The sequence below is a fragment of the Nitrosopumilus sp. genome, assembly GCF_025698945.1.
Taxonomy (GTDB): Archaea; Thermoproteota; Nitrososphaeria; order Nitrososphaerales; family Nitrosopumilaceae; genus Nitrosopumilus.
Genome location: NZ_JAILWM010000001.1, coordinates 54856 through 167366 on the forward strand (window position 1 = coordinate 54856; position 112511 = coordinate 167366).

Below are 112511 nucleotides of genomic sequence, written 5' to 3' on the forward strand. Positions count from 1 at the left end.
ACCAGATGGGAGCGGTGATGGTGCTCCTGCTGATTCAGCAACTTCATTTCTAGTCATTACCATGTCGCCATCCATCATCATGGTAGGTCTGAAACTTATTTGATCAAAGTATTGACCTCCAAATAATGCAGCAGCATCAAGAACACTCTTTAGTTCTTTCTCAGAAGATATTTTTTTAATTTCATTATTTCCATCAAAAAATTCCGATATTGTTTTATCGACATAGATGATTTCTGGTTTTGGAGTTTCTGTAACTTGCACTTGTTGATCAAAACCGATTGCAAACATTACTCCGGCAGTAACTATTACCGAAACGACTACTGCAATTGGAATCATTATTTTTGAATTCATTTTTTTCTCCTCACTTTTCTAGACTCTTTTTGCTGATCTGGAATTTAGCGATTACTACTGTTTGCTAGTTGTAGATAAAAGGTTTAGTGAAACTCAAATTTTACCAATCATTTACATATACCTCCACTTACTAGACAACTCAAATGTCTAGTGAAAATCCTGATGATGAACTAACTGAAAAAATCAAAATTCTTGCTACTGATGATGAAAAAATAAAGTCTTTTGGCGAACTTCTAACAAACGATTCTAGCCGTGAAATCCTTCAATTACTCTTCAATGAAGAATTATCGGCAAATCAAATTTCTCAAAAGACTGACATCTCATTACAGTTGGTAAAGTACCATTTGCAAAAACTTCAGGACTTGGGAATTGTAAAAATTGTAAAGGTAGAAAAAAATTCAAAATCTCAAGATATGAAAATTTATTCTGCAACAAAATTCAGTATTGTTATTGTTCCTCCTAAATTCTCAGAGAAGACAAAGGAGAGTAAATTACTTGTAAGATCATTTAGACATATTTACAGAGTTGCAGGCCTTGGTATTGCCACCGGACTCTCAGGATTATTCTCCCTATCACTTGTAAATCAAGACAAGCAAATTGTTGTAGATGATCTACCTAGAGGAATCCCCAGCGCTGATGAATCTGCAGATTCTACAATGTCTAAATCCCTTGATGCAGGAACAACAGAATCCATTGCAGCTTCTCCTAAGATGTCAACTGAATCCGAATCTCAGATGGAATTGAGAACTGCAATTGAGTCTCAAGACGGAAATCAGAATTTAGAAATTGTTCATGGCCTTGCAGAATCTGATGGTGGTGCAATGTTTGGCTCTGATTTGTTATTGCCATTTGTAGTGATTACTATCATTTTGGCTGGAATCACTATTTTTTATGCAGTAAAACTATTCAAAAAATCTAAATTAAAAAACTAGTCTTCATTCAAAGTCACTTCAATTGTAACTCTTTTTTCTTTTGCTCTTTCTTCTCCAGGATATTTTAAATATGAAATTTTTTTACCTAGTTCCTCATCTGTAATTTCTTTTGCAGTTCCTGAAAAAACTTTATCATTGTATGTTATTTTGACTTGGGGATTTACAATTGCGTTTTTGAACCAATCCCCATCTGGCTTATGTCTTGAAAAATATATTTTTCCATTATGGTTTACTGCCCGTAACATCACAGAATGCTCCTTTCCCGTCTTTCTTCCCCTGGTAGTAAGGATTGGTCTGAAAAGTTCCTCTTTGATTTCCATGCGTAATTTTTTCCTGTCAAGTAATTTAACCCCATTGATAGAAATTTCTGATATTTGGTATGATAAGCAAATCTGATCAATTGAGTATATGTCAGTAAAACTAGAAGGAATGCCTGAAAACATATCTACAGCAGACTCTTTTACTGGAAAAACAGTAATTGATAGAGAGGGAATCGAGTATGGTAAAGTCAAACATATTCACATAAACTCTGAAACCCTGACCGTGTCTGGCGTGACAATTCATCAGGGATTCAACAAGGACTACTTTCTATCAGAAGACTATATTGACAAATTCTCTGATGAAACATTACTTCTAAGTAGACCTCCTGTAAGAACTGGAATTCCAGTTACCGATATTGACCGTCATAAAGTTGGTAAAGTAAAACGATTACACAGAAATCCTGATACCAATGAATTGGAATCGATTGAAATCAGTGATGGTTTGATGCATTCAAAAATATTGTCCAAATCAGAAATTTGGGGAATAGGCGAAAAGGTCATTTTAAGAATGACAAAAGAAGAATTCAAGAAACTTGAATGAACTCTCTTAACTTTCTTTTTTAATTACTCACTTTAGAGCATGCTGTGCAAACTGGAATACCATTTTGAACAGTAATCTCCACATTTGATGAGTGACATTTTTGACATAATCCTCTCATGCAATAAATTCACAAATTCTACTTTAAATTTTTTATGAGGATCTAATTGAATACTTAGCAATTTATAATTGGCAAGTGCGATCTATGTATTGCACTCAATAGAAACTAGATCACTTACAAAATCCTTTGGTGATGTTACCGCTGTAAATGATATTTCCTTCACTGTTGAAAATGGAGAAATTTTTGGGTTTTTAGGCCCTAACGGAGCTGGTAAAAGCACCACGATGATGATTCTAACTACTCTACTAAAACCCACATCTGGCAATGCGGTGATCTGTGGTTTTGATGTAATGACAAATCCAAAAAAAGTTAGAGAAAATATTGGTTATGTTCAACAAGAATCAACTGTTGATGAATATCTAACAGGAAGAGAAAATCTCTTACTCCAAGCAAAACTAAATCACATTCCAAAACAAGAGATTAACAAAAGAATTGATGAAGTTTTGAAATTAATTGAGTTATCTGATAAACAAGACATGGCAGTAGTAACGTATTCTGGTGGGATGAGAAAGAGGTTAGATATTGCAGGGGGACTTTTGCATAGACCTAAAGTTTTGTTTTTAGATGAGCCTACAGTTGGATTGGATATTCAAACTCGAAGAAAAATTTGGGAATATATCAAAAAAATTCATACCGAATTTGAGATGACTATCTTTTTGTCTACTCATTATATGGAAGAAGCTGACCAACTCTGCGATAGAATTGGAATCATTGATGGTGGTAAAATTCAGATAATTGATTCCCCTGAAAATATGAAAAATGCTATGGGCAATGAGGTAATTACCATAATTTTAGACAAGGATGAAAATATTGATTCTTTTATTGCAGAACTAGAAAAAATTGAATTTGTTAAAAAAATAAACAAAGATGACTTCAAGCTTACATTGTTTGCATCAAATGGAACAGAAGTGATTCCTAATGTTTTTCAAATTTCATCTGATCAAAATATTAAGATAACATCTATCTCTCTTACACAACCAACACTAGATGATGTGTTTGTATCCTATACTGGACATGAAATCCGAGATGATGATTCTGGATTTAATAGAAAACGTGAGCATGCAAAGATGAAGAGGTTACGTGCATGAATACACTGATGTATGATACCTATACGATTTTTTGGCGAGAACTAAAAAGATACAAGAAATCTAGAAGTGGAGTTTTAATTAGATTAATTCAGCCCGCAATTTGGATAATAGTTATTGGAAATACTTTTTCTGGAACACAACCACTCATTCAGTCGGTTGGATTTGATGGTGAATACATCGAGTTTATGGCACCCGGCGTCATTATTCTTACTGCAATCTTTACTAGTATTTTTGGTGGGGTGAATACTCTCTGGGATAGAAGATATGGATTTATGAATAAGGCATTGACCTCTCCTATCTCTCGCTCTTCAATTGCATTAGGAAAGATGTCTGCTATTTCATTAATTGCAGCTTTGCAAGCTAGCTTGATTTTGGGAATTGCATTGGCAATAGGTGTTAATTTTCCAAACCCAATAATGATTGCACCAATTATGGCAATTGTGATTTTATTCTCACTTGGATTCTCTGGAATCTCTGTTATGGTTGCCGCAACTGCAAAATCTCAAGAAACTTTTTGGGGTGTGATTAATTTTCTTGGAATGCCATTGTTCATGCTTAGTCCTGCACTGTTCCCATTGGAGCTATTGCCTGACTGGCTTGCAGTAATTGCAAAACTCAACCCTGTAACATATACTGTTTTACTAGTTCGAGAGATGATGACTGGTGTCTCTGAAGGAGGCATATCTGTTTTTCTTAGTCTTGGGATCATCTCTGTGTTTGTGCTTGTAATGGTTGGACTTGCTAGCTATGTCTTTACCCGTGAAGTAAACAAGCCCTTTTGAGATAAAATTGACAAAAATTGCAAAAATTGCTAACTCTGGCAATGTTTCTCAAATTTTGTAATGACTAAATGTTGAAACTCTCTCTAGGTGTGATGATTTTATCTGTAACCTTGTTTGCAGGTACTTTCACTCAGGCATCTTTTGCATTAGGTGACTATGATCTTTTATCCGAATTTGGTTCTTTTGGAATTTCAAAACCTGGACATTTCTCTCATCCCCAATTTATTGCAGTAGGTGATGATGGAAGTGTGTTTGTCAGTGATCTTGGAAATAAGCGAATTCAAAAATTATCTAGTAATGGAGAATTCCTTGCTGAATGGGGACAAGGTGGAAAATTGCCTGGTGAATTTTTCTATCCAACAGGCATAGCAGTGTCAAATGATTCAGTATTTGTCGTAGATCGTGATCTTAATAGAATTCAAAAATTTACACATGATGGTGAGTTTGTGTCTGAATGGGGAAAGAAAGGAGTGTATGGTGGACAATTCATGTATCCAAATGGAATTGCAATTTTTAATGATATAGTATATGTTGTCGATACTGGTAATCAAAGAATTCAATCATTTACTACTGATGGTGAATTTCTATCATCATTTGGTTCTAGTGGATTAGGTGCTGGACAATTTCTAAATATTGTTGGAATTGATCTTGATGGTGAGGGAAATATCTACATTACAGATAAAGGAAACAGTAAGATAGAAAAATTCTCTTCATCTGGGGAATACTTGAAATCATTTTCATTTTATGCAAATAACTATGTCTTTTCCCCTGAAGCAATTGCAGTCGATCCTAGTGGTGAGATGTTCATTGTAAACTCTGCAACAAATAGAATTTTACATTTACCTCAGAACTCTAGTTTGTATCTTGATGTCTTTGATCAAAAGGGACCATATCCAGATTCATTTGATGTTATTACTGATTTGACTATTGGAATTAATGGAGAATTGTTTGTTGTTGATTCTGCTAACCATAAAATAAAATCTTTTGAAACAGAATTTTACAAAAAACCTCTCTTTGAATATGTTCCGACACCTCAAATAATTGAAGACTATTCTTATGACAAAACTAAACCTGAAATCACTGCTCCAGTATCATTAACAGTTGAGGCAGAAGATTATCTGACTACTGTAAATTTGGGTGAGGCAACTGCAACTGATGATAGTGGAATAAAGGCAATTATCAACAATGCCCCTGATGGCTTCTCTCCCGGGGTTAGTAATGTAATCTGGGTAGCATTTGATTATGTTGGCTATTCTGCTACCGCTGTGCAAACCGTAACTGTCAATGCATGTGGAAATGATCGTTCTCACTACAACATCATAATGGGAACAGATGGTGATGATATAATCATGGGAACAGATGGTGATGATTTGATCTTTGGCTTGAAAGGAAATGATCTAATCTCAGGTGGCTATGGAAATGATTGTATTTTTGGTGGTTATGGTGATGATGTAATTTCTGGAGATGAAGGGGATGACACAATTCGAGGGAATTATGGCAGTGATGTGCTCAAAGGACAATCCGGAAATGATATTATTTTTGCAAACTCTGGAATCGATATAATTGATGGGGGAGCAAACAGCGATCGATGTTATTCAGATGACACTGCAGATGATCTTGTATTGAACTGTGAAGAGTAATTTATCTATATAGTCAATAGAGTGAACTTGTTTTTCCGTAATCTATGATTGTTATTTGTAAATAAATTCTAAAACAGGTTATTGCAATGAGAGCAAAGATAACATCAATACTGATGATCGCAACATTGGTTGCAATCATGTCACCATTGAGTGCAAATGCTGATTCAATGCCTGATGCACCTGATCCAAATTTAGAATTTAATCTAACAGGAGCTGGTGCAACATTTCCATTTCCTCTAATTGATTTGTGGAGAGTTGAATACAAGAATGTGTACAACAACGTAAATCTAAACTACCAATCTATTGGAAGTGGTGGTGGAATAAAACAACACATTGAAAAAACTGTAAATTTTGCAGCATCAGATGCCCCTATGAAGGAGTCTGAAAGAGAATTGGCTCCTGGAACTCTGCATATTCCAGAAGCAATTGGAGGTGTAGTGTTAGTATATAATATCCCTGAAGTTCCAAATAAAGGTCTCAAACTAACTGCTGAAGTTGTTTCAAAAATATTCTTGGGAGAAATTACAAGATGGAATGATCTTGCAATCACTGCAGCAAATCCTGGACTAAATCTACCTGATAAAGAAATTGTTTCTGCACATAGATCAGACGGATCTGGAACCACCTTCATATTCACTGAATACCTAACAACTGTTAGTCCGACTTGGGATGAGAAAATAGGTAAAGGAAAATCTGTACCGTGGCCAAGTGGTCTTGCAGCTGCTGGAAATGAAGGCGTTGCAGGAATTGTAAAATCAACACCATACTCAATTGGTTACGTTGAGCTTGCATATGCATTTCAAACTGGAATGAGTTATGCTAGTATTCAAAATGCTGACAAAACTGCATTTATCGAGCCCACATTAGACAGCATTTCAGCTGCATCTAGTGGAGTGGCAGATAGTTTACCTGCATCTGAGAAGAGCTGGGTAAATGTATCCCTAGTTAATGCACCAGGTAAGGATTCATACCCAATTGCAAGTTTCACATATTTGCTTGTGTATGATGATCTAAAACAAGTCACTAAAAACAAGGCGCAAGCAAAGGCAATTATTCATTTAATTCACTGGATGATAACTGATGGTCAGAAATACTCCTCAAGTTTGCTTTATGTTCCATTGGCTGATAAAGTAGTAGAAGTAGGTAAGCAAGGATTGTCCAAAGTGACTTATGGTGGCGAAAAACTTTGGGATTACAAAACATCTGCAATGCCTGCAGGTGATTTGGGAATTCCAAAATGGATTAGAGACAATGCAAAATGGTGGTCAGAAGGATTGATTACAGATGAAGACTACATCAATGGACTACAATATCTAATTAAAGAAGGTATTCTCAAAGTCTAATTTTTTTCTTTTTATTTTTTATTTTTTCTAAAAGTTTATTCTATGATTTTATTTTTGTTTTTGAAATTCATTTTTTAATTGAAATTTTTCTATATAGTATTACGATGATATCCTATGCCTATATTCTACTTGGATAGAATATGGATACAGCTTATAATGAAACAAAATAATTTAATTTACAATGACTTGTAAAAACACAACAAACATTGCACTTTTAAGTATTGTTGCAGTTTTGGCAATTAGTCCATTTGTTTTCTCAAATGTATTAGCTGAAGAAAGTGAAGGTTACAAAATGATAGGTGATATTTCTCCTGTTCTAACTTTTACTTTTAGAGAGGGAGTTGAAATTTATGAATTCCCCGTATTTGAAATGGGAGAAAATTTTGCACAAAATTCAGGAACCTCTTTTTCAGTTGAAGGAACAGTTACCAAATCACCTCTTTTGCATAAAGCCATGGATGAAGCATACAAATACAGATTATCAAATGCAGCCTATGATCATCAATTCAAATACTTTGATGTAGACGCAAATTTTGTACAAGGAGATAAATCAATACTTACACTTGATTACAATAATTGCAGAGTTGAAAATTATCAAATAGAAACCCTTGATTCTAATGATTATGAAAGTTATTTCAAGGAAGTTGGATTTGCTATTGTTGATAAGATAGATTTTGTATGTAGTGGAGTAAATATCGCTAATGTGGAAAAATCCTCTCTTGCAGAAACTATGGTAGATTATGGTAGTTCTGGATTCAATTTTGCTAATGATGTTAAACCTTTGGCTACATTCAAATTTGATTCTGGAATTGAAAAAATTGAATTTCCTGTTTTTAATTTAATTTCAGGTTATCAAGAATCATCTGATAATGTAGTTACCCAGTTTCAACTTGAGGGTATTTTAGATTATTACCCATTATTGTACAATGCAATTGACAAATCAAGACAGGTATCGGGAATTTCTTCTGCATCACATATTGACTTTGATGTGTTGGTAGAATTTGCAAATTCTAATTCTACTCTCAGAGGTTTTAATTTTAAAGATTGTAGAATTTCTGATGCTAAAATAACTACTCAAAGTGACAAAGAAGAAGGATTTACTGGAAAAAGTGGATTTGCTCTAGTTCATCAATTAACTTTTACCTGCTCTGGACTTGCTCCAATAAACATGAATTATTCTAAACTTGGAGGAAATGGTCCAAGTTGGAAAGTTTCACAAATATACAATGCGTATACAGAACCAATTCAAAACACTGACAAAGGTCTAAAGACAGTTAGTACTTTTACTTTTGCAGATGGAATTGAAGAAATAGAATTCTCTATGTTTACTCAGAGTGATGTTTTAACTTCTACAGTTGATACAGGTTCTCCAGATATTACTGATAAACCTGCAGCTCCCACATTGGAATTGCGTGGAATTGTTGGAGACTACCCAATGCTTTACAATTATGTAGATAAAATTCGTAAAGTGCAAGGTGTGGCTGGAACTCAGTTTAAAGACTTGGCAGATATTGATGTGAAAATAATTTCTAATGAAGAAATAATTCGCAGCTTTAACTATCAAAACTGCAGACCTACAGACTACAGCATATCTACTAACACTAACAGTGAAGAAAGTTATATGAAAAACTCTTTTGCAATAGAGAGTATATTTGACTTTGAATGTCAGGGGTATCATCCAAACAATCCTGTATATGATGCAATGTTTGATGTAAAAAAAGCAAATACTGAAAGCTCAAAAGATCTTAGAAATACAGATCAATGGCGCGACGGTTTCACAGTTAGAAAATAACTTTTTTTTCTTTTTATTTTTTATTTATTCTTCTAAAATTATATTTTGAATGTTATCATCAATTGCAACTTCTGCAATATCACTGGAATACTCTGCTATTCTTCGTAAATCTTCTAATGCAAACCTAATGACGCTAGAATTTTTCTCATTTTCATTAATTTTATTCATTATCTGTTTTTCATCATTAATTATCTGCGTAACTTTTTGAGCTACATTTTCTGCTTTTTCAAAATCATGTTCTTGAACTGAAGTAATTGATTTCTCAAAAACATCCAAAGCATTTTCTGATAATTTTTTTATTTTGCTGATAATTTTTGGATCAATTTTGCCTTCCATGAATTTTACTCTCTTTGCAATGAGACTTGCATGATCTGCAATCCTCTCAATTCTGCTAACTATGGTTCTATATCCTAAGCAGTCGGAGGGCTTTTTCAATCCCATATCTTGAAGAATACTTTCATTACCCACTGCTAGAACAAGATTTCTTCTCATATAGAGGCTAAATCTATCCACCTCATCATCCATGTTTGCTACTTCATCTGCATGTTCTTTTTCTGCTTCTTCTAAGGCTTCAATTGATTCTCTTACCATGTTGTTTGCCATTAGGTACATTCTCTTTAGTGCGGTCTCAAACGATAATTCAGGAAGTCTTGTAAGAATTTGAATGCTCATTGTTTCTGAACTTGATTCTACAATCTCTGTTCCAATCATTTTTGATCGAACTAATTGTCGTATACTGCTTGAATGCTCAGAAAATATCCTCATGCCTTTTGTTGTAATTTTAATTGTCTTGTAACCTGCAAGGTATGTTGCTATAATTTTTCGTTTAATTGATTCACCTGAATCTTTTTGAGTTGTATAGATAATTGCAGTACTTTTTTTATCTTGCTCGTTTCTGTTTATTGGAAATAATGTCAATGATTGATTGGAATTTTTAACGATAGTGACATTTTCACCAGCTTTGATTTTTAATTCATCGATCCAATTCTTTGGAAGTGAAATAATAAATGTGGCGCCTCCACTAAGCTGCATCTTTCTTGTTTGAGATTTATTTTCAACTATTTCCAATTGATCTTAAATTATCAAAATTCCTATTTACAATATAGTTGAGGATCTATATAGTACTATGAGTGTCCTATAAAATATGATCAAATCTTAGATATCTCATTTTTCATCAAAAAATCTGTGAGTAAACCTAAACTTTACACTCCGAAAACTGGTAAACGACAGATCTCTGATAAAATTTTTAAAATTGCTGCAACTGTTGCAGGAGTTTATGTTTTAGCAATTATTGTTTTATTGGTCTTTCAATTATTTACGGAATCTTATCCAATTTGGGAAGAGGATGGATTTTCATTTATCACAGGTACTGATTGGAATGCTGTAGAGGGTAGAGAGTCATTTGGCGCTTTACCATATATTTTTGGAACTTTGGTTACTTCTGCACTTGCTATGGCAATTGGTGTCCCTCTAAGTATTGCTATTGCAATGTTTATCTCTGACGCTCCGGCAAAAATTGGTGGTCCTCTAGGTTTTCTGGTTGAACTTTTAGCTGCTGTTCCAAGTGTAATTTATGGACTATGGGGTCTTTTTGTGTTTAGAATTTATTTTAAAGATTGGATTGAGACCCCTATTCATAACGCATTTGGAGATTCAATATGGTTATTTTCAGGAACTCCTTTTGGACTTGATATAATCACGGCTAGTGTAATTTTATCTATCATGATTATTCCTACTGTGTCTGCTGTGTCTCGTGAAGTTATGAAAGCTGTTCCACAACAGCAAAGAGAAGCAGCATACATGTTAGGTGCAACAAAATGGGAGATGTTCAAGCTTGCAGTTTTTCCATATTCGAAAACTGGATTAATTGGTGCTTCTATTCTGGGCCTTGGAAGAGCTGTTGGTGAAACTATGGCAGTAACTATGTTAATTGGCAATGCTACGGGCATTGCTGCAATTCCCTCATCATTATTCAAACCCAGTCAAACAATGTCTAGTATTATTGCAAATGAATTTGTTGAAGCTTCTCCTGCATCCTTACATCTTCCAGCTATCATTGGCATTGCCTTGATTCTCTTACTCATTGCAATTATCATTAATGTTGTAGCCCATATTTTAGTAACAAGAATGATGAAAGTCAAAGAGGGAGCAATTAACAATTGAGTACCACAATTGAAAAAAGACAAGAGTATAGAGCTTTATTCAAAAACAATGTTAGTAAGAGGCTAGTTGTAGATAAAGTAGTTAGAATCATAGTATTTTCATGTGTTATAATTGCAATTATTCCACTTGGAAGTATTCTTTTGGAAGTTTTCAAAAATGGAATTTCTGCTATAAGTTATGAATTTCTAACTGCAACTCCGGGATCTATTGGTTCTGGAGAAGGTGGAATAGGTCCTGCCATTCAAGGAACTTTGATAATCATTGGGCTTTCCAGTTTGGTTGGAGTTCCAATCGGTGTAATGTCTGGGATATATTTGTCAGAATATGGTGATAACAAACTAGCAAGATCCATTCGATTTTTTACTGATGTGTTTATGGAATTTCCATCTATTGTTTTAGGTATTTTTGCATTTTTAGTAATTGTTTTAATTCTTGGTCATTTTTCAGTGTGGGCAGGAGCTTTTGCATTGTCATTAATCATGTTTCCAATTGTAGCAAGAACTACTGAGGAATCTTTGAAGATGGTGCCTATTACTTATCGTGAAGCAGGAACTGCTTTGGGTTTAAAAAAATGGGTGATTACATTTAGAATTGTAATTTCTGCAGCAAAAAGTGGAATGGTTACTGGAATTTTACTTTCTGTTTCAAGGATTGGTGGTGAAACTGCACCATTAATTATGACTATACTTGGCAGTAGTCAGTTCTTTAGCAGTATGGATGTGCCTATGGATGCTCTCCCATTAAGAATTTGGAGATTGTCTCTATTGCCATATGATAGCGCACAACTACAAGGTTGGGGGTCTGCATTGGTATTGATAATGATCATTCTTGGAATAAATCTTGGTGTACGATATTATTTTGCTAGTAAGCAAAGAAATAAGATCTTTGGTAGACTACTTAAACTGGGGGCTCGCGTGAAATAATGACGGCATTGACAATAAATCCAACATCGCTTAACAGTTCACCTGAATCTGAATCTCATTCATTACCATCAAACACTGAAACAAAATACAAGATGATTGCAGAAAATGTAACTATAAAGTACGGTGATTTCGAAGCTGTAAAAAACATCACAATGAAATTTCCTGAAAAATCGGTGACAGCATTGATTGGGCCTTCAGGATGTGGGAAAACTACTTTTCTTAGATGTTTAAACAGAATGCATGATATGACAAAAAATGCTAAAGTGATTGGTAAAGTAATGCTTGACAATATTGATCTTTATGATAAGTCAATTGATCCTATCTATCACAGACGAAAGGTTGGGATGGTATTCCAGAAACCTAACCCTTTTCCAACCATGTCTATATATGATAATGTGACAGCAGGACTAAAACTCAATGGAGTTAGAGATAAAAAAATTCTTGATGAAATTGTTGAAGACTCTTTGAAGATGGCATATCTATGGGATGAAGTTAAAAATGACTTAAAAAAATCTGCAATTGAATTATCTGGTGGACAACAACAGCGTCTTTGTATTGCACGTGCATTAGCAATACAACCCGAAGTGTTGTTAATGGATGAGCCTGCTTCTGCACTTGATCCTATTGCAACACAAAAAATTGAAGAAACCATTACAGAATTAAAAAAAGAGTATACAATTATTATTGTAACCCATAATATGCAACAAGCTGTTAGGGTTTCTGATTATACTGGATTCATGTATCTTGGTGATCTAGTTGAATTTAGAGAAACAAAAAAGCTCTTTACAGATCCAAAAAATGATTTGACTGCAAAATATGTACAAGGACAGTTTGGTTAAATGGCTAGGCTAATAGATCCTTCTTTGCAAAAACTCTCCTTTATCATGGGCGAAATGGGTGATATGGTTACCGAATCTATTTCCCTTGCTATTGACTCCTACCTTGATGGTACAAACACTATGGATAAAGTACTTGCTTTATCTGATTCTATTCGTTCAAAGTATTTTGAAGTTGAAGACTTGACATTTGACATGCTTTTAAAATATCAACCAGTTGCAGATGATTTCAGATTAATTCGATCATCTACAGAAATTTCTTATGCATTTTCAAGATTTGGAAGATATGCATATGATATCACTCAAGTTCGAGATTTATTCGGTGATGTGTCTGAATGCAAAAATGCCTCTTTGGTTGAATCATCAAAAAAAGTCAAACATATGATCAAAGAAGCAGTTTTGTCATTTGCAGAGCTTGATGTAAGAAAAGCAATCAAAATTCGTGAAGATGAAAAGGTAATTGATCAAATTTACAAAGAGCGACTTCCCAAACTCATTGAATCAAAAAATACCAAATGTGCTTTAGCAGAAGCCCTACTATTGAGATATCTTGAAAGAATTGGAGATCATGCAGTGTTCATGAGTGATGCCATTAATTACATTGTTACTGGAAAACATAGACCTAGTGAGGAAAGGATAGCTTCTCATACTAAAAATTAATCCTAATTTTAAATCATTAACTAATCGTAATTTTTACATTTTTTAGAATAAGATCTATAGTTGCTATATGATGGTTTATTACTTACGTAATTTTCGTAAACAATATGGGACAATGGCTATCTTGGATTAAATCCAACGAAAAAGAACTTTTAACAATTCTTGATAACTTAGCAAAAAAAGCTGTGGAGACATCTGAAGCCGTAGTTGTCTTACTATCTGATCTAAACAATGTTGAACAGCATCAAAAAATTCATCGACTTGAAACAGAGGCTGATCAATTAACTCGTGATATTTTCTCCGAACTAAACAAGACCTTCATCACTCCGCTTGATCGTGAAGATATGCAGAGAATAGCCTCAAAAATCGATGATGTCATTGATTTCATGGATGGAATTGCTGCAAGACTATACAGTTATCAAATTACTGAAACTCCACCGTATTGTCTAAAAATGGCTGATGAGCTTGTTAAAGCCACTCAAGAAGTTCAATACATGATATCAAAATTACAGAAAATAAAAAATCCAAAAGACATGATTGAGCACTGCAGAAACACAAGTGATATTGAGCATGCAGTTGATGATTTGTATAGAGATGCAATCAAAGAACTGTTTGAATCAAATGATGCAATCAAAATCATTAAACTAAAAGATATCTATGAAACAATGGAGACAGCATCTGATAGATGTGTAGATGTTGCAGATGTCATTGAGGATATCGTTTTAAAATATACCTGAGATGATTACATGTTAGAGCTAGCAATAGGCGCAATAATTGTAGCACTAATCTTTGATTTTGTAAATGGATTCAATGATTCGGCAAATTCTGTTGCAACTGTGATTGGTACTCGTGTTTTAAAACCAATTCAAGCAGTAGGATTGTCTGCTGCAATGAATTTCATTGGGCCATTTGTTTTTGGTGTTGCAGTAGCCACTACCATTGCAAAAGGAATAGTCAGTCCTGATGATATTACTGTCTATATGATAGTGGGTGGCTTGTCTGGCGCAATTGCATGGAGTACTCTATGTACATATTTTGGATTGCCTATCTCAAACAGCCATTCTCTAATTGGAGGCATAATGGGTGCCGGCATTGCAGGATTAGGATTTGAAAAATTAGTTCTAGGTGGACTAACAAAAGTATTTGCAGGAATTGTTATTGCTCCAATAGGTGGAATAATCTTTGGACTTTTACTAACAACTGCAATCATTACTATATTTGCAAGTAAAAGACCCGGACCTGTTAACAAAACTTTTGGAAGGCTACAAATCATTTCATCAGCTTGGTTTGCTTTAACTCACGGAGCAAATGATGGACAAAAAACTATGGGAATTATTGTATTGATATTATTCTCTGCTGGAATGATTCCAGATCTTGAAATGCCGCTATGGGTTATTTTTGCAGCTGCTACAGCTATGGGACTAGGAACTTTCTTTGGTGGATACAAAGTAATCAAAACATTAGGCGTAAAAATTACAAAACTCAAACCATATCAGGGATTTGCTGCAGAAACTGGTGGGGGTCTAATGTTGGCAATCTTTGCTGTATTTGGAATCCCTGCTAGTACCACCCATGCAATTACCGGAACTATAATGGGTTCAGGTGCTGCCCGTAGAAAACGCGCTGTAAGATGGAAGGTGAGTCGACAAATTGTGTTTTCATGGGTGATCACTATTCCTGGTGCTGCCTTATTTGGAATTGCCTTTACTTATGTTATTGATCTATTTGTGTGACTTTATCATACCTTGATTTTTATTTCAGCCAAATTTTTTTGATATATTATAATGGATGTTTTAGAACTAATTCAAGCTAATCTTCTTACGCCAATAATTCTATTCTTCCTGTTTGGAATTATTGCAGCAAGAATAAAGTCTGATTTGAAAATTCCTGAAGCAATTTCTGAATTTTTGCCAATCTATCTTCTTGCCGCAATCGGCCTTCATGGAGGAATAGAGATGAGAAACACTGGTTTTGAAAACATGTTACTTCCAATGTCAGTGGCAATTGGATTATCTCTGTTGTTTACTCTGAATCATTACCAGATACTTCGAAGATTAGGAAAATTCAATATCTTTGATTCGTATGCTCTAGCATCAACTTATGGTGCAGTAGGTGCAGTGCATTTCTCAGTTGGTTTATCATTTTTGAAAAATCAAGGAGTGACTTCTGAGGGTTACATTGCAGCAATTCTTGCAGTGTTAGAACCACTTGCATTTATTTTGGCAATATTTATGACAAACATGGCAGTTTCAAAACAGATCAAAGCCAAGAAACAATCTTTTGGAGATAATGACTCTGCTAAAATAGATGTTGGATCAAGTCAAACAAAAACAAAACTTTCTCAAGTACTACGTGAATCTATTACCGGAAAAGCTATTGTCATTCTTCTAGGTAGTATTGTAATTGGTTACATTATCGGTGAGGACGGTTTTGAATCCATCAAGATTGTTTTTGATGAAATGTTTACTGGAGCATTAGTGATTTTCATGATTGAAATGGGAATTATAGCCGGTCAAAGACTAGATGATATTAAAAAAGTAGGTATTTTTCTTACTGCATTTGCCATAATTGTGCCTGTGTTCAATGGAATAATTGGGGTTCTAGTTGCAACTATGCTGGGATTAAGCATTGGAGGAGCAGTTATGTTTGGATTGCTGATGGCAAGTGCATCATTTATTGCAGCACCTGCAGTTTTACGACATGCAATACCTCAAGCAAAACCCAGTCTATACATAACATCTGCTTTGGGAATTACATTTCCATTTAATATCATTGTTACATTACCAATCCTATTTTCAATATCTACACTTGTTCACACTGGAGAGGGAACGATAGACTTATTCCAACAAATTGCGGAGGTATTTCGATGAAACTCTACACTGTAAAGTTACTAACAATTACCTGTGAAATTTTAGCACAAAAAAACATTATTGATATTTTAAAAAAACACAACATAACTGGATATACAACATATGAGGTTGATGGAAATGGTTCACGTGGATTAAGAGGTCAGGGTTTAAAAAATGAAAAAAATGTCAAAGTAGAAGTTATCATGAGAGAAGAAAAACTATCTGATGTGGTTGAGGAGATTTCTAGAACATTATTTGCAAATTTTGCAATAGTGCTTTATGTTAGTGATGTAGGTGTAGTAAGAATTGAAAAGTTCTAACAACAAGTGTCTTCTGAGCATAAAACAGGAATTTTTTTACTTGCCTTTGTAACATTTGAGATTAAATCTGATAACTGATTACTTGATATTGCATACATTGCTTTTTTACCTTCATCTCTTGATTTGACAATACCGCATTTTTTCAATGTCTTTAGATGGTGTGACACTAGGGGTTGATCTTTTTTTAATTTTTCAACAAAATCATTTACGCAAAGCTCCTTGTCTTTTTGTAATAATTCTAAAATCTCAAATCTTGTTTCGTCACATATGCATTTTAGAAGACTGATTCCATTCATATCAATTTAAATTTATATAAACTGATATTTATGTGATAGTATGGTTGAGCCTAAAAAATTACTTTTTGTATGCGTAGAGAATGCAGGCCGAAGTCAGATGGCCGAAGCATTCCTTAGAAAATATGCTCCTGATCTTCAGGTAGTTAGTGCAGGAACTAAACCCAATGTTGAGCTTAACCCAATTGTTGTAGATGTAATGAGTGAAATTGGAATTGATATGACAAATCAAAAACCAAAAGAATTAACCTCTCAAATGATAGAAGAATCAATTACCGTTAACATGGGGTGTATGGATAAGGAATCATGTCCTGCATTATTTGTAAAGGATGTGATTGATTGGAACATTCCAGATCCTAAAGGCAAAGACATTGCACAAGTTAGAGAAATTCGAGATAAAATAAAATCTCAAGTCATTGAACTCTTAGATTCTATTCAGGACAAATAGTAATGACATATTCAAATTTACAAATTTTTACTGTAGAGTTGATTGGAACATTTATTCTTGTAATATTTGCAACTGGCTCAATTGTATATGATGCAGAAGTCTTTGATGGTAAATTGGGAATCCCTTTTGCTGCTCTTGCACCATTTATTGCATTATTAATCGGAGTGTATTCTTTTGGAAAAATTTCTATGGCTCATTTTAATCCTGCAGTTACTATTGGTTATTACATTACAGGACATATCTCAAAAATTCAGATAGTATATTATTTTGCAGCTGAAATTATTGGAGCGATATTGGGTTCTTTGTTTGTTTTATTGTTTATTGGTGATAAAGCAAATCTTGGAGCAAATGCTCCTAACTATGATCATTCTATATTTTTAATATTTCCTGTTGAAGTATTGGCATCTGCCATGCTAATGGGTGTGATTTTTTATGTAGTTTATACAAAAGGATTGAAAGGATTTAGCGGTGTAGCGATTGGTGGAATTGTTGGATTGGATATTTTATTTTTAGCTTTTATTTCTGGAGCATCAATGAATCCTGCAAGAGCATTAGCTCCTGCGTTATTGTCTGGCTCTTTAGGTGATTTGTGGCTATATTGGAGTGCTCCATTTGTTGGAACTATAATTGTGGCATTTCTCTTTCGAAACAAATTCCAAGCCCAGCGAGCCTCAAATTACGAATAATAATGACTAATATTCAGAGTTGATGTTGTCTAATTCCAAAAAATTATTCAATATTGCCAAAAAAGTAATTCCTTCAGGAGTTAATAGTCCTGTTAGATATTTTGAGCCATATCCATTTTTTACGAAAAAAGCAAATGGTGCATACATTTGGGATGAGGACAATAATAGATACATTGATTTTTGCAATGGTTATGGTGCCTTACTGTTAGGACATAGACGAAAAGAGATTCTTGCTTCTGTAAAAAATCAACTCAATAAAGGAACTCTTTACTGTACTCCAACTGAAGCTGAAATTGAATTATCAAAACTAATCATTGGAAATTTTCCATCAATTGACAAAGTCCGACTAGTAAACACTGGTGGAGAAGCTACAATGACTGCAATTAGATTAGCGCGTGGTTTTACAAAAAAGAAAAAGATCATAAAGTTTGAAGGATGCTATCATGGCGCACATGATTCTGTATTAGTTAAAGCAGGATCTGGCTCAGCTCATAATGGAATTTCAGTATCTGATGGTGGATTAGATGAAGTATCAAAAAATACCCTTGTTGCACAGTATAACAATATAGAAGATTTTCAAAAAATAATTCGTAAAAATAAAGATATTGCTGGAGTTATTGTAGAGCCAATCTTAGCTAACATGGGATTGATTTTACCAGAAAAGAATTTTCTCTCTGATTTGAGAAAAATTACAAAAGAAAACGATATTCCATTAATTTTTGATGAGGTAGTTACAGGATTTCGTGTGGCCCCTGGTGGCGCCCAAGAACATTTTGGAATCAAACCTGATATTACTACAATGGCAAAAGCACTAAGCAATGGTTTTACAATATCTGCCGTTGGAGGGAGGAAAGAAATAATGGATTTGCTATCTCCTGCAGGTAAAGTCTATCAGGCCAGTACCTTTGCAGGAAATCCTATATCTGTTAGTGCTGCAATTAGTTCGATTAAGACAATTAACAAAATCAAAAATAAACTATATTCAAAACTAGAGCGATTCAATTTGTTACTTAGCACATCCATTGATGATATGGCAACAGACATGGGAATTGCTCACCAAATCAATTTTACTGCATCTATGTTTCAGATCTTCTTTACTAGCAAACCTGTAGTTGATTTTAAAACCTCAAAAAATGCAGATGCAAAAAAGTTTCAAAAAATGTTCAAGACATTACTAAAACATGGTATATTCATTGCACCATCACAATTTGAAGTGGTTTTTCTCTCTGATGCTCACACTGAAAATGATTTAAACAAAACACTTGATGCATATCATACTGCATTCAAATCGGTGAAAAATTGAAGTATGTAGTAGGTGCACGTGGTAGCCAATTATCAGTTGCACAAACAAACTGGGTAATTTCGGAATTAAAAAAAGCAAATCCTGATTCTGAATTTGAAATTAAAACCATCACAACAAAGGGTGATACTGATGCACGACCACTCTTTACAATTGATCAAAAAGGAATCTTTGAAAAAGAGGTTGATAAAGCCGTATCTCAAAATGAAATTGATTTTGCAGTTCATAGTCTCAAAGATGTTCCATCACAAATAGATGAAAGATTAACTTTGGCATGCATTCCAAAACGAGAAGTAGTCAATGATGTTTTTATCTCAACAGATAATTCAACTCTTGATACTATCAAATCTGGATCTGTTATAGGAACTAGTTCACTTAGACGTGCTGTACAAATTTCTAGAATTAGATCTGATGTTAAAGTAAAACCAATTCGTGGAAATATTGAGACCCGGATTAGAAAAGTTAATGGTGAAAATTATGATGCAGTTGTTCTTGCACAGGCTGGAATATCTAGATTGGGACTGGATGTAAAATACTCTCAACTGCCCATTGATGATTTTTCTCCCTCTCCAGGACAAGGGGCAATAGCTATTGTTGCACGTATTGATGATTCTCAAACCATTTCCATGCTAAAATTAATTGAAGATTCTAATTCAAGATTTGAGATAGAGGCAGAACGTGCTTTATCTGACTTTGTTGATTCTGGTTGTAGGTTTCCTGTAGGTGCATATGCAAAATCAAATGGATCCGAGATTACACTTGATGTGAAAGCATTCTCAGTTGATGGGAAAAAATCATTGCATGTGAAAAAATCTGGTGATAAAACAAATCCTGAATTTATTGGAAAGAGTGCAGGAGAAGAACTTCGTGAACAGGGAATAAATGATCTTGCATTAAATTGGAGAGAAAAAGTAGAGGAGTGGAATAATTTATGACTGGAAAAGTGTATCTTGTTGGAGCAGGACCTGGAGACAGTAAACTAATTACTTTGCGAGCAGTAGAATTACTCCAAAAGGCAGATGTTGTCTTGTATGACAGATTGGTAAGCAAAAAAATTATTTCAATGATTCCAAAGTCTGCAGAAAAAATCTATGTGGGAAGAGCAGTAGGTGATGATACTACTCATCAAAACTCTACAAATGATTTGATGGTAAAATATGCAAAATCTAGAAAAAATATTGTTAGACTAAAGGGTGGTGACCCAATTATCTTTGGACGTGGTGGTGAAGAGGCAGAATTTCTTAAAGAAAACAAAGTAAAGTATGAAATTGTTCCTGGAATTACTTCTGGAATTGGTTCTGCAACTTATGCAGGAATTCCTCTTACTCATAGAAAATTTGCATCTTCGGTAGTATTTGTAACTGGACATGAGGATCCTGAAAAGAAAACCGAAGTTGTAAAATGGAAAAGACTAGCAAAATCAGTTGATACCATAGTAATCATGATGGGGCTATCTCGAATTGATATTATTTGCAAGCAACTTATTGCTGGGGGTATGGATAAAAATACGCCTGTGGCTGTGATTCAGAATGGTACTACCCCTAAACAAAAAATGATCAAAGGAACTGTTTCTAATATTGCAAAAAAGATCAAAGAAAATAAAATCACCCCTCCTACAAACATCATAATTGGTAAAGTAGTTGATTTATCTGATATAATAGGATGGAAATAGAAATGCTGGATGGAAAGATAATCGCAATTACTCGCTCAGAAGATGATGCCTCAGAGTTCATAGAACTTGCAAACCAAAACAATGCAACCCCAATTGCATTGCCAACAATTGAGCTAGTTAGTAAGGGTGAAAAAATTGTCGATGAATTTTTAGAAGCAATTCAAAACTATGATCCTGACTATTCTGTTTTTATGAGCTCAAAGGCAGTCAAACTATTATTTGATACTGCACGAAAAGTCGGAAAACTGGAGAAACTACAATTGGCAGTTGCAAACACAAATGTGATGTCAGTTGGTCCAAAGACTACAGTTGCCTTAGAGCAAGAGGGTATCAAAGTAAATCATCAACCAACGACTTTTTCATCAGTAGGAGTTGGTGAGGAATTCACACAGCTCAATGTAGTTGGAAAAAAAGTAATTGTTCCACGTAGTGGTGCATCAACTCCATTTCTTAAGGAATTACTTGACAAGATTGGAATTGATGTTATGGAAATTCATCTTTATGATGTTTGCTCCTTTAGAGACACAACTCAATGGAATGGATTCAGAGAATTATTCTCACAAAACAAAATAGATGGTGTGATATTTACTAGTGCATCATCAGTTAGAGGCTTTTTTGATATAATGTCAAAAGACTATGATGAGAATTCCTTACTTGAGCATCTAGCAAAATTATCTGTAGTGTCTATTGGACCATTTACCTCAGATGAGCTAAAAAAATTCAAAGTCAAAAATACTGTTGCAGAGGTCCATACTGTTGCAGGGGCATTTGATGCGATAAAAAATACATTGACTGCTTGATCTATTCTAAACGCATAGAATTTAGCTCAACCTATTTAGCTGTGCCTATTTTTCCTCATGTATTTATAATATAACGGGGTTATGACGAGCATGGCCACAGAAAATCTTGACATGGATTATTCAAAATATGATTTTAAAGACTCTACAGAGTTGTATGTCCACCTTAGTAAGAAAGGACTCTCAAAAGAGACAGTAATTAGCATCAGTAAAATGAAAGATGAGCCACAATGGATGCTTGATTTTAGGTTAAGATCATTTGAGATCTTTATGAAAAAACCAATGCCAACTTGGGGTGGAGATCTTAGTACTATTGATTTTCAAAATATTTACTATTATGCAAAAGCATCTGATAAAGTAGAGAAGAGCTGGGATGATGTTCCAGATAACGTCAAAAAAACATTTGACAAACTTGGAATCCCAGAAGCAGAAAAGAAATTCTTAGCAGGTGTTGGTGCACAATACGAATCTGAAGTTGTATATCACAGTCTACGAGAAGACTTGGCAAAACAAGGAGTTCTCTTTTTAGATACTGATGCAGCTCTCAAAGAACATCCTGAAATTTTCAAAAAATATTTCGGTAAAATTATTCCTCCCGAGGATAACAAATTTGCAGCACTAAACAGCGCAGTTTGGAGTGGTGGCTCATTTATCTACATCCCACCAGGTGTCAAAGTCGACATGCCTCTACAAGCATACTTTAGAATTAACGCTGAAAACATTGGACAATTTGAAAGAACTCTAATCATTGCAGATGAAGGTTCTGAAGTTCATTACATTGAAGGATGCACAGCTCCTGTTTATTCTTCTGAATCATTGCATTCAGCAGTTGTTGAGCTTGTTGCACACAAAGATGCAAAATTACGTTACACCACAATTCAGAATTGGAGTAGCGATGTCTATAATCTAGTTACAAAACGTGCTTATGCATATGAAGGTGCAACCGTTGAATGGATTGATGGAAACATTGGAAGTAAACTTACAATGAAATATCCTGGAATCTATTTGATGGGCGAGAGAGCATATGGTGAAACACTATCTATTGCCTTTGCAGGCAAAGGTCAACATCAAGATACAGGCGCAAAAATGGTTCATCTTGCACCAAATACAACATCCAAGATTACATCAAAATCTGTCAGCAGATTAGATGGACGTTCAACTTACAGAGGATTACTCAATGTTGCAAAAGGTGCTACAAATGTCAAAGCCACTGTAAGATGTGATGCATTGCTATTAGATGATACATCAAAAACTGATACTTATCCATACATGGAAATCAACCAAGAGGATGCAACTATTACTCACGAAGCAACAGTTGGAAAAATTGGAGATGAACAAATCTTCTATTTGATGACAAGAGGCTTTACTGAAGAAGAAGCATTATCGTTAATCGTTAATGGCTTTATGGAACCTTTCACCAAAGAACTACCAATGGAATATGCAGTTGAACTAAACAGACTCATCAAACTAGAAATGGATGACTCTGTGGGATAGTTCCCTCACTTCCTTTTGAATTATCATGTCTCAAGAAACTTTATCAAAACTTAACTCAAGCCACATTGATGAGATTTCTTCATCCCGCAATGAACCTGACTGGCTAAAAGATTATAGAAAAAATTCTCTCTCTATCTATTCTAGCCTCCCAATAGAAATGTCTCCTTTATACAACAAATACACTGATGCAAAAAAAATGGATCCTGAAAAAGTATCTCTGTCAAACTCTACAACTGAAACAATACCAAGCTTTCTTGAAAAAAGATTGTCAGAATTACAAAATGAAATATGTGTTATTCAAATTGGAACTAACATTCACCGAATCAATCTTCCTGAAGATCTAAAATCAAAAGGACTTGTAATATCTTCAATATCTGATGCAATCAAAAACAATTCAGAACTTGTTAAAAAAGCATTAGAAGCATCAAACTCTAAAGATGATAAATTTACAGCACTAAACAATGCAGCCTTTAATTCAGGCGTATTTATTCACATTCCACGTAACCTGATGTTGGATAAAGCAATTCATTTTTTGACTTGCCTCTCTGAGGATGGTCACTCTACAATATCTAGAAATGTAATTTTTGCCGATGAGGGTAGCAAAGCAATAATTGTACAAGAGATGTATTCCCCAAAGATTGAAACACAACAAGCATATCTTGAATTACTAAACACAACTCTTGGAGCAAATGCCCAACTAGATGTTACAACTTTACAGATGATGGATCAAAACGCTGTAAACTTTTCAACTCGTAGAACCGATTTGGGACAAGATGCCAAAGTTAATTGGTACTCTGGTTTGTTTGGTTCAATGTTGTCTAGATACAGGATAGACTATTTCCTTAATGGTTCTGGCGCATCAACTAATGATTCAGAAGTAATATTTGGAAATAATGAACAATCATTTGATATTCAAACCAATGTTAATCATGAAAGCCCATCTACTGAAGCTAGAGTAGTTGAGAAATCAATTTTGCGAAACAAATCAAAATCTCTTTTCAAGGGAATGATTAGGATTAAAGAACATGCTGCAAAATCTAACTCATTCTTGTCTGGTCGCTCTATTTTACTAGATAAAGATGCAAAATCTGACGCAATTCCAGGACTGGAAATCTTTACAAATGATGTAAAGGCAACTCACTCTGCATCAGTTGCCCAAATTGATGAAGAGCAAATATTCTATCTTAAAACTAGATGTCTAAGCCATGAGGAAGCAGAGAGAACCATTGTTGAAGGATTCTTAGAGCCACTGTCAAGAAAGATGTCATTTCAAGTTAGAGCATGGATTGCATATCTTATTGAATCTAAATGGGATAACAAAGAACTTACAATAAACACCGATGAAGAATTAGCAAAGTTTGTCGAAATTGAAGAGACAAGATATAACGAAGACTCTGAAATTGAGCAGCACTACAAGTATAGGTGATTTTTTTGTCTGAATGGATAAAGGCTTGCAAATTAGACCAGGTAAAGGAAGGTCAGCTTTTTGGATTTACACATGATGATAAGAAAATACTTTTGGCAAATCAAAAGGGAAAAATTCATGCAACTGATTTGATTTGCACACATGCTGATGCTGATTTATCTACTGGAATTCTTAGTGAAGAAGGTGTAAGATGTCCATTACATCTCTCTGTTTTCAACTTGGAGAATGGAGAGCCACAAAATCTTCCAGCTGAAGTTGCACTCAAAGTATACAATGTTAAAATAGACGACAACGAAATTTATGTGGAGGTTTAAAGATATGCAAAGTCAACAATCAATTTTTGAAAATTTAAGAAAAGATTTTCCTATATTGTTAAGAACTGTTAGAGATAACAAACCACTAGTATATCTTGATAATGCATCAACTACACAAAAACCAAATCAAGTTATTGATTCTATTACTGATTACTATCAAAATCATAATGCTAACATCCACAGAGCAGTATATGCTTTAGCTGAAGAAGCTACAGAAGCTTATGAGCAAACCCGTGACAAGATTGCAAAATTCATTAACATAAAAGATCGTCAAGAAATTATCTTTGTAAGAGGTACAACTGAAGCAATTAATCTTGTTGCATATGCATGGGGAAGAGCCCATGTCAAAGAAGGTGACATTATTGTTACTACTGAATATGAACACCATAGCAATATTGTTCCATGGCAACTTCTTACTCAAGAAAAACATGCAAAACTAGAATACATTGGAATGAATGATGATGGAGAATTAATTCTAGATGATCTTGATAAAATACTCGCAACCGGAAAAGTAAAACTTGTAACTTTTAGTTTAATGTCCAATGTTTTGGGAACAATTACTGATGCCCAAAAAATCATTGAGAAATGTAAGGCAGCAGGAGTTTTGGCACTAATTGATGGCGCACAAGCAGTTCCTCACATGAAAGTTGATATTGAAAAACTAGGATGTGACTTTTTTGCATTTTCAGGTCATAAGATGCTAGGTCCTACAGGAATTGGTGTTTTGTGGGTAAAAAAATCTGTTTTAGAAACCATGAATCCATTCCATGGCGGTGGTGATATGATAAGAGAGGTTCACAAATACGAGACAACATGGAATGATTTGCCATACAAATTTGAAGCAGGAACCCCTAACATTGCTGACGTTGTAGGATTGGGGGCTGCAATTGACTATCTAACAAAGATTGGAATGGATAACATAAGAGAACATGAGATTGAATTGACTAAATATGCAATTGAAAAACTTTCACAAGTAAAAGGACTTCATATCTATGGAACCAAAGACATTTCAAAACGCGGAGGTGTGATTTCATTTAATTTTGCAGATGTTCATCCACACGATGTTGCACAAATCATTGATGAAGAAGGAATTGCAGTTAGATCTGGTCATCATTGTGCACAAGTACTAATGGAGAGATTAAATGTTGCAGCCACATCTAGGGCAAGCTTTTACATTTACAATAATCATGCCGATGTAGATGCACTGGTTAATTCATTAAATACTGTTGCGAGGCTGTTTAAACTATGAGTAGTAATGCCGATATTTATCATGAAATGATTGTTGATTATTCAAGAAATCCAATCAACTATGGAAAAATTGAAGATCATGATGTGACATTTCATGATTCAAATCCATTATGCGGTGATAGCATTGACATTGATATGAAAATTGATGATAACAAAGTAAGTGATATAAAATTTCATGGAAAAGGCTGTGCTATTTGCATTGCATGTTCCTCTGTTTTAACTGAAATTACAAAAGGCAAAAGTCTTGATGAAGTCAGAAAAATTGAGAAAAATGATGTTCTTAGTGAATTAGGTCTTGAACATCTCCAAGCGGTTAGAATAAAATGTGCTTTGTTATCATTGAAAGTTCTAAAATCTGCACTTTACACCTATCTTGGAAAGCATCTAAAAGATTCTCCTGATATGGATAAACTAAAAGAAGAGGCAGCCAATCTGTATTAGCATGAGTGATTTTACTCCTGCAACTCCTATTGAACTTCAAATAAGAAAAATAATCTTTGAGAAATTCAATAATGTAGATGATAAATTCACCAATGATGAAATCTTTGAAATAATCAAAAAAAATGGTGACATTGATCCTTCTTGGATTATTGATGATGCTGAATCCTTCTTTACAAAAATCTGTGATTCTGGTTTGGTAAGAAATATTGCACAAAATTTCACTACTATCTGGATGAAACTATTTGATCCTGTGGAAAAACTACATTGTAATTCTTGTAACAATGATATCTATCTTGGAACATCCGAGGACAGAATATGTCCCAATACTTCTTGTAATTCTTCTATTTAGAACGATATTTTATTGCAGCCTCTTCAAGAGCTTTAATCATTGGTAATTTTTCTCCTGTAAGATACAAGACCAAAGCTCCGCCTGCAGTGCTTACATGATCAATCTTGTCAGCTAATCCTTGTTGTTTTAATGCTGTAGTTAAATGGCCTCCGCTGACAATTGTAGTGGCCATTGAATTTGCAACTGCATTTAGTAGTTCTTTTGTTCCATACCTGAATCTTTCTTTTTCAAAAAATCCTGCTGGACCACTAAAAAATACAGTTCCTGCACCTGAAATTAATTTTGAATAATACTCTACAGTTTTTGGACCCAAATCATAAATTTTATCACCTTTTCCCATCTCTCTTACGTCCATCTCGATTCTCTCACCATCTTTGTCAATTGCAATATCTACAGGAGTAGCAAAAACATCTGGATATTCACCAATTAATGCATGTGCTTTTGCTACTACTTCATCTTCTCGTTTAATTCCTAACGGTGATTTTATTCTGGCCTGTGCTCTCATGAACACATTTCCAATTAGTCCAGTTAGCAAAACATGGTCTGCCCTGCCATTTTGAATTAGTTGCTTGATTGCCTCCAGTCTGTCTATTACTTTGGAGCCTCCAAGTACAATCACGTGTGGTGCCTTGGCTACAGTCATTATTTCATCTAGATTTCTAACTTCTCGCTCTACAATTCTTCCTGCACATGCAGGAAGTACTTGTGCAAATCCAACAATTGATGGATGTGATCTGTGGGCACTAGGAAAGGAATCCAATACTACAAGATCAAATAATTTGGCTAACCGCGTTACCATGATTGTTTTAGCTGCATTTTCTGGTTTGAATTCATAATTTTCTTCAGCACACAGTCTTAGGTTGTCTAATAGTAGGATGTCTCCATCTTGTAAATTCTTAATTGCATTTTGTGCAGCTTCTCCAATTGTATCTTCAACATATTTTATTTTTTTATTCATAAATTTTTCAAGAACTTTTGCATGTTTGTCCATTCCTGTATAATCATTGTTTCCAACTCTTCCTTGGTGAGACGCTACTACAACTTTGGCATCTTTAAGAGATTGCAATGTCTCAATTGCCTCTTCGATTCTTTTAGTACCTGAAATTTCTAGTGTATCTGGATCAATTGGACAATTCATATCGACTCTCAAAAAAACAGTCTTGCCTTTTAGATCAAAATCATCTAGTGTGAGTACTTTCACGACTTTTCTATTATGCACTTGGTTAAATTCTTTGAGCCGATCAGAATTATTTTCCCCAATCGTGTTTCTAAATAATGTTCTGCAATTCCAAAACTTATGTATTGTTAAAAATTAAAAATCACTTGAGGTTTAATTAATTGCAAAATTGGATTTTTGATATTAGGTCACGTTCATTTGTATTACTGACAATATTATTTCTGATTTTAACTACGCTTGTTTACTATGGGATAACTGAGAGTTTTGATCAAAGTGTAATAGAATATTTTTCTCAAAATGTAGGTAATACTTCACTAGACCTCTTTATGCAGTATGTTACTGAAAGTGGTGAAGCTCTTTGGATGTTAGGATTTGGAATACTGATGTTGGTTATTCCAAAAACAAGAAGAATCGGAATAACCCTGATGATTTTGATTGTACTCTCTACACTTCTAACTGGATATATCAAATGTGGGGTAGATAGAGAAAGACCTGATTTTGAATACGAGGGTGCTCCATTCCCAGTTCCAATTAGCAAGGATACATTTGCTTTATTTTGTGAGGGTGGCTATGACGCATCTTTTCCATCTGGGCACGCTGCAAGATCTGTGATATTTGCGATAATCTTAGGTTATGCCTTATCTGAACGATTTCCACGTGGTGCTTATTTGATGTTCTTGTATCCTGTCATGATATCTATTAGCAGAATCTATGTTTTACAACACTATCCAATGGATGTGATTGGTGGGGCAGTAATTGGTGTGATGCTTGCAGGTGTATTGGCAAAGAGAACAAAATTATACAAATTTTTTGAAAAATCAAAAACCTAAATCTGAAACTACATTACTACTAATCAAAACTATTGCATAATGATCATCATCATGGTGATACGTCCAATATCTAATATCTCTGGTTTCATTTTTTTGTTTTAACCCATACGTCACACCTGTGGTAACTGTATATCCTATTCTTTTTGCAATTTTTGATTCCTTTGGCATCAAAACCCTGAATCCTTCTTTCTTATCTTTGAATCCTAATCTTACCATATCTTCAACTGCATCTGCAGCGTCTTTTTCATCTTTTAGATCATATGTTTTTGATATTGGCAAATCTTTTGGATGAAAATCCATGATTTTAATAAAATCTCTGTACTAATATTTTTTAAAAAATGTTTTTTGCGATCAAAGTTAGTTAATTTTCTTAACTGGTAAGTCAAATCATGATTATATTAACAACTTAACCGAGTCATTTGCTTTGATTTGATTATTGGCATCATTAGAAAAATTAGTAGTAAAACTACGCCAAAAGAAACAAGAGGCAACAAAGCTTAGAAAAAAGGCTGAACAGCAACTCAAAGAGTTCCGTTCTGCAGAAAGACGATCTTTATCATCATTAAATACAATTGATAAAAAAATTGAATCCGCCAAAGAAGACACATCTGATCTTTCAGATGTTCTTACTCAAAAAACTGCTCAGATAGAGAGTATTGAGAGATTGGTTAATGCTGCCCAAGAACGACTAGTCAGAGAAAAAGAAGTACTTGAGCAAGTTCAACAAGAAATAGAATTTTCAGATAATCCCGAGGAAAAACAGAATGCTGAGGCTAGATTACGCTCAATTAATGATCGAATTGAAGAGCTTAATTCTGAGATTAAAAATAGGCAAAAAACTGCTAAAAAAATATCTGATGAAGTTGCAAAATATTCTGCAATTAAATCCAAGATTGCAACAAAAATTCAAAAACAATCACAATCAAAACCCTCCTTACGAGAAACTATGGCTTCTAGTAGAAAAGAAGCAGCAAAACTTGTAAAAGAATTAGAACGACGTATCAAAGCAGAAGAATCTGCAAAAAATGCATTAGATAAGGTCTCTACAAAACTTCAGGAATTATTAGATAAACGAAAAACAGCTAAAAAGAGACCAGCAAAAAAGAAAACTGCAGCTAAAAAGAGACCAGCAAAAAAGAAAACTGCATCTAAAAAGAGACCAGCAAAAAAGAAAACTGCAGCTAAAAAGAGACCAGCAAAAAAGAAAACTGCATCTAAAAAGAGACCAGCAAAAAAGAAAACTGCAGCTAAAAAGAGACCAGCAAAAAAGAAAACTGCAGCTAAAAAGAGACCAGCAAAAAAGAAAACTGCAGCTAAAAAGAGACCAGCAAAAAAGAAAACTGCAGCTAAAAAGAGACCAGCAAAAAAGAAAAGAAGATAGCTAATACCTCTTATATGATATTGAAGTAATGATTTAATTAAATTATAATGAAAAAACGTGGACCGATAATTGCTATTGTTGGAGTGATTATGGTGATGGCCTCTCTTTCTATAGCAATGTCTATTGTTCCATCAACCATGATTGATTCTAATTCTTTACAGGCCTCTTCTCTTTTTGAAGGAATGTTTGATGAAGTTTCAAATGAGATTCAAATTATGCCTGGAAAATCTGAATATGTCTCCTATAGTACACTTTCAAATGTTCCATTACTTTGGGGAATTCAAATTAATGATTACCAGCCTGATGATTTACTTTCAATAAAAATATCCAATATTTTTGGAGATGAATATGGAACATTTACACAAGATTCACCGATTCTTTTTGATATGTTGGAAATCAAACAATCTGATACTTTGAATTTAGAAATTCAAAATCTTGGTCCGAGAAATGTTCACATTGTAACAATGTTTTCTGAAGATCCTGAAAACTCTGATGCCTTTTCTAATCCTAATTCTCCAATTGCAACTATGATATTGCCTCTTGCCATTTCTGGATTTTTTCTAATTTTGGGAGCAATTGTTACGATAGTTGGAATAATTGTAATTTTAGTTGATTGGAAAAATAATCAAAACAATAAAAGAAATTATTGAGGATTGATCTCCATCTGACCAAATTTGCCTTTGGTTAGAGATACTTCTCCTTTAAACTCATTTGTATATCCATTAGTAATGACAACTCTATCTCCAACATTTACTGCTTTGATATCGTCACCCCACAATGTGAGTTTCATTTGGTCATCTTCAGTCTCACCGTTAGAAATTATTGCATCACAGACATCCACTGTTCCTCCGCTTTTGAGATTCACAGTTCTTGGGTCTCCTTTGCTCTTTACTTCGGCGTCTACGTTAACCCCACTTCGCATTTTTTTTGCTTGTGAAATTGGTATGAATTCTGCCATCTATTTTTGAAACAAATTTGCACGATTATAAGCTTTGTTAAAAAATCTTCAAAATCATGGATCAATTATTTTCTATACTCTAATAGCAATTGAAAAATATCGGTCTATTGCATTTCTTTTTGCAGAGGTATCGAAGCCCGGTCAACCGAGAGGGACTCAAGATCTTCTAAATAGGAAATCCCTTCTCTCAGGAGTTCGTGGGTTCAAATCCCACCCTCTGCATTATTTAATATTCAAAATTGATTTGTTTAAAATTGCACAAATTATGCAACTAGAACTTTAACTTTGGTTATAGAATGATTTGATATTTTTTTATGAACTTCGGCTAATTCTTTTTCTTTAAAAGTTAGATTGCATCTAAAACACTTCCAAATGGCCTCAGTCATGAATAAATATAAGTACAAATTGCTTATAAAGATATTGCATGATTGATCCAATTTGTTACAAATCATGATCAATGTTTTGAAAATTATGTAATTTTTATAATTTTTTAGATCATTTTGAAATTATTTCCTGACTAGTTAATGATCCAAGGGTTTAGAAGCAAAAAAAGTGGTATGATTTTAGAAATATGATTGATATTTTTGAATTATTTGCAGAATATTCGTATTTTGGAATTTTTCTAGTTCTAATTGGTATTAATGCATCCCCAATTCTGATGCCACCAAGCTGGATTGTTCTAACATCTTTTTACCTTCTAGATCCAACACTGAATGTAGTACTTCTTGCAATTGTTGGTGCAACTGGCGCAACAATTGGAAGGTATTTTCTCAAAAGAATTAGTGGATTGTTTAGAAAATTCGTCGGAGAAGAACAGAAATCTAATCTTGATATTATTGGCGATTATCTAAATCATAAAAAATATGGCTATGTAATCGCGTCTTTTCTCTTTGGCGCCACACCCCTTCCAAGTAACATGCTCTTTATTGCATATGGTTTGATGCGTGCAAAAAGCATCGGGATTTATGTTGGATTCTGGTTTGGACGTGTATTATCATATATTGTTATGATTTACTTTGGAAATGCTGTTTTACGTCCATTCTTTGAAATATTTGAAGATAGGTTAACTGGAATTTTATTGATCGATGGTGTTGGGATTGGTGTACTTGTAATATTTGCATCAATTAACTGGACTGTATTAATTACTGAGAAAAAAATTAAATTTGTAAAACCAAAAATTTGGAGATTCTAATGAAAGTTCTTGATTCCTTGAGAGAAGAAGTAAAGAAAAGAATGCAAAATGACTCTGCACATGATTTTGACCATATAATGAGAGTGTATAAAAATGCTCAAAAAATTTGCAAAAAAGAAAAGGCAAATGAAAAACTAGTTCTTAGTGCCGTATTACTACACGACATTATATCATACCCAAAATCCCATAAGCGCTCAAAAAATTCTTCTATTGAGAGCGCAAAAGAGTCTCAAAAAATTCTTAAAAAATATGATTTTACCCAAAATGAAATTAGCATTATTTCAGATGCTATTCGTGATCATAGTTTTTCGCAAAACAAAACTCCTAAAACTCTAGAAGGAAAAATTCTTCAAGATGCTGACCGACTAGATGCACTAGGTGCAATTGGCATTGCAAGAGTATTTGCTACTGGTGGCTCTTTAGGGAGGCCTTTTTACAATCCACGTGATCCTTTTTGCAATAAAAGAAATCCCGATGATAAAGTGTGGACTGTTGATCATTTTTTCCAGAAATTACTCAAACTAGAATTATTGATGAATACAAAATTTGGAAAAATTGAAGCAAAAAAGAGAACTAGGATTTTAAAAGAATATCTTAAACAACTAAAACAGGAACTCTAACCATAATCTACATATCTGTCGTATCTTTTTTCAACTTCTTTGTTGTTCCCAGATTGTATTTTTTTATATTCCTCGTTTTTTCTAAAATCAATGTATTTATGAATATCCTCAAATTCTTTCTCTTTTGGATATGAAATAAAGACAGGTTCAACCAGTTTGAAATATTCAAGGGTTTTCTCTCTATATTCTTCTCTAGTTGGTTTCTTGATTCCTTTCATTCTAAACCAAATTACTGCCCAACTAGAGCCTATCACATGTGGCAGTAGATCAAATGCTCTTTCTATCTCAAATCTTTCGTCGTTTCTCATGATTCCTGAAGAAATCTAGAAGCTGATTTTGCAAAATATGTGACAATCATGTCTGCACCTGCTCTCTTAATAGAGTAAAGAATCTCTTCAGTAATGTCTTTCTCATTGACATATCCTAACTGTGAAGCTGCCTTTACTAATGCATATTCTCCTGAAACGCTATAAGCAGAAACTGGAATGTTATACTTTCTTCTAGTCTCTGCAATCAAATCCAAATAAGACAATGCAGGCTTTATCATTACAATGTCTACTCCTTCGTTTATGTCTGCTTCTACTTCCATCATGGCTTCTCGTGCATTCGTATATGGGACCTGGTAAGTTTTTCTATCTCCAAATTTTGGTGCACATTCTGCTGCATCTCTAAATGGAGAATAAAAGTTTGAGCGATGCTTGGCTGAATGAGACATTATTGAAACATCTGTAAATCCTTCATCATCAAGTGCTTTCCTAATTGCTGCAACTTGACCATCCATCATTGCAGATGGTGATACAGTATCTACTCCTGCTTTAGCTTGACTAACTGCTATTTTTGATAATGTTTCAAGACTAGTGTCATTATCAATTTTATCTCCTTGAATTATTCCACAATGTCCAGTTGATGTAAATTGACAGAGACAAACATCTGCCATGATCACAATCTTATCGCCAAAATTTTTTCTAATCTGAGATATTGCTTTTTGAACAATTCCATTATCATCAAATGCCGATGAACCTGCTTCATCTTTTTGTGATGGAATACCAAAAAGCATTATTGCTGGAATTCCTAAATCACTAATTGTTCCCACTTCATCATTTATGTCATCTAAAGGTAATCTCTCAATTTCTGACATTGATTCGACTTTGACTCTTGTTTTTAGATCTTCTTGAACAAACACAGGACAAATGAAGTCTTTTGGTGAGAGTGTGGTCTGTTGAACTAACTCTCTCATTTTATTTGAAATTCTTAATCTTCGCAGTCTCTTAGTAGGAAATGACATGTTTGAATTTTCCTTTTGCTAAAATATAATCCTAGTCTGCCTTTTTCTGTTTTTTATAGTCAAATAATTTACCTGCAAGCTCCACAATATCTGGATTTCCTTGCTCCGAAGCTTTTCTAATGTTATTCATTGGGGTTGAAACAATGCTTTCAACAACTGCCTTTGTTAACTCTTCAATTATTTTGATTTTCTTTTCATCTTTTTCATCAAGCATTTGAAGTGCTTTTTGTAGTTCTTTTTCTCTAAGACTTTCTATGTTTTTGAATACGTCTTTTACAAGTGGTTCTGCTTCTAATCTTTTCATTGAGGCTTCTAATACAGATACTTCCTCGTTAATTATATTTTCAATGGATTTTACCTTGTTTAATCGAGCATTCATATTCTTTTCAACCATTTCAGCAATTTGATCCAGATTCATCAGTTTCACTCCTCCTATGGTTGCAACTTTTTCATCTACTGTTCTAGGATTTGATAGATCTAAAATCATCATTCCTTTCTTGTTATTGCTCATGGCTTTGGTTAATCTTTCATGTGTTACAAGAAAATATGGAGCTGTGGTTGCAACAAATAGTACATCATAGTTGTTAAACCCTGTTAGAACTTCTTCAAATTTAACTGGTCTTCCGCCCATTGTTTCACAAAACGTAATTGATCTTCCTATTGTCCTACTTGTTACATCAAAAGCATATCCTCGTCTTTGTAATGATTTTGCAACAAGAGTTGAAACTTCTCCTGTTCCAATCAGCAAAACTTTCTTTGTTTTTAATTCATCAATGTTTTCCTCTGCAAGCTTTACCGCCATAGAGCCAACTGAAATTCCGCCTTTTCCAATTCCGCTAGAATTTCTAATTCTTGTACCAATTCGAATTGCTTTATCAAATAATGTGTTGAGATGTTGGCCTGATGCCTTTGTCTTTCTAGCTGATGTAATTGAGTTTTTTATCTGTCCTAGTATTTGTTCTTCTCCAATAACCATTGAATCTAATCCCGATGTTAGTTTTAATAGATGATGAATTGCTTCTTGGTTTTCTTCAAACTCTACATTTTCATTAAATACTTCAACTTCTAATCCTGTAATTGAAGCCCAAGTTTTTTTGATTTTTTCAAGATCATATTGATGAGATTTTCCAAATAATTCTATTCTATTACATGTCTGAATAATTACACATTCATCAAGATCTGAATGATTGATGAATTGCTCATATGCATTTTCAATATCTTTGATTGTAAATTGTTCAAGAACATGGATTGGAGAGTTACGAAAAGTTACACGTGCATTAATGATATTTTGACTCATTTCCAGTTCCTCAATATTGTAATTGCTCGCTTTTCAGCTTTTTTCAGATTTCCGTCTTTTATTAATTGATCAATATCTTTGTCTGCTAAAACAGCATGTAGGTATTCTTTTCTTTCTAATTGAGTAGGAATTTGCTCTTTTGCTAGTTTTCTTGCGATCTTTTGAATCTTGATTTGAGAAAGATCTTCCTTTGTAATTATTTTTTTAAATATCTGCTCTGATTTTGTTTTTAGTTTTTTTGCCATTGCAGGACTTCGACCTCCAGTAAATATTGCAATTTGAATGATTTTCTCAAAATCTATTATAGCTGGATTTGAAAAATCACTCTCTTCAGGATTATCTGAACTGTAAACAATTATCTTTCTTTTTTTAGCAAAATTGATAATTTTAGAATTAAGTTTACTGTCATTTGTTGTAGTAATTATGATATCTGGATTTAATTTTGAAATAAGTGTAGTATCATTCATTTTCTTTTTTTCTAACTTTATCTTTTTTTTACTTCCAAGATTTTTGATTGTTGAGTTTACAGAATCACTAATTACTGTAATATTGCAATTTTGGTTTAACAATGAGTTGATTCTTTTTTGAGCCTCGTTTCCACCTCCGATTATTAGGATTTCTTTTCCATGGAGATTAAGATCAACTATCATCTATTCAATGCACTGGAGTTTCTATTTATGTATTAGATTGATGCGTAAATTCCTAGCTACATTTTTAATTGAATGGACAACTTTATGACATAATGACTAGTATGAATGAATTTGATAAAGAACTCTTAAATGAAATTCAATGGACTTTTCCACTAGTTACAAGACCCTTTGATGCCATTGCTAAAAAATTTGATACTACTCCAGAAATTGTAAAGCAGCACATGAAAAATCTAAAAGAGATGGGAGTTTTAAGACAACTAAGTGCAATTTTTGATACAAGGAAACTTGGATACACAAGTTCTCTTGTGGCAATGGAGATTGAACCTGATAAACTAGAGTATGTTGCTAATCAAATTAATCGTCATCCTGGTGTCAGTCATAATTATGAGCGTGATCATGAGTTTAATCTCTGGTTTACTTTAGCTGTTCCACCCGGCTCTGATTTGAAAGTAGAATTGGAAAAATTCAATGTTCTTAAAGGAATTAAAAAAGTAAGAATGCTTCCTACATTACAACTATTCAAGATTGGTGTCAAGCTAGACATGGTTGATGAAAAGAAACATGAAGTAGCGCCATCAGAGGCAAAAAAAGAAATTAAACATATTGAATTTGTTCCAACGGAACAAGACAAAGAGTTTATACGAGAATTACAAAAAGACATGGAAATAATTGATGAGCCTTTTGTAAAGGCTGCAAAAAATCTTGGAATTACTGAAGATAAGCTGTTTGAAAAAATGAAATATTATGAAGAGATTGGTGTGATGAGAAGATTTGCTGCAATTTTACGACACAGACAAGTTGGTTTTACTGCTAATGGTATGATCGTATGGAAAGTTCCTGAAGATAGAATTTCTCAAGTAGGAGAAACCTTGGGCTCTTTTCCACAAGTTAGTCACTGCTATGAAAGACCGACATATCCGGATTGGCCATACAATGTATTTTCCATGATCCACTGCAAAACACATGAAGAAGCAAATGAGATGGCAAAAACTATTCAGAATCAAATCCATGTTGATGATTATAGAATCTTGTTTAGTTCTCGCGAATTTAAAAAAACACGTGTTGAATATTTTGTAGAGAATTCATTTACTTTAGAAGAAACAGTTCAAGTATCTTAGATTTCATTCTCATCATGTCCAACGACATGTATTGTACAAAAATACTGATCGTTCATGTTACAATAGTATTGTGAAATATCTCCACATGTCTTACATGGTGGCTTTTCATCATGTTCGGATAGTTTTGAGTGAAAAATTTTACTCCTGTGTGTAATCTTTGAATCTTTGTAAATTCTAGTTAAATTCGAATAATATTCTAACTCTTCAGCATTTAATTCCTGCTCTTTTTTTAATTTCTTGATAATTTTTTCCCATTTGTTGTATTGGCCGATTTTGGCCAGTTTCATTCTCTCTATGATTTCTAGAGTTTTTTTTGCATCAAATGGATGTTTCATTTAGAATTAATTTGCTTGCGGAGTTGCCTTTAATTCATAGGATGGCCATGTGTCGTATAGCTCTTGAATCTCTTTCATATCTGATGCTGAAATATATTCTCCTTTTGTCATCTCTGCATAGTCCACAATCTCTTCTTCACTAACAACTGTTGGGAACACTGATGCAAAGCCTTTCTTTGACATAATAAATTTCATAGATAATTCTGCAATGTTTAATCCATTTCTCTGTGCAATTGGTTTTAGTTGCTCAACTTTTTGTAGTGACGCTTTAATCCATTCTCCTTTTCTAACTGATCTATGATCTTTTTCATCAATTTTTGTTTCTGCATTAACTTTACCTGTTAGGATGCCTGATGCTTCTGGAACTCTAACTAAGATCCCGACATTTTTCTCTTCTGCTTTTTTCATCAATTCATTTCCAGGAGTTTGCTCTAAAATATTATACACTGTTTGAACTGCACTAAGATTAGGCCTGTCCATTGCTTCAAGTCCCTCTTGTGTCCATCCAATTGCTGGACCTAATGCAACTTGATATGTTCTAATGGTTTCATCTTTGATAAAATCATCAAGAACATTGAAGATAGAATCATCACGAATATGTGATAGTTTTGGATTGTGTAGTCCATACATGTCAAGATGATCTGTTTGTAATCGCTCTAGACTGTTTTTTAATGCATTTCTAGTAAATGTCTCATCAAATTTTTGTGGGAGTTCGCTATGACCGATTTGTTCTACACTTTCAAAATCATAACCATATTTTGTTGAAATGACTATTTCATCTCTCATATCTTTGAAAACTTCACCGATTAATCTCTCGCTTTTTCCTTTACCGTACATGTCTCCTGTTTCAAAAAAGTTAATCCCTACATCGTATGCTTTTTTTAGCATTCGTTTTGCTTCGTCTTCTTCAATTTTCTTCCCCCACCAATCTAGTGCAATAGACCATGCACCAAATCCTATCTCTGATACCTTGATGTCTGATTTTCCTAGTTTATTGTAATGCATTTCGTTTCCTTTATTTTTTAAAATTCATCATTTATGTTTATCCAAGATTTGCAGATTTGAATCTAAATTATGTGAATAAACCTTGTAGTTTTTTTGAATTTCTAGCCTAGACTGGATATTAATGGAACAAGATCTTTTTTCACACACACAATCATTGGAACGTCATTTTTTACATATGTGGAAACTTGTGTTTCCCTCAAATCCATGATGAGATCCTGAAAATCTCTAATATTGTCCACCTCAAATGCAAGCATGAAATCTTCATCATGTATCCCAAAAGAGTATGTTGTGTTGAGAATGACTTGGGGGTATCTTTTGCTTACCTCAATATGCTCATCCATTATTTCTTGACGTTTCTCTTTTGGCAATAGGTACCATTCTCTAGTTTTAGTAAATGGATATACTATGACATGTTTTTTGGGTTCTATCCCCGTGACAAAACCATGGGATTTTTGTTCTTGAACATAAATTGATGGTCGTGTGCATGACAAATATGTCATTGAAGGATTGATATATTTTCCAAAAACTGTTTTGTATAATTTTTCTATCGCCACTTGAATCTCTTCAACTGATTTTGCAGCAAACCAAAACAAAAAATCAGTATCGTCTCTTAATCCTAAATTTGAATAAGATCTAAACATTATTCCTGAATTTTTTATTACGTTTTCAACTTCTTTTGCAGATTCTTCTTTTGCCAAATCTGCCATCCATCTCCATTTAGGATCCACTTTGAAAAATGAGAAATTAAAATAGTATTGTTCATATGATTCTGACATAATTTCCACAGACTTGAAACCCTATTTAAACAAAAAACTAAATTCTCTATTGTAGAATCTCGATAATCTTCTCAGTAGATTTATGGCCTTTTTTTATCTTAACCTGTGATGATGAAATTTGGAAATGTTTTGCAATTTTTTTAATTAATTCTTTATTTGCTTCCCCTTTGATTGGTTTTGAGCTTATTCCTATGTTGATATGATTATCCTTTATATCTAAAAATTCTTTGGTAAAATCAACACTAAGTGTGTAAATCAATAATTTTTAGGAAATTTTTCTGTTTAAATTTATGCTGTTTGCTCTAATACCCAGTCATATCCCTCTGCTTCTAATTTATCTGCAAGGGATGCATCTCCTGTTTTCAATACCTGTCCTCTGGCAAATACATGAACAAAGTCTAACTTGTCTAAGAATTTTAGAATTCTGGCATAGTGAGTAATTACAATAACTGTTGCATCTTTTCCAGATACTTTACTGATTGCTTGTGCTACTGCTTGGACTGCATCAATATCTAATCCTGAATCTGGTTCATCTAAAATTGAAATCTTTGGTTTTAGTACAGCCATTTGTAAAACTTCTGCTCGTTTCTTTTCTCCTCCTGAGAACCCTTCGTTAAGATATCTTGAAAGAAACTCTTCTTTTAATCCGACTTTTTCTAAATTCTCTTTTAGATATTTTTGAAATTCTCTTACTGTGATGAATACTTCTCTATTGTCTCCTCCTATTGCTTTACTCAATGAATTATATGCTGTTCTTAGAAAATGGGAAAATCCTACCCCTGAAACTTCTGTTGGATATTGAAAACCTAAGAACAGTCCTTTCTTTGCTCTCTCATCAGCTGATAATTCTAAAATACTCTCTCCATCTAATAAAATATCTCCCTTTGTAACTTCGTATTTTGGATGTGCAAGTAATGTATATGCTAATGTACTCTTTCCTGAACCATTTGGTCCCATGATGGCATGTACTTCTCCAGGTCCTGTCTTTAGATTGACTCCTTTGAGAATCTCTTTGCCTTCCCTAGAAACATGAAGATCTTTGATTTCTAAAACTGCCATGATAAAATTATTCTTCTTCTATATATAATGCCGACGAAATTTAGCTGATCCTAACGGAAATTTTTGATAATAAAATGAAAAGAGGGGGGGGGTTAAAATTTGGCCAGAGATGGTCTCAAAGTAATTTTGAGTTTGTAGCTTGTAAGAATCTCTTTACATCTATTTCTGATAGTGACTTCTGTAACTCCTGCGATGCTTGAAACGTCTCTTTGAAGGACGTTTTGTCCAAGTAGAACTGAGGCTACATACAGATATGCTGCTGCAATTCCATTTGGTGCTTTTCCATCTGCAATGTTACTTTCTTTAGTTTTTTCTGCAATTTCTAAGGCTAGTCTTTCAACTCTGACCTCAGTTTGTGTCATGTTTGCTATCTTTGAGATGTATTTGTCCATGGTTACAACTGGGGCAGTTAATTGTCCCATTTCCATTACCATGGTTCTATAATATCTAGCTGCAAGTTTTGTTTTTGATTTTACGTCTTTTGGTGGACAAATTCCTCTACAAATTTCTTCAAGGGATCTTACAACTGAACATTGTTTGCATGCCATGTAAATTGTAGCTGCCGTAATACTGACAACTGATTTTCCTTTTACATCTACATATCCATCCAAGTTTCTGTAAATCATTGAAGCTGTTTCTAAGACGTTCTTTGAAAGGCTAAGATCATTGCATGTTTCACCCATCTTTGATAAAACATTTGCAAGTCGTCTCTCTCTTGGAGAGGCAACTCTGACTCTTTGTTGCCATTTTCTTAGATTGTGCATTTGATTTGCAACTTCATGATTGATTGTTTTTCCGCTAAAGTCTTTTGTACTGATTGAAATCTCTGTTGTTATTCCCAAATCATGTTGAGAATAAGTTGTTTGTCCTGTTGCTCTTGCTAACTTCATCTTGTCTTCGAGATTTGAGCTAATTGTTTCTGGACCACTGTCTGCAATCTGGTCAGCAACTACTACACCGCAACCAGAGCAGATTATTTCACCATTCTGCATGTCATCAACTAATGATGATTGACATTCAGGACAGCTTTGGGGTTCAAGTATGTTCATTTTTTTCGTCTCCTAAATTTTTTCTTTGAATTGTCAGGGGAATATTCAGCGGCAAATACACTTTTGCCAATGTATTTTTTGATGCTATTTGTTAACGGCGTTGCTGATGCAAATGGTCTTTTTACTGGACCTATCAATTCCATTACTTTTGCAACTCTAGTACCTTTTTCGTCACAGAGTATTTGTCCTTCAACTAGTTCTTTAGATAGTTGAATGATTACCCTGCCGCTACCGGCTAGGTGCATTATTTCGCCTACCTCCTGCAATTAAAAATTATAATTATCATATTCTTATCATAGACTTCTGTCAACTTTACTTTAGCTAAGAGCTAGAATTGATTTTATTTTGATTGTTTGGTTCTTCTTGCTACCAGTTTTTCTGAAATTTTGTTAAGAATAGTTGTCTTAGAGGATCCTTTTGGTAAAATCACATACCCTGATCTTACAAATGGTCTTCTTGGAAATCTAACTTTATCATCTGATTCTTTAATTTCAAATCCTGCATCTTTTGTGGCATCCATTAATTCTTTTAATGAGGGATCAAACACACATTTGTTTAACCCAACTCTTCTGCCTTTTGATTTTTTTAAATTCTTATTAAAATAATCCAACCAGACTACGACATGCTCGTAATCTTTCATTTTATTCCTTTAGTAAAATTGCGTTTGCTATTCCGTTTTGTCCTGGTCTAGAAACTACTTTGCATTTTCCTTCTTGTGTTTCTAGTATTGCACCTTTTGTAATGATGCCTCTTCTTTGATAATCATTATTTGTAGCATTTTCTAAAACTTTGATTATTTTTGTTTTCTTTACTTTAGCATTACCTGTTGCAAGATTAACAAAATCAATTGACTTTAATGCCGTTTTACTATTTTTTCCACGAACTCTTCTTGTTACAGTTACTTGAGCTGCATTTACAGCTTCATTTGGATACCTATCAGTTTCATATTTTCTTCTAATTCTTAATGGATGTCTTCTTCCTCCAGTTATTTTACTGGTTGCTAAATTCTCTACTGATTTTCTCACGAAATTATCACTAAATTACTCTAATTTATACAAAACGCAAAAAATTAGCCTTAAACCAATAACTTAGTTTAGTTCTGAAACCATTTGTGGGGTAGGAGTTTGTCTCATACTGGCCGTTTTTCTAACTTTGGAAAATAGTCTTTGTTTTAGATCTTCTACATCTCCTTGAATTCCAAAATATTTTTGGAACTTTTCAGTTGTTGTGTAAATTTTCATTCTTCCGACATTTTGGTGATTGATAAAATCTAACTGTCTTAATTCTTTAAGATGTGCATAAACTCCAGATCCTCTTGTTTCTACAAGTTGTTTTGATGAAATTGGTTGCATGTATGCAATGTATGATAATGTCTTTAGTGTGGCATTTGGTAAAATTGGCTTTGATGCATATCTTTTCACAGTTGCGCTATATTCTGGTTTTAACTGCATAACATAGGAGCCATCTGGAAGAATTACTACTTCAAGTGCTTTGAATACTGACTTTGTTTTTTTCATTATACTGTTGAGTAAATCAAGAGTTTTTGTTCTTGATTCTGTGCCTGAGGCTCGAATAATATCTTCTATTTTTAATGGCCTACCTGCTGAATACAGTGCAGCCTCTATCCTTGCTGTTGCCTCATCAAGATTTTCTATTTTTGCCAATTACTATCTCTTTTTCTGAAATATAGTTAAAGAAACCCTTTGTTCATTTTTGATCAATTTGTTAACTCTTCTTTTATTGCAATAATTTTGATGTCGTCTCCTGCTTGTTCTAAATCTACTTTTTGATCCCTTGCCAAAAATAGTACCGCAAAAAAGCATCTAATAGAATCAATCTCATCAAGATCTACGATGATGTCCTGTAGTAGTCCAAATCCTGCATCTTTAATTTTTTTCATTATCAAATCCTCATATTTTCCAATAATGCTCTCAAGTGAGATAAAATAATCTTTGAAATCTGGAGCTTCTATTGGTTCGATATCTAACTGTCTGTTTCTTCTTAACTGAGGATTTGCAATTGTTCCAATTAGATTTTGTAACAATCCCAATAAATCATCTAATGATACAGGGTATGTTGATTCATGTCTGTATGGAAAATCAATTAATTCAATATCTACATCTGTTCTTTGGTGCATTGGTTTTTTCTCCATTGCAGCTCTTTGTAATGCAAAAATACTCTCAACTTTCATTCTATAAATTAAAGATGATGAGAGAGCTGCCATTCCGGCAACTTTGAGATCTTTTTTGCCTGATTTTTCGAGAATTTTTATTAATAAATTCAAAATTTGAATAAGATCAATTTCCCAAACATCTTTTTTTGCAACAGATGTAGGACTAAATAGAATATTTACTGGTTCTTGAGAAATACTATTTGGTGTTTCTGCTTCACTCACATAACAATTTCATTCCTATTCAATAATATCTTAGGGCTCTACTTTTTTCTCACATCCAGTCAACTCTTATATTGTTCAGGCAAAAAATTACCTTGATGAAATCTGCTAGAATTACTGGTCCAAATGAGCCTCTAGCAGTATCTGAATCTGAGACCCCTAAACCACAAGGAAACCAAGTTTTAGTCAAAGTAAAATCTGTAGGTGTCTGTCATAGTGATTTGCATTTGTGGGAAGGTGGATATGATTTGGGTGATGGTCAATTCATGAAAGTAACTGATAGAGGAGTAAAGTATCCTGTAACCCCTGGTCATGAAATTGTTGGCACTGTTGAGGAAATAGGAGATACAGTATCTGGAATACAAACCGGGGATGAAGTTCTAGTTTTTCCATGGATTGGTTGTGGTGAATGTCCTGCATGCAAAGTAGGTAATGAAAATCTATGTGATACTCCAAAATCAATGGGTGTTTTTCAAGATGGTGGTTATTCTGATTATGCTTTAATTCCAAATTTTAAGTACTTAGCAAAACTTGATGGTGTAAATCCTGATGCTGCTACATCATTAGCTTGTTCAGGACTTACTGCATATAATGCTGTTAAAAAAGCAAATTCCAATTCTCCTGAATTTTTACTAATTATTGGTGCTGGTGGTTTGGGGTTGATGGCAATTCAAATTGCCAAAGCAATCACTAAAGCCAAAATTATTTGCATTGATAATGACGATAAAAAATTTGATACTGCCAAAAAGATGGGCGCAGATTTTGTAGTAAACACCAACGTGGTTGGCTCTTTATCTTCTGGTGGAGGTAGTCCAATACAAAAAATAATTTCAATTTGTAATGGCAAAGGTCCTGACAGTGTAATTGATTTTGTAAATGCCCCTCAAACTGTTAAAGTGGCACTTGGTGTTTTACGTAAACGAGGAAATCTTATTCTTGTAGGATTATTTGGTGGATCATTGGAAATTTCTCTAGTATCGATTCCACTCAAATCTATTGTGATTCAAGGTGCATATACTGGAAATTACACTGATATGGTTGAACTACTTGATTTAGCAAGAAAGGGAGTTATCAATCCCGTAATATCCAAGCGATATTCTCTTGAGCAAGCAAACAATGCTTTAGAGGATCTTAAAGCACGAAAAATTATTGGCCGTGCAGTAATTAATCCATAACTTTGCTACTACAAAATGTTATAAAATCAAAACAATTGTAATCACTCATGGATGCAAAAACTACTTGTGAAATTGCACTTACTCATCTAAAGAATAAACAATTCATTACTGCTCATAATTTACTAATCAATCAAGCAGAATCTATGAAAAAAACTGAATTACTAAAATCTGCCCTACTTTACATGCTAGCATCTGAATGCAAATCACGACAAGGCAAAGTATCCCAAAATGAAATTAAAGAAGCAAGTGAGTTGTTTTTGAAATATTCAAATTCAAAGAATGCATCCAATGTAAAAGGTGCATTGCTTTGTGCATCAAAATGTTTGTTGACTCTAGGTGAATTTGATAAGGCAAAAGATGCTTACCAAAAAGCCAAATCTATTATCTCAGAAAATATTCAGATTGCAAGACCTATTGTGATTATTGATGATAGTGCTGCAATTGCAATGAAGCTCAAAAATTATGCTGAAAAATTAGGGTACTCTGAAATTCTAGTCTTTGAAAATGGAAAAGATGGGTTAAAGGGATGTAAAAAATTATTTTCTGAAAATAAAGAACCTGTTGTTTTACTAGATATGGGATTGCCTGACCTTGATGGTGATGTTGTTGCTACAAAATTACTAAAGGATAAAGTAAACCTGCAAATCATAGTAATTACTGCTGATGAGAAATCAACATCACGTGTAAATAAAACTATCAGTACTGGTGTTTCTGCATTTATACAAAAACCATTTACACTAGATGAGGTTAAAAAAGCAATTGATATTGCTGAATCAGAATATTCTCTCTTACAATAATAATAATGACATGTTGAGAATATTTACATCTCTTATGTCGATTTCATTAATTCTATAATCGATTAGTTCTTCAGAAAATTTCTCAACAATTTTTTGTGCTGTGTTTGCTTTTTCTGAATTTATCTGAATGATTGATAACATATTCCATTCGCCTTCCATACTTGCAATTAGTACATAATTATCTAGTTTTTTTATAAATTCTTTAATTGAGTCTTTTACAGCCTCTATTGATTTTGATGGCTTTATCTTCATCAAAACAATTTGATATGTGTTAATCCCTGAGACATCAGTTAAGACTGCCTTGTATCCTTTGATAATTCCGCTTTTTTCTAAACGTTCAATTCTTTTTCTAATGGTTCTATCTGAAACATCGTGACCTGATTTTTTTAATTCTAATGCAATTTCTTTTGATGGGGTCCTGGCATTGTTGTTTAGAATTTCTATGATTTTTTGATCAACCTTATCTAAATTCGACCAGGCATCCTCACTCATACTCTGTCAATATTGTAATGCCTTTTGAATTTTTGGATGGTATTATGCTGACAATCAATATTTGTAAATTACCTATTCTAAGAACCAACCTGATTCAATTTCAGATTGATCCTCTTTTTCTCCAATACCCGTTGCATATCTCCAAATAACTTTTGCATCTGTATTCATAGTCTCTTTTATTTTTAACAATGATTCTGTTTCTGATGTTAAATTCTGATCTGCATTCCCACAATCTTGGCAAAACTTGCATTTTTTATCTAGAGTGATAGGTTGTGACTCAATTAATGGATAAGCACCACATGCAAGTGGTCTTTGATTGTAAATCTTACAAGGAAATCCTCCATGTGGTGATTTTTCTTCACTCTCTTTATCTAAAAATGGGCAAGTATTCCCATTATCTTCTATCCCCATTAACTGATACGCCAAAATTTTTGTAGGCAACTCATTTGGATCGTTAGAAATTCCAATTCTTGGCAAAATTTGAATTTTCAAATTTTTAGATAGTGCTAATTTTTCAATTATTTCTTTTTCTTTAGGTAATATGAGTACTCCTATTTTTCCAAACTTTTTACTGGGATAGTACTCTCTTTCAATGCAGCACTGTGAGCAATCCTCCACACAATGAAATTCCATTGTTATAATTTTGATCTAATAGATAAAATCCCTTGCGGATTTTGATAAATTCTTGATCTAAATCTACCAAAAACCCTACCAGTTATATGCTCATTATGATAAATTACATCATGGGAAAGCGCCAAGTAAAAAATGAAAGTGCTCTAAAAGAGATTAGACTACCTGAAGAAGGAGAGCTCTTTGGTAGAGTTTTGAAAATGCTTGGAGGAGAAAATGTTATGATAAAATGCACTGATGGAATTACTAGACGTGGAAGAATAAGAGGAAAACTGAAGAGACGCGTTTGGATTAGAGATAATGATATTGTAATTATTGCGCCTTGGGATTTCAAAGAAGATGAAAGAGGCGATATAGTTTGGAGATTTACTCTTCCTCAAGTTGAGTGGCTAAAGGAAAATAATCACATTCCAAAAGATTTCTAATCTTTTTTTGCTTTTTACTTTATTACTATTTGATGACTTAGTTAATATAGCGAATCCGTTTTGCAAAAGTAAATGGAACAAGGTACCGTAAAATGGTTTAACCGTACTAAGGGCTTTGGTTTTATCGAAAGAGAATCTGGTGAAGATCTATTTGTTCACAAATCAGATGTTGACGGATTCATCAATGAAGGCGATAAAGTCGAGTTCGAAGTGGGCGAAGGTAAAAAAGGACCTGCAGCTCAAAAAGTCAAGAAATCAGCATAGGCATAGTTTTTTAATTTAAGACTTCATCTTTGTTTTCTTAAATCAGTCTATCTTTTTATTATTTTTACAAATTATTAGAAAGGATTGTGGTCCCAAGCGAAGGAATTGAACCTTCGACAACCCGGTTTCTGTATGCCTGATATGCTGTTTTTCGGTCAGCCATCTAAAGCCAACAACTACAGCCGGAAGCTCTACCAGGCTGAGCTAGCTTGGGACAAGAAAACCGAAGTTATCTGCTATTAAAAAACTATCGTAGGTAATTTTTTCCTGATGATCGTCCGATCTCTATATGCATAAATACCCTGTTTCGTTTTTTATGATCTGTGTCTAAACTAGAATTATCCTACTTTGGTTATGTGTGTGCACCATACTTGCATACCCATGAATCTGTTGAACTAAAAGAATCTTGGATGAATTCTAAAAACATTGAAAAATTATATTTTGTAACCGGAACATTTTCTTCTGAAAGCAAACCCTACTTTTCTGATTCTACTAATCATTATCTATTAGCTAAATTCAAAGACAGTGAAATTATCTCCAAAGATCTAACTGAACATAATCAAGACAAGACCTCATTTGTTTTCAATATCAAAGATGATTTATTCCAAAGAGAGGTTCAAGGAGAGACCAACTTTGTATCTGTGTATTATTTAGAATATGGAGAAGATGCTGAAGACTTGGAAGAAGTAGCAAATCTATTACTTAAACGAGACAAAATTGAGAAAGCAGGACTAGGAAATATGAAAACATATTGTACAACTCCTTCAAAATTTACATTCCCTTATTCTGAAAATGTGGTGGTAATTGAGGTGGCCAGTGAGAAAAGCCATCAAAGTGTCAAAAAATACTGTGAGCAGACAAGACGTGATGTGAATAGAAAGGGGCTAACAATGACTAATTTAATGAGTCTTTCACTTCTTGATCAATTAAAATAGAAAAATTTGACTTGTTTTCTTGATGAAATCATATCTTATTGAATCATCATTATTTCAAAAATATTTAGAGTTTCAATGATTTTTGAGTAAAGTTAAATATTCGTGCAAAAACTGTTTTTTCATGAGCAAACCATCAGATCTTGGATCATTAAAGATAGGATCATACATTCTATTGCCACACTCTGATCAACCAAGTGGCGAACCATGCAGAATCGTTGAATATGATACATCAAAACCTGGAAAACACGGCGCTGCAAAAGCAAGAATTGTTGGTGAAGGTGTTTTTGATGGACAAAAAAGACCTCTTGTAGGTCCTGTCAGTATGCAAGTTCACATTCCGTTAATTAACAAAAAAGTAGGTCAAATCATATCAATTAATGGTGACACTGTTCAAGTAATGGACTCTGAAACCTTTGAAACAATAGATGTAGTTCTAATTGATGATGAGGTAAAAGGAAAATTAGAAAATGGCCAAAATGTAGAATATTGGGTTGTTATGGATAAAACTAAAATCATGCGCATTAAGAACTAGTGCGGATGCTGATGATGAGCGGAAAAGCCGTCTGAATGTTGATGAGGATTATGAGTAATGAAGCATCCTTTTTCAACAAATCTTACAAGTTTGTTGAATTGAATATTTTTTAGATTATGAAATTAGCATCTCTGTTTTCCGGTGGAAAGGATAGTACTTTTGCAATATATTTAGCAGAAAAACAAGGACATGAGATTTCTTGTCTTCTTAGTGTATTTCCAAAGTCTGATGAAAGTCATCTATTACATTATCCGAATTTGAAATGGACTAAACTACAATCAGAATCCATGAAAATTCCACAATTAATTGCAGAATCTAATTCTGATGAGACTGATAATGAATTATTTCAATTAGAGAAATTGCTGCAAAATGCAAAAGAGCAATTTGGCATTGAAGGATTAGTTCATGGGGGTATCAAAAGTAAATTTCAATACGAGAAATTTGAATCCCTATGTTCAAAGTTACATTTGACTGCAATAACTCCATTGTGGAATTTAGAACCAATTCAATACATGAATGATTTAGTTGATTCAAACTTTGAATTTATACTGACAACTGTAACTTCAGATGGTCTTGATGATTCATGGCTTGGTAAAGTAATTACAAAAAATGATATAGAAATTTTACAAAAACATTCTGAAAAATATGGATTTAATTTAAATTTTGAAGGTGGAGAAGCTGAGACATTTGTAATTAACTGTCCTATGTTTTTACATTCAATCAAAATTAAAGAATTTAAAAAAACATGGGATGGATATAGAGGAAGGTTTGAAATAGTGGATGCGGGGTTAGATTTCCATGCTTGATGGACTCAAAAATAGCCTCAGTGATGCAATCAAAAAAATTGTAAAATCCTCGGGGATTGATGAGGAACTAATCAAAGAACTGTCTAAAGATGTTCAGAGAGCACTACTTCAATCCGACGTTAATGTACGCCTAGTTTTAGAAATTACAAAGCATCTTGAGGAGCGAGCAATTAATGAAACTCCTCCACCAGGGTTATCGCGAAAAGATCATATCGTGAAAATTCTTTACGATGAACTCTCAAAATTACTTGGAAATGAGTCTGATTTTGATTTCAAACCTGGAAAACAAAATAAAATAATCTTGCTTGGTATTCAGGGAAGTGGTAAAACAACTGTTGCATCCAAACTTGCAAAGTTTCTAACACGACAAGGATACAAAGTTGGAGTTATAGGTGCTGATACCTACCGACCAGGGGCCTTGGTTCAGCTAAAGACTATGTGTGAAAAATCAGGTGTTGAAGTTTTTGGTGAGGAAAACAACAAAGATTCTCCAAGTATTGTAAAAAATGGTTTAAAATATTTTGCAGAACAACCTCTTGATGTAATTCTAATTGACACCGCAGGTCGTCATAAAGAGGAAAAAGATCTTCTTGAAGAAATGGATAGAATCAACAAAGTTGCAGATCCTGATTTGGCATTACTTGTAATTGATGGAACAATTGGACAACAATGCTTCAATCAAGCAGAGGCATTTCATAAAACTATTCCAGTCGGTGGAGTAATTATTACAAAACTAGATAGTTCTGCAAAAGGAGGTGGAGCACTTGCTGCATCAGCTGCTACTGGTGCACAAATAATGTACATTGGTACTGGTGAAAGAATTGATGATTTAGAAAAATTCTCCCCAACAAGATTTGTTGGACGTTTACTTGGAATGGGTGATATTCAGGCTGTCTTGGATTTGGCAAAACGTCTTGAAGAAGAAGGAGACGATGTCCGAATGAAAAGAATCTCTAGTGGGAAAATGAATATGGATGATTTCTTTTACCAATTAGAAGAAGTCACAAAAGTAGGTTCACTTCAAGGAATTCTAGAGAGTATGCCGGGCTTGTCTGGTATGGTAAAAGATGATCAGCTAAATCAAATGGAAGGTAGAGTTTCCAAATGGAGGTACATTATTCAAAGTATGACAAAAGCTGAAAAAGCAGATCCTGATTTACTAAATTCCTCTAGAATCAAAAGAATATCACGAGGCTCTGGATGGCCAGAAGGTGAAGTCAAAGAACTGATCAAAAATTACAAAAACTCTAAGAACATGATGAAGGCATCCAAAGGCCGCCAAATGCAAGGTACCCTTAGAAGAATGGGATTAGGTTAGTTATCTCAATTTTTCTACCATGTCTACACATCAAAAAATACTTCCTATTGCAAATCAAATCTTAAAAAAACATGAACTCTGTGATAATTGCCTTGGAAGATTATTTTCTAAAAAACTACATCTGTCTTCAAATAAACTACTAGGAAAAAAATTACAAAAAAATTCAAATTCAAAACATTCATGCTATATTTGTAAAAATATCTTCAATGACCTTGAATATTTTTTGAAATTAATGATTGATACATCTTCATCATATTCATTTAAGACGTTTAGTGTTGGAGCAATGATAAAACCTTCAATTATTGATAGGGATGATTATATTCGATCTAAATTCAAACTAAGAGGAATTGATGGAATAAAAACTGACATTACAAAAGAATTAGCAAAATTATACACTAGAAAAACGAAAAAAACTCTTGATACCGTGGATTCAGATGTAACATTTACTGTAAATATCAAAGATGGCACTTGTGATCTTAGAGCAAAATCTATCGTATTTTATGGAAGATATGTAAAATTAACTAGAGATCTTCCTCAAAAGCAAAAGCCATGTGAAAATTGTCAAGGAAAAGGATGTCGACTATGTAATTTTCATGGTATTTCAGAATTTCAAAGCATTGAAGGAATTATTTCAAAATTTCTTTTTGAGAAAATTGGAGGAAGTACTGCAAAATTTACTTGGATTGGAGGTGAAGATAAAACTAGCCTAGTTTTAGGCAAGGGAAGGCCATTTTTTGTAAAAATTCAAAATCCAAATAAACGTAAAATGAGATCTACATCTTTTAAATCTGAATCAGTAAAAATCACTAATCTCAAAATTGTTAATAATTCCCCCAAACATCCTCTTAAATTCAAATCAACAATAGAAATAAAGATCTTAGCAAATTCTGAAATTAACTCTAATGAAATCCTAAAATTAAAGCATCTAACAAAACAACCAATAGTTGTTTATGAAAAATCTGGAAAGCGCTCAGAGAAAAATATCTTTTCCATAAAATACAAAAAAAACTCAACAATTAGTTTTACTCTAATTATCAAAACTGATGGTGGTCTTCCTGTTAAGCGATTTGTCACAGGTGATGATGTGACTCCTAGTATTTCTAAAATACTCAATAACACCTGTAACTGCCAAAAATTTGATTTTCTTGACATTGATGTATAATGATAACAATTAACTAGCGCAAATTCTCGTAAAAAAGCATGCCAGTAAGAAAAAAAGGTAAACATCAAAGACATGCTGATCAAAGAGCAAATACACGCAAAAGAAAGAAGGCAAAGTCTGGAAAACCAAGATCCTGATTAAATCAACCTTTTTACATTCAAAATTATCGAGGGGATACAATGGATCCGTTAGTTCGCTTAAGAGATGCACATTCCAAGGGAATAATTCCTGATGATGTCTATGATCTTACTATAAAGCGATTCCCCATTACTGTTGAGGGGATTAATAGAATCGAAAAAGCTTCAGGAATTCGTTATCCTGTAGCATATGTTGAACCATCGCTTATTCTAACTGCTCCAAGCTCAAACTCTTATCAATTTGGAATTTTATTTGCAAGAACAATTCCTGTTATGTTTGAAGAAAAATTTCAAGTTGTTATTCAGATTTCAGCCCCCCTTGTTGCCTATGGGTTAAAGGGTACAATTCATGCTATTTTGGCTCATGAATTTCTTCATTTTCTAGAATTGATGAGAAAAATCTCAAAGATGGAATTACTTTCTGATGAAATTTCTGGGAATTTATTTGAGAATGTTTATAGTGATGAGACAAGATTGTTTGAACCAAGAGTTGTCTTTAAAGATAGAACATTACTAAATCATATTACAAAAAAATTTCCTTCAGGATTTCGTGATTACAAACTAGAAGATAAGGTTATGAAATTTTGGGCAGATAGAAATCTTCCAAAAGCAAACATTTCTTTAGATGAAAATACTGTAAAATTATCTGCAGAATCCTTATCTAAAATTAAACTTGATCCTGCATTTATCTCAAAAATAAATTCACTAGAAGAAAAAAGTTCTAAAATTCGCAAAAAACGATTATATTGAATTTGTAATTTTTATTGAATGAATTCTGTTAGACCGCATTTTCCACATGTGTGTCTGTCTTTATGCTCTGACATGAAAACTCCTTTGCCGCATCTTGAGCAAATTTTTCTAATACGTGATACTTTATCTCCATCCACTTTGAAATATTTGTAAACATTGGGACTGGAGCCTTTTTTTCCTGCCATTATTCTGATTTCTCCTCTTTTACTTCTTCATCTTTTGCTTCTGTAGGTGTTTCTTCCGCTGGGGCTTCTACTGCTTCGGCTTTAGCCGCCTCTTCAGCTTCTTTTGCAGCAGCATCAGCTTCTGCAATTTTTGCTTTTGTCTTCTCTAATCTTGAAAATATTGTTGGATTGACATGTTTTTTTGCCAAGCCTTCATCTTCATAAACATAGAAAGTTCCCGTCACCATTGGTTTTCCAACATGTGTCTTTAGTCTCATTGGGATTACGACTTTACCGTCAAGTTTGAATTCTTTTGTAATCATATCTACTGCTTCAAGTTTTTTGAGTTTGCCTCCTAGTCCTGCAAAGTTGCAGGTAAGCTCTCTTCGTGAGAGAAATGCATTTTCCACATCTGTGACTGTCTCAATGATGGACATGTACCCAAAATCTCTGGATATTTCATATAAACCTTGATTGTAATAGAGAAGAAATTTATGAAATTCCTGTAAAATTATACTATGGAACGCTATATGCTTCATCTAGAAAACACTCGCTATAGACCGGAGCATTCTCGTGAAGTAGTTTACAAGGCAAGGGATCTGGCATCTGATATGAATGTCTCAGTTCGTGTTGCACGAATTGCACAAAAATTTGTCGAGTTGGATGTCTCAGTTGAAAAAGATGATCTTGATCATCTATTGAAAAAATTAGAACCTATTGGTTCTGTTGTTGATATCAGACATGTCTTTGAAGAGGAGATCGAAAAAGAGAAGGGAATTACTGATGGAATATTTTATTTTAACAATGAAAGATTTTGGGAAAGCCATGAAGCATTTGAAGGTGTTTGGAAGAAATGCTATGGCAGGGAAAAAGAATTGGTTCAAGGAATTATTCTAATCGCAGTTGCTTTTGCACATGCACAAAAAGATGAACAAAGTATTGGAATTGGAATGCTTAGCAGAGCATTAGAAAAATTAGGAACCTCTCCATCAATGTATCATTCCATTGATGTTGATAGAATTAGAAAAAAAGCAGTAGAAATGCAACAATCCAATCAATTAACTACTTTTGAGATTTAATTAATTCAAGAGCTTTTGATACTACTTCTGCACCTTGCAGTAAGCCAATACTTCCTTTCTTTGCTTGTTGTTCTGTCATTCTAGTAGTACCATCATTTTTTATGAAATTAGCTGAAACCAGTACTGGTACAGGATCATCACTATGTCCTTTATTGATGCAAGGAGTAGAATGATCAGCTGAAATTACTATTGCAACCTTGTCTGAATCAATATTTTCAACAAGTGTCTTGAAGAATCTTTGGTCAATCTCCTCTATGTTCTTCATCTTGCCTATGGCATCTCCATCATGTCCAAATTCATCAGGTCCCTTCAGATGCACATAGATTGAATTTTGTGTTTCCATTGCTTTAGCTGCAACCTTGGCCTTTTCTTCATAGTCAGTTAACCCTCCCGCTTCAAATGCCTTCATCTCTAAAACATCTGAAATTCCAAGTTCAACTGGCATATCTACAATACATGAAAAATTCATTCCATATTTTTGATTAATTGGAATTACGTCAGGATATTTGTTTCCTGCATCTCTTAATAGAATACAACTAAGTAGTTTTTTGTTTTGCTCTTTTCTTTTTGCATTAATTTGACTATTCTTTAAAATCTCAATTGATTTGTCTGAAAACTCATTGACAAGATTTGCAGTTATCTTAGAATCTTCTGTATCTTCTAATGGAAGACATCTCTCGATTTTGAGATAATCTCCAACAGCTTTTGCAACTCCCATGCCTCCAATGTTACTATAAGCAGGATCTGTGTTTGTAATTCTTGAAGATAATTTTTTACCATTAGTTCTTATTCTAACTGTCACTCTGTGACCTATTGTTGGGGCTACAACTACAGATGTGTCTGGATTTGAAAACTTGATATTCTTCTCAATTTCTTTTGCAACCCCAACTGCATCCTCTTTTTCAATATGTCTTCCTGCTCTTCTGTCTATGATTACTTGTTGATCATCTAATGTGGAATAATTCCCTCTAAGAGCTAAATCTCCATCCCTGAAATCAATACCAATTCCAATTGCTTCAATTACTCCTCTTCCAACATAATCTGCATGTTTGAATTTGTAACCTAACATGTTAAAGACTGCAATATCTGATTCAGGCGCTATACCTTTTCCAACAGAAATTACTTCTCCAATTACTCCATTACTTGCAATTTTGTCCAAAATTGGAGTTTTTGCAGCCTCAAGAGGTGTTTTTCCATTCAAATCTGGGTGTGGCAAATCTCCTACCCCATCTAATAAAACGTAAATCATATGAACATCTGAATTATCCATAATATCCCCTGTTTAACACAGACCTGAAGCTCTGCTTTAAAGCTTGCATGATCTACACGATCAAAAATCAGAGTCTTTCAACTATTGAAAAATTTTAAAAATTGCTATTTGATTAAATTACGTTTTTCATAAATTTATTATATTTTTTTTGAAAAATATTTTTCATTTTTCATTTGAGTGTGTCTTAGTAAACGTTTTAACAGACATTTACTTCAAATTACAATTATGGGAGATATGCGTAAGGATTATGTTTCAGAGCGTTTTATGATTGTCTCTAAAAAAGATGACAAAGTCGTTGATCCAAAAAAATCTCCCTTTGCTCCAGGAAATGAATCAATGACAAATCCATCTGTCTTATCCCTTGTAGCCAAAGATGGAATGCTGCAACGTCTTCAAGATAATGAAGATGAATATGTTGAAGGATGGTCCATTAGAGTTTTTGAAAGCAAAAATCCTATAGTCTCAATTGAAACTGAAAATTCTTACAGCGACAGACCTTTTTACAGTGAACCTGCATATGGATATCATTACATTGTTGTTGCATCTCCAAATGAAAAGGATACTTTTGCAACTATTGATTCTGAACAGTGGTCAAATGTTTTAGTTGTTGTTCAAGATAGATTAAGATGGCTTTACACCCAAAAAGGAGTTACATACGTTTCAATTTATGCAGATCAAGGTGATTTGGCGGGAAGTCAAAATCCCCATCCTCATCTTAATATTCTAACATTCTCAACCATTCCTCCAATCATCGAAGAAGAAGCAGAAGCATCCCATAAGATTCTAAATGAAAAAGGCGTTTGTCCAATGTGTCAAACCGTCAATGAGGAGATTGGTGGCCCACGACAAATACTCCAAACTGAGGGGTTTATCGCATATTGCCCATGGTCTCCTTCATATCCATATGAATTTTGGATATCTCCAAAAAAACATACCACAAGTTTCTCTAAAATCACTCAAAAAGAAATCAATGACTTGTCATTAATTTTACGTGCCACTTTGGGAGGACTATCAAAGACTATCAAAAATGTCTCATACAATCTTGTATTTCATTTATCTCCTGAAAAGAAAAATAGTCGTCAAATTCATTGGCACATTGAGGTTTATCCTATCACAAAATCATGGTCTGGTCTTGAACGCGGTTACGGTATTTTCTTAAATGATATTTCTCCAGAGCAGGCAGCAGAAAAACTAGGAGCTGCATGTAGGAAAGAATTAGCTAACTTAGTTGGCATTGTTTGAATTTTTGAATGGTTTATTTATCAACTAAGACTTGTTAGAACTGTGGCAATAGAAAAATGGCTTGCAATTACAGCAGTTGGACTTTATGCAATGTTTGCAGGCGAAATGATTTCCATTTATAATTTTATGATTAATGTTCCTCCAGATTTTGAATATGCACAAATGTTCTCTGCAGATCCAAAACTTATTCAGTTTGTATCTATCGGTGTAGCTCCTGCATCCATTTTAGCTGCAGTTTCATTTATCATGACAAAACAATATGGTTCAAAATCTATTGGTGGTTTTATTGTAATTGGTGGTATTATCATGTTGGCTGGAATGTCTGTGTGTTATACTATGCTTGATCAAATAGAAGACAAATATCTCACTGATGCAGTAAAAATAGTTCCTCCATTGTTTATGATTTTATCTGCTCCAGTAATTGGAACTGGAATATATTTAATTAAAAATATAAAGAAACGTCCAAAGAAAGAATTTTTTTAGATGTGATCAAATCTAAGCTCATTTCCTACATTCTTAAAGCCTAGTTTTTCATAAAATGGCTTTACATCATCTGTGCAATCCAAAATTGTCTTATAACACCCAGATTCTTTTGCAATGTGGAGCAAGAAATTCATAATTTTTGCTCCTATTTTTTGTCCTTGGAAGTTTTTATCTACAACCACATCTTCAATATGCCCTACTAGTCCGCCTTCGTGGATGAATTTTTGTTCTATTAGTAGAGTTGTTGTACCTACTATTTTTCCATTCAGTTCTGCAACAGCAATGATATGATTTGGATTTGAATTTATTTTTTCAAATATCTCTTCTGCTTTTTTAATATTGATGCTACTTGTTTTTCTTAACGAGTCAAGAGTTTTTAGAAATCCATTTTGGAGGTCTTGCTTTTGTAATTTTCTAATAATTGGCTCACTCATCTTAATTTTCAGATCTTGCCTAGTTTTTGAATATAGTCTTGATATGTTTTCTTGTATGTTGATTTATTGCCAATGTCGATAAATCCATTTTTTGTAATAAAACTATTAACAAATTTTTTTCTGTTCATGACTTTTTTAATGACATCATCCATTCCATATGGCTTGTTTTTTGGGATAAAACTCATAACTTTTGGATCCATGACATAACATCCCATATTCACATTAGCTTTAATCTCGGGTTTTTCATTCCAACTGATAACTTTTCCACTCTTTGATGTCTCAATGACTCCATAAGGTAGATTTGTTTTGTATTCATTGAGGCTCATTGTGACGAATGCTTTTTTCTTGTTGTGTTGTTTAATCATATTTCTAAGACTAAAATTGAAAATTGAATCTCCATACATACAAACAAAAGTGTCATCAATAAATTCTTCAGCTGTTTTTAATTGACCAGCGGTTGCAAGTGGTTTGTTTGAAATCGCATATTCTATATTTACCCCAAATCTTTTACCGTCTTCAAAATAATCCTCTATCGTCTTTCTGAGATAACTTACACACAATACAATTGATTTTACTCCGTTTTTCTTTGTCCAGTCTACTAGGTGCTCTAAGATTGGTTTTTCTCCCAATGGCAACATTGGCTTTGGAAGAAATGTTGTGTATGGTTGCAGTCTTGTTCCTAATCCACCAGCAAGAATTACGGCTTTCACAACTGGTATTTGAATAATGACTATTTATGTTCAAGGATGTTTTTTGACCATCTTAAACAATCTTCAATATTTTTTGTAATACGTCATCTGGTGTTTTCCCAAAAACCAAAATCATGGGTTCCTTTCCAAAATCTCCTTTGTGATAAATTATATCCGGAGTTTTTTTAGAATTTTTAATTGCATGTTTAATTCCCCATTGTATGGTGGATCCTTTGTTTTTTACATTTTTGGGTTCATCTAATCTATTATAGCTTGTCATGACGAATTTTGATTTTTTAATTTTAGAAATGGTGCTTGTTTGAAATTTTAGATTTATGGCTGAATTGATCTCAGGGAATTTTTTATTTATTACAAGTAATGCTGTTGCCACATGTTTTGATCCACCATATTCTAAATTTCCAGCTACAATTACTTTTTTTCCTGCTTTAATTATTCTTCCAGAAATTCCTAGAATGTCTTTAGTAGATTTTGGTTTTTTCTTTGCAAATACAAAATTTGTCTGACATTCTGGAATGTTTTTGTAGATATTTTTCATCGCTACAAATTTGTTAATTGATTCTGATAATTGTGAAATGTATTTGTCTTCTAGAACATCTGTAATTACTATTCCACGTCCCAAATTTTTTGCATTTTTAATTGAATTGAAAGTGAATTCTTTTGCAAATTTTACTGATTCTTTGATGTTTTTCTTTTTTGCCAGTGAATAGATTATTGCTGCCGAATAATTGCATCCACTTCCGTGATTGATACTATCAATTTTATTACTATAAATTGCATATTTGGTATTTTTTTCTAGAACAAAATCTGAAATTTTGTTGTTTTTAGTCTCTATTCCAGTAATGACTACATTTTTTGCTCCCATTTTCTGAATCTTTTGTGCAATTTTATTTGGGGGATTTTTTAAATCTATTTTTGAATTTGATAAAATTTCGGCCTCAAATTTATTGGGTGATATGACTGTCGCAAGTGGAACAATTAATTTTTTAAAATCTTTTATTGCAGATTTTTCAATTAAATCCCCTCCAGTAGTTGATCTAATTACGGGGTCAACTACAATGGGAATTTTCAACTTCTTTAATCTATTATGAATAACTTTCATGATTCTGGAATTATACACCATTCCAATTTTTATCCCATCAACTTTAAAATCAAAAAAAACCTTGTCTAACTGATTTTTTAAAATTTCGTCTGAAACTGGTTCTACCATTCCAAATGATGATGTATTTTGTCCAGTAATTGCAGTAATTACAGTTAATCCATGTGCCTTTAATGTTGAAAATACTTTAATGTCGCTTTGGATTCCTGCCCCTGATGATGGATCAGATCCTCCAATTGATAATAAATTCATTACATTTTCTTGTTGTTTGTCCTAATCTATATTTCCTTTAATTCTTGAATTTCTTTTTTAATTTTTAATATCTGTTTTATACTTCATACACCTACATAGAATCAATGACGAAATTTCCTTTTGTTGATGATACTATCCCCAAAGAATTAAGGTGTAGTACTTGCTTGTTACCAATGCAGTATCAAACAAAAAAAGATGAAAAGTTTCTTTGGCAATGTTTCAAGTGTGGCAAAAAATTTCTAGTGTCTGAAAATAATGACGATGCTGTTGAAGAGAGTTGGAGTCCTCCAAGGTAATTCACATGTCTGATATTGAATTCTTAAAATCTGAGAATCAAAGACTGCGAACTTACATATCATTAGTTCTAGCAGAAAATGAATTAATTCAACGTGTATCTGAAATTAGAGAAAATTTTACAAATTCGTCTGAATCTGAGCATATTATTGAGCCTATTTTGAGAAGAATTGATAAAATAAAATCTGAAAAACTGATTTTAGAAAATGATTTGAAAATAAAATAGATGGTTATGATGACGCTTGATTTACACAATCAAACGAACAAAACTCATCTTTCATACTGTAAAATTCTCTACCACAATGTCTGCATTCCCTACTTGTTCTCATATGAATATAATACCAATTATTACATATAAGATCGATCATTTTTCTTAATATAATGCTAAGAGGAATGCAATACTCTAGTATGTTATGTAATTCTCAGATTGTTTAAATCAGGGAAATCCCCTACAATACACTATGGCAACTCAAATGACTGCTGCACGACGTGGAGTTGCCACTGATCAAATGAAACAAGTTGCAAAAGATGAAGATGTTTCACTTGACTGGTTAATTCCAAAAATTGCACGTGGCTCAATAATTATTCCTAGCAATAATGAACGACCGCAAAAGATTCACAATGTTGGAATTGGTAAAGGACTAAAAACCAAAGTCAATGTTAACATTGGAACTTCCACATTGAATGTGAATTTGGATGAAGAAATTGAAAAAGCTAAAGTTGCAATAAAATATCATGCTGACACCATTATGGATTTAAGTGATGGAGGGGATGTAAAAAAAATCAGACAAACTCTCTTAGAAGCTGCACCTATTACTTTTGGAACAGTTCCAATTTATGAAGCATACAATTATGGTGTTGAATATCATAAAAATCCTCTAAATCTAACAGAGGATGATTATCTTAATGCATTTGAAAATAATGCAAAAGATGGTGTTGATTATACTACAATTCATTGTGGGATTACAAAAGATATTGCAAAACGAATTCTGAAAGTTCAAAGATACGGTGGTGTTGTTAGTAAAGGTGGTACCATCACTGCAGCTTGGATGCTAAAACATGATAAAGAAAATCCATACTTGACTCATTATGATTATCTTATTGAAATTGCAAAAAAATATGATGTTACATTTAGCCTCGGAGATGCACTAAGACCAGGCTCTATTTTAGATTCTCATGATGAGTTACAAGTTCAAGAGATGATCAATATCTCTCAACTAACAAAACGTGCTCATGAGCAAGACATTCAAGTAATGGTTGAAGGACCAGGCCATGTTCCATTAAATGAAGTTGCTGCAAATGTTAGATTGGCAAAATCTCTAATTGGGGATGTGCCCTACTATGTACTTGGTCCACTAGTTACTGATATTGCATCAGGTCATGATCATATTGCAAGTGCAATTGGTGCTGCAGTTTCTGCAAGTGAAGGAGTAGATCTACTATGTTATCTTACACCTTCTGAGCATTTAGCATTACCAAATACTGAAGAAGTAAAAGCTGGATTAATTGCATATCGAATTGCAGCTCATGCTGGTGATCTTGTCAAAATACGTGATAAGGTCATTAAATGGGATATGGAAATGACTGAAGCAAGACGTACACTTGATTGGGAAAAACAACTTGCATTATCCATTGATCCTGAAGAAGCAGCTAGAATCCATAGTAGAACAGGACAACATCCCGGAAATAATGTTCCATGTACCATGTGTGGTGGCGCATGTGTGTATATGATGTTGCCACAGCAAAAAAAATATGAAAAAGAAAACAAAAACCTACAACAAGTTGAGTAAAACTTTATCTAGACTTGGAACTGTTTCATAATTTTCCAACTCTTCTATACCAATCCATTTGAATTCTGAATTCTCCCAGTTTAATTTTATTGTGGGATTTTTCACTTCAAACAAAAATGGAAATATTTCCCATTCGTGATTTTCATATTGTGGTGAATTTACTCGCATTTCGTCTGCTGATTTGATTAATGTAATTTTATCTTCAGTAATTCCAACTTCCTCAAAAATTTCAATCTTTGCCCTTGCTAATGGTTCCTCATTTTTCTCAATAATCCCACTGATTCCTGCCCAAAGACCTTTCATGGACTTTACTTTATCACTTCTCTTTAGAAGTAGAAGTTTATCGTTATCTCTAATAAAAGAAGTGACAATCTTCGTTGAGCGCATATCTATTATTTTTCAACGACTTTTACCATTTTTGTTAATTTTTTATATGATTCATTAATGTCAGTGTGCTTGGCTAGTCTTTCTTGACACTCTTTGATGTAGTTGATTACTTCTTCAGTCTTTGATTCCTGTACTGCAGTAAGTAGTCTACCTATGTCTTTCCAAAGCTCTTCTGCAACCCTTCGAATTTCTGGATTTGCAATAATAGTTTCAATAAGTTCTGGAGATTCAGTCATGATGCTTTCGGCTAATGTTTTTTGAACTCTAAATGTAGTGCCTGACATCTTTTCTGTTAGGAGCATCTTTTCATCTTTTGAAATGATATTTGCAAATACTAAGTTCATCAAATGAGTTAATCCCAAAATCACTGCAATCTTTTTGTCATGCTCTACTGCATCAATCGTGACAAAGTTTGCCCCTTCAAATAATGACTTTGCAACTGTGAGTTCTTTCTTTGCATCTTTTATAGGAACTGAAATAATATTTTGACCTTTGATCGTTTTTACACCTGGTCCAAACATTGGGTGAATACAAATTGGGTTGATCTTTGCAGGCATCTTTGATAATGATGAAACTACTTTTGATTTTTCTGATGAAATCTCAATGAGGTATGTTCCTCTTTTCATCTCTTTTGCAATTAATCTAATAATCTCCGGTGTTCTTCTAGTTGGTGTACATAATACTACATAATCTGCTTTAAGAATGGCACCTACTAGAGAATCTGATTCAATTATGTCTTTTCCGCCTATCTTTGATTCTGAATCATAACCTGTAACCTCAAATCCTTTTGACGCAAAATATTTTGAAAACCATTGTCCCATTTGACCGCCGGCACCAATCACTGTAACTTTTTTCATCTATTCTCACTCATAATATTACCAAGTATATTCATTCCGTCAATTAGTGTTTTTTCTTCTTGACATGCTGAAATTCTAATGAAATTTTTGTAATCCCCAAAACCCTCTCCTGGAGCAACTGCTAATCCTTTCTCTAGCGTATCATTTGCAAATTTTACTCCGTCAAATCCTTCTTGATTAATTCGGGCAAAGAGATACATTGCACCATCTGGGGAAACAAAATCTAATCCCAAATCTTTTGCTTTTTGTTCCAATACATTTAGTCTATTCTGTACAGTATTAGTATTGTTGGATATGTCTGCTTCAAGTGCCTTCATAGCAACATATTGGATAGGCTCTGACACATTTGTGAGGCACAAAGCCTCTAATTTTGACATTTTTTCAATTATTTTCTTATCAGCTATGGCATATCCTATTCTAAATCCTGTCATAGCATGGGATTTTGAGAATGATTGTGTTATGATGCTTTTATCATAATTGTAACTTAGAATACTTTTCCATTCTTTTTTAGCATATTCTGAATAGATCTCGTCACTTAACACAAAGAGATTATTTTCTCTTGCAATTTCTACTATGTTGTCTTGAAGTTTTTCTGGTAATATTTTTCCTGTTGGATTATTTGGATAGTTTAGTACTATTAACTTTGTATTCTGATTTATGACATTTCTGATTTGCTCAACTGATGGCTCCCATTTTTCTTCCAGTGTTGTATTGATTGTTCTGACTTTAATTCCCGCATTGAGTGCACAATCTTTGTATGCAGGCCATGCAGGCTCGATTACAATCATTTCATCACCTGGATTAAGAAGAGTAGAGATTGCTGTAAATATTGAAAACCTAGCTCCTGGACTAACTATGATGTTGTCTTGAGTTACTTTGGCATTGAATTTTTTAGTTACATAATTTGCAAGTGCCTCTCTGAAACTAGGCATTCCTTTAGATTGGCCATACTTTACAAATCCTTTATTGAAAACTTCTTCTAATGCTTTTTTTACAATTTGAGGTGGCATGAAATCTGGTTCGCCCACTTCCATGTGGATAATTTTTTTCCCTTGCTGTTCAAGTGATTTTGCTTTTAAGAAAATTGATAGATGTGTTTGTTTGTTACCTGATTGAACTTTTATTGATTCATTTAAAAGAAAATTTAAAAATTTAGTTGCAATTGACTCATCAAATTCTAATTCTTTGCACAGTTTGATTACTTTTGCTCGTAAATTATCTTCTCTCTTTTCATCGGTAATTCCCTTACCAATGCTTTTTTTTAACTCCCCAATTTTTTCAGCAATTTCAGTTCTTGTTTTTAGTAACTCTATCATTTCTAGAGTGACTTCATCCATCCTATTGCGGAGCTCATCAATATCTGCCATTTTATTACAAAACTGGTTTTATTATGCCTGAAATTAGTGCATGATCTGCTATAGTTAAGGCTACAAGTGAGTCTACTACTGGTGGTGCTCTAGGCACTACACATGGATCATGTCTTCCTTTCACCTGAAGTATGGCTTCTTTCTTTGTTTTAATATCTACTGTACTTTGTTTTTGTGCAATTGATGATGCTGGCTTGAATGCAATTCTCATGGTAATTGGCATTCCGTTTGAAATTCCCCCCAGAATGCCTCCTGAATTATTTGTCTTTGTAGTGATTTTCCCTTTCTTTATTGTATAAAGATCATTATTCTCTGAGCCAAATAATTCTGAACCTCTAAATCCTGAACCAAATTCTATTCCTTTGACAGATGGAATTGAAAATATTGCTTTACTCAAATCTGATTCTAATGAGCTAAAGATTGGTTCTCCTAATCCAACTGGAACTTTAGTTGTAGTTGATTCAATTATTCCTCCAAGTGAATCTCCCTTCTTTCTAGCATTCAATATTGCTTCTCTCATCTTCTTTGCAGTTTTATCTTCAGGACATCTTACCTCATTTCTATAAATTGATTTTATCATTTTTTCATTAAATTCTCTTTCCATCTTTATTTTTCCAATCTGTGTTGTATAGGAATTTGTCTCAACACCTAATGCTACTTTGAGTAATTTTCTTGCAATTGCACCGCCCATAACATGCGTTGCCGTTAATCTTCCTGAAAATCTTCCTCCTCCTCTATGATCATTATAGTGATTATACTTTATCATTGCAGTGTAATCTGAATGACCCGGTCTAAGCTTTGTTCTCAAGTTTTCATAATCTTTTGATTTTTGATCACTATTCCAAATTATCATTGTGATTGGAGCTCCTGTTGTGTGTCCTCTAAAAACCCCTGAAATAATTTCTACAACATCACCTTCTTTTCTCTGTGTTGAAATTAAATTCTGACCCGGCTTTCTCAGATCCAGCATTTTTTGAATGTCTTTTTCATCAATTTCTAAACCTGCTGGGCATCCATCTAAAACAGCACCAATTGATTTTCCATGACTTTCACCAAAACTTGTTAGAACAAGGCGCTGGCCAATTGAACTTCCGGGCAACATTCAAACAAAGTTAAATGATGCTTATAATTCCTCATTCTGTATTTTTTACAATTTTTAAGCTGAAAGATTCCATGTAAGCCTATTCATGACTGAATAAAATTTATAAAAAATACTATAATTTAATGAAATAATTATAATATAATCTTAAATATAATAATAACATATATGATATATGCGAAATCGTGTAAATTCTAACAAATAGTTTGCGCGGCTCTGCGAAAAAGACATGTTATCTACGCAAAAGCGTTGTGGGTGAGGAGAATGCTTTTCACTCTATACAGAGTCGCGCCTTTTACCCTTAAAGTTAATTTTTTGAAAAATATTTTTACTGACTGTGTATTTTAGCCCCTAGTCGATTCATTTCTGAAATAAAATCTGGATATGATACATTCACTGATTCTGGATCTGTAATTATACAATCCCCAACAAACATTCCTGCAATACAGAATGCCATGAATAATCTATGATCATTTTCTGAATTTAATTTAGCTCCAACAAGTTTTTCTGACGATTCTAAAACTAATCCGTCTTCGTTTTCTTGAATCTTGATTCCTATTTTTACTAACTCTCTTGCAATTATTGCAATTCTATCTGTTTCTTTTAGTCTTGCATGTTTTACATTTACAATCTCTATTGGCGTTGATGATTTTAATGCTAGAATTGAAAGTGGAGGAAGAAGATCTGGGGAGTTACTCAAATCAAATTTACCACCTCTTAATTTTTCAGGAGATTCAATCTTGATTTGCTCATCGTCCATCATTATAGTTACCCCTAATTGTTCAAGTATGTCAATAAATACCTCATCACCTTGTGGTAAATTTCCAATATTACCTTTGATTGTTACATCTTTACCATTTAACACTACAGCTGATAGTAGTAATGCTAGACTTGAAAAATCAATTGGAACTACAAATGTGGCACTGTTGTAAATTTGTGGAGAAATATTGTATCTTTTGTAAGGGATTGATGTTTGAACAGAGACTCCGAACTTTCTCATAGTTGCAATTGTTGCATCAAGATATGGTTTTGAAACTAGATTTCCTTCAATTGTTAAATTGATTCCTTTATCAGTTAAAGGGGCACAAATTAACAAAGATGAAATGAATTGACTAGAAAAATTTCCTGGAATAGATACATTGCCACCTGTTATTTTTCCTTTGATTGTAATTGGTGGATTACCATTAGTTGATGTACAATGTGCTCCGATATTAGTTAGTGCATCTAATAGAGGTTGCATTGGTCTTTTTTGCAAACTTGCATCTCCTGTCAATGTAATCTCTTGTGAAAATAAACTTGCAATTCCTGAGGCTATTCTTATAGTGGTTCCTGAGTTTTCAGTGTTGATTTCGGGAACTTTTGTGCTTAAATTAATCGGATTTTTGACAATTATTGATGAATTACTGGTTTCTATCTCTGCTCCAAATTTCCTACATGCTTCTATTGTCGCCCTAGTATCTGCAGATAGAAGAACATTCTCCACCTTACTATTATTTCCAGCAAGTGATGCGAGAAAGATTGCTCTATGTGTGTAACTTTTGTTTGCTGGACAAATAATTTCTCCTGTGATGCTTGATTTTTCTATCTTACAACTCATTTACTTCGGCCTTTTTGTTACTTATTTTTGAAACGATTACATTTCCCTCAAGTGTAGAAAATATTTTTTTAATATCTGATTCATTTTCTTTTTTTGTTACAGCAGCAATTGCTGGTCCATTACCTGAAACTGATGCAGCAAGTGCCCCTTTCTCTATTAAATTTGTTATAATTTTGGGATCTGAATTTAATATTGATGCTGTTGCCAATCCGTTAATTGTCATTGCCTCCCAATAGTTTCCCTTTCTAGCAAGTTCCCATGCTTTCTCAAAGACAGTAGATAATGAACTAAGATTTTTTAGATTTCCTCTTTTTCTGTTTTTTGGAATAAATATTATTGCAATTAAATTTGAAGGGCCATTTTCAAAATGAACTCTTTTCCTTCTTGCATTATCTGTAACATTGAATCCTCCGTAGTAACATGAACATGCATCATCATATGCTCCAGTAATGCTTACTTTGGATTCAATTGATGCATCAACTCCAGCAAGAAGAATTTGTTGGTCTGTTAGTTTTGGTTTGAAGATTTTTGCACATGCCAATGCTACTGCAGATGATATTGCACTTGAACTTTTGAGTCCATATCCTGTTGGAATCTCTGAATCAAGTGTTACTGTAATCTTGTTTTGCTCCAGATCTTTTTTTGCAATGATTTTTTCAATTGTTTTAGTAATTAGACGAGAACTAATGCTTTTGTTCTCTGATTGAATGATGATGCCTTTACCTGGTGTTGCTTCTACTTCTGACTCTACTTTTAGTGCTATGCCCAGCGTGGCCCCTTTTTTGTTTGCAATTGCATTAACTAGTGATATGGCTCCATGGACAGTGGCCTTTGCTTTTACCATCAAACTCCTCCTAACAGTGCTTTTTTCATGGCATTATAAGGTGCTTCTATGCCATGCCAAATCTCAAAGGCCCTAACAGCTTGGCCCAATAGCATCTCGTAACCATAAATTACAGTTGCCCCTTCTTCTTTTGCTTTTTTGATAAAGTCTGTGTTCATTGGCATATATACAATGTCATACACAATTGTTTTTTCATTAATTCCTTTTAATGAAATTGGTGATAATTCGTTTTTGAGGCCAATTGATGTTGCATTTATAATAAAGTCATAATCTTTTGCAGAATCTCCTACATCCTCAATTTTGATTGGATTGGAATCTAATCCAATCTTTTTTGCAAACTCTGATAATTTTTCTGCATTTTCAAGTGTTCTGTTTGCAATAGTAATGCTTTTTGCTTTCTCTTTTGCAAAACCTGCTACGATTGCTCTTGCAGCTCCGCCTGCTCCAAGAAGAAGAACTTTTTTGTTTGCAATAGTAATGCTTCTTTTCTTTAGTGGATCTAAAAACCCATCCATGTCTGTATTGTATCCTTTTAGAACTCCGTCCATATTTTTTACTGTGTTGACTGCCCCAATCAAACTACAAGACTCATCAATTTTATCTAGATATTTCATCATTTCAACTTTATGTGGAATTGTAATGTTAAATCCATCTATCTTTATTTTTTTTAATCCTTCAATTCCTTCTGCAAGTTCTCCTACGGGAATTCTATATGCAATGTAGGAGCTATCCAAATTTAGTTCTCTAAATGCTGCACTGTGAATGTTAGGGGATAATGAGTGATCAATAGGATCTCCAATTACTGCAAATGATTTTCCCATCTTAATTTTTAGAATATTTTGATTGATTTAAACTCTCAACTTTTGGTTTGATTATTGTTTTAGATTTGTGATTTTTTTAATTTCGTCTACACTGAATTGTCCTGGTGCTACTGGCTTTCCAAGTGAGACATATGTATATGGACTTCCCAAATATAGGCACAAAATCCTTGATATTCTTCCAAAATCCCCCATGGCAAACGAAATTAGAGTATTATTGCCTTTTTTGCTATACAATTCTAACATTCTCGTTGAATCATTTGGTGACTTTGCAGTACTTACTATTTTTACAAATGATGAGAATTTACTCATTTGATTAATTTTCTTTTTTAGATTTTCTGAACTTGGTGTTTTTTTAAAATCATGCCATGATACAAGTAATTTTGTTTTAGTTGATTTTAGATATTTTGCTAAAGATGGATTTTTTTGTAATGTATTAAACTCTACATCTAGTAAGAATGGATTGTATTCTGCAATTAATTTGAGAATTGCAATTCTTTCAGTTTCATTTCCTGTAAACCTTCCTCCCTCATTTTTTGGACGTAATGTGCAAACAGATTTTTTAAGATCTTTTTTTATCATCTTGATTGTTTCAGGAATTTTTTCAGGATTTAGAAAATCAAATCTTATTTCAGCATAATCTGATTTTTTTAAAGCAATTTTTAATGTCTGTGCTACTTTTTTTGGTGTTTTTTCTGCAATTGAAACACATGTTTTGTATTTCATCTTATTTTTCTAATATGTACTCGTCTGAAACTTCCATACCAAAATGTCTTCCAGTTGCAGGTTTAGAATGAACCATTACTGTATCTCCTTTTTTTAGATGTGTTATTGACACTAGTTGGCCATTTGGTTTTACAAAGCGTATTGTTTCGGCATCCTGTGCAATAATTCCGCCAATCTCTCCTCCTGCTGATGCTTTAATCATTAGCATTGGTCTTCTTTCTATCTTTGATCTTCCTACTGTGGCCCTTCTTGCTTTTCCTTTAGAGTTTAGAATCAATACTTCTGAACCTGTCTCAACTTCTGATAGATAGTTTGTAGTTCCATCAGGTGATAGAGTGTAGCAATGTACAGCTCCTGCATTTACTCTAAATGGTCTTGGTGATGTAAAAGATGAGCCAACTGATTCATTATGGACTAAAAACAAAAAGTTTGATCTGCTACCAATTAACATTCCTTCTCCTTTGTGAAGCATTGATGCTGTATCTACACAAACTCTTTCTCCATCCCCAACTTCTTTAATTTCAATAATTTTAGCTGGCATCATTTCAAAACTCCGAGTGCCTAAATACACCATTGCCTCCCTTACTTCGTTAATTGATGATGTGCTGAAAATTACTCCATCTACCCCTACTTCTAAAATTGAAAACATTTTTCTTACTTCCTCAGGGGTTCTTGCAATTGCAAAAATTTTGGTATGGATTTTGTGAAGTTTTGCAATAATGTTTTCAAGTGGAATAATTTTCCAATCCTTTACTTCTACTATTACAAAGTCTAATCCTTTCTTTGCAATAGCTAGGGTATTTTCAATATCTGCATTAGATAAAACTTGAAATTTCTTTCCTATTTTTTTGCCCTTTGGTTTTGTAGACCCTTCTTTTTCTAAAACAACATAATTTGCTGAGCTTGAAGGATACACTGTTTGCATTTTTGTCTTTTTCTTGCCTAATTTCTTTGGGTCAAGATATATTGTTTTGATTCCTTCTGCCTCCAACTGTGGTATGAATTTAGATAATTGTGCTTGTGATACTTTGGGCGATATTATTAGTTCTCTAGTTTTACTCAATTTTTTTCAGTGCTTCCTTTGCTGTACCTTTTCTGAAAATTATTTCAGCTAACGCTTCTACCATTTTTTCAGGCGATTTGTGAGCAAAGATGTTTCTGCCATATGTAACCCCTTTGGCACCTGCTGTCATGGCATCTTCTGTCATTTGAAGAATGTCTAAATCTGTTTTTGCTTTAGGGCCTCCTGCAATTACAATTGGAACTGGTGTGCTCTTTACAATCTTTGCAAATGAATCAATATCGCCAGTGTAAAGTGTTTTAACAATGTCTGCACCGCATTCTGCACCAATTCTTGCAACATGACCGACAATTTCTGGATCATGTGGGTTCTTGATGTTCTCTCCTCTAGGATACATCATTGCTAAAAGTGGCATTCCCCACTTGTGACATTGATCTGCAGTCATTCCTAGTTGTTCTAGCATTTCTGGTTCTTCTTTTCCCCCAATGTTAATGTGCAATGAAACTCCATCTGCTCCCATTGCTACAGCTTCTTTGACTGTACCTGTGAGCATTTTTCGGTTGGGTGATAATGATAATGATGTGCTACTTGAAAAATGAACTAAAATTCCAATCTTTGTTGGTTTAGGTAATACTTTGAGAATTCCTTTGTTAATGATAACACTGGTTAATCCATGACCTTCACATTTGTAAATAATATCTGCAGGATTTTCAAGCCCTTCAATAGGACCATTTGAAATTCCATGATCCATTGGAATACATAACATTCTTCCTTTTCTGAGAATTCGATTAAGTCTAATTTGATTGCCAGATACCATGAGATGATCTGATTTTTGTGCCCTACTTAAAAATAACGTGAATCTTTGAACCCAAACTAGTTAGTTATTGAGCCCAAACCATTCATTTGGATTAACACTTTTTTGTTTGTAATTCCTATCAAGGATTAAATAGAAATTATAAAAGATGAATAGCAATTGAGTCAGACTACTGAACAAATTCAAAAAAGTGACATTAAAGATATTTTAGAAAATTCTCTTAATGGACGACGCCCTAGTCCTGAAGACTGTATGCGATTGTTAGAATCTGATGATGTTCATTTAATGGGACTTGTTTCAGGTCATCTTGCTAGAAAACAGTTTGGAAAAAAGGCCTCTTTTGTAAATAATATAATTTTGAATTATACCAATGTCTGTATTACTGATTGTAAGTTTTGTGCATTTTATCGATCCCCTGGATCTGAAGATGCTTATACTTTAACTCTTGACCAAATTGAATCAAGAGTAAAAACATCTTGGGATATGTTTAAGATTCGTCAAGTTTTGATTCAAGGTGGACATAATCCAAATTTGAAAATCGAATATTATGAAGATGCTTTCAAAATGATTCGAGAAAAATTCCCAAAGGTTGGAGTTCATGGATTATCTACTTCTGAAATTGATATGATAGCACGAGTTGAAAAATCCTCTACACTAGAAATTTTATCTAGATTAAAGGATGCAGGTTTGCAATCCATTCCAGGAGCTGGGGCTGAAATATTAGTTGATTCTGTAAAAGATATTATCAGTCCAAAGAAAATCTCCAGCGCTGATTGGATACGAATTATGGATGAAGCTCATTCACTTGGAATTCCAGGTTCTGCTACAATGATGTATGGTCATGTTGAAAATAAACAAGATATTGTTGATCATTTTTTCAAAATTGTAAAACTACAAGAGAAAACTAAAGGCTTCATGGCATTTATCCCTTGGAATTTTGAACCAAATAATACACTGATGCATGAAGAAGGTATTGTTGAATATGGTACTGGAGGAATTCAACTCTTAAAGATGATTGCAATTTCTAGACTTGTTTTAGATGGATTAATTCCACATATTCAATCTTCATGGCTTACAAATGGTGTGGGTATGGCACAACTGGCACTGCAATATGGTGCTGATGATTTCGGTGGTACTCTTATTGGAGAAGAAGTTGTATCTTGTACTGGTGCACGCTCTACTGAATTAACAGACAAAATAATTATTGATGCAATACATCAAATTGGATATCAAGTTGAAGAGAGAGATAATTTCTACAATCCAGTTACTTTATCATAAATTATAATCCGACCATTTAGCATTAACTAGTTCTTTTGTTTTATCATCAACTTTTACTTGTTGTTGAATTTCTCTATCATATCCTTCTTCTTTTGTTTTTTGTGTTGCATCAATTCCCATCTTTGACCCTAAATTTACCAGCGGTGATGCAGGATCCAATGTATCTGTTGGTGTGTTATTGATGATGACTGTGTCTCTTGCAGCATCAGCTCTTGTTGTAATGGCCCATATTACATCATTAATATCATGAACATTGATGTCTTCATCTACTACTACCAAAGTCTTTGTAAGAGAAAGTTGTCCCATCCCCCATAATCCCATCATTACTTTTTTTGCTTGACCTGGATATCTCTTTTTTATTGAAACTATTGCAAATCCTTGGAACCATCCTGCAGGTGGCATACTAAAGTCAATTACTTCTGGATGGAACATTCGAATCAATGGCAAAAATGATCTTTCGATAACTTTACCAATATAAGCATCCTCCAAAATCGGCTTCCCTACAACTGTTGTGACATAGATTGGATCTTTTCTTCTCATAATTCCTGTTAGTGTAAATGTTGGATATGGTTCAACAGGTGTATAGTATCCTGTATGATCTCCAAATGGTCCTTCATCTCTAATGTCTGAAGGATCTACGTATCCTTCTAATACAATCTCTGCATTTGCTGGGACATCCAAATCAATTGTTTTACATTTGACAGTCTTGATTCCTTCTTTTCTTGTGATTCCTGCAAACAAGTATTTGTCTAATCCTTCTGGAACTGGAGCAATTGATGAAAACACAGTTGCGGGTTCTCCGCCAATAATTATTGCAGCTGGAATTTTTTCTCCTTTGTCTTTAGAAATATCTCCGTGGTGAGCTCCCCTCTTATGTTTTTGCCAATGCATTAATGCATGAGTTTTGTCTATTATCTGCATTCTGTATACTCCAAGATTTCTAACTCCTGTCTCAGGATGTCTGGTTGCAACCAATCCCAGTGTGATGAATCGTCCCGCATCATTTGGCCAAGATTTTAGAATTGGTAAATCATCAAATGATGCATTAGTTGATGTCACTTCAGTAACTGGTCCACTTGATTCTGATTTAGGAAATGATGCTGTCATCTTTGATAGTTCTGGTAATTTTTTTATTTTATTGAGAAAGCCTGATGGAATATCCATCTTTGTCATGTCTACTATTCTTTGACCAATTTCAGTAAAGTCTGTCATTTCAAGTCCAATCTCTAATCTTCTCATTGAACCAAATGCATTTCCTAAAACTGGCATTTTGTATCCTTTTACATTTTCAAAAAGAATTGCAGAGCCATTTGCGTACATTTCTCTTCTTAAAATTTCTGCAATTTCTAAATCCGAATCTACTTCTATTTTTACTCGTTTTAGTTCTCCATTTTTTTCTAATTCTTTAACAAATTCATGAATATCTTCTATTGGCACGTACCTTCTGAAGTTAAATCTAGTATAAGCTTAACTAGATTTACGTAATAGCGGATAATCTTAAAACTCTCTTGACAAATGCATTTTAATTCTCATTAATAGGACATTCAGTATTGGCAGATGACAAATGTGCAGTATGTAAAGGAAATGGAACTATAGAATTATTGGGTTCAGAGTGTCCTTTTTGCAATGGCACTGGTGAGCCAAACAAACCTGCCAAAGCATATCTTGATTCTCATATTTGTCAATGTATCTTCCTTGACAGAAAAAGATGTCCATTATGTGGAAAAAGATGTCATCATGATACGCCAAACAAACCAAAAATCTTACTTAGTCCTGAATAATCTACATTGGTGGAAGTTCTGTTTTTTTGTCGTGTCCACCGGAACCAAATTTACAGTAAAAACACAACTCTGATTCCATGTACTTTAATTGTTCAACTTGAATGGCCCCAAGCTTAAGTGCAATCTTTGTTAAAATTTTGTACTTTAGAGGCATTGCAGGAATTACTTCATCCATGTAGACTCTATAATGATCGGGGCAAAATTTTAGGGTCACCTTTGATGGTTCTTTTCCTTTTTCATTTACTTGCTTTGTAAAATTGATCTGCTCTCTGATGTATTCGTGTTTTGGACATGGACAATCTTTGCCTCCTGGATGCTTGTATGCTGGAGTATTTTTCCAATCAAATTCGGGATATTCCTTTTCAAAGTCATCCATGACAGCATTAGGTCTTCAGAGCATATAAAACTTGATCAAGTTTAGTTGTGGTATTCAACCCAAATGTACATAAACCCCAGATTGCTCATGCAAAACAATGGCAGCTGCTAAAAAGCAAACTAAACAAGATCTTGAAAAAAAGATTACCGAATTAGAAGCAAAACTAAATCAACTTTCTACTCAGCTAGAGTCAAAACCAAAGGAAGCTCCTAAACCACAGGAAACACCAAAACCAGCTGAAGTAAAACCAGCAGAAACTAAACCTGCACCAAAACCAGCTGAACGACCTGCTGCAACAACAAAACCTAAAGGTACTTTGCCAAAGGGATTTGAAACTAAACCAGCAGAAGCTCCTAAACCAAAGGAAGCACCAAAACCAGCTGATAGCAAATCACAGCCTCCAACAACATTCCAAGCAGCATTAGAGGAAGCATACCAAAACGCTGCAATGACTGATTTTCATCAGTACCGAGCAAAGGTAACAGGCTATTCTCCAGCTCCTAACAGATACTTTGTTAGAAGATATGCTCCAGTCGGAAAAGTTCCTACAACAAATTGGAATGATCAAAAAGTAAAGGTAACTGGTTATACACAACCATCAAACCAATACTTTGCAACAAGAGCAAGACTTGCATATCATCCAGCTGATAAGACATTTGGAAGTTTTAGTGGAACTAACATGAGTGTTGACGGACTCGCTTTAGAAACAAAACAAGCTCCAACACCAGAACCACCAAAACCAAAAAGAGGCACTCTTCCAAAAGGTTTCTAATTCAATAACATCTTTTATTTTCTATTTTTAAAAGTAATATTCTTGTTTGTTCATATCTGTTTTGTAAATGTCTCCAAAAATAAAATGCCCCAATTGCCAACAAAATGAATGGCTTGAAAATTCTGAATTGAATTATTTACCACAAGTTCATAAATTAAAAGATGGAAAATATGTGGCAGATACTGATAATGGGATTCATGTAAAATTATGGAGATGCAATAATTGTATGTATGTTATGCAATTTTGGGAACCTGATTGAGTTGTTAACCTCATTCAGATCTGATTAATTTTTAAAAATTGTGAATTTTTTTCAATTTATTCCTATTTTTTTATTATTTTATTAGCAAAAAATACGGACTGATCAAAATGTAAATAAACAATGCATTATTTACTTTAAGAAATGGCAGCAAAGCGAAAAGCAAGTACAAAAAAAGATCTTGAAGAAAAAATCGCTGAACTTGAGGCAAAACTAACTAAATTATCAACACAACTTGAAGCAAAGCCAGCTCCAAAACCAGCAGAAACAAAACCTGCTGAACCAAAGCCAGCTCCAAAACCAGCAGAAACAAAACCTGCTGAACCAAAGCCAGCTCCAAAACCAGCAGAAACAAAACCAGCAGAAACAAAACCTGCTGAACCAAAGCCAGCTCCAAAACCAGCAGAAACTGCTCCACCAGCTCCAGTAAGTTTTCAGGATGCATTAGAGGAAGCATACCAAAACGCTGCAATGACTGATTTTCATCAGTACCGAGCAAAGGTAACAGGCTATTCTCCAGCTCCTAACAGATACTTTGTTAGAAGATATGCTCCAGTCGGAAAAGTTCCTACAACAAATTGGAATGATCAAAAAGTAAAGGTAACTGGTTATACACAACCATCAAACCAATACTTTGCAACAAGAGCAAGACTTGCATATCATCCAGCTGATAAGACATTTGGAAGTTTTAGTGGAACTAACATGAATGTTGATGGTGTAGTTTTACAATCACAAAAAGCAACACCACCAGAACCACCAAAACCTGCAAAGGGCACACTTCCAAAGGGTATGGGACAAACACAAACACAACAAGCTCCACCACCACAACAATCATCTTCTAGTGGAAGTGAAGGAAAGTCAAGAAAAGAACAACTTGAAGAATATGAAAAAGATTACTTGCAAAGAATAGAACAAGATAGAATAGAACAAGAAAAGGCTTATCAAAAAGCTGTTGAATCTGAAGCAAAAACTAGATCTTCTCAAACACGTGGTACTTTACCAAAAGGTTTTGAACCAAAACCAGAACCTGAAGCACCCAAGGCTTCTAGAGGAACTCTTCCAAAAGGCTTCTAAGTTCTACAACTCTTCTTTTTACTTTATTTTAATTTGAACTTAGAAAATCATTCATTACTTCTTTAGAATGCCCTGCAGGTTTTACTTTGGGGTAAATTTTGAAAATTTTTCCTTTCTCATTTACAAGAAAAGTACTTCGATTCACACCCATGTATTCCCTGCCCATGAATTTCTTTAATCCCCAAACTCCAAATAGTTTTGATACTTTTTTATCCACATCTGCTAAAAGTGGATATTTTATTCCCATCTTGTCACAGAATTTTTTATGAGAATCAACATCATCTGGACTGATGCCAATTATCTCGATTCCTTCTTTTTGAAATTTTTTATAGTCTTTTGAAAATTCGTCTGCCTCTGTAGTGCATCCTGGTGTAAAGTCCTTTGGATAAAAATAGATGGCATGCTTTTTGCCTTTAAAATCAGATGATTTTACTGTATTTCCGTTTGAATCATTTAACTCAAATTTTGGAACTGAGTCCCCTTCTGAAATCATATATTTTCAAATACATTGGTCTGTAATTAATTACTTTTTGATACTAATTGATCAAAAATTTGGTCCGAATCTTTTATATGGAAATTCTAGTGGGATTAGCTTAATGGTAAATCCAAGAGCATATCTTGCTGAAGCAATTGCAACTTATGGTTTGGTCTTCTTTGGTCCACTTTCAGTTATCTTGGCTATAGCATCATTTGGCGAAACACTGACTACTCAATCTGTATTGTTTATCTCACTTGGACATGGTGGCGCAATTGCTCTGATGGTTTATGCATTTGGACATGTCTCTGGAGCTCACATTAATCCTGCAGTCACTATTCCTATGATGATTACAAAAAAGATAGGAATTGCAGATGGCATTGGATATATTATTTCACAATTAATTGGTGCAGTTGCAGCAGCTGCTACTCTCAAGGCAATATTGCCAGAACTTGGTGCTGCAGTTAACTTTGGAACTCAAGGTGGTCCAAGCGAATTAATCAATAACAGTATTGCTTCTGGATTTGCAGTTGAAGCAGTTCTTACCTTCTTCTTAGTTACTGTAATTTTTATGACCGCAGTTCACAAAAAGGCATCTCCAGGATGGCATGGATTTACAATTGGTGGAATGGTTTTCCTAATTCACTTAATTGCTGTACCTCTAACTGGTGCATCAGTAAATCCTGCAAGAACATTTGGTCCTGCATTAATATCTGGATTTTGGGAATTCCACTGGTTATATTGGGCAGCACCAGTTCTAGGTGGTATTATTGCAGGATTGATTATGAACTATGTTTTTGTCAAACCTGCAGAAAAAGAAGCATAACCCCAACATTTTTAAAAATTTAATTTTCTTTTGTTCCCATGAGTTCAAATGATATTTCTGATATGTTTCATGAAGAATCTCAAAAACTAGAAAATCTAATTAATAATGCTGAAAGTAACTCAGAACTATCCATTCATGAAATTGTTGAGATGTATTATCAAGTCATGAATGTATCAACAATGGTCACAATGCTCAAACAAACAAATGAAAACCCTTCATTACTTGATCAAATTTCATCCGTTGAAAAAATCATTTCTAAAAAATTTAATTCCAATATCCATCCCAAAATCACAGAACAACTTTTTGATTCTATTGAAAACCTTACAAAAAAATTACAATCAAAAACTCTTCAAAATAAATCTAAAGAAGACATTGAAAGCGAAGCAAAACAATATGAGTATCTTAGAGAAATTATGAGCACAAAAGAATTTGTAAAACAATACGAAGATGGGCTCTCATGATTGAATCCCTTGCAAAAAATCTAGTCAGTCTAAAAAAAGAATTTGTCACTGTATATGATGGAGCTAGTCATATTCAAGAAGTAATCCCAGCTTCAAAATCTGAATTATTTCCAATACAAGAACGTGACTTGGAATTGTTACATCAGTTTGCAACAAAAAATCCAATCTATTACAATTCATATGAAAAAATTATTGGAGATACTTTGTGCATTGTTTACGAGGGTGACATTAACAAATTTTGGCTAAACAGTATCCAACATGGCTCAAGTCATGCACCATTTTCTCCCACTTGGATAATGTCTGCATATGTCTTAAGTTTAATTGCAAAAGAGAATAGATATCAAGAAATTATTGATATTGGCTCAGGTGATGGAAGAATTGCTTTTTGTGCAAAAGTTCTGGGTTTGGAATCATACAGTATTGAGATTGATAACATGTTGGTAGACGTTCAAAAAACTCTCAGTAGTACTGTAGACTTTCATCCTAGTTGTGCTAATGCTATCCAATTTGATTATTCTTCACTGAATCTTTCAAATCCTGTTTTTTTTATTGGTGGTCTAGCACAGATGGGGGGAATTGAGTTGGCTAGTGGTGTTTTAGAGAAAATAACTCCATCACATTTTACTAAACTTGGATGGGTTTTTGCAGGAACATATTCTAAAAAATACAAAACTGATCCGAAAAATGAAGCTGGGTGGGGTACATTAATTGAGCAGAATCATCTAAAATCTATCAATACAATTTCGCTGCCAACTGCATGGACATTTCATGAAACCGATGAAACACCATACATTTTTGCTGAAACTGCATAATCGCAATCCAAATTAAGCGTGATTGGCCCAAAACTTTCGGACTCGTTGCATAGCTTGGATAGTGCGAACGCTTGCGGAGCGTTAGGTCGCCGGTTCGAATCCGGTCGGGTCCGTTAACATCTTAATCCAAACTAAATAAGCACTTCAAGCCTGCAAAAAATTTTATCTTTGCAGGTTTCTTGAAGGATATTACTTTGTTGCATTTTCTGATATTTATCAATTAAGAAATTTGTTTAGATTTTATACCAACAAGAAAATCATAACTAGTGCAAAAAAATCAAAATTTTTCTGAAATCAAACCCTCTGAATGGTTACTGATAAACCGATTTCTGCATGAATTAAAACAAGTTGACACTCAATGCGTATCGGTTTATTATCCATATGGAAAGGGAATGGAAACAATATCTTTGCTACAAGAAACAAAGAGAAATGAGTTACTTGAAAAAATTGAATCTAAAATTGAAAAACGTATATTCGAACTCAAAGAAAAACCGCCGTCTGCAGGAAAGTTTGCAAAAACTCTTTGTATTTTTGGCTGGATAAAAAATGATAAAGTAATTATCAAAGAAATTGGGATTTCAAAAAAATTACCATATGTCTACATGGTAAGTAAGAAACCTTTTGTTAAACCATTTCGTGACATTCTTAAAATTAATCGTGATGTTTTGTTGGTAACAATAGATCAAAAAACTGCAAGAATACAAAGATTTCATGGGGATCAGATTACTCAAGAATCTACATTACGAATAGATCTACAGGGAAGACACCGAAAAGGAGGACAAAGTCAAGGAAGATTCCTTAGAGCAAGACAGACAAAAATTCATGTTTTCTTTAAAAAAGTTGCAAACAAAGTGAGGATGATGAATTCAAATTCAGAGTTAATATTGTTGGGTGGATCTGGACATGCAAAAACAGAATTCTATGGTGAACTTGATTCGGAATTAACAAAAAAATGTAAGTTTGTAGAAAATTTGTCTTTTTCCACTCCTCTAAAAGACATTGAAAAGAAAATAATTCATCATCTGTATCAATATCGAAAAAAATATGTTGCAGAAATTATTGATAAATATGAAAAATTAGTCAAAGACGGATTGACAGCTAAAAAAAATGATGAAATTTACAAGGCATTAAAAATTGGTGCAGTAGACACACTAATTGTTTCAACTGATTATTATTCTGATCCTAAATTTAGAAATATAATGAAAATGCTGGAGATTGCAAAAAGTACATCATCTAAAATTGAATTTGCAACATCCCAAAAAATAATTAAAAAACTGGAACTTGATGACTCTGTTTTAGCAATACTTCGATATCGGATTAAGTAATCATCGACATTATTTTCTATAACTGCCTTTACTAGAATTTGTGCATTGTAATGGTGCTTGTAAAAAATACATTGCCAAAAGCAACAGCCTAGAGGGCGGCAGATATGAACAAGGTCAAAAACGATGCCCACAATGTGAGATTTTCGTAAAATGGGAGGGGTTATGGTGTCCTTGCTGTGGGCGATTACTACGAACAAAACCTAGAGCAAAAAAATTAAAAAATAAATTAAAATCAATTTATATTAAATAGAATTGAAAAATTAAAAAATATTAAATCTAATTTTAAAGTAATAATGTCATGAAGCCTCAATCCTGTAGAAATTGTGGAAAGGAATTATGGCAAAATCAAAGAGTTTGTCCTCAATGTGGAAAAGATAGTGGATATGACGATTCTGAATAAATTTCAATGTTCTCTACGCTTCTGATATTATCATAATTGATTTTAGCCTATACGCTTAATTTTGCATCTATTATACGATTTTTGTGATACACCCTGAATTAATGAAGTTACTTGAGGCTAATGATGTGGTGGAAATACTACATGATTCAGTCCAATATCAACTACAGAAAATTAACAATGTTCAAAAAACTGATGATGGGAGAGATTGGTATCAGGATCTACCTTTGATTGTAAAAGAAAAATTTGATAATTATAAAGTTGATTATGAAACACTTTCTAGAATTTTAAAATTAGAACATGATGAAATTAAAAATGAGATGAGTAAGGGTTACTATTATTGGCGACTTCTTCGATCTGCATGCAATACATACAGAAATGATTTGATAGAATATGATCAACAATTAAATCAAGAATTCAATTTACAAGAAACAGAAGCAATATCTGATAATTCCGTATTAAATGAATGCATTGTAGTTTTAAATCAACATGAAATTGAAAAATAAAATTATTTCAAAAATGCCATAGCTTTTACAATATCTGATTTACTGATTATTCCAATAATGCTTCCATGACCAGATAGCACTCCAGCTCCGTTGATGTTTTTCTCTAATAGAATTGTTCCTGCTTTTGCTAAATCCTCATCATAATCTACAGAAACAATGTTTTTACTCATAACATCGCTAGCCTTTACACTCCCACCAAATCCTGATTCCGAAATGAATCCTTTTCTAGGAAATATTACTGAAATTACTGGATCTGTGTTATCTAGAACATCCTCATATTTTCCTTGTTTTAATGCTAATTCAAACAAATCTCTAAAAGTAACTATTCCTACTGGCATTTCGTCATGATCACGTAGAATTACTCTGGAAATCTTCTCATCAATCATTTTTGTAACTACTTTGTATAGTGGGGTGTCCAAGTATTGCCAGGCATAGTATGGCGACATGTACTCTCCTACTATTTTCTCACCTGCATGTGTTTTGGTAAAATATCTCACAAGATCTGTCTTTGTTAAAATGCCTACAACTTCATCGTTTGATTTTACAACCAAAGAACCAATTGCTTTTTTTAGCATTATTTCTGCACATTCATCAAGGCTGGTATTTTCGTCTACTGAAATGATTTTTTTAACAATTTTTGATAATGGAATTTCATCTAGCTTTTGTTCTGTTTCATCTGTTAATAGGAACAATCCTAAATCTTTCTCAGATACTATTCCTGTAATTTTATTATTTTCTGTAACAAGTATTCTGCTCTTTTTTTCATCAATGATTTTTTTTAAGACATCAGCTAGATTTGAATCATGTTTAATTGTTCTAGGAGTATTTTTGTAATCCTTGGCGTATTTCATAATTTTACCAGTTCATTGTATAATAAATAAGACCAGACAATTACCATTGATGAAAATCAATCCTTCAGATAATATCATCTATGAAAATAACTTTCTCACTTAATATTGAAGATAAATTTGATTTTTTTATGGATTTAAACCGAATTTTAGTACCAATTGATGGCTCGAAAAAATCATTTGAAGCCTTGGATAGGGCAATAACTCTTGCAGGATTTACTCATGGACAAGTAACTGCAATTCATGTGATTCCGCATGTTTTGGAGGGTGGCACAAGAACAAAAGCTTTTGATAAACAACTTCAAGATGAAGGAAAGATTCTTTTACAAAAAGCAGCAAAACGAGCTGGAAATAAGAACGTCAAATTTACAACCAAATTACTAAGAGGTTCACCAAGCCATGTTACATTACATACTGCAAAATCTGGAAAGTTTGATCATATTGTTATGAGTACTACCGGTGCTGGTTCTGCATCAAATGATATGATAGGAAGTGTTTCAAATTATATTTTGCACAAATCAAAAATCCCTGTTTACCTAATAAAATAATTGGCACTAGTAAGAAAACTTACCCCTAGATTATATACCTAAAAAGCATAATTATGGTGAGGAGAAATGCAACAAACAACAAACAAACAAGCACCACGGCTAAAGTTCCTAGCAATTTTGGCTGCTGCAACTTCAGTAATACTAGTACTAACACTCACTCCTTGGAATATCGTTCCAACTCTAGTAACTGAGGATGTAACCGTCATTGCTGTAACTGATTACGGCTGTGTTGCAGAATCTATTTTGGGACACTCCGTTGTAGTTCCTAACTGTGGCGCAAGTGTTGGAGATGTAATATCTGCTTCATTTAACGTTCCAGCAATGGAAGTAAACGGATACTATGATAGAATTCAGGATAAACTGGCAACAGTGAATCCTTAATCTCTATTTTTTTGCTCAAACAATACTTTAAATTTTAATTAAGATATTTACAAACAATGCAAAATCAATTCCATTTACTTTCTTTGATTCTTTTACTCTCTCTAGGATTTGTTTCGTTTTCAATGATTAATGCTGAGCAATCCTCTGGAAAATCTGAATGGGATATCATGTCTTATGATGACTGTGATGATGTGTTATGTTCTGAAACAATATCTGCCCTATATGAAATTCCATCCATTGCTTATTTTCCACCTCCACTAAAGCAAATCTCCCAAGGTACTGATCCAAATAATGTCACATGTACGGAAGGCAAGGAATTAGTTTTGAAAAAATCCAATGGTTTACCAGCTTGCATTAATCCTGCAAGTGTTGAAAAATTAATTTCACGTGGCTGGGCAATTCATATTCTTCCTGATTATACTAATAAAAATAATAATTCTGAAATTTTTACAATGGGTAACTATAACACTACTTCTGAAACAGTAGATTACTTTGGTGATACAAGTGGCTATTTGGCAAAACCAACTACTGATGGAAATTATCCCGGTATTGTAATGATTCACGAATGGTGGGGATTAAATGATAATATCAAAGAGATGGCTGACAAACTTGCATCTCACGGCTATGTTGTATTGGCAATTGATCTTTATAATGGTAAAATCGGAACAACTTCTGAGCAAGCAAGGGAATTAGTTAGCAGTTATAATTTAGATGATGGGCTTGAGAACATGAATTCTGCAGTTTTATTTTTGACTGATAATTATTCTGTAGATAAGATTGGTTCAATTGGTTGGTGTTTTGGTGGAGGGCAGTCTCTAAACCTTGCTTTGAATAATAATGCAATGGATGCAACTGTAATTTATTATGGCAGTCTAATTACTGACTATGAAAAATTATCTTCAATTAATTGGCCTGTACTAGGAATATTTGCAGAACTTGATCAAGGGATTACTGTTGATACTGTAAATAAATTTGAAAAAACACTCAATGACTTAGAAATTCCAAATGAAATTAAAATTTATTCTGGAGTAAATCACGCTTTTGCAAATCCATCAGGTGACCGATATGCTCCTGAAGAATCAAAAGATGCATGGACTAAAACCATTTCATTTCTTGATTCTGCCTTAAAGAAAAATCTGTAATTTTTCTGCATGGTAAGATCTTAAATATCCCTTTCACAAAAGTTAGTAATGAGCCGTGAAGATCTCACTTTATCTGATATTCTTGTAGGAGATATTATGGCAAAAACCTTAATCAGTGTCAATACTTCTACTACCCTACTACAAATTGCAAAAATGATGGAACAAGGTAGAATTGGTGCAATTATTGTCAAAAAAGATGATAATCCATTTGGAATTGTAACTGATAGAGATTTTGCAACCAAGGTTGCTGCAAACAAATTATCATTAGATTCCCCAGTTGAAAAAATAATGTCCACCCCACTTATTACAATTAATCACGATGAACCCATTTCTACAGCTGCTAAAAGAATGACTGATAAAAAAATCAGAAAACTTGCAGTAACTAATAATGGGAACATTGTAGGAATTATTACATCTACTGATCTTGTAACACAACTAGCAAAAAACTAAAACGTTTTAGTTTTTCTTAGAAAAAATGTCACTGATGCCATATAGCATACAGTAGAAATAATTTCAGAGACTAATGATGCAATATATGGTTCAATACCTATCTCCAAAAAATAATATAATGACGGCCATCTTATTCCAAGATAAATTATTTCACCAATACCAAACGATGAAATCAAAGCAATTATCTCCCTTTTGATAATCTCTCTTTTCATGGACTTGTATCGTGATTTATTATCGTAATAGAATAGACATGAAAAAATTCCAAAATAAATTACATATCCAATAATTATTGTGATTGTTGTATTGAGATAATTTTCTTGATCTGATAGTAGCTGGGCTGCAACTGCAGAAAGTGATGCCGATATTATAAAGCATATTAGAAAATTCCTATTTATCTGAAGTAATTGCTGGTTTAGTTTCATACTTTATCTTTGGTAACTAATATTTTGTATTACTTGATAAACCAAACTATGAAGAATAGATGTGATTGGGCTAAAGAAGAACCAAATATCTCTTATCATGATAATGAATGGGGGAAACCTGTTCATGACGATCAAAAATTATTTGAATTTTTAATCTTAGAGGGCGCCCAAGCTGGTCTTTCATGGACTACGATTCTAAAGCGAAGGGATGGATATCGTAATGCCTTTTCAAATTTTAATCCTGAATTAGTTTCAAAATTTACTCAAAAAGATATAAAAAAACTAGTTAATGATGAATCTATTATTAGAAATAAACTAAAAATCACTTCGGCAATAAACAATGCAATCAAGTTTTTACAAATTCAAAAAGAGTTTGGTTCTTTTGATTCTTACTTGTGGGGGTTTGTAAATAATAAACCAATTAAAAACACTTTCAAAAAATTATCAGAACTTCCAGCATCAACTGAAATCTCAACTAAATTAAGTAAGGATCTTAAACAGAGAGGCTTTACATTTGTTGGACCGACCATCTGTTATGCCTTTATGCAGGCAGTTGGCATGGTAAATGATCATACATCTGACTGTTATTTGTTCAAAAAATGATTAACTGGACTGGAATTTTTTCAGTGTATCACTATACAAGTTCATCGGCACAATTTTTACTGTACTTATTGCCGAAATCCCAACATCTATGCAAAGCTTCTCAATATCATGTGCATTAACTGCGTCTATAATGATAGTCCATTCATGTTCTAAAACAGACATGTAGAATTCTTTTACTTTGACATTTTCATATTTTTGACTTTCTGATTCTAATTTTTCTCCTAACTTCATGAATATTTTTCTACTTTCTTCATTGTTAATTGGACATGATTCTGGGCTGTGAATTGCAGAAACTCCAAAAAGCATAAGGAAATTATTTCTCACCGATATTTAAATCTGAATTTATTTCCTAATGATTATTTTTTTTTCAAATCTAGGTTATAAACAAGATTTTTGAATGTCAATATTGTAATGAATGAAAAATTTTCAAGGTTTTCAAAAACTGCGGGACCTGGAATATTATTTGCAAGTACTGCAATTGGGGTGTCTCATTTAATTCAATCCACCAGAGCAGGTGCTGATTTTGGTTTGTTGATCCTTGGGTTTGTGATACTAGTTACTTTACTAAAATATCCTTTCTTTGAATATGGTTCTCGTTATGCAAACTCTACACAAACAAGTATAATTGATGGATACAAAAAACTTGGAAAACCTGCACTGTGGTTATATTTTCTTTTAACAATATCTTCAATGTTTTTTGTTACTGGGGCAGTAGGGTTTGTTACTGCTGGATTTTTTGAGAATCTTTTTGGAATTAATATTCTAGGTGATTGGACTGTTGTTATTTTATTTGCCATGTGTGTTGCAATTTTAGCGATTGGAAGATACAATGCTTTGGATAGTTTGATTAAGATTATTGCTATTGTGCTATTGATTTCAACAGTCTCGGCATTCCTACTGACTTTATGGAATGGACCCGTTGAGTCCGTAGATGATTTTACTCCTAAAGAATTATTTGATATGGCTGGAATTTTTTTCCTGTTGGCCTTGATGGGATGGATGCCAACAGCTCTTGATCTTTCTAGTTGGAACAGCTTGTGGACTTTGGAAAGAATTAAACAGACAAACTACAAGCCAAAATTACAAGAGACATTATTTGAATTTAGATTAGCATATCTTGTTACTGGAATTCTTGCAATAATGTTTGTCATCTTAGGCACCTTCATTTTCTTTGGGTCTGGAGTTGAATTACCGAACGATAATTCACAATTTGCACACCATGTTGTAACACTATATACTCATACTATTGGCAATTGGAGCTACATCGTAATTGCAGCTTCTGCATTTACAGTGATGTTTGGTACTATTATTGCTGTTTTTGATGGATACTCTAGATCCATGCAAAGAACAGTAGAATTAATTTTTTCTACAAATGAATTTACAAAATATCCAAAATTCCGGATTTTTTATACTGTTTTTCTGTTTGTTTTGGCAATTGGTGCACTTTTGGTGATTTTTCAATTCCAAAATAATTTCAAAGAGTTAGTTGATTTTGCAACGGTATTATCTTTTGTAATAGCGCCTATTATTGCAATTTTTAATTTTAGACTAGTCACAGGTAAATTTCTTGCAAAAGAACATCATCCGTCATTATTACTTAAAATTCTAAGCTATTCTGGAATAGTTTTCCTAAGTGGATTTGCAGTTTTCTTTTTAATAACTAAATTCATACTATGAAGGATTTATTGCGTTTAATCTAACTAATTTAGCAAGTTTTTTTAATAGAAAAGAACCAGTAACAATGAAAACAATGAAACTCTCTCCAAAAATAAAAAAGGCACTCAATGATCAAATACTTCTTGAAGCTTCTGCCTCAAATAGCTATCTTGCAATGGCTACATGGTGTGAAGTAACAGGATATCAAGGCGCTGCAAACTATTTTTACGCACAATCTGATGAAGAAAGAACTCATATGCTCAAAATAGTTCATTTTCTAAATGATCTTGGAGCTACTGCCACAATCCCTGCAATTAAAGCACCAGTTAGTTCTTACAAATCTCTTGAAACCTTAATCAAGACTGCATTAAAAAACGAACAAGCAGTTACAAAGGCAATTCACAAAATTGTTGAGATGACCCAAAAAGAAAAAGATCATTCTACATATGCATTTCTAGAATGGTTTGTTAACGAGCAAGTACAAGAAGAAACAAAATTTGAAACCATATTACAAAAGTTTGATCTTCTTGGTAGAGACAAACTTGGAATCAATGAGATTGACAAGTATCTTGCATCAGAAGCTACAACCACTAATGAACCTGCAGCATAGATTTCTAAAATAATTAATACCTCCTGATTTTCTATTTCTTCATGACTGTTACAGTTACACGAAAACCAGGTGGTGTAACACAACTATTCAATACTGAAACCGGTAGAGTTTCTTACAAATGCAAAGCAGACTCTGCCTATATGCTAATTGAGGCCTTTGGTGGAATTGTAAAGTTTAACAAAAAAGGTGCAATGGCTACAGTAACTGGCCACATCACATCACTTGATTCCTGTGATGTGCTCAAAAAAGGACATCCAGAGTATAAAGACGCGTTATCTTCAATAATATCTTCACATAAAGAATTTGCAAAACAAGTCTCTGAATTTTACCAAAATGAAATTAATGACCTTGAAAATAAATTGTCTGGACTTTAACTCTGAAATTTTTCACATTTACATCCTTTAACAACACATTTGTCTTTTCCATTCAAGTGAATGGAATTATCATGATAGCAACCAATTTTTTATTATTGCATTTCATTTTTTAAGAAATTATTTTTTATTCTGTGCCTCTAGGCATATCATGAACTTTGCCAATATGGAGAGCCAATTCTACAACATCTGAACCAAAATCTTCCCCACAAAATCTACAATGAAATGTATACTGATTTGACATGATCAACTACTAATTTCATATTGTATTAAAAAGTAATGATCTATGTTTTTATTCAACCATAAATCATGCAGTGCTCGCACTCGCATACTTCTTGCTGTTTTGCTTTCTTCAAACATTTTCTGTGTTGACCAGCTTGACACTGTACACAAATCTCATCTAGATTATCAACACTTGTATATTTTTTAGATTGATCAAATCCAAATCCCCCATCTCTTGGCCCTACCATGTATTTACAATACTGATGTAGTATTTTTACTTCTCTAATTGATTGCTGATCTAATTGAATCTACTAATTCGTTTTTGTGTGTCTCTATGATTCCTCTAATTTCAAAAGTATCTACATAACCACCAGCTGATGCACGAGTAGCTTTCAGCAAATAATGTAATGATCCTTCTTCAATTTTTCCAACATAATATCCATAAAGAAAATCTAATTCGTTATTACACTTCCAAATTTTTTTAATGTTTGGAAAAGTTTGTTTTATTTCTGTTGGAATTTCTTGTATTCTTCGTTTAATGTATTGGTCTAATGATTTTCTAATTGAAGAATCTTGAAGCATTATGATCATGATAATTCAAAACTTGCTTTTTAGTTCTTATCTTTTTTATCCTTTTTTTCATCATCTGGATTATCCCACATATGCATTGTTCCTCGAATCATAAAAGAACCGACAATTATTGCAACTAATCCTCCAACAATAAATACAAAAAATTTACCAATATCTTTGATGCCTGCCACTAATACTAGATCTACTGTCAGTCTAATTATAATTGTCTGGGAAATTCAATTAGATTCAATAGTGAGACTGGCTTTTTCCCATCAAATGTCTAAAATTAAACAGATAGCAGCTTGGATTGCAATAATTGGTGGCGGAATTGCATTCTTCTTCTTTTCAATTGAGATGGCAGAAATCATGAGATAATTCTAAAAAGTAAATACATTGTAGTGATTTGTAGTAACATTAGATATGATCTCTGAAGAAATTAAAGAATTTTTAAGTCAACAACGACTTGGATATGTTGCTACGGTAACTCCTAATGGCAAACCAAACTTGTCTCCAAAAGGAACAATCATTGGTTGGAATAATACAAGTTTAGCTTTTGCAGACATTAGGTCTCCTGATACCATTACTAATTTAAAAAATAATTCTAATGTTGAAATTAATGTGATTGACCCTCTTTTACGCAAGGGGTATCTCTTCAAGGGTGAGGCTAGAATCATTACTGACTCAAATCTTTATGCTGACATTCTTGCATATTATAGAAGTATAGGGGTGAAAAGTCCAATCAATTCAATTGTGATGGTAAGCGTTTCTCATGTATCCGAGGTTACTTCCCCCCTATATGATTTGGGGATATCTGAGCAAGAAATAAAATCAAAGTGGAAAAAACATTTTGCAAATCTATGATGCTAATTTTTTTAGTTTTTCAAGTTCTTGTTTAGTTATTTCGTGTTCTTCTCTCTCTCTTTCTAGTAATCCTTGAATAGTTTCTAATTCTTTTTGTGTCATGTTGAGTTTTGATTTTAAAGAACCAACTACTGCACCTGCAGCTTCAATAATTCCTGCTGAACTTTTTTGATTTGTATCATGTCCCTGAATGAATTCTTTTTCTTTAGGTGTAAGTATACTTGTGTCTTCAAATTGATCTTTTTTATTTAATTCTTCTTTAGCATTGTATAGTCTAGCGTTTGCTTCGTCAAGTTCTTTTTGAGATTCTGCTTGTTGTTTTCTAATACTGCTTAGTGTTGATTGTTCGTTAGATATTTCTTCTTTTAATTCTTCATGTTTTTTAGTAACTTCCTCTAATTCTTCTTTCATTTTTGAAAGAGTTTCTTTAGTCTTGTTAAAATCACTAATTGATTTTGAATCATTAATTTTTTGTGAATTTTTAATTTTTTCTAGGAGTCCTTTATGTTCACGTTGGATTACGTCTAACTCCATCTTTTTCTGATTTAATTCTTTTTTGACTAACATTAAATTACTAACTGTGGCCGAATATTCTTCTTTTACAGTCTGAATCTTTTGTGTAACATTTGAGATTTCTTCTTGTTTTTCTCTAAATTCTTTTTGCAGGTTCTCTACTTCTGATTCCAATTGTTCTTTGAGTATGTACTCTTCACTGTTTTCAGAAATTTTTTCCTCTTCGATTTTCTTTTTACCAAAAAACCCCATGTCTCTAAACGTTATTCTCCAAAAGATGAACCTTTCTTATTATTGCTTTTCTCGATTCCTAAAAAATTTTAGGTAGAATCCTATTGAGCCAATTATTAGCCCTCCAACCAAGGAAATTGTGCCTAATTCAGGCATATTTGGATAGATATTTGGAGCAAGAAATAGTAACAGAGCTCCAAAAATTATTAATGCAAATCCTCCATTGTTCTTTGTTTTATTGTGATCTCCGTGAACCATACTTACACATACTCTGAAAGTGTTTTTGCTACTTGTTTTCTTCCAATATCTGAAATGAATGGACCAATTTTTGGTCCTCTTGATGTGCCAAGAATTATTTGATATAATACTTTAAAGAAATCTTTTGGTTGTACATCATTTGATTTTGCAATTTGGTAAATTGTATTTTGAATATCTTCAGGTTCTTCTTCTGCACCAAGTGCACCCACTAGAATTTTTAGTGCTTTTTTTGTTGCATCATCAATTTCTACTTGAATTTTTTCTTGCTGATCAAACTCATCTGCATAATTACCTGCAATCTTGATAAGGTTTTCAATTTCTGGTTCTGGATTTTTAATTACTCCGTAATCTAACAGCTTTTTCATTACTCTTTCATCTCTATTTTCTTTGAAGATTTTTGCTAATTCAATTAAAAGTCTGTAATTAACATGAATGCTAGATTGTTTTGGTGGATTTAGTAAATTTACATATTCATAAAGACCTTTCATCTTGGTAAGTTTTGCTGGATTGTCTACTTTGATTTTTCCAAAATAGATATCTTCTAACTCGTTGTATTCATTCATTAATGATGGTATGTCATCTAAACCAAGCTCTCTGGCACCTGTAATTCTTTTGTACAGTAATAATAGAATTGATTTTGGACTTCCAAATTCTAACCATCTTTGTGCAGTTAATACATTTCCTAATGACTTTGAAATCTTTTTTCCTCCTTTATCTAAAAACATCTCATATTTTACATGGTGAGGATGTGGAAAATCTAAAATCTCATCAGATACCCAATCATTTACTTTAACTGAATCCATGATGTCTTTTCCATATGCTTCAAATCTGATATCAAATGCTGACCATCTTGCTGCAAATTCTACTTTCCAGGCTAATTTTCCAAGATCTTTTGTAATGTCTGCTTCTCCCTCATGATTGCATCCTTTGACATTCTTTCCACCAATTTCTGCATCATGGCATCGATACTTTACTTTCTTCTCTTCTGCAATGTATTCTGTAGCTTCTGCGGTATACAATCGATTACAATTTGCACATACTGGAAAATATGGTAAATATTTCTGATATTTTTCTTGCCCGACTAATTCTGAAATCTTTTCACCGATTTTAGAACTGTTTTGCAATATTGTGTGAATTTGTTCTTTTAGTAATCCTTGGTTGTAAGTGTCTTTAGCTCTCCTAAATTCATATTTTATCCCAACACTATCTAATCCGTCAAGAAGAATACTGCTCATGTGCATTCCGTATGAATCATGGCATCCAAAAGGATCAGGAATCAATGATACTGGTTTTGCCAGATGCTCTTCAAGTGAATCAGGAAACCCTGCTGGAATCTTCCTTAATCCATCAAGATCATCTGAATAAGCAATTAATTCTGATTTGTATCCTAAATTCTCTAATGCTAATTTAACACCATAAGCTCTTACTGCATCTCCTAAACTTCCAATATGTGGAACTCCAGATGCTCCAAGTCCACTTTCAACTCTTAAAATATCTAAATTTCTTCCAAGAGATTTCTCTCTTTCAAGTAATTCTGAAGCTAATTTATCAATCCAAGTACCTTTACCAATAATTTCTTGCTCTGACATTGTTTACTAGCTCAATTGTTTGGACATGTATGGCCCATATAACGAATACCCCAGCTTTTGATAATATTCTCTAGTTCCAACTGCACTAATTACAAGTATTTTCTTTGAATCAAATTCTTCTTTAGCAATCTTTTCTGCCTCTCTCATCAAATTCTTTCCTAGTCCTGAATGCTGAATCTCGTTATCTTCTTTCTCCCCCAGTTTTAATGATTTTCCATAAACGTGAATTTCTCTAACAATACAAGAATCATTTCCTACTTCGTCTCTATGAGCATCAACACTAGGTTTTCTTAATCTTAAAAATCCATAAATTGATTCATTTTTGTCTTCATATGACAAAAACACCTCTTTACCAGCTGAAGAGCCATAATCAATTCTGTTCATTTTGATGTCCATACTATTTGATTTTCTTTGAGATAACCCTGCCTCTCTACATCTGATGCATTTGCATGATAATCCTTGTTTTGCTAAATTTTGGTGAACTATTTGTCTTAGATTTCCTGATTTTGGACCTGCTATGATATCATTAGGTGAAATCTCTCTTTGTATTCTCATAATTCTTACCCATTTTGGAATGTTCTTTTTTACTTCAGTTAGAACTTTGATCATGTCCTCATCTGAATATGGTTTGTATTTTCCTTGCTGGAATTCCTCATAGAGTGGGGTATTTTCTATTACTAATGATGGGTAAATCTTCAACATGTCTGGACGTAAAGCAGAATCTGAAAATAATTTTTTAAAATCTGCAATGTCTCCCTCTGGAGTCATTGTTGGCAAACCTGGCATCATATGAGCAACTATTTTGTAACCTGCATCCTTTGAAATTTGGAAAGATTCTGTGACGTCATTATAATCATGACCTCTGTTAACAATTTGGTACACTCTTTCTTGTAATGATTGAACTCCGATCTCAATTCTTGTAATTCCATAGTTTAACATTAGATCCACATGTTCTTTTTTACAATAGTCCGGTTTTGTTTCAATTGTAAATCCTACATTTCTAATGGATGCATGTTCGTTGTTTGATTTTGCTTCCTGTAGATTTTTTGATTCTGTTCCATTTAGTGCATCATAACATGATTTGATAAAATTTTCTTGATAGTCTTTTGGCATAAATAGAAAAGTTCCTCCGACAATCACAATCTCCATTTTTGACGGATCATGTCCAAATGCTATTAGCTTATCAATTTTTGATATGATTTGTAATTTTGGGTCATATTCATTTTCAATTGCATTTAGTGTAGATGGTTCTTTTCCTGTGTAACTGTTTGGTGAATTTGATTCAATACCTCCTGGACAATAGGTGCATCTACCATGCGGGCATGCATATGGTTTAGGCATTAATGCTACAACCGATACTCCTGATGCAGTTTTTGCAGGTTTTTTTAACAAAACTTTTCTCAATTTTTTAAAATCTGACTCATTTGCCATGGATAGAATTTCATAATTTCTAGGAATTCTGTCTAGAGAATACTTTAAGCAAATTTTTTTTATTTCTTCTTTGACTTGACTTTTGTTAGGCTCAGAAATTGTAAGGAGATTCTGTGTAATTTCACTACATGCTTTAGAAAAATCTGAACTCATTTTATTCATGTTTATTCAAATTCTTATTGACATAAATTCGTTAAATAATTTAATTTTCTCAAATTTTATCTTTGTTTGCTTATTTTTCTTTTTGAACTCTTTTTTCTCTTGACTGTCTTTTTCTTGGTTGCACTCTTTCTAGCTGGTTTTCTCTTGACTGTCTTTTTCTTGGTTGCACTCTTTCTAGCTGGTTTTCTCTTGACTGTCTTTTTCTTAATTTGTTTAAGATTTTTTAATTTGGCAATTTCCTCTTGAATTGACTTAATTTCTTCACGAATGTGATTTTTGGAGTCTATCTTTGAGTACACAAAATTAACAATTTTCTGATAATCTACTCCTATCTCTGTTCTGATTAAAAATAACTCATTAGAATTTAATGGGATGCTAACTAATGCTGCTTTTTCAAATTCTGTAATGGCTGATCTTTCTTTTCCTATTTTATATGCTAAATTAGTATAGAGTTCTCTTTTCTGTATTGCATAATGCATTGACATTTTTGATTCGTCTTTAGTGAGTATTTGCTCAACGTTATTTTTTGGTCCTCCTGCAACCAATTCTCCCTTGGTATTTACTATTCCTGCAAATTTTACTTGAGGATAAAGATTGAGAACTTGCTTTGATAGTTCACTATAATCTATCAATTCCTTTCTCCAGTTAATTTAATCTCTAATAACATGATTTATCATTTGAAATTTTCTATATAATTTAAGACTATTTGCTGATTTATTCTGGTTTTTGCTCAAGGCTTTGTTCAGTTGAACTAGTATTATTTTTTTGTTCTTTTCTGTATTCCATTTTCAACCATATTGGCGTGATTATCGTTGTTACTGCAACCATGATGACAATTGTAGAATATACTTCTGATGTTAGAATTCCTGCTGTTACTCCTACTCCTGCAACAATTAATCCAACTTCTCCTCTTGATATCATTCCAATTCCTACCCTCATTCCTTGGGCTCTGTTTTTCAAAAATAACATTGCTGGCAATCCACATCCCAATAATTTTGTTACAACTGCAACGATAATCACTACTGAACTAATAATCAAAATATTCAAATCCACTGCTCTCAAATCCACTTGCGCTCCAATAATTGCAAAGAATAGTGGGGCAAAAATTAAACCAATTTTACCAATGTAGTTTTCAACTTTTTCAAATACCTTGGTAGTTGATAATGCCATTCCAACTGCAAACGCTCCTACAATCGGGGATAACCCTATGGATCCTGCAAGTGCAGCTGCTCCAAAAAATGATGCTGTTGCAATTCCTTCTACACTTCCTTTGGCCTTCCATAATCTTGGAGTGATGATTCTTGGAATTACTACTACTGCAACAATTAACATTATTGCAAAGAATCCTAAAACTTGTAAAATTGTAATTACCACTTCTGTGATATCTATATTGTCTACCCCGCCATCCGCACCTGCAATAGATGATACGACTGACAATACAGCAATAGCTAAAATATCATCTACCACTGCGGCCCCGATAATTAATCTAGCTTCAGGCGTTTTTATTTTACCAAATTCACTTAAGACTTGAATCGAAATAGCAATACTTGTTGCCGTAAGTGCAGTAGCAATTAACATTGATTGTAATGCATCAAAACCAAACATTTGAAAAACTACTAGACCTGCAAAAAATGGAACAACTACACCTAGTGTTCCTACTGTAAATGACGCTTTACCTCCTTTGAGAAATTCCTTGGGTGTCATCTCAAGTCCTGCCATAAACAATATGACGATAGCCCCCATCTCTCCTAAAATTTTTATTTCATCATTAATTTGCAACAATTGTTTTCCATCAACTACAAAAAACCCTCCCAATGCAAATGGTCCTACTATCATTCCTGCCAAAAGTTCTCCAAGAACAATTGGAAGTTTTAATCTGAGGAAAAGTTCTGCCATTAATTTGGCTGCAAACAACAGTATTCCTACACCGATAATTGTTTGAATAAAATGTGCCTCTGCTGCCATCTCTGTAATTACTTTAGAAATGTGTCATATAAGGTGATACTCTGAAAAATTATTTTTTACTTCATTATGCAATTTTTTTAGAGTTTACAAAAACACCTTTCTTCGAAATGATCTCTCCAATTTCCTGACTTGAGATCTTGTATTTTTTGAAAATTGATCTAATTATTGAAGAATTTTCTTTTGGTGCAATCACACAGAATCCTACGCCCATGTTGAAAGTCTTGTACATTTCATCTGGTTTTACTCCTTGTTCCTCTACTAATCCCATTATTGGTGGTATTTTTGGAAGTGAGTCTATCTGATAACCGATCTTTTTTAGGCGTAATAATTTGGTAAATGCTCCTCCTGTAATATGAGCAAGTCCACTGACTTTGGTTTTTTGAATTATCTCCAAAACTGGTTTTGTGTATATCTCAGTTGGCTTTAGTAATTCCTCTCCTATCTTACCGACTCCTTTGATTTTGTCATTTATTGAATATTTTTTTAGTAATGCTTTTCTTGCAAGTGAATAACCATTTGAATGAATTCCACTACTGTTTGCCCCTATTATTACATCTCCTGTTTTTATTTTATTTCCTAGAACAATTTCTTTTTTTTCTACTAGCCCTACAACCATTCCTGCTAAATCAAATGCAAATCCTTTTCCATCAATAACATCTGGCATTATTGCAGTTTCTCCCCCAACTATTGGCATTGCAGATTTTTTTGCACCAGTAACTAACCCTTCGACAATTTTTTTGAATATTTGTTGATCATTTTTGTTTGCTGCAATATAATCTACAAATGAAATTGGTGTTGCACCTATGCAAATTATGTCATTTACATTCATTGCAACACAATCAATACCTATTGTGTTGTATTTTTTCATCATATTTGCAATTACTACTTTGGTTCCTACGCCGTCTGTATGTGTTGCCAAAAGCTTTCCTCCTGGAATTTCAACAATTCCTGCATAATGACCAAATCCATGTGTTATCTTTGCTTTTTTCTGAAGTTTGTGAGTTGATGAAATTAATTTTCCAATTGCTAATTGACTCTGCTTTATTTTAGAAATATCTACACCTGCTTTCTTGTAGGTCAGAGTCATAGTTTGTTGCGCATCTGCTGTGAATAAAAGAATTTGCCTATTGTCTCGATCACATATACATTCCAGATATCTCTTCTCTATGCTTTACATATTTTTGAGACAATTCACTGAATTCTGAGTTTATTTTATCTCTGTTTTCTTGAAGTTCTTTTGTGTCTATGTTCATTTCATAGAATCTGTTTAATGCCTCAATTAACGTTGCAGCAGCCGCAGAATCTGGTGCGGTGTTGTTTGCCTTTACTAATAATGTCACTCCTTGAATCTCCCTCATGAGGCATTCATTTAGTATCCCTCCTGGAATTCCTGTTATGAATCCCTGTGGAATCATATTGATATCCTTATCTGCCATTGTTCTAACTAGATCTTCTTCAGCTGCACAATATGCCTTTTTGTCATGTTCTGCACTTGCAACTCCATCTAGAATGACGATCTCTTTTGATCCCTTCATTGCTGCCCAATCTAAAATTGATGATACTAGAGAATAGATTCCATCCATTCGCAATGTTATCTCACAAATTATTGCACAAACTGTTCCTTTCTGATTTGCATAGAATCTAAATGGATGACGTAATCTCCCTCTCATGAATACTGTTGATGGTGGAAGATATTTTGATCTCATTAATCCAATTTCAGTCATTTCCAATTTTTCTATAATGTGATTGATTGCAACTGGTCCTACTAATCCTGCTCCTACAAACCCTGCAAATATTATGGGGCTGTTTAGTTCTACTTTCTTAGTTTCATATACTTCTGCTTCTGGAAATTCACTTTTCACGGTTTACGTCGATTTCTTCTATCTAATTACTTTGCTGAGCAAGTCTTTTGCACTCTTTTGGTTAGGTTGTTTTCAGTACTTTTTTCTGTCATGGTATTTGCATGTTTTATTTTTCTTCATACTGGTTGTCTTTTTGCATGAATAAACTCAACATGACTCTTCCCTTGTCTGTGATTGTGTAAATTACGTTTGCTCCTACTGCCTCTTTTTTTATGAAGTTGTAATCTACACATAGATGTAGATAATTCAAAAATGATTTTTTCATTCTGATCTTTGATTTTGAATATAGATCTGAGAATGTCATTGGATTTCCTCTGAGTTGATATAGTAATTTCAAGAGTGATAGAGTGCTGTAATCTCTTGTTCTTGCTTTTACTGCATCGAGAATCTGCTCATCTCTTTTTATGATAAAATCCCCAAATTGGTCTGCCACTTCTAGTGGCACATATGTTAGTCTTGCTCGCATCATACCGTATGGTACGGTACATTACCTTATTAGTCTTTAACTTGAGTTTTCTTGATCATTCTAGCTGATTTTTTTACACCTACATTATGTTTTTAGTATGAATAAAGCGATCAAAATAGTGATTTTTGATTTAATATCTGACAATAAACAATTCTCATAAATACCCCTCCAATGTGAAATTTTTCATGAAAAAAATTGAGGCTGTAATTAAAAGAAAAAATTTTCCATCTATTAAGACCCTCTTGAGTACTGTTGGGACTTACATTATTGATAAAAGAAATTTAGATGATAACCAAATTTATGATGAATCAAAAGGTTCTCGCATTGGTTCTAGTGGACTTCAGTCAATACCCTTAGCAAAAATCGAGATGGTTGTATCAGATAAGGATGCAAGAAAAGTTGTTGAGATGATTTCCAAAAATTCTGGTCTGTCATCAAATCATGGAGGAAAAATCTTTGTTTCTGAAATGGAAGAAGTTGTGGACATGGATACTCTTGATGGAAATCAAGATCTTGAAATTCTTGAATTACCAAAAACTAAATCTCGTTCATTACCTAAACGTAGTAGGTTTGTTCCATTACAAAAATTTACTTTGCATAAACTACAAGTAGTTTATGAGGAAAACAAAGAAAAACTTAGAGATGATTATAGAATAAAATCATTTAGTGATTTCACAAACTATTGTATCATGAAATCTCTTCCTGCATTAGAAAAACAATTGAAAAACCCTACAATGCTTTACGAAAATAATTTTGGTGATTTTTAACAATTACATTACTGGCAAAAACAAATACAATCCAATTAATGTCATACCTACTACTGCAAGTGATAATTTTGCTATGAAAATTTTTGATACTATCATACTGCTAGACCCATAAGTAAGGGTACAACTATGATTCCAATTATTGCTGCAACTTTAACATAGTCTCTAGCATTAAGTGGTTTTATCTCTTCTCTGTGAAACAATTTACTTTTACGTAAAAAATCAATTTTCATCTAAATTGTCACTTCCCCTTCATCATCTGTAATGATGTCTACTGCTCTGAGAATTTGTGATATGAAAATTTTACCTACTCTTGCATTTTTTTTAATAATGCTGACAACTTCGTCTTCTTTGGAATCTGGAATGATTACCTCCAACTTGTATTTATCGCTAAATTGGGGAACAAAAATTTCACTTCCTTTTGAGGCATGAATTTCAGGACCTGGATTCTTTCCCCTTCCTCTAACTTTGGAGACTGTTAGGCCTCCAACCTTGATCTCTTTGAGACCTTCGCTAATGTTCATGACATCATTATTTCCTAAAATAACTTCTACTTTGAGCATTTAGTAATCGATATGATAATTACACAAATATAATTTCTGATTTTGATGTCCAAATGATAATCAATTGAGCATCAATTTTAGACATTGTTATTAATTTTAAGATAATTTTTTCATTATGGTTTTGGACTCTGGGGATACAGCATGGATGCTTGTCGCTGGAAGTCTTGTTCTGTTGATGATTCCTGCATTAGGTCTTTTTGAGTCTGGTTTACTTCGAAAAAAGAACGCTGCTTCAATCTTCATGCAGATTTTCTTTGGTTTGGCATTGTTGAGTGTGATGTGGTTTGTATTTGGATTTAGTTTATCATTTGGCCCTTCATCTCAAGGATTAGTTGGAAATATGGATTGGGTATTTTTGAAAGGCGTTCCGTCTGATGCTCCATTAGAACAATATGCTCCAACAATTCCAGGGGTACTCTTTGTTAAATTCCAATTAATGTTTGCAGCAATTACTCCTCTATTGCTTACTGGAACTATTGCAGAGAGAATGAAGTTTAGTTCATTTATCATATTTATTGCTGCATGGTCAATGTTGATCTATTATCCATTAGTTCATTGGGTTTGGGGTGGCGGTTGGTTAGCTCAACTTGGTGTAGTTGATTTTGCAGGTGGTATAGTGATTCATACTAGTGTTGGAATGGCAGCCTTAGCTGCTGCATTGGTACTTGGAAAGAGAAGACACTATGGCCCTGCTATAATGATTCCACACAGCATCCCTCTTGCAGTTCTTGGCTCATCATTGTTATGGCTTGGTTGGTTTGGTTTCAATGCAGGCAGTGCATTGTCTGCTTCGGGCGGAGTTGCTGGAAACACTGTAATTGTAACTCATATGGCATCCTCAGTTTCTGCTTTAATTTGGGCTGGACTTTCTTGGGTTAGAACAGGAAAACCTTCTGTTGTGGCAACAATTAATGGTGCGATTGCAGGACTTGCTGGAATTACCCCTGCTTCAGGATTTGTTAGTGCTGAACATGCATTTGTAATTGGAATTGCAATTGGTGTTATCTCTTATTCTGGTGTGGTGTTGTTTAAAGAAAAATTAAAAATTGATGATGCCCTTGATGTTAGCTCTGTTCACGGAGTTGCAGGAATAGTTGGTGCACTAGCAATTGGAATCTTTGCAAGTACTGCAATAAATCCTGGTGGTGTTGATGGATTACTATTTGGAAATCCAGATCAATTATGGATTCAAGCAGTTGGTGTAGGTGTTGCAGCTGCCATGGGATTTGGTGGAACCTGGGTTATATTACAAGTACTTAAACATCTAATCGGAATTAGAGTTTCACCTGAAGTAGAAGATATTGGATTGGATATAAGTGAACATGCAGAATCTGCATATTCTGAGGAAGAAGAATTTATGCTTGATATGGATGATTACACTGAAAATTTGAAAGACAAAGATGAAATATTTAGAAAGAAAAAAACATCTGGGACAAAAAATTGACAATCCATTATGACGAGTTAACTAAACATGTTCTGGATTTAGATCCTCATGTGAGGTTTGCTGGGATAGCAAATATCAAAGGAGAGATAGTAGCAGGAGGTCCCAAAGAAAATGTTGAACAGATGTTGTCTGGAGATCAAGTTAGCATGTCAATACACTATGCAATCCAAAAAAGAGAACTTTATACTAATTTAGCATACAAAATAGGAAAAGAAAGATCTTCAATTACTGAATATGAAAAAGTAACAATGATTACCGTTCCAATAAATTCAAACGAATTATTTCTGATTAGTACTGAACCACGTTCAGATTATTTTAAAATAATTGATTATGTGCACTCAAAATTAGATTTTGAGACAAATTGAATAAATAAATTTTTACGAGTTTACCTGAAATTTGTGCCTAAATCTACTCTCATCATTAATTGGAATTGTTATAATTGTGAATTTTTAGTAAATCATCTCATTTAAACAATCATTATCTGAAATGATATTGTGGAAATTATTCTTAGTGCTATTCTGACAATTGTTGGATTAGTAATGTTGTGTTTTGGAGGTAATTGGTTAGTAAATGGTGGTGTTGTAATTGCCAAAAAATTTAGAATTAGCAATCTGGTAATTGGAATGACTATTGTAGCTTATGGAACATCTACTCCAGAACTTGCAGCCAGTGTTGCAGCAGCAGGTGAGCATAGTGCAATAATTTTAGGAAACATTGTTGGAAGCAATATTGCAAATATTGGAATGGTAATTGGCGTTGCAGCAATGATTGTTCCTGTAGTGGTGAACAAATCTCTTTTGCGAAAAGAAATTCCAATAATGTTAGCTGTTTCATTTCTACTTGTTTTGATTTCCATTGATGGTGAACTTTCACAATATGATGGTGTTTTGCTATTGTTTGGATTGGGGGTTTTTTCATATTATACAATTAAGGATGCACTAAAACATAGAGAGAAAAAGGATGAAAATTCAATTAAGGAAAAAAATAATGTCTATCTCAAAGCAATTGGTCTAATTGGAATTGGAATTGTTTTATTGTATGTTGGTGCTATTATCACCGTAGACAATGCGGTTATTTTAGCAAAAGAATTTGGTTTATCTGAAAAAATAATAGGATTGACAGTTATTGCTATTGGAACTTCTCTTCCAGAATTAATTACATCATTGTTAGCAATTAAGAAAGGCCATTCTGATATTGGTATTGGAAATATCATTGGAAGTAATATTTACAATATTTTGATGATCATGGGAGTTGGTGCTGCTCTAGGAGGTGTCATTATTAGTTCTGACGTCTATGTGGATTATGCGGTGATGATAATTTTTAGTGTGTCATTACTTATTGCTTTAAAGACAGGGGTTGTCAATAGGATTATGGGAGTTGGTCTTGCTATGGGGTATGTCGCCTATCTGATAATCACTTTTTTTAAATAATCTGTGCCTAACTTGTCTTAAATTGAATTAACTGCTATCTTTTGAACTCGAATTGATGGGGTTATTGATGGAAGAGATGCCCATTGTATCACGTTGATTTGATTATTTCCAATTCCTGAAATATTTTTTAGCATTTTGGGCAGATTGTGAATAATTCTAACTGATTTTCCAGCACTTTTAATTTCTCCATTTTCAATTACTCTAATTCCGCTTCTTGCCGTACAAGAAAAGTCTCCTTTAATTGGATTTACTGCATATGTATACCATAATCTCCCAATCAATAATCCGTGTTTAGTATCTTTGATTAATTCATTTTGAGAATAATCTCCATTAGGTATTGTGAGATTATGTGGTGCTGATATTGTAATTGGATCTGAACTTCTTCCCATAGGTGATCCTATTCTACATGCATTTCCTGATGATTTTTTTCCTTCTTTGTAACTGTCAAATAAATTAGAAAAAGTATTTTTGAAAACTCCTTTTTCAATAAAATTTCTTTTTTCTGTCATCACTCCTTCATCGTCCACATGTTTTGTTCCAATCCCTTCTGGAATGTGTGGCTCATCACTTAATGTTAATTCGCTTATTGCTATTTTTTCATAATAATTATTTGAAAAACAACTTTTTTTTTCTGAAAATATTTTTAAATTAAAATTTGTTGCTATGACAAAAGCCAATAATTCCCCTACTGAATATGGCTCAAAAATAATATCATATTTCCCTGTATCTATTTTTTTAGGGTTAATTGATTCAATGCACATTGTTTTTGAATCTTCTCCAATTTTTTCAGGCAAAAAATTTGATAATGTTCTACAACATGCATGTCCAATTCCGGATACTGGGGCTGTGCCTGCTTCTGATTCTGTATTGATAATTCCAGAGACATATGTTGCTTTATCTTTAAAATTCAACCCATTAGAATTTTCCAATTCAAAATCTTCATAAACAATATTCAGTGATCCGGTTATCGCTTTTATTTTACTGTTACATGTAGAATTTATCATATTTTGTGCGATATCACTTGCTGTTTTACCTGATAGATCTTCAAGTTTTTTATCAAAGGTACCCTTAATTTTCTTTGAATTTGTTTTGTAAGGCAATCCCTTCCAAAAAATTCTTGGTTTTAAACTTGAAATTGATAAAAATGCCTCATCAATTGATTTTCCGATTTTTTCTTGATTTGTTGTTTGAAGAGAAATTATTTTTTTATTGTGAATTAACCTTATTCCGTAATTCTTATCGAAATTCTGTTTTATTTCTACAATTTCAGAATCTGTAATTCTAACAGTGGTGATCTTTTTTTTAACCACTACTATTTCTGTTTCATCAATTCCTATTTTTTTTGAATGACTTATTGCCTTTTCTAAGGCAGACAACTACTCTCTCCTTGGATTTGAATACTTGAATTTATTAATTTTGATTAATTCAACATATGATCCAAACTGTGATGTGTCTGTAACTTTGTCCAGTTCTTCTTCTAATTCGTTATCATTATCAAATTTTCGCAATATGTCATATTGAGTATTTCTTTCCGCAGGGATTCTTCCAATTTCTTTAACCATTCTTCTAATTTCTTTTGGTCTTAGTAGTTGCCCATATTCAGAACCAGCTGATGTGGAAATACTTTCGTTGATCAGTGTGCCTCCAAAATCATTTGCTCCCCACATTAGTAATAGCTGAGACATTTTTTGACCTTCTTTTACCCATGACATTTGTATGTTATTGATAAAATTGTTTAACATTATTCTAGCAATGGCATGTGTTAACAATACATCATTACCACTACCTCCTTTTCTAATTCCTTCATGCAATTGATGTTTGTACATTGGAGCTTCAGTGTGAATGAAATTTAAAGGCACAAATTCTGTAAAACCTTTTGTTTCTTTTTGAATATCTCTTAATTTTTCAATATGTTTGACTCTTTCTTCAAGAGTTTCTAAATGTCCAAACATCATTGTCGATGTAGTATTTATTCCTAAATTGTGGGCAGATTTGATGATTTTCTCCCATTCTTTAACAGTGATTCTTCCTGGAGATATTTTGTCTCTTAATTTTTGATCAAGGATTTCCGCTGATGTTCCTGGTAGTGTATTTACACCTGCTTCTTTCATTCTTTTTAGAAATTCCTCGATTGACACACCAGATCTTTTTGAACCATATAGTATTTCTTCAGGTGAAAATCCATGAATATGAATATTTGGTATCTCTTTTTTAATTTCTTTACAGATGTTTTCATACAAATCCCCTTCCATATCTGGAGGTAAACCCGCTTGAATGCAAACTTCTGTTGCTCCTAATTGATGTGCTTCTTTTGCCCTTCTTACAATTTCCTCTGTTGGAAGAAAATATCCTTCCTCCTCTCTAAAATCTCTACTAAATGCACAAAAACCACATTGTTTAATACAGACATTTGTAAAATTGATATTTCTGTTAACTACATATGATACAATCTCTCCTACTCTTCTCCTTCGTAATTCATCAGCTACAAATCCAACTAAATGAAAATCCACTCCTTGTGTTTTGTAAAGTTCTAATCCATCATTAGCGGATATTTCTTTTTCTGACAATGCATTGTTTAGAATATCTACCACAATTGGGTCGGCGTTTTTAAAAAGTGAGTCTATGTTTGTCATTTCCAATAATCCTCTCTTACCAAACCTTCCTCATCCTCAATTAATGATATCTTATCTCTTAACTCTTTGCCAATAAAAGAAAAGAATTCTGGATATACTGGAAACCTACACTTTAGTTCAAATCCTGATTTCTTTGAATTTTCATCTACTTTGTTGATTTCTGGCCACGAGAATTCTGGATTTACAAAATCTGGTGTTAAAGGAGATATTCCGCCCCAATCATTTATTCCAACTGAAAGAAAACTTTGATAAGATTTGGGTGATAGATTTGGTGGAATTTGTATGTTCATTTTAGGCATTAAGATTCTTGTGAGTGCAACCACTATTTTGAAATATTTTTCATCAGCAGATGGCATATTACTCATGATTGTATCTGACTTTGGTTGAAAGTTTTGTAAAATAACTTCTTGAATATTTTCATATTTTTGGTGCAGTTCTTTAATTGCGATTATTGAATCAATTATTTCTTCAATAGTTTCACCAATACCTACAAGAATCCCTGTTGTCATTGGAATGCCTAGTCTTCCGGAATTCTCTAAAACTTCCAATCTCTCTTTTGGTTTTTTACTTGATGCCAAGTAATGAGGCATTCCTTTTTTTGTCAGTCTGTCACTAACATTTTCAAGCATAACCCCCATCGATACATTTGTTTTCTTCAATTCTTTCATTTCTTGAAAAGTCAGATTTCCTGCATTTGTATGTGGAAATAATCCTGCTTCTAATGCCTGTTCTGATGAATGAATCAGATATTCGCTTGTTGATTTGAACCCGTTTTCTCGTAACCAATCTCGTGCTTCTTGATATTTTAGTTCAGGTTTTTCTCCAGTAACAAAGAGTGCCTCAACACATCTGTATTTTTTTGCTAGCTGTAAAAGATCAAAAATTTGTTGTTTTGACATTAATGATAATTTTCTCTCTCCTGGTTCAGATTTGTATGTACAATATGAACAGGTGTCTTTGCACAAATTCACAATATTGAAAAAAGCTTTTTTGGAGAATGTAACTGTGTTTTTTTTATATTTTGTTCTTAGTCTTTGTGCAGTGAAAAACAATTCATCAGATTCTGTTTTTGCTTTTTCAAAAATATTCAGGATGTCTTGACGATCGATTGTCTTGTTCTCTAATACGTTGTTTAAACTCTCAGAGTTTAAGACAATATTATTCAACAGAAAGAATTCTTGTCTAGCTGTATTTATGCTTGTATTGGATTAATTCCCATTTGGTCTTTCTTGAAGTGTAATGGTGACATTGGTTGTTCTTCCATCTCTGAGTATTTCTAAAACCATTTCATCTCCTACTGATTTTGCTCTTTGAAGATGTATCAAAATATCGTCAATTTTTCTTACTTCAATTCCGTCAACTGATAAAATAATGTCTCCTCCAACTGGAAATTTAACTCCATCTACTTCAATTGATTTATCTGAACCGATTAATCCTGCTTTTTCAGCAGGACTGTCTTTTACTACTGTGATTACCAAAAATCCCACTGCCTCAGTTAATTCTAAAACGTTTGCTAAATCTGGATCAATGTCTCGTCCAGCAATACCGATCCAAGGATGTTTGTATTCTCCTTTTTCAATTAATGTTGGGACTATTTTTGCAACTGTTTGTGACGGAATGGCAAATCCTACACCTGTAAACTCTCCAGTGGTTGATTGAATTGCGGTGTTGATTCCTACAACTCCTCCTCTCATATTGATTAATGGACCTCCTGAATTTCCTGGATTAATAGCTGCATCTGTTTGAATTACATCTGGTATTGAATAACCTGCACCTGATGGAAGCAACCTTCCTAATTGACTGACTATTCCCGATGTCATTGATCCTGATAATCCAAATGGGTTTCCAATAGCAGCAATCTGTTCACCCACTTTGAGATTTGATGAATCTCCTAGAGCCAGAGGATGTAATAACACTAAATCTGAATTTACTTTGATTACGGCAATATCTGTAAATTTATCTACTCCGATCATATCTGCATTGTAAGAGCGACCATCAAGAAAAGTCACAATGACTTTTTTTGCATTATTTACTACATGTGCATTAGTGATGATGTGTCCTTTTTTATCAAAAACAAAACCTGAGCCAACTCCGCCTCCTCCTTCAGATTCTTCTCCTCTTTGAACATTAACTCTGACCACTCCTGGCTCTGATTTTTCAAAAATTTCCACTAAAGACAAATTTTTTGAAAAGACATCTGTAGATTCTCCAATTGCATTTGGAATGTGATTCTCGTCTACAATTGTTTGTGGATCTATTGATTCCGGTACTGTTACAAAAATTGCTAGAAAAATTCCAATTACGACTGCAGCTCCTATTCCACCACCTACAAACAAACCTGACTTGTCCATGAGTTTTCTATTCTTTGTTTTCTATCTAAAAGGCTTGCTATACACTTAGGGAACTTTGTGTATGGTCTTTCATTGAATAATTCCTTCCTCTCCAGGATACTGAGGATGAACTTTTTGCTTGAAGTAAACCACTCAAAAATCCTAACGCCACAACTAAACTACCAAGTGGTGCAAAAAATACATATTTTAATTTCAACTTTAGGCCAATTTTAATTTCCATTATTGCCCCTGTGTAAATTAATAGCGATGCTATTGCAGATACCCCCAATAATATTTTTGATGATCCTGATTCTATTGGGGATAACACTGCTATTGACAATATTGGGAATGGGACAAATAACAAAAATACAATTGCAATAAAAATTCCTATTGCTATTTTTCCACTTTGAAGATATAGAGGAATCATGAGTCTTTTCAAGGCATTCCATAATGTTCCTTTGTCTCTTGCCCAGACTGCTTGAATTAGGTGTTCTCCTCTAACTAGTTTTATCTTATGTCCTGATTCTTTTACTTTTTTTCCTAGTGCTCCATCTTCTATGATTTCGTGTTTTACTCCTTCATGCATGCCCACTTGTTCATATGTTGTTTTTTTTATGATGAAAAAACTTCCAAAAAAATAACCTGTTTTTTTTGCAGGATTGTTAACATTCAATGCTGAGAATCTTGAATGAAGAAATGTAGATATCATTGGTAGTGTGACGTTTGTCCAAAAATCAAATGTGAGCATTTTTGGAATTGCAGACAATGCATCTAAATTAAATGATATTAGATGTGATACTGCAAGATGCATTACATTTTTTGCATGTATGGTATCTGCATCTGTAAATAACAAAAGTTCCCCTGTTGATTTTTTATAGCCTTCCATACATGCCCAATTTTTTCCCATCCATCCATTAGGTTTGGGTCTTGCAATGACAGGAATTATTTTTGAATATTTTTTTGCATACTCTGAAATTATTTTACCTGTATTGTCATCTGATGAATCATCTATCACAATAATTTCATAATTTGGATATTCTTGATTTGCTAATGAGTCCAAACACTTTCCAACAAATCTCTCTTCATTTCTTGCTGGCAAAATTACAGAAACTTTTGGCAATGATTTTGAAATATTTTCAAATCTGTCTAAATATGGTGTATGGCTAAATGAATTTGCCATTGATTTAATTAGAAAAACCCATGCTACACAAATGCCTATTAATATTGCAGTTAGTGAATAATTGAAAACATCAAATATTATTTCCATGAAGTTTATCTCTCGATTTCTAATTTGATACTCTGCATTGCTTGCTCTGTACCACTTTTGATATGCTTCTTTATCATCCCAGTAAACATTCCCATCATCCCTGTTAATTTTATATCCCAAAATGTTTTGAGAATTGTTTTGTCTTCTTTGGAACTTAATGAAATTATTTTCACACCATCGATTATCCCCTTGGTAAATTTTGCCTCTATTTTCTCTTTAGGATAAAGATGTACTTCTTGAAGACATTTTTGATCTCTGAATGCTATTATGATTTCTCTAATAACCTTGTTTTCCTTTTTTGAGATGTTTTTGATCTCTTTTGTACCCTTCCAAAATTTTGGTTCATTATCAATATCAGATATGATATCCCAAACTTTGTCAATTGTAGAATTAATTTCAAGTTCTACTTCAATTGTAGCCATATTCTATACTTGCCATTCCGCATTAAATATATTAGAATCCTCTCACATGACAAATAGACTGTGATGGGCAACATGCCTAAAATCCAGAACAGTAACTCCAGTTCTAATGGCATTTGCCATTCTTCCGTCACAGTCAACTTAAATTTGAAAAAAATGAAACCCTCAAAATACATGCCAAAAATTGGAACACTTGATGGATCTGCCTTTTGGAAAAATGCTTATGCACATCAACGTGGAAAATTGTTAAAAAAAGTTAATGTTCCCGAAGATCAAATTATCATCTTGGTTAACAAAAAATACATGGAATTACCAGCTGCTCTTCGATATGAGATTGAAACTAGTGGAATTGATAAAAAGGAATTAGTATAATTCGAAATTCATTTTAACGGGATTAATTATGATTTGATATGTCCAATGTATCATATGATGATTTTGCAAAATTAGACATTAGAGTTGCAAAGATTATTGCAACAGAGCCTATTGAGGGAAAATCCAGAATTATTAAAGGTAGGATAGATTTAGGAAATGATGATCAGCGTGATGTGATTATTGGTGGTGCTCAATATTATAATCCTGAAGACATTGTTGGTAAAACTGTAATTGTTATTGCAAATCTTGAACCAAAAAAAATGGCAGGTATTGAATCAAATGCAATGTTATTGGCAGCAGATGTTGATGATAAACCCTATTGGTTAACAGTAAATGAAGAAATTCCTTTGGGCAGTCCTATAAAATAGATATTTTGAAAGGGAGTCCAAGTTATCCCCCTCTCATCCAAAATTTTTAATGTAGGTTCTTTGGGAACCATATTTTCTGAATTGGATGTTTTCTATTGCAAAATTTGTATAAAAATTTGATTGTCTTTATAAGTAAAAATTAAAGAAATTAATGAAAATAAGTTTGATCTATGACTAGTCATAAATCATAAGATCTTTTTCTTCTAGTAATGCGTGCAAGTTGTTAACAGACCTGTAAACATCTGGTTCTTGCTTAGCACCCGTACAGACAAGTTTTCCTGAGGAAAATAACAATATGACTGTTTTAGGGTCTAACATTCTATGGATAAGTCCTGGAAATTGTTCTGGCTCATACATGCTTCTTGGAAGAGTTCTCGCTGCTTGTTCTAAATGGATTTTTCCACCCAAGTTAATTGAAGCAACAATATTTTGAATCGTAACTGTTGCATCTTTTTTTACTTTGATTCCTCCTTTACGAAGTTTTTGTACAACAGTCTTAACGGCTTTTCTTGCCATCTCTTCGGATTTAGAACCTGTACATACCATTTTACCTGAAGTGAAAATCAATGTTGCAGTTTTTGGAACCTTTAATCTAAATACCAATCCTGGAAATTGATCTGGATGATATTCTACGTCTGGAAATGTTCTAGTGATTTCATTCAAGTCCATTTTTTGCCCAACATCTGCTGAGGCTACAACGTTTTCCACACTTACGATAGGTTTTGTTTGTGGCATATTCAGATTTTTTTGTATTTTAACTATAATAAAAGGACTCGCCAGATTTTTGGGCTTCTATGCATGGATTTTACAATTTTTGGAGTAAAATTGGCTATGGAATAATACGAATGATTTAATTTAGATCCGACGATCGCAGAGTCTAGTGAATTTTACAAATTTTGATTTTGATCAATTATTCTCAATGGGTGATGATACTAATCCATTAATGATGCTAATTTGGATTATCCCTATCATTCTCTTTGTATTTTATGGTCAAAGAATTCAACTATACGTAACTTCTGGAGAAATAAAAAAAGGAATTGGTAAACTTGATGAATATAGAACGGAATCTAAAAAAGAGTTAATAGACTACATTAAAAAAAATCTAAATCCAAAAGAAGAACCTGGCAAAAAAATTGATAAATTTCTGGATTACTTTACAATAATGCCTGTTGATATGGACCCTAATGGAATTGTGGATAAAGTTCAACACATGGTAAGACTGCGCGAAGATTATACTAGAAATCATATTCAATCTCTTTCTCCTGAAATTTCTGAATTGGAATTAAACAAGGTACAAACTTTGCTTGAAATTGCTTCCTCATTGCAGATGATTTACAAAATAATCAATCACATGTTTTTGACTGCTAAAAAACAAAACAATTATCCATTGATTTTGCCTCTTCAAAT

At 33.4% G+C, this 112511-nt stretch carries 143 protein-coding genes and 3 tRNA genes (2 of these 146 only partly in view); 77 read left to right on the forward strand and 69 right to left on the reverse strand.

Features of this window, described 5'->3' with window-relative positions; genetic code table 11:
* Positions 1-351, reverse strand: the 5' end (the start) of a protein-coding gene (locus K5790_RS00380; protein ID WP_297591741.1) for a beta-propeller domain-containing protein. Its footprint begins 1872 nt before the window's first position; the window shows 351 of its 2223 coding nt (coding positions 1-351); the start codon lies at positions 349-351; its stop codon lies beyond the left edge, outside the window.
* Between the two features lie 143 nt (positions 352-494).
* Between K5790_RS00380 and K5790_RS00385 the strand changes: the two genes are divergently transcribed.
* Positions 495-1283: a winged helix-turn-helix domain-containing protein gene (locus K5790_RS00385; RefSeq protein ID WP_297591742.1), complete on the forward strand. Its 789-nt coding sequence runs from the start codon at positions 495-497 to the stop codon at positions 1281-1283.
* On the opposite strand, the gene K5790_RS00390 is transcribed toward K5790_RS00385, so the two are convergent.
* Positions 1280-1603: a nitroreductase/quinone reductase family protein gene (locus K5790_RS00390; protein ID WP_297591743.1), complete on the reverse strand. Its 324-nt coding sequence runs from the start codon at positions 1601-1603 to the stop codon at positions 1280-1282. The genes K5790_RS00385 and K5790_RS00390 overlap by 4 nt on opposite strands.
* 88 nt (positions 1604-1691) lie before the next feature.
* On the opposite strand from K5790_RS00390, the gene K5790_RS00395 reads away from it, so the two are divergent.
* From K5790_RS00395 to K5790_RS00420, 6 genes are all read left to right on the forward strand, one after another.
* Positions 1692-2144, forward strand: a complete 453-nt coding sequence (locus K5790_RS00395; protein ID WP_297591744.1) for a PRC-barrel domain-containing protein — start codon at positions 1692-1694, stop codon at positions 2142-2144.
* A 207-nt stretch (positions 2145-2351) separates the two neighbouring features.
* Positions 2352-3350, forward strand: a complete 999-nt coding sequence (locus K5790_RS00400; RefSeq protein ID WP_297591745.1) for an ATP-binding cassette domain-containing protein — start codon at positions 2352-2354, stop codon at positions 3348-3350.
* A complete protein-coding gene (locus K5790_RS00405; protein WP_297591746.1) occupies positions 3347-4132 on the forward strand; it encodes an ABC transporter permease in 786 nt (261 codons plus the stop codon). The genes K5790_RS00400 and K5790_RS00405 overlap by 4 nt, the downstream gene beginning before the upstream one ends.
* Positions 4133-4224: 92 nt before the next feature.
* Positions 4225-5772 carry a 6-bladed beta-propeller gene (locus tag K5790_RS00410; protein WP_297591747.1) on the forward strand — a complete coding sequence of 516 codons (1548 nt, stop codon included), beginning with the start codon at positions 4225-4227 and terminating at the stop codon, positions 5770-5772.
* A gap of 86 nt (positions 5773-5858) precedes the next feature.
* Complete coding sequence (gene pstS, locus K5790_RS00415; protein ID WP_297591748.1) at positions 5859-7115, forward strand: phosphate ABC transporter substrate-binding protein PstS; 1257 nt, start codon at positions 5859-5861, stop codon at positions 7113-7115.
* 181 nt (positions 7116-7296) lie between these two features.
* Positions 7297-8907 carry a hypothetical protein gene (locus K5790_RS00420; protein ID WP_297591749.1) on the forward strand — a complete coding sequence of 537 codons (1611 nt, stop codon included), beginning with the start codon at positions 7297-7299 and terminating at the stop codon, positions 8905-8907.
* A gap of 24 nt (positions 8908-8931) precedes the next feature.
* Here K5790_RS00420 and K5790_RS00425 read toward each other — a convergent pair whose 3' ends face one another.
* Entirely contained in the window at positions 8932-9975 is a 1044-nt protein-coding gene (locus K5790_RS00425; RefSeq protein WP_297591750.1) for a phosphate uptake regulator PhoU, read from the reverse strand.
* A 117-nt stretch (positions 9976-10092) separates the two neighbouring features.
* Between K5790_RS00425 and pstC the strand changes: the two genes are divergently transcribed.
* From pstC to K5790_RS00465, 8 genes are all read left to right on the forward strand, one after another.
* Complete coding sequence (pstC, locus tag K5790_RS00430; protein ID WP_297591751.1) at positions 10093-11070, forward strand: phosphate ABC transporter permease subunit PstC; 978 nt, start codon at positions 10093-10095, stop codon at positions 11068-11070.
* Positions 11067-11993: a phosphate ABC transporter permease PstA gene (gene pstA, locus K5790_RS00435; protein WP_297591752.1), complete on the forward strand. Its 927-nt coding sequence runs from the start codon at positions 11067-11069 to the stop codon at positions 11991-11993. Before pstC ends, pstA begins: the two co-directional genes overlap by 4 nt.
* Before the next feature lie 92 nt (positions 11994-12085).
* Complete coding sequence (pstB, locus tag K5790_RS00440; protein ID WP_367182848.1) at positions 12086-12832, forward strand: phosphate ABC transporter ATP-binding protein PstB; 747 nt, start codon at positions 12086-12088, stop codon at positions 12830-12832.
* Positions 12833-13489 carry a PhoU domain-containing protein gene (locus K5790_RS00445; RefSeq protein WP_297591754.1) on the forward strand — a complete coding sequence of 219 codons (657 nt, stop codon included), beginning with the start codon at positions 12833-12835 and terminating at the stop codon, positions 13487-13489.
* Between the two features lie 104 nt (positions 13490-13593).
* The gene (locus tag K5790_RS00450; protein WP_297591755.1) at positions 13594-14223 is read left to right on the forward strand and encodes a DUF47 domain-containing protein; all 630 of its coding nucleotides are present in this window, start codon (positions 13594-13596) and stop codon (positions 14221-14223) included.
* A gap of 9 nt (positions 14224-14232) precedes the next feature.
* Positions 14233-15219 carry an inorganic phosphate transporter gene (locus tag K5790_RS00455; RefSeq protein ID WP_297591756.1) on the forward strand — a complete coding sequence of 329 codons (987 nt, stop codon included), beginning with the start codon at positions 14233-14235 and terminating at the stop codon, positions 15217-15219.
* 51 nt (positions 15220-15270) lie between these two features.
* A complete protein-coding gene (locus K5790_RS00460) occupies positions 15271-16356 on the forward strand; it encodes a sodium-dependent bicarbonate transport family permease (RefSeq protein ID WP_297591757.1) in 1086 nt (361 codons plus the stop codon).
* Complete coding sequence (locus tag K5790_RS00465; RefSeq protein WP_297591758.1) at positions 16353-16655, forward strand: DUF3240 family protein; 303 nt, start codon at positions 16353-16355, stop codon at positions 16653-16655. Before K5790_RS00460 ends, K5790_RS00465 begins: the two co-directional genes overlap by 4 nt.
* On the opposite strand, the gene K5790_RS00470 is transcribed toward K5790_RS00465, so the two are convergent.
* Positions 16652-16951 (reverse strand): helix-turn-helix transcriptional regulator, encoded by a 300-nt coding sequence (locus K5790_RS00470; RefSeq protein ID WP_297591759.1) that lies wholly within the window; start codon positions 16949-16951, stop codon positions 16652-16654. The two genes, K5790_RS00465 and K5790_RS00470, sit on opposite strands and share 4 nt — an antisense overlap.
* A gap of 40 nt (positions 16952-16991) precedes the next feature.
* On the opposite strand from K5790_RS00470, the gene K5790_RS00475 reads away from it, so the two are divergent.
* From K5790_RS00475 to K5790_RS00530, 12 genes are all read left to right on the forward strand, one after another.
* Positions 16992-17396 (forward strand): arsenate reductase ArsC, encoded by a 405-nt coding sequence (locus K5790_RS00475; RefSeq protein WP_297591760.1) that lies wholly within the window; start codon positions 16992-16994, stop codon positions 17394-17396.
* A 2-nt stretch (positions 17397-17398) separates the two neighbouring features.
* On the forward strand, positions 17399-18082 hold the full coding sequence (locus K5790_RS00480; protein ID WP_297591761.1) for an MIP/aquaporin family protein: 684 nt from the start codon (positions 17399-17401) through the stop codon (positions 18080-18082).
* 22 nt (positions 18083-18104) lie between these two features.
* Complete coding sequence (gene hemL / locus K5790_RS00485) at positions 18105-19385, forward strand: glutamate-1-semialdehyde 2,1-aminomutase (protein ID WP_297591762.1); 1281 nt, start codon at positions 18105-18107, stop codon at positions 19383-19385.
* Entirely contained in the window at positions 19382-20317 is a 936-nt protein-coding gene (gene hemC / locus K5790_RS00490; RefSeq protein WP_297591763.1) for a hydroxymethylbilane synthase, read from the forward strand. Before hemL ends, hemC begins: the two co-directional genes overlap by 4 nt.
* A complete protein-coding gene (gene cobA / locus K5790_RS00495; protein ID WP_297591764.1) occupies positions 20314-21054 on the forward strand; it encodes a uroporphyrinogen-III C-methyltransferase in 741 nt (246 codons plus the stop codon). Before hemC ends, cobA begins: the two co-directional genes overlap by 4 nt.
* A 2-nt stretch (positions 21055-21056) precedes the next feature.
* A complete protein-coding gene (locus tag K5790_RS00500; RefSeq protein ID WP_297592950.1) occupies positions 21057-21854 on the forward strand; it encodes a uroporphyrinogen-III synthase in 798 nt (265 codons plus the stop codon).
* A gap of 90 nt (positions 21855-21944) precedes the next feature.
* Positions 21945-23345, forward strand: a complete 1401-nt coding sequence (gene sufB / locus K5790_RS00505; RefSeq protein WP_297591765.1) for a Fe-S cluster assembly protein SufB — start codon at positions 21945-21947, stop codon at positions 23343-23345.
* A 25-nt stretch (positions 23346-23370) separates the two neighbouring features.
* Positions 23371-24771, forward strand: coding sequence for a Fe-S cluster assembly protein SufD (gene sufD, locus K5790_RS00510; protein WP_297591766.1), 1401 nt, complete (start codon positions 23371-23373; stop codon positions 24769-24771).
* A gap of 5 nt (positions 24772-24776) precedes the next feature.
* Positions 24777-25085 carry a Rieske (2Fe-2S) protein gene (locus K5790_RS00515; protein ID WP_367182818.1) on the forward strand — a complete coding sequence of 103 codons (309 nt, stop codon included), beginning with the start codon at positions 24777-24779 and terminating at the stop codon, positions 25083-25085.
* A 4-nt stretch (positions 25086-25089) separates the two neighbouring features.
* Positions 25090-26334, forward strand: coding sequence for a cysteine desulfurase (locus K5790_RS00520; protein ID WP_297591768.1), 1245 nt, complete (start codon positions 25090-25092; stop codon positions 26332-26334).
* On the forward strand, positions 26331-26774 hold the full coding sequence (locus tag K5790_RS00525) for an iron-sulfur cluster assembly scaffold protein (RefSeq protein ID WP_297591769.1): 444 nt from the start codon (positions 26331-26333) through the stop codon (positions 26772-26774). The genes K5790_RS00520 and K5790_RS00525 overlap by 4 nt, the downstream gene beginning before the upstream one ends.
* Before the next feature lies 1 nt (position 26775).
* Positions 26776-27123 (forward strand): hypothetical protein, encoded by a 348-nt coding sequence (locus K5790_RS00530; RefSeq protein ID WP_297591770.1) that lies wholly within the window; start codon positions 26776-26778, stop codon positions 27121-27123.
* On the opposite strand, the gene pgk is transcribed toward K5790_RS00530, so the two are convergent.
* Positions 27116-28324 carry a phosphoglycerate kinase gene (gene pgk / locus K5790_RS00535; protein ID WP_297591771.1) on the reverse strand — a complete coding sequence of 403 codons (1209 nt, stop codon included), beginning with the start codon at positions 28322-28324 and terminating at the stop codon, positions 27116-27118. The two genes, K5790_RS00530 and pgk, sit on opposite strands and share 8 nt — an antisense overlap.
* A gap of 137 nt (positions 28325-28461) precedes the next feature.
* On the opposite strand from pgk, the gene K5790_RS00540 reads away from it, so the two are divergent.
* Positions 28462-29130 carry a phosphatase PAP2 family protein gene (locus K5790_RS00540; RefSeq protein ID WP_297591772.1) on the forward strand — a complete coding sequence of 223 codons (669 nt, stop codon included), beginning with the start codon at positions 28462-28464 and terminating at the stop codon, positions 29128-29130.
* Here K5790_RS00540 and K5790_RS00545 read toward each other — a convergent pair.
* The gene (locus K5790_RS00545) at positions 29119-29430 is read right to left on the reverse strand and encodes a hypothetical protein (RefSeq protein WP_297591773.1); all 312 of its coding nucleotides are present in this window, start codon (positions 29428-29430) and stop codon (positions 29119-29121) included. The two genes, K5790_RS00540 and K5790_RS00545, sit on opposite strands and share 12 nt — an antisense overlap.
* A 136-nt stretch (positions 29431-29566) precedes the next feature.
* Between K5790_RS00545 and K5790_RS00550 the strand changes: the two genes are divergently transcribed.
* Together K5790_RS00550 and K5790_RS00555 are read left to right on the forward strand one after the other, a co-directional pair.
* Positions 29567-30511, forward strand: coding sequence for an ATPase V (locus K5790_RS00550; RefSeq protein ID WP_297591774.1), 945 nt, complete (start codon positions 29567-29569; stop codon positions 30509-30511).
* A gap of 47 nt (positions 30512-30558) precedes the next feature.
* Complete coding sequence (locus tag K5790_RS00555; protein ID WP_297591775.1) at positions 30559-31161, forward strand: hypothetical protein; 603 nt, start codon at positions 30559-30561, stop codon at positions 31159-31161.
* Here K5790_RS00555 and K5790_RS00560 read toward each other — a convergent pair.
* Positions 31155-31469, reverse strand: a complete 315-nt coding sequence (locus K5790_RS00560) for a DNA-binding protein (protein WP_297591776.1) — start codon at positions 31467-31469, stop codon at positions 31155-31157. The genes K5790_RS00555 and K5790_RS00560 overlap by 7 nt on opposite strands.
* A gap of 121 nt (positions 31470-31590) precedes the next feature.
* On the opposite strand from K5790_RS00560, the gene K5790_RS00565 reads away from it, so the two are divergent.
* Positions 31591-31691 (forward strand) — tRNA-Leu (locus tag K5790_RS00565).
* A gap of 41 nt (positions 31692-31732) precedes the next feature.
* Here the strand turns inward: K5790_RS00565 and K5790_RS00570 are convergent.
* On the reverse strand, positions 31733-31855 hold the full coding sequence (locus K5790_RS00570; RefSeq protein WP_297591777.1) for a hypothetical protein: 123 nt from the start codon (positions 31853-31855) through the stop codon (positions 31733-31735).
* A 185-nt stretch (positions 31856-32040) separates the two neighbouring features.
* Between K5790_RS00570 and K5790_RS00575 the strand changes: the two genes are divergently transcribed.
* Positions 32041-32661, forward strand: coding sequence for a hypothetical protein (locus K5790_RS00575; RefSeq protein WP_297591778.1), 621 nt, complete (start codon positions 32041-32043; stop codon positions 32659-32661).
* On the forward strand, positions 32661-33281 hold the full coding sequence (locus tag K5790_RS00580; RefSeq protein ID WP_297591779.1) for an HD domain-containing protein: 621 nt from the start codon (positions 32661-32663) through the stop codon (positions 33279-33281). Before K5790_RS00575 ends, K5790_RS00580 begins: the two co-directional genes overlap by 1 nt.
* Here the strand turns inward: K5790_RS00580 and K5790_RS00585 are convergent.
* The 4 genes from K5790_RS00585 to K5790_RS00600 are packed head-to-tail and all read right to left on the reverse strand — an operon-like array spanning position 33278 to position 36513.
* Positions 33278-33589, reverse strand: coding sequence for a hypothetical protein (locus tag K5790_RS00585; protein ID WP_297591780.1), 312 nt, complete (start codon positions 33587-33589; stop codon positions 33278-33280). The two genes, K5790_RS00580 and K5790_RS00585, sit on opposite strands and share 4 nt — an antisense overlap.
* A complete protein-coding gene (hemB, locus tag K5790_RS00590; protein ID WP_297591781.1) occupies positions 33586-34566 on the reverse strand; it encodes a porphobilinogen synthase in 981 nt (326 codons plus the stop codon). Before hemB ends, K5790_RS00585 begins: the two co-directional genes overlap by 4 nt.
* 31 nt (positions 34567-34597) lie before the next feature.
* Positions 34598-35863, reverse strand: coding sequence for a glutamyl-tRNA reductase (gene hemA, locus K5790_RS00595; protein WP_297591782.1), 1266 nt, complete (start codon positions 35861-35863; stop codon positions 34598-34600).
* The gene (locus tag K5790_RS00600; RefSeq protein ID WP_297591783.1) at positions 35860-36513 is read right to left on the reverse strand and encodes a bifunctional precorrin-2 dehydrogenase/sirohydrochlorin ferrochelatase; all 654 of its coding nucleotides are present in this window, start codon (positions 36511-36513) and stop codon (positions 35860-35862) included. Before K5790_RS00600 ends, hemA begins: the two co-directional genes overlap by 4 nt.
* A gap of 101 nt (positions 36514-36614) precedes the next feature.
* On the opposite strand from K5790_RS00600, the gene K5790_RS00605 reads away from it, so the two are divergent.
* Positions 36615-37631, forward strand: coding sequence for an Lrp/AsnC family transcriptional regulator (locus tag K5790_RS00605; protein ID WP_297592952.1), 1017 nt, complete (start codon positions 36615-36617; stop codon positions 37629-37631).
* Here K5790_RS00605 and K5790_RS00610 read toward each other — a convergent pair.
* The 11 genes from K5790_RS00610 to K5790_RS00660 all read right to left on the reverse strand — a co-directional run bounded on the left by K5790_RS00610 (position 37628) and on the right by K5790_RS00660 (position 44250).
* Positions 37628-37966 (reverse strand): hypothetical protein, encoded by a 339-nt coding sequence (locus K5790_RS00610; protein ID WP_297591784.1) that lies wholly within the window; start codon positions 37964-37966, stop codon positions 37628-37630. The two genes, K5790_RS00605 and K5790_RS00610, sit on opposite strands and share 4 nt — an antisense overlap.
* A 6-nt stretch (positions 37967-37972) precedes the next feature.
* The gene (locus K5790_RS00615) at positions 37973-38971 is read right to left on the reverse strand and encodes an aldo/keto reductase (protein ID WP_297591785.1); all 999 of its coding nucleotides are present in this window, start codon (positions 38969-38971) and stop codon (positions 37973-37975) included.
* 101 nt (positions 38972-39072) lie between these two features.
* Positions 39073-39747, reverse strand: a complete 675-nt coding sequence (locus tag K5790_RS00620) for a chlorite dismutase family protein (RefSeq protein ID WP_297591786.1) — start codon at positions 39745-39747, stop codon at positions 39073-39075.
* 46 nt (positions 39748-39793) lie between these two features.
* On the reverse strand, positions 39794-40006 hold the full coding sequence (locus K5790_RS00625) for a DUF167 domain-containing protein (RefSeq protein ID WP_297591787.1): 213 nt from the start codon (positions 40004-40006) through the stop codon (positions 39794-39796).
* A gap of 29 nt (positions 40007-40035) precedes the next feature.
* Positions 40036-40806, reverse strand: coding sequence for a Fe-S cluster assembly ATPase SufC (sufC, locus tag K5790_RS00630; protein ID WP_297591788.1), 771 nt, complete (start codon positions 40804-40806; stop codon positions 40036-40038).
* A gap of 92 nt (positions 40807-40898) precedes the next feature.
* On the reverse strand, positions 40899-41855 hold the full coding sequence (locus K5790_RS00635; RefSeq protein WP_297591789.1) for a TFIIB-type zinc ribbon-containing protein: 957 nt from the start codon (positions 41853-41855) through the stop codon (positions 40899-40901).
* Positions 41852-42121, reverse strand: a complete 270-nt coding sequence (locus K5790_RS00640) for an H/ACA ribonucleoprotein complex subunit GAR1 (RefSeq protein WP_297591790.1) — start codon at positions 42119-42121, stop codon at positions 41852-41854. Before K5790_RS00640 ends, K5790_RS00635 begins: the two co-directional genes overlap by 4 nt.
* Positions 42122-42195: 74 nt before the next feature.
* Positions 42196-42495: a signal recognition particle subunit SRP19/SEC65 family protein gene (locus K5790_RS00645; RefSeq protein WP_297591791.1), complete on the reverse strand. Its 300-nt coding sequence runs from the start codon at positions 42493-42495 to the stop codon at positions 42196-42198.
* Position 42496: 1 nt separating this feature from the next.
* On the reverse strand, positions 42497-42880 hold the full coding sequence (locus K5790_RS00650) for a 30S ribosomal protein S8e (protein WP_297591792.1): 384 nt from the start codon (positions 42878-42880) through the stop codon (positions 42497-42499).
* A 63-nt stretch (positions 42881-42943) separates the two neighbouring features.
* Positions 42944-43519: an SMC-Scp complex subunit ScpB gene (locus tag K5790_RS00655; RefSeq protein ID WP_297591793.1), complete on the reverse strand. Its 576-nt coding sequence runs from the start codon at positions 43517-43519 to the stop codon at positions 42944-42946.
* Between the two features lie 53 nt (positions 43520-43572).
* On the reverse strand, positions 43573-44250 hold the full coding sequence (locus K5790_RS00660; protein WP_297591794.1) for a chromosome segregation protein ScpA: 678 nt from the start codon (positions 44248-44250) through the stop codon (positions 43573-43575).
* Between the two features lie 95 nt (positions 44251-44345).
* Between K5790_RS00660 and K5790_RS00665 the strand changes: the two genes are divergently transcribed.
* Both K5790_RS00665 and K5790_RS00670 read left to right on the forward strand, forming a co-directional pair.
* The gene (locus tag K5790_RS00665) at positions 44346-45422 is read left to right on the forward strand and encodes an alcohol dehydrogenase (protein WP_297591795.1); all 1077 of its coding nucleotides are present in this window, start codon (positions 44346-44348) and stop codon (positions 45420-45422) included.
* 47 nt (positions 45423-45469) lie between these two features.
* Positions 45470-46219 carry a response regulator gene (locus tag K5790_RS00670; protein WP_297591796.1) on the forward strand — a complete coding sequence of 250 codons (750 nt, stop codon included), beginning with the start codon at positions 45470-45472 and terminating at the stop codon, positions 46217-46219.
* On the opposite strand, the gene K5790_RS00675 is transcribed toward K5790_RS00670, so the two are convergent.
* Positions 46211-46711 (reverse strand): AsnC family transcriptional regulator, encoded by a 501-nt coding sequence (locus K5790_RS00675; protein ID WP_297591797.1) that lies wholly within the window; start codon positions 46709-46711, stop codon positions 46211-46213. The genes K5790_RS00670 and K5790_RS00675 overlap by 9 nt on opposite strands.
* Positions 46712-46783: 72 nt before the next feature.
* Positions 46784-47344, reverse strand: a complete 561-nt coding sequence (locus K5790_RS00680) for a YkgJ family cysteine cluster protein (protein WP_297591798.1) — start codon at positions 47342-47344, stop codon at positions 46784-46786.
* Between the two features lie 110 nt (positions 47345-47454).
* Here K5790_RS00680 and eif1A point away from each other — a divergent pair, with 110 nt between their 5' ends.
* Together eif1A and K5790_RS00690 are read left to right on the forward strand one after the other, a co-directional pair.
* On the forward strand, positions 47455-47766 hold the full coding sequence (gene eif1A / locus K5790_RS00685; protein WP_297591799.1) for a translation initiation factor eIF-1A: 312 nt from the start codon (positions 47455-47457) through the stop codon (positions 47764-47766).
* Positions 47767-47838: 72 nt separating this feature from the next.
* Positions 47839-48030, forward strand: coding sequence for a cold-shock protein (locus K5790_RS00690; RefSeq protein WP_297591800.1), 192 nt, complete (start codon positions 47839-47841; stop codon positions 48028-48030).
* A gap of 87 nt (positions 48031-48117) precedes the next feature.
* On the opposite strand, the gene K5790_RS00695 is transcribed toward K5790_RS00690, so the two are convergent.
* Positions 48118-48244 (reverse strand) — tRNA-Tyr (locus tag K5790_RS00695).
* 109 nt (positions 48245-48353) lie between these two features.
* Here K5790_RS00695 and K5790_RS00700 point away from each other — a divergent pair.
* The 6 genes from K5790_RS00700 to K5790_RS00725 all read left to right on the forward strand — a co-directional run bounded on the left by K5790_RS00700 (position 48354) and on the right by K5790_RS00725 (position 53670).
* Complete coding sequence (locus K5790_RS00700) at positions 48354-48965, forward strand: hypothetical protein (RefSeq protein WP_297591801.1); 612 nt, start codon at positions 48354-48356, stop codon at positions 48963-48965.
* A 121-nt stretch (positions 48966-49086) separates the two neighbouring features.
* The gene (locus K5790_RS00705) at positions 49087-49497 is read left to right on the forward strand and encodes a translation initiation factor IF-5A (protein WP_297591802.1); all 411 of its coding nucleotides are present in this window, start codon (positions 49087-49089) and stop codon (positions 49495-49497) included.
* 116 nt (positions 49498-49613) lie between these two features.
* Entirely contained in the window at positions 49614-50303 is a 690-nt protein-coding gene (locus tag K5790_RS00710; protein WP_297591803.1) for a diphthine--ammonia ligase, read from the forward strand.
* On the forward strand, positions 50296-51621 hold the full coding sequence (locus K5790_RS00715) for a signal recognition particle receptor subunit alpha (protein ID WP_297591804.1): 1326 nt from the start codon (positions 50296-50298) through the stop codon (positions 51619-51621). Before K5790_RS00710 ends, K5790_RS00715 begins: the two co-directional genes overlap by 8 nt.
* A gap of 19 nt (positions 51622-51640) precedes the next feature.
* Positions 51641-52783: a tRNA pseudouridine(54/55) synthase Pus10 gene (locus K5790_RS00720; RefSeq protein ID WP_297591805.1), complete on the forward strand. Its 1143-nt coding sequence runs from the start codon at positions 51641-51643 to the stop codon at positions 52781-52783.
* A 179-nt stretch (positions 52784-52962) separates the two neighbouring features.
* Entirely contained in the window at positions 52963-53670 is a 708-nt protein-coding gene (locus tag K5790_RS00725) for a hypothetical protein (RefSeq protein WP_297591806.1), read from the forward strand.
* A gap of 11 nt (positions 53671-53681) precedes the next feature.
* Here K5790_RS00725 and K5790_RS00730 read toward each other — a convergent pair whose 3' ends face one another.
* Together K5790_RS00730 and K5790_RS00735 are read right to left on the reverse strand one after the other, a co-directional pair.
* Positions 53682-53855: a 30S ribosomal protein S27ae gene (locus K5790_RS00730; protein WP_297591807.1), complete on the reverse strand. Its 174-nt coding sequence runs from the start codon at positions 53853-53855 to the stop codon at positions 53682-53684.
* Positions 53855-54271, reverse strand: coding sequence for a hypothetical protein (locus K5790_RS00735; protein WP_297591808.1), 417 nt, complete (start codon positions 54269-54271; stop codon positions 53855-53857). Before K5790_RS00735 ends, K5790_RS00730 begins: the two co-directional genes overlap by 1 nt.
* Positions 54272-54352: 81 nt before the next feature.
* Between K5790_RS00735 and K5790_RS00740 the strand changes: the two genes are divergently transcribed.
* Entirely contained in the window at positions 54353-54913 is a 561-nt protein-coding gene (locus K5790_RS00740) for a DUF309 domain-containing protein (protein ID WP_297591809.1), read from the forward strand.
* Here the strand turns inward: K5790_RS00740 and K5790_RS00745 are convergent.
* Entirely contained in the window at positions 54897-56183 is a 1287-nt protein-coding gene (locus K5790_RS00745; RefSeq protein WP_297591810.1) for an alkaline phosphatase family protein, read from the reverse strand. The genes K5790_RS00740 and K5790_RS00745 overlap by 17 nt on opposite strands.
* Positions 56184-56408: 225 nt before the next feature.
* On the opposite strand from K5790_RS00745, the gene K5790_RS00750 reads away from it, so the two are divergent.
* Positions 56409-57425: a galactose-1-phosphate uridylyltransferase gene (locus K5790_RS00750; RefSeq protein ID WP_297591811.1), complete on the forward strand. Its 1017-nt coding sequence runs from the start codon at positions 56409-56411 to the stop codon at positions 57423-57425.
* Between the two features lie 42 nt (positions 57426-57467).
* Entirely contained in the window at positions 57468-57908 is a 441-nt protein-coding gene (locus K5790_RS00755; RefSeq protein ID WP_297591812.1) for a hypothetical protein, read from the forward strand.
* Here K5790_RS00755 and K5790_RS00760 read toward each other — a convergent pair.
* Genes K5790_RS00760 through thiD form a run of 3 tightly spaced genes read right to left on the reverse strand, consistent with a single transcriptional unit; the run spans position 57905 to position 60400 of the window.
* Positions 57905-58342 (reverse strand): GNAT family N-acetyltransferase, encoded by a 438-nt coding sequence (locus K5790_RS00760; protein WP_297591813.1) that lies wholly within the window; start codon positions 58340-58342, stop codon positions 57905-57907. The two genes, K5790_RS00755 and K5790_RS00760, sit on opposite strands and share 4 nt — an antisense overlap.
* Positions 58343-58350: 8 nt before the next feature.
* The gene (locus tag K5790_RS00765; RefSeq protein ID WP_297591814.1) at positions 58351-59052 is read right to left on the reverse strand and encodes a nucleotidyltransferase family protein; all 702 of its coding nucleotides are present in this window, start codon (positions 59050-59052) and stop codon (positions 58351-58353) included.
* Between the two features lie 52 nt (positions 59053-59104).
* The gene (thiD, locus tag K5790_RS00770) at positions 59105-60400 is read right to left on the reverse strand and encodes a bifunctional hydroxymethylpyrimidine kinase/phosphomethylpyrimidine kinase (protein WP_297591815.1); all 1296 of its coding nucleotides are present in this window, start codon (positions 60398-60400) and stop codon (positions 59105-59107) included.
* 301 nt (positions 60401-60701) lie between these two features.
* Here thiD and K5790_RS00775 point away from each other — a divergent pair, with 301 nt between their 5' ends.
* Positions 60702-60920, forward strand: a complete 219-nt coding sequence (locus K5790_RS00775; protein WP_297591816.1) for a hypothetical protein — start codon at positions 60702-60704, stop codon at positions 60918-60920.
* 235 nt (positions 60921-61155) lie between these two features.
* Entirely contained in the window at positions 61156-62484 is a 1329-nt protein-coding gene (gene thiC, locus K5790_RS00780; protein ID WP_297591817.1) for a phosphomethylpyrimidine synthase ThiC, read from the forward strand.
* Here thiC and K5790_RS00785 read toward each other — a convergent pair.
* The 10 genes from K5790_RS00785 to K5790_RS00830 form a co-directional block, all read right to left on the reverse strand.
* Positions 62467-62871, reverse strand: coding sequence for an NUDIX domain-containing protein (locus K5790_RS00785; protein WP_297591818.1), 405 nt, complete (start codon positions 62869-62871; stop codon positions 62467-62469). The two genes, thiC and K5790_RS00785, sit on opposite strands and share 18 nt — an antisense overlap.
* A 5-nt stretch (positions 62872-62876) precedes the next feature.
* Positions 62877-63728: a prephenate dehydrogenase gene (locus K5790_RS00790; RefSeq protein ID WP_297591819.1), complete on the reverse strand. Its 852-nt coding sequence runs from the start codon at positions 63726-63728 to the stop codon at positions 62877-62879.
* Positions 63725-65095: an aminotransferase class I/II-fold pyridoxal phosphate-dependent enzyme gene (locus K5790_RS00795; RefSeq protein WP_297591820.1), complete on the reverse strand. Its 1371-nt coding sequence runs from the start codon at positions 65093-65095 to the stop codon at positions 63725-63727. The genes K5790_RS00790 and K5790_RS00795 overlap by 4 nt, the downstream gene beginning before the upstream one ends.
* A gap of 4 nt (positions 65096-65099) precedes the next feature.
* Positions 65100-66197 carry a chorismate synthase gene (aroC, locus tag K5790_RS00800; protein ID WP_297591821.1) on the reverse strand — a complete coding sequence of 366 codons (1098 nt, stop codon included), beginning with the start codon at positions 66195-66197 and terminating at the stop codon, positions 65100-65102.
* 325 nt (positions 66198-66522) lie between these two features.
* Positions 66523-67791 carry a 3-phosphoshikimate 1-carboxyvinyltransferase gene (aroA, locus tag K5790_RS00805; RefSeq protein ID WP_297591822.1) on the reverse strand — a complete coding sequence of 423 codons (1269 nt, stop codon included), beginning with the start codon at positions 67789-67791 and terminating at the stop codon, positions 66523-66525.
* Entirely contained in the window at positions 67781-68635 is an 855-nt protein-coding gene (locus tag K5790_RS00810; RefSeq protein WP_297591823.1) for a shikimate kinase, read from the reverse strand. The genes aroA and K5790_RS00810 overlap by 11 nt, the downstream gene beginning before the upstream one ends.
* Complete coding sequence (gene aroE / locus K5790_RS00815; RefSeq protein ID WP_297591824.1) at positions 68635-69456, reverse strand: shikimate dehydrogenase; 822 nt, start codon at positions 69454-69456, stop codon at positions 68635-68637. Before aroE ends, K5790_RS00810 begins: the two co-directional genes overlap by 1 nt.
* A gap of 51 nt (positions 69457-69507) precedes the next feature.
* On the reverse strand, positions 69508-70179 hold the full coding sequence (gene aroD, locus K5790_RS00820; RefSeq protein ID WP_297591825.1) for a type I 3-dehydroquinate dehydratase: 672 nt from the start codon (positions 70177-70179) through the stop codon (positions 69508-69510).
* Position 70180: 1 nt separating this feature from the next.
* Positions 70181-71242, reverse strand: a complete 1062-nt coding sequence (locus K5790_RS00825) for a 3-dehydroquinate synthase II (protein WP_297591826.1) — start codon at positions 71240-71242, stop codon at positions 70181-70183.
* Complete coding sequence (locus K5790_RS00830) at positions 71235-72017, reverse strand: 2-amino-3,7-dideoxy-D-threo-hept-6-ulosonate synthase (RefSeq protein ID WP_297591827.1); 783 nt, start codon at positions 72015-72017, stop codon at positions 71235-71237. Before K5790_RS00830 ends, K5790_RS00825 begins: the two co-directional genes overlap by 8 nt.
* 156 nt (positions 72018-72173) lie before the next feature.
* On the opposite strand from K5790_RS00830, the gene mqnC reads away from it, so the two are divergent.
* Positions 72174-73292, forward strand: a complete 1119-nt coding sequence (mqnC, locus tag K5790_RS00835; protein ID WP_297591828.1) for a cyclic dehypoxanthinyl futalosine synthase — start codon at positions 72174-72176, stop codon at positions 73290-73292.
* On the opposite strand, the gene K5790_RS00840 is transcribed toward mqnC, so the two are convergent.
* On the reverse strand, positions 73287-74729 hold the full coding sequence (locus K5790_RS00840) for a menaquinone biosynthesis decarboxylase (RefSeq protein ID WP_297591829.1): 1443 nt from the start codon (positions 74727-74729) through the stop codon (positions 73287-73289). The two genes, mqnC and K5790_RS00840, sit on opposite strands and share 6 nt — an antisense overlap.
* 113 nt (positions 74730-74842) lie before the next feature.
* Between K5790_RS00840 and K5790_RS00845 the strand changes: the two genes are divergently transcribed.
* A complete protein-coding gene (locus K5790_RS00845; protein ID WP_297591830.1) occupies positions 74843-75073 on the forward strand; it encodes a hypothetical protein in 231 nt (76 codons plus the stop codon).
* 1 nt (position 75074) lies between these two features.
* Here the strand turns inward: K5790_RS00845 and K5790_RS00850 are convergent, their stop codons facing one another.
* Positions 75075-75449, reverse strand: a complete 375-nt coding sequence (locus K5790_RS00850) for a hypothetical protein (protein WP_179361415.1) — start codon at positions 75447-75449, stop codon at positions 75075-75077.
* Between the two features lie 97 nt (positions 75450-75546).
* On the opposite strand from K5790_RS00850, the gene K5790_RS00855 reads away from it, so the two are divergent.
* From K5790_RS00855 to K5790_RS00865, 3 genes are all read left to right on the forward strand, one after another.
* Positions 75547-76221, forward strand: a complete 675-nt coding sequence (locus tag K5790_RS00855) for a trans-sialidase (protein ID WP_297591831.1) — start codon at positions 75547-75549, stop codon at positions 76219-76221.
* A 67-nt stretch (positions 76222-76288) separates the two neighbouring features.
* The gene (locus tag K5790_RS00860) at positions 76289-76480 is read left to right on the forward strand and encodes a hypothetical protein (protein ID WP_297591832.1); all 192 of its coding nucleotides are present in this window, start codon (positions 76289-76291) and stop codon (positions 76478-76480) included.
* A 141-nt stretch (positions 76481-76621) separates the two neighbouring features.
* The gene (locus K5790_RS00865) at positions 76622-77551 is read left to right on the forward strand and encodes a trans-sialidase (protein WP_297591833.1); all 930 of its coding nucleotides are present in this window, start codon (positions 76622-76624) and stop codon (positions 77549-77551) included.
* Positions 77552-77579: 28 nt separating this feature from the next.
* Here K5790_RS00865 and bcp read toward each other — a convergent pair whose 3' ends face one another.
* Entirely contained in the window at positions 77580-78044 is a 465-nt protein-coding gene (gene bcp / locus K5790_RS00870) for a thioredoxin-dependent thiol peroxidase (protein ID WP_297591834.1), read from the reverse strand.
* A 103-nt stretch (positions 78045-78147) separates the two neighbouring features.
* On the opposite strand from bcp, the gene K5790_RS00875 reads away from it, so the two are divergent.
* From K5790_RS00875 to K5790_RS00905, 7 genes are all read left to right on the forward strand, one after another.
* Complete coding sequence (locus K5790_RS00875) at positions 78148-78852, forward strand: MIP/aquaporin family protein (protein ID WP_297591835.1); 705 nt, start codon at positions 78148-78150, stop codon at positions 78850-78852.
* Between the two features lie 38 nt (positions 78853-78890).
* On the forward strand, positions 78891-79313 hold the full coding sequence (locus K5790_RS00880) for a hypothetical protein (protein WP_297591836.1): 423 nt from the start codon (positions 78891-78893) through the stop codon (positions 79311-79313).
* Positions 79310-80125: a hypothetical protein gene (locus K5790_RS00885; RefSeq protein ID WP_297591837.1), complete on the forward strand. Its 816-nt coding sequence runs from the start codon at positions 79310-79312 to the stop codon at positions 80123-80125. Before K5790_RS00880 ends, K5790_RS00885 begins: the two co-directional genes overlap by 4 nt.
* A gap of 38 nt (positions 80126-80163) precedes the next feature.
* Positions 80164-80238: transfer RNA gene (locus K5790_RS00890), tRNA-Arg, on the forward strand.
* Between the two features lie 153 nt (positions 80239-80391).
* Positions 80392-81450 carry a Vms1/Ankzf1 family peptidyl-tRNA hydrolase gene (locus K5790_RS00895; RefSeq protein ID WP_297591838.1) on the forward strand — a complete coding sequence of 353 codons (1059 nt, stop codon included), beginning with the start codon at positions 80392-80394 and terminating at the stop codon, positions 81448-81450.
* Between the two features lie 298 nt (positions 81451-81748).
* Positions 81749-81850: a zinc-ribbon domain-containing protein gene (locus K5790_RS00900; RefSeq protein ID WP_297591839.1), complete on the forward strand. Its 102-nt coding sequence runs from the start codon at positions 81749-81751 to the stop codon at positions 81848-81850.
* Between the two features lie 101 nt (positions 81851-81951).
* The gene (locus K5790_RS00905; protein ID WP_297591840.1) at positions 81952-82353 is read left to right on the forward strand and encodes a hypothetical protein; all 402 of its coding nucleotides are present in this window, start codon (positions 81952-81954) and stop codon (positions 82351-82353) included.
* Between the two features lie 2 nt (positions 82354-82355).
* On the opposite strand, the gene K5790_RS00910 is transcribed toward K5790_RS00905, so the two are convergent.
* Positions 82356-83204 (reverse strand): CBS domain-containing protein, encoded by an 849-nt coding sequence (locus K5790_RS00910; protein ID WP_297591841.1) that lies wholly within the window; start codon positions 83202-83204, stop codon positions 82356-82358.
* A gap of 128 nt (positions 83205-83332) precedes the next feature.
* On the opposite strand from K5790_RS00910, the gene K5790_RS00915 reads away from it, so the two are divergent.
* From K5790_RS00915 to K5790_RS00930, 4 genes are all read left to right on the forward strand, one after another.
* A complete protein-coding gene (locus K5790_RS00915) occupies positions 83333-83749 on the forward strand; it encodes a universal stress protein (RefSeq protein WP_297591842.1) in 417 nt (138 codons plus the stop codon).
* A 66-nt stretch (positions 83750-83815) separates the two neighbouring features.
* A complete protein-coding gene (locus K5790_RS00920) occupies positions 83816-84130 on the forward strand; it encodes a hypothetical protein (RefSeq protein ID WP_297591843.1) in 315 nt (104 codons plus the stop codon).
* A gap of 56 nt (positions 84131-84186) precedes the next feature.
* On the forward strand, positions 84187-85272 hold the full coding sequence (locus tag K5790_RS00925) for a dienelactone hydrolase family protein (protein ID WP_297591844.1): 1086 nt from the start codon (positions 84187-84189) through the stop codon (positions 85270-85272).
* 48 nt (positions 85273-85320) lie between these two features.
* A complete protein-coding gene (locus K5790_RS00930; RefSeq protein ID WP_297591845.1) occupies positions 85321-85722 on the forward strand; it encodes a CBS domain-containing protein in 402 nt (133 codons plus the stop codon).
* On the opposite strand, the gene K5790_RS00935 is transcribed toward K5790_RS00930, so the two are convergent.
* Positions 85719-86144 (reverse strand): hypothetical protein, encoded by a 426-nt coding sequence (locus K5790_RS00935; RefSeq protein ID WP_297591846.1) that lies wholly within the window; start codon positions 86142-86144, stop codon positions 85719-85721. The two genes, K5790_RS00930 and K5790_RS00935, sit on opposite strands and share 4 nt — an antisense overlap.
* 48 nt (positions 86145-86192) lie before the next feature.
* Here K5790_RS00935 and K5790_RS00940 point away from each other — a divergent pair, with 48 nt between their 5' ends.
* Positions 86193-86747 (forward strand): DNA-3-methyladenine glycosylase I, encoded by a 555-nt coding sequence (locus tag K5790_RS00940; protein ID WP_297591847.1) that lies wholly within the window; start codon positions 86193-86195, stop codon positions 86745-86747.
* Here the strand turns inward: K5790_RS00940 and K5790_RS00945 are convergent, their stop codons facing one another.
* The gene (locus K5790_RS00945) at positions 86748-87053 is read right to left on the reverse strand and encodes a hypothetical protein (RefSeq protein WP_297591848.1); all 306 of its coding nucleotides are present in this window, start codon (positions 87051-87053) and stop codon (positions 86748-86750) included.
* 105 nt (positions 87054-87158) lie between these two features.
* On the opposite strand from K5790_RS00945, the gene K5790_RS00950 reads away from it, so the two are divergent.
* From K5790_RS00950 to K5790_RS00960, 3 genes are all read left to right on the forward strand, one after another.
* Complete coding sequence (locus K5790_RS00950; RefSeq protein ID WP_297591849.1) at positions 87159-88424, forward strand: divalent metal cation transporter; 1266 nt, start codon at positions 87159-87161, stop codon at positions 88422-88424.
* 73 nt (positions 88425-88497) lie between these two features.
* Positions 88498-89013, forward strand: a complete 516-nt coding sequence (locus K5790_RS00955) for a ferritin (protein ID WP_367182849.1) — start codon at positions 88498-88500, stop codon at positions 89011-89013.
* A gap of 41 nt (positions 89014-89054) precedes the next feature.
* Positions 89055-89387 carry a hypothetical protein gene (locus tag K5790_RS00960; RefSeq protein ID WP_297591851.1) on the forward strand — a complete coding sequence of 111 codons (333 nt, stop codon included), beginning with the start codon at positions 89055-89057 and terminating at the stop codon, positions 89385-89387.
* 293 nt (positions 89388-89680) lie between these two features.
* Here K5790_RS00960 and K5790_RS00965 read toward each other — a convergent pair whose 3' ends face one another.
* The 3 genes from K5790_RS00965 to K5790_RS00975 are packed head-to-tail and all read right to left on the reverse strand — an operon-like array spanning position 89681 to position 90367.
* Positions 89681-89854 carry a hypothetical protein gene (locus K5790_RS00965; protein ID WP_297591852.1) on the reverse strand — a complete coding sequence of 58 codons (174 nt, stop codon included), beginning with the start codon at positions 89852-89854 and terminating at the stop codon, positions 89681-89683.
* 34 nt (positions 89855-89888) lie between these two features.
* Positions 89889-90188, reverse strand: a complete 300-nt coding sequence (locus K5790_RS00970) for a hypothetical protein (RefSeq protein WP_297591853.1) — start codon at positions 90186-90188, stop codon at positions 89889-89891.
* Between the two features lie 29 nt (positions 90189-90217).
* Entirely contained in the window at positions 90218-90367 is a 150-nt protein-coding gene (locus K5790_RS00975; RefSeq protein WP_297591854.1) for a hypothetical protein, read from the reverse strand.
* 229 nt (positions 90368-90596) lie between these two features.
* On the opposite strand from K5790_RS00975, the gene K5790_RS00980 reads away from it, so the two are divergent.
* Positions 90597-91037 (forward strand): pyridoxamine 5'-phosphate oxidase family protein, encoded by a 441-nt coding sequence (locus K5790_RS00980; protein WP_297591855.1) that lies wholly within the window; start codon positions 90597-90599, stop codon positions 91035-91037.
* On the opposite strand, the gene K5790_RS00985 is transcribed toward K5790_RS00980, so the two are convergent.
* From K5790_RS00985 to K5790_RS01025, 9 genes are all read right to left on the reverse strand, one after another.
* Positions 91032-91802: a DNA repair protein gene (locus K5790_RS00985; RefSeq protein ID WP_297591856.1), complete on the reverse strand. Its 771-nt coding sequence runs from the start codon at positions 91800-91802 to the stop codon at positions 91032-91034. The genes K5790_RS00980 and K5790_RS00985 overlap by 6 nt on opposite strands.
* 39 nt (positions 91803-91841) lie before the next feature.
* A complete protein-coding gene (locus K5790_RS00990) occupies positions 91842-92039 on the reverse strand; it encodes a hypothetical protein (protein ID WP_297591857.1) in 198 nt (65 codons plus the stop codon).
* A gap of 2 nt (positions 92040-92041) precedes the next feature.
* Positions 92042-93628: a lysine--tRNA ligase gene (gene lysS, locus K5790_RS00995; RefSeq protein WP_297591858.1), complete on the reverse strand. Its 1587-nt coding sequence runs from the start codon at positions 93626-93628 to the stop codon at positions 92042-92044.
* 6 nt (positions 93629-93634) lie between these two features.
* Positions 93635-95221 (reverse strand): elongator complex protein 3, encoded by a 1587-nt coding sequence (locus tag K5790_RS01000; RefSeq protein ID WP_297591859.1) that lies wholly within the window; start codon positions 95219-95221, stop codon positions 93635-93637.
* A gap of 56 nt (positions 95222-95277) precedes the next feature.
* On the reverse strand, positions 95278-95853 hold the full coding sequence (locus K5790_RS01005) for a hypothetical protein (protein WP_297591860.1): 576 nt from the start codon (positions 95851-95853) through the stop codon (positions 95278-95280).
* A gap of 82 nt (positions 95854-95935) precedes the next feature.
* Positions 95936-97186 (reverse strand): cation:proton antiporter, encoded by a 1251-nt coding sequence (locus K5790_RS01010; RefSeq protein ID WP_297591861.1) that lies wholly within the window; start codon positions 97184-97186, stop codon positions 95936-95938.
* Between the two features lie 64 nt (positions 97187-97250).
* Positions 97251-98273, reverse strand: a complete 1023-nt coding sequence (gene purM / locus K5790_RS01015; RefSeq protein ID WP_297591862.1) for a phosphoribosylformylglycinamidine cyclo-ligase — start codon at positions 98271-98273, stop codon at positions 97251-97253.
* 49 nt (positions 98274-98322) lie between these two features.
* The gene (locus K5790_RS01020; protein WP_297591863.1) at positions 98323-99048 is read right to left on the reverse strand and encodes a PAC2 family protein; all 726 of its coding nucleotides are present in this window, start codon (positions 99046-99048) and stop codon (positions 98323-98325) included.
* Between the two features lie 106 nt (positions 99049-99154).
* Positions 99155-99517: a hypothetical protein gene (locus K5790_RS01025; RefSeq protein ID WP_297591864.1), complete on the reverse strand. Its 363-nt coding sequence runs from the start codon at positions 99515-99517 to the stop codon at positions 99155-99157.
* A 182-nt stretch (positions 99518-99699) separates the two neighbouring features.
* On the opposite strand from K5790_RS01025, the gene K5790_RS01030 reads away from it, so the two are divergent.
* The gene (locus K5790_RS01030; RefSeq protein ID WP_297591865.1) at positions 99700-100281 is read left to right on the forward strand and encodes a P-II family nitrogen regulator; all 582 of its coding nucleotides are present in this window, start codon (positions 99700-99702) and stop codon (positions 100279-100281) included.
* A 92-nt stretch (positions 100282-100373) separates the two neighbouring features.
* Here K5790_RS01030 and K5790_RS01035 read toward each other — a convergent pair whose 3' ends face one another.
* Both K5790_RS01035 and K5790_RS01040 read right to left on the reverse strand, forming a co-directional pair.
* Positions 100374-100511, reverse strand: coding sequence for a hypothetical protein (locus tag K5790_RS01035; RefSeq protein WP_297591866.1), 138 nt, complete (start codon positions 100509-100511; stop codon positions 100374-100376).
* A complete protein-coding gene (locus K5790_RS01040; RefSeq protein ID WP_297591867.1) occupies positions 100512-100841 on the reverse strand; it encodes a P-II family nitrogen regulator in 330 nt (109 codons plus the stop codon).
* 115 nt (positions 100842-100956) lie between these two features.
* Here K5790_RS01040 and K5790_RS01045 point away from each other — a divergent pair, with 115 nt between their 5' ends.
* The 3 genes from K5790_RS01045 (at position 100957) to K5790_RS01055 (ending at position 103715) form a co-directional block, all read left to right on the forward strand.
* On the forward strand, positions 100957-102285 hold the full coding sequence (locus K5790_RS01045) for an ammonium transporter (RefSeq protein WP_297591868.1): 1329 nt from the start codon (positions 100957-100959) through the stop codon (positions 102283-102285).
* The gene (locus tag K5790_RS01050) at positions 102282-102650 is read left to right on the forward strand and encodes a DUF6659 family protein (protein ID WP_297591869.1); all 369 of its coding nucleotides are present in this window, start codon (positions 102282-102284) and stop codon (positions 102648-102650) included. The genes K5790_RS01045 and K5790_RS01050 overlap by 4 nt, the downstream gene beginning before the upstream one ends.
* A 129-nt stretch (positions 102651-102779) precedes the next feature.
* The gene (locus tag K5790_RS01055; RefSeq protein WP_297591870.1) at positions 102780-103715 is read left to right on the forward strand and encodes a calcium/sodium antiporter; all 936 of its coding nucleotides are present in this window, start codon (positions 102780-102782) and stop codon (positions 103713-103715) included.
* Between the two features lie 17 nt (positions 103716-103732).
* Here K5790_RS01055 and K5790_RS01060 read toward each other — a convergent pair whose 3' ends face one another.
* From K5790_RS01060 to K5790_RS01085, 6 genes are read right to left on the reverse strand one after another with little or no spacing between them, the layout of a single operon-like run.
* Positions 103733-105091 (reverse strand): TldD/PmbA family protein, encoded by a 1359-nt coding sequence (locus K5790_RS01060; protein WP_297591871.1) that lies wholly within the window; start codon positions 105089-105091, stop codon positions 103733-103735.
* A complete protein-coding gene (cofH, locus tag K5790_RS01065; protein ID WP_297591872.1) occupies positions 105092-106348 on the reverse strand; it encodes a 5-amino-6-(D-ribitylamino)uracil--L-tyrosine 4-hydroxyphenyl transferase CofH in 1257 nt (418 codons plus the stop codon). It abuts the gene before it with no gap.
* Positions 106345-107514: a 7,8-didemethyl-8-hydroxy-5-deazariboflavin synthase subunit CofG gene (cofG, locus tag K5790_RS01070; RefSeq protein ID WP_297591873.1), complete on the reverse strand. Its 1170-nt coding sequence runs from the start codon at positions 107512-107514 to the stop codon at positions 106345-106347. Before cofG ends, cofH begins: the two co-directional genes overlap by 4 nt.
* 42 nt (positions 107515-107556) lie before the next feature.
* Positions 107557-108699, reverse strand: coding sequence for a trypsin-like peptidase domain-containing protein (locus tag K5790_RS01075; RefSeq protein WP_297591874.1), 1143 nt, complete (start codon positions 108697-108699; stop codon positions 107557-107559).
* 37 nt (positions 108700-108736) lie between these two features.
* Positions 108737-109945 (reverse strand): glycosyltransferase family 2 protein, encoded by a 1209-nt coding sequence (locus K5790_RS01080; protein WP_297591875.1) that lies wholly within the window; start codon positions 109943-109945, stop codon positions 108737-108739.
* Between the two features lie 5 nt (positions 109946-109950).
* Positions 109951-110367, reverse strand: coding sequence for a type II toxin-antitoxin system RatA family toxin (locus K5790_RS01085; protein ID WP_297591876.1), 417 nt, complete (start codon positions 110365-110367; stop codon positions 109951-109953).
* A gap of 153 nt (positions 110368-110520) precedes the next feature.
* Between K5790_RS01085 and K5790_RS01090 the strand changes: the two genes are divergently transcribed.
* Positions 110521-110736 carry a hypothetical protein gene (locus K5790_RS01090; RefSeq protein ID WP_297591877.1) on the forward strand — a complete coding sequence of 72 codons (216 nt, stop codon included), beginning with the start codon at positions 110521-110523 and terminating at the stop codon, positions 110734-110736.
* Positions 110737-110774: 38 nt separating this feature from the next.
* A complete protein-coding gene (locus tag K5790_RS01095; protein ID WP_297591878.1) occupies positions 110775-111104 on the forward strand; it encodes a tRNA-binding protein in 330 nt (109 codons plus the stop codon).
* Positions 111105-111278: 174 nt separating this feature from the next.
* Here K5790_RS01095 and K5790_RS01100 read toward each other — a convergent pair whose 3' ends face one another.
* On the reverse strand, positions 111279-111839 hold the full coding sequence (locus K5790_RS01100; RefSeq protein WP_297591879.1) for a TATA-box-binding protein: 561 nt from the start codon (positions 111837-111839) through the stop codon (positions 111279-111281).
* 145 nt (positions 111840-111984) lie between these two features.
* Here K5790_RS01100 and K5790_RS01105 point away from each other — a divergent pair, with 145 nt between their 5' ends.
* Positions 111985-112511, forward strand: partial view of a DUF1512 domain-containing protein gene (locus K5790_RS01105; protein ID WP_297591880.1) — the 5' portion only. 595 nt of this gene lie beyond the right edge of the window; only the first 527 of its 1122 coding nucleotides appear in the window; it begins with the start codon at positions 111985-111987; its stop codon lies beyond the right edge, outside the window.

Bases quoted from the DNA above. Each gene is read 5' to 3' on its own strand.
- K5790_RS00385 (WP_297591742.1), top strand. From the start codon at position 495: ATGTCTAGTGAAAATCCTGATGATGAACTAACTGAAAAAATCAAAATT.
- K5790_RS00390 (WP_297591743.1), bottom strand. From the start codon at position 1,603: ATGGAAATCAAAGAGGAACTTTTCAGACCAATCCTTACTACCAGGGGA.
- K5790_RS00395 (WP_297591744.1), top strand. From the start codon at position 1,692: ATGTCAGTAAAACTAGAAGGAATGCCTGAAAACATATCTACAGCAGAC.
- K5790_RS00405 (WP_297591746.1), top strand. From the start codon at position 3,347: ATGAATACACTGATGTATGATACCTATACGATTTTTTGGCGAGAACTA.
- K5790_RS00410 (WP_297591747.1), top strand. From the start codon at position 4,225: ATGATTTTATCTGTAACCTTGTTTGCAGGTACTTTCACTCAGGCATCT.
- pstS (WP_297591748.1), top strand. From the start codon at position 5,859: ATGAGAGCAAAGATAACATCAATACTGATGATCGCAACATTGGTTGCA.
- K5790_RS00420 (WP_297591749.1), top strand. From the start codon at position 7,297: ATGACTTGTAAAAACACAACAAACATTGCACTTTTAAGTATTGTTGCA.
- pstB (WP_367182848.1), top strand. From the start codon at position 12,086: ATGATTGCAGAAAATGTAACTATAAAGTACGGTGATTTCGAAGCTGTA.
- K5790_RS00445 (WP_297591754.1), top strand. From the start codon at position 12,833: ATGGCTAGGCTAATAGATCCTTCTTTGCAAAAACTCTCCTTTATCATG.
- K5790_RS00450 (WP_297591755.1), top strand. From the start codon at position 13,594: ATGGGACAATGGCTATCTTGGATTAAATCCAACGAAAAAGAACTTTTA.
- K5790_RS00455 (WP_297591756.1), top strand. From the start codon at position 14,233: ATGTTAGAGCTAGCAATAGGCGCAATAATTGTAGCACTAATCTTTGAT.
- K5790_RS00460 (WP_297591757.1), top strand. From the start codon at position 15,271: ATGGATGTTTTAGAACTAATTCAAGCTAATCTTCTTACGCCAATAATT.
- K5790_RS00465 (WP_297591758.1), top strand. From the start codon at position 16,353: ATGAAACTCTACACTGTAAAGTTACTAACAATTACCTGTGAAATTTTA.
- K5790_RS00470 (WP_297591759.1), bottom strand. From the start codon at position 16,951: ATGAATGGAATCAGTCTTCTAAAATGCATATGTGACGAAACAAGATTT.
- K5790_RS00475 (WP_297591760.1), top strand. From the start codon at position 16,992: ATGGTTGAGCCTAAAAAATTACTTTTTGTATGCGTAGAGAATGCAGGC.
- K5790_RS00480 (WP_297591761.1), top strand. From the start codon at position 17,399: ATGACATATTCAAATTTACAAATTTTTACTGTAGAGTTGATTGGAACA.
- hemL (WP_297591762.1), top strand. From the start codon at position 18,105: ATGTTGTCTAATTCCAAAAAATTATTCAATATTGCCAAAAAAGTAATT.
- cobA (WP_297591764.1), top strand. From the start codon at position 20,314: ATGACTGGAAAAGTGTATCTTGTTGGAGCAGGACCTGGAGACAGTAAA.
- K5790_RS00500 (WP_297592950.1), top strand. From the start codon at position 21,057: ATGCTGGATGGAAAGATAATCGCAATTACTCGCTCAGAAGATGATGCC.
- sufB (WP_297591765.1), top strand. From the start codon at position 21,945: ATGGCCACAGAAAATCTTGACATGGATTATTCAAAATATGATTTTAAA.
- sufD (WP_297591766.1), top strand. From the start codon at position 23,371: ATGTCTCAAGAAACTTTATCAAAACTTAACTCAAGCCACATTGATGAG.
- K5790_RS00520 (WP_297591768.1), top strand. From the start codon at position 25,090: ATGCAAAGTCAACAATCAATTTTTGAAAATTTAAGAAAAGATTTTCCT.
- K5790_RS00525 (WP_297591769.1), top strand. From the start codon at position 26,331: ATGAGTAGTAATGCCGATATTTATCATGAAATGATTGTTGATTATTCA.
- K5790_RS00530 (WP_297591770.1), top strand. From the start codon at position 26,776: ATGAGTGATTTTACTCCTGCAACTCCTATTGAACTTCAAATAAGAAAA.
- K5790_RS00545 (WP_297591773.1), bottom strand. From the start codon at position 29,430: ATGGATTTTCATCCAAAAGATTTGCCAATATCAAAAACATATGATCTA.
- K5790_RS00555 (WP_297591775.1), top strand. From the start codon at position 30,559: ATGAAAAAACGTGGACCGATAATTGCTATTGTTGGAGTGATTATGGTG.
- K5790_RS00560 (WP_297591776.1), bottom strand. From the start codon at position 31,469: ATGGCAGAATTCATACCAATTTCACAAGCAAAAAAAATGCGAAGTGGG.
- K5790_RS00570 (WP_297591777.1), bottom strand. From the start codon at position 31,855: ATGACTGAGGCCATTTGGAAGTGTTTTAGATGCAATCTAACTTTTAAA.
- K5790_RS00575 (WP_297591778.1), top strand. From the start codon at position 32,041: ATGATTGATATTTTTGAATTATTTGCAGAATATTCGTATTTTGGAATT.
- K5790_RS00580 (WP_297591779.1), top strand. From the start codon at position 32,661: ATGAAAGTTCTTGATTCCTTGAGAGAAGAAGTAAAGAAAAGAATGCAA.
- K5790_RS00585 (WP_297591780.1), bottom strand. From the start codon at position 33,589: ATGAGAAACGACGAAAGATTTGAGATAGAAAGAGCATTTGATCTACTG.
- hemB (WP_297591781.1), bottom strand. From the start codon at position 34,566: ATGTCATTTCCTACTAAGAGACTGCGAAGATTAAGAATTTCAAATAAA.
- hemA (WP_297591782.1), bottom strand. From the start codon at position 35,863: ATGAGTCAAAATATCATTAATGCACGTGTAACTTTTCGTAACTCTCCA.
- K5790_RS00600 (WP_297591783.1), bottom strand. From the start codon at position 36,513: ATGATAGTTGATCTTAATCTCCATGGAAAAGAAATCCTAATAATCGGA.
- K5790_RS00605 (WP_297592952.1), top strand. From the start codon at position 36,615: ATGAATGAATTTGATAAAGAACTCTTAAATGAAATTCAATGGACTTTT.
- K5790_RS00610 (WP_297591784.1), bottom strand. From the start codon at position 37,966: ATGAAACATCCATTTGATGCAAAAAAAACTCTAGAAATCATAGAGAGA.
- K5790_RS00615 (WP_297591785.1), bottom strand. From the start codon at position 38,971: ATGCATTACAATAAACTAGGAAAATCAGACATCAAGGTATCAGAGATA.
- K5790_RS00620 (WP_297591786.1), bottom strand. From the start codon at position 39,747: ATGTCAGAATCATATGAACAATACTATTTTAATTTCTCATTTTTCAAA.
- sufC (WP_297591788.1), bottom strand. From the start codon at position 40,806: ATGGCAGTTTTAGAAATCAAAGATCTTCATGTTTCTAGGGAAGGCAAA.
- K5790_RS00635 (WP_297591789.1), bottom strand. From the start codon at position 41,855: ATGAACATACTTGAACCCCAAAGCTGTCCTGAATGTCAATCATCATTA.
- K5790_RS00645 (WP_297591791.1), bottom strand. From the start codon at position 42,495: ATGAAAGATTACGAGCATGTCGTAGTCTGGTTGGATTATTTTAATAAG.
- K5790_RS00665 (WP_297591795.1), top strand. From the start codon at position 44,346: ATGAAATCTGCTAGAATTACTGGTCCAAATGAGCCTCTAGCAGTATCT.
- K5790_RS00670 (WP_297591796.1), top strand. From the start codon at position 45,470: ATGGATGCAAAAACTACTTGTGAAATTGCACTTACTCATCTAAAGAAT.
- K5790_RS00675 (WP_297591797.1), bottom strand. From the start codon at position 46,711: ATGAGTGAGGATGCCTGGTCGAATTTAGATAAGGTTGATCAAAAAATC.
- K5790_RS00680 (WP_297591798.1), bottom strand. From the start codon at position 47,344: ATGGAATTTCATTGTGTGGAGGATTGCTCACAGTGCTGCATTGAAAGA.
- eif1A (WP_297591799.1), top strand. From the start codon at position 47,455: ATGGGAAAGCGCCAAGTAAAAAATGAAAGTGCTCTAAAAGAGATTAGA.
- K5790_RS00690 (WP_297591800.1), top strand. From the start codon at position 47,839: ATGGAACAAGGTACCGTAAAATGGTTTAACCGTACTAAGGGCTTTGGT.
- K5790_RS00705 (WP_297591802.1), top strand. From the start codon at position 49,087: ATGAGCAAACCATCAGATCTTGGATCATTAAAGATAGGATCATACATT.
- K5790_RS00710 (WP_297591803.1), top strand. From the start codon at position 49,614: ATGAAATTAGCATCTCTGTTTTCCGGTGGAAAGGATAGTACTTTTGCA.
- K5790_RS00715 (WP_297591804.1), top strand. From the start codon at position 50,296: ATGCTTGATGGACTCAAAAATAGCCTCAGTGATGCAATCAAAAAAATT.
- K5790_RS00720 (WP_297591805.1), top strand. From the start codon at position 51,641: ATGTCTACACATCAAAAAATACTTCCTATTGCAAATCAAATCTTAAAA.
- K5790_RS00725 (WP_297591806.1), top strand. From the start codon at position 52,963: ATGGATCCGTTAGTTCGCTTAAGAGATGCACATTCCAAGGGAATAATT.
- K5790_RS00730 (WP_297591807.1), bottom strand. From the start codon at position 53,855: ATGGCAGGAAAAAAAGGCTCCAGTCCCAATGTTTACAAATATTTCAAA.
- K5790_RS00735 (WP_297591808.1), bottom strand. From the start codon at position 54,271: ATGTCCATCATTGAGACAGTCACAGATGTGGAAAATGCATTTCTCTCA.
- K5790_RS00740 (WP_297591809.1), top strand. From the start codon at position 54,353: ATGGAACGCTATATGCTTCATCTAGAAAACACTCGCTATAGACCGGAG.
- K5790_RS00745 (WP_297591810.1), bottom strand. From the start codon at position 56,183: ATGGATAATTCAGATGTTCATATGATTTACGTTTTATTAGATGGGGTA.
- K5790_RS00750 (WP_297591811.1), top strand. From the start codon at position 56,409: ATGGGAGATATGCGTAAGGATTATGTTTCAGAGCGTTTTATGATTGTC.
- K5790_RS00760 (WP_297591813.1), bottom strand. From the start codon at position 58,342: ATGAGTGAGCCAATTATTAGAAAATTACAAAAGCAAGACCTCCAAAAT.
- thiD (WP_297591815.1), bottom strand. From the start codon at position 60,400: ATGAATTTATTATCAATTGGAGGATCTGATCCATCATCAGGGGCAGGA.
- K5790_RS00775 (WP_297591816.1), top strand. From the start codon at position 60,702: ATGTCTGATATTGAATTCTTAAAATCTGAGAATCAAAGACTGCGAACT.
- thiC (WP_297591817.1), top strand. From the start codon at position 61,156: ATGGCAACTCAAATGACTGCTGCACGACGTGGAGTTGCCACTGATCAA.
- K5790_RS00785 (WP_297591818.1), bottom strand. From the start codon at position 62,871: ATGCGCTCAACGAAGATTGTCACTTCTTTTATTAGAGATAACGATAAA.
- K5790_RS00790 (WP_297591819.1), bottom strand. From the start codon at position 63,728: ATGAAAAAAGTTACAGTGATTGGTGCCGGCGGTCAAATGGGACAATGG.
- K5790_RS00795 (WP_297591820.1), bottom strand. From the start codon at position 65,095: ATGGCAGATATTGATGAGCTCCGCAATAGGATGGATGAAGTCACTCTA.
- aroC (WP_297591821.1), bottom strand. From the start codon at position 66,197: ATGTTGCCCGGAAGTTCAATTGGCCAGCGCCTTGTTCTAACAAGTTTT.
- aroA (WP_297591822.1), bottom strand. From the start codon at position 67,791: ATGAGTTGTAAGATAGAAAAATCAAGCATCACAGGAGAAATTATTTGT.
- K5790_RS00810 (WP_297591823.1), bottom strand. From the start codon at position 68,635: ATGGTAAAAGCAAAGGCCACTGTCCATGGAGCCATATCACTAGTTAAT.
- aroE (WP_297591824.1), bottom strand. From the start codon at position 69,456: ATGGGAAAATCATTTGCAGTAATTGGAGATCCTATTGATCACTCATTA.
- aroD (WP_297591825.1), bottom strand. From the start codon at position 70,179: ATGAAATACAAAACATGTGTTTCAATTGCAGAAAAAACACCAAAAAAA.
- K5790_RS00830 (WP_297591827.1), bottom strand. From the start codon at position 72,017: ATGGTATCTGGCAATCAAATTAGACTTAATCGAATTCTCAGAAAAGGA.
- K5790_RS00850 (WP_179361415.1), bottom strand. From the start codon at position 75,449: ATGGATGACTTTGAAAAGGAATATCCCGAATTTGATTGGAAAAATACT.
- K5790_RS00855 (WP_297591831.1), top strand. From the start codon at position 75,547: ATGGCAGCTGCTAAAAAGCAAACTAAACAAGATCTTGAAAAAAAGATT.
- K5790_RS00860 (WP_297591832.1), top strand. From the start codon at position 76,289: ATGTCTCCAAAAATAAAATGCCCCAATTGCCAACAAAATGAATGGCTT.
- K5790_RS00865 (WP_297591833.1), top strand. From the start codon at position 76,622: ATGGCAGCAAAGCGAAAAGCAAGTACAAAAAAAGATCTTGAAGAAAAA.
- bcp (WP_297591834.1), bottom strand. From the start codon at position 78,044: ATGATTTCAGAAGGGGACTCAGTTCCAAAATTTGAGTTAAATGATTCA.
- K5790_RS00875 (WP_297591835.1), top strand. From the start codon at position 78,148: ATGGTAAATCCAAGAGCATATCTTGCTGAAGCAATTGCAACTTATGGT.
- K5790_RS00880 (WP_297591836.1), top strand. From the start codon at position 78,891: ATGAGTTCAAATGATATTTCTGATATGTTTCATGAAGAATCTCAAAAA.
- K5790_RS00885 (WP_297591837.1), top strand. From the start codon at position 79,310: ATGATTGAATCCCTTGCAAAAAATCTAGTCAGTCTAAAAAAAGAATTT.
- K5790_RS00900 (WP_297591839.1), top strand. From the start codon at position 81,749: ATGAAGCCTCAATCCTGTAGAAATTGTGGAAAGGAATTATGGCAAAAT.
- K5790_RS00905 (WP_297591840.1), top strand. From the start codon at position 81,952: ATGAAGTTACTTGAGGCTAATGATGTGGTGGAAATACTACATGATTCA.
- K5790_RS00910 (WP_297591841.1), bottom strand. From the start codon at position 83,204: ATGAAATACGCCAAGGATTACAAAAATACTCCTAGAACAATTAAACAT.
- K5790_RS00915 (WP_297591842.1), top strand. From the start codon at position 83,333: ATGGATTTAAACCGAATTTTAGTACCAATTGATGGCTCGAAAAAATCA.
- K5790_RS00920 (WP_297591843.1), top strand. From the start codon at position 83,816: ATGCAACAAACAACAAACAAACAAGCACCACGGCTAAAGTTCCTAGCA.
- K5790_RS00925 (WP_297591844.1), top strand. From the start codon at position 84,187: ATGCAAAATCAATTCCATTTACTTTCTTTGATTCTTTTACTCTCTCTA.
- K5790_RS00930 (WP_297591845.1), top strand. From the start codon at position 85,321: ATGAGCCGTGAAGATCTCACTTTATCTGATATTCTTGTAGGAGATATT.
- K5790_RS00935 (WP_297591846.1), bottom strand. From the start codon at position 86,144: ATGAAACTAAACCAGCAATTACTTCAGATAAATAGGAATTTTCTAATA.
- K5790_RS00940 (WP_297591847.1), top strand. From the start codon at position 86,193: ATGAAGAATAGATGTGATTGGGCTAAAGAAGAACCAAATATCTCTTAT.
- K5790_RS00945 (WP_297591848.1), bottom strand. From the start codon at position 87,053: ATGCTTTTTGGAGTTTCTGCAATTCACAGCCCAGAATCATGTCCAATT.
- K5790_RS00950 (WP_297591849.1), top strand. From the start codon at position 87,159: ATGAATGAAAAATTTTCAAGGTTTTCAAAAACTGCGGGACCTGGAATA.
- K5790_RS00955 (WP_367182849.1), top strand. From the start codon at position 88,498: ATGAAACTCTCTCCAAAAATAAAAAAGGCACTCAATGATCAAATACTT.
- K5790_RS00960 (WP_297591851.1), top strand. From the start codon at position 89,055: ATGACTGTTACAGTTACACGAAAACCAGGTGGTGTAACACAACTATTC.
- K5790_RS00965 (WP_297591852.1), bottom strand. From the start codon at position 89,854: ATGGTAGGGCCAAGAGATGGGGGATTTGGATTTGATCAATCTAAAAAA.
- K5790_RS00970 (WP_297591853.1), bottom strand. From the start codon at position 90,188: ATGCTTCAAGATTCTTCAATTAGAAAATCATTAGACCAATACATTAAA.
- K5790_RS00980 (WP_297591855.1), top strand. From the start codon at position 90,597: ATGATCTCTGAAGAAATTAAAGAATTTTTAAGTCAACAACGACTTGGA.
- K5790_RS00985 (WP_297591856.1), bottom strand. From the start codon at position 91,802: ATGGGGTTTTTTGGTAAAAAGAAAATCGAAGAGGAAAAAATTTCTGAA.
- K5790_RS00990 (WP_297591857.1), bottom strand. From the start codon at position 92,039: ATGGTTCACGGAGATCACAATAAAACAAAGAACAATGGAGGATTTGCA.
- lysS (WP_297591858.1), bottom strand. From the start codon at position 93,628: ATGTCAGAGCAAGAAATTATTGGTAAAGGTACTTGGATTGATAAATTA.
- K5790_RS01000 (WP_297591859.1), bottom strand. From the start codon at position 95,221: ATGAATAAAATGAGTTCAGATTTTTCTAAAGCATGTAGTGAAATTACA.
- K5790_RS01010 (WP_297591861.1), bottom strand. From the start codon at position 97,186: ATGGCAGCAGAGGCACATTTTATTCAAACAATTATCGGTGTAGGAATA.
- purM (WP_297591862.1), bottom strand. From the start codon at position 98,273: ATGACTCTGACCTACAAGAAAGCAGGTGTAGATATTTCTAAAATAAAG.
- K5790_RS01025 (WP_297591864.1), bottom strand. From the start codon at position 99,517: ATGATGCGAGCAAGACTAACATATGTGCCACTAGAAGTGGCAGACCAA.
- K5790_RS01030 (WP_297591865.1), top strand. From the start codon at position 99,700: ATGAAAAAAATTGAGGCTGTAATTAAAAGAAAAAATTTTCCATCTATT.
- K5790_RS01035 (WP_297591866.1), bottom strand. From the start codon at position 100,511: ATGAAAATTGATTTTTTACGTAAAAGTAAATTGTTTCACAGAGAAGAG.
- K5790_RS01040 (WP_297591867.1), bottom strand. From the start codon at position 100,841: ATGCTCAAAGTAGAAGTTATTTTAGGAAATAATGATGTCATGAACATT.
- K5790_RS01045 (WP_297591868.1), top strand. From the start codon at position 100,957: ATGGTTTTGGACTCTGGGGATACAGCATGGATGCTTGTCGCTGGAAGT.
- cofH (WP_297591872.1), bottom strand. From the start codon at position 106,348: ATGACAAACATAGACTCACTTTTTAAAAACGCCGACCCAATTGTGGTA.
- K5790_RS01075 (WP_297591874.1), bottom strand. From the start codon at position 108,699: ATGGACAAGTCAGGTTTGTTTGTAGGTGGTGGAATAGGAGCTGCAGTC.
- K5790_RS01080 (WP_297591875.1), bottom strand. From the start codon at position 109,945: ATGGAAATAATATTTGATGTTTTCAATTATTCACTAACTGCAATATTA.
- K5790_RS01085 (WP_297591876.1), bottom strand. From the start codon at position 110,367: ATGGCTACAATTGAAGTAGAACTTGAAATTAATTCTACAATTGACAAA.
- K5790_RS01090 (WP_297591877.1), top strand. From the start codon at position 110,521: ATGAAACCCTCAAAATACATGCCAAAAATTGGAACACTTGATGGATCT.
- K5790_RS01095 (WP_297591878.1), top strand. From the start codon at position 110,775: ATGTCCAATGTATCATATGATGATTTTGCAAAATTAGACATTAGAGTT.
- K5790_RS01100 (WP_297591879.1), bottom strand. From the start codon at position 111,839: ATGCCACAAACAAAACCTATCGTAAGTGTGGAAAACGTTGTAGCCTCA.